The sequence below is a fragment of the Acinetobacter sp. GW821-FHT01C12 genome, from assembly GCF_059422625.1.
In genome coordinates, this window is sequence record NZ_JBWKXD010000011.1 from 1 (window position 1) to 112,943 (window position 112,943).

Consider the following 112,943-nt stretch of genomic DNA (forward strand, 5'->3'; position numbering starts at 1 on the left):
ATAGCTCAGCTGGATAGAGCACTTGGCTACGAACTAAGGGGTCGGGAGTTCGAATCTCTCTGAGCGCACCAACTTGATAAAATATTTAAAAAAAACCGCTTTATTGCGGTTTTTTTGTGCCTAAAAAATGGCACAATGAGCGAGATAATAAAAATAAGGCCAATCATTCATGCATAAATATTTCTCATTGTTTATCGTGCTGGTCATCAGTCAAATGATCGGATGTACCGCCATTCTGTGGAATAACAGTGACTCTGGCAGGTTGGCGACGGGTAAAGTGGTTTCAACCCATGCAGATCGTGTGATTGTAGATCAGGATCAAATTGTCGGTTTTGCCTATTTAACAGAAAATGCCTCCTCAAAAAATAGCCATGATAGAAACAATGTAGATCGCTCCTTAATCGTGGTTGGGCAAAAATATGCGTATATGATTGATATTGGAAATAAGGAAATTTTAGAGACCATTCAATCTGATTTAGACCCCAAGTATTGGCGGATCAAACCAGTCCATCCGAGTGACAAGCATTTTAGCTTATCTTTAATGCCTGAAAGCGATGATCAAAAAAATCCACAAGCAGCTCAATTTAGCGGTGATATTGAACTGTATTATGCAAAAAACAATTTAACTCGACTGGAAGAAAATAAGTTATCTCGACTTGGACTGAGTCAGTACGAGTATGGTCAGGAAAACTCTGAATTTTATCAAAGAAAAATTGGATTGGTTGGGCGTGTTGTGGGCTTAAACGCTGAAATTAAAAATATGAAATTTCAAAACTTTAGTCAAAATTATACGATTGCGATGTATACACAAGGAAAAACCAAATACTCACTACATTCTAAAACATTGTTGCAGAAAATCGCCTTAACCCCAGTCACTTTAGTCGGTGATCTGGTCGCAATCCCGTTATATTTCCTATTTAATATTGGTACAACAATTAAACATCTGGCTGATTAATTGAGTTTTAAAAGTTCAATCAGCACTACTTTACTTTTTGAGCAAAAATTGCATTTGCACCCAGTGCAGGTAACATTTCATGGTAGGGTAAACTGCGTGCTGCTTTGAGTAGGAATGGTGCTTTTTCATCAATTTTGATGGTGGTGGTCATTTTGAGTAAGGTGTTATTGCCTTGGGGTAAAAATTGAATTTGACCTTTGAGATAACGTAAATCACCGCCATTGGCATAGAAGTTATTTTCAGTGGCTTTGGGATAGCTAAAACGCATTTTAAAATCAAAAGGGATACTAATAACCCCCAATCCGACACTGACTTTAAAGTCTGCATCTTGTCCTTGTGTGTTGATCACTGTGGTTTTAATGCTTTTGATTTGTTTTGGAAAAATTTCTTTATAGGATAAGGGTTGTGTCCAACGTTGTAATTGTTGCGGGGTGGCATTTAAATATTGATAGCTTGTGGTAAAACGTAAAACTTCCCGCCCATGGGTATAAGGTACAGTGACAGGATTAAGTACAATACTGACGGGCTGTTGTGCGTTGGCACTGACCTGAACAATTTTATTGATTTGAGCTGTATTTAATTGTGGGCTAGGTAGTTGCCCTGCATTTAATGGCGTCACTTTTTTAGCCGTATATTTATTTTTGAGTGCTTCTAAAACAAAGGCGCTCGAACCATTTGGAATCGCCAGTTTTACTTCAGGGAAAGCATTTAAAATTTTCTTAAATAGGAAACCTTGCGGTTGGTTTAAATCGCCCCATTGTGTCAGGGTCACTAAGGTTTTGTTGTCAGCTAAATTGAACCATTCAAATTTCCCTAATGCATAAGGAATTGGGCCATCAATCACCATGGTTGAAATGCTATTTTGTCCAATTTGATGTTGCATCACCACATCTTCATTAAAATTCAATACAGGTATCGGTGTCGGGATGGAAATACGATATTTTAATTGACTGACAGGTCCTGCTGTTTCGATGACTTTTGCTGATTTTAAAGTCGGGAATAACCCAACATATTGGGTGTAATGGCTTAAAGTTTTAGCCACTTCTTGGCTACTTACAGGCACAACAATGGCTGCTGTTGAAAATTTAGCTATAGGTTGGGGCTGTTTGTTGAGTGTCGGTAAGGAGGTCTTGGTCGCTGGATGGGCATAAATTAAAATATTGTCTTGTGCAATTGCCGCGATTTGCTGGGCATTATTGTCAAATGGTTTTAACGCACTGGGAATATTATCGGTCCAAGTGACCAATTTCGCGAAACTGATTTGACTGATACCGATTAAGAGCACGAGACTGATATTTAAATAAAAAACTTTCATCACAATTCCTTTTGCGCCTTGATAAGCGGCGATCTTTTGTTCTTATAAAAACCATTTGTATGAAAGACCCTAAAAGGATTCACTTTTAAAAAATAGAGGTGTTCTGTAAAACAAGATGAAAATCCGCATCTCGCTGGAAAAATCTAGTGTAATATCTTGGCATCGTAAAATATTTGTATTGAAGCAACTATGTCAGACACCCAGCCTGCATTATCTGCACGTTATTATCTTAATTTAGAAGAATCTCAAGACGGTTTTAAACTTGCAACTTTTGGTAAAAAGCAAATTAGCCAATTTCTCACGCCTTTGGTCAGCATCGGAATCATGGTTTGGGGGATTTACCTCGGTTTAGAGGGTGTGGGTAAATATTATGTTTGCTTAGGTGCTTTTTTCTTAATTCTGCAAATGCTGATGCGGTATTGGTTTTTACCGATGATGTTTAAACGCCAATTCGTTAAATATCAATTTGGTAAAAGCGAACAAGGTATTGAATTATTTCAAGACTATATGGAATTATTCAGTAGTGGTCGTCCAAAGCAAGTTCATCATTATTCAGATGTAGATAAATTTGCAGAAGGCAAGCTTACCTATATGATTGAATTAAAAAATCGTACTGTGGTGATTGTGCCTAAACGAGCATTTGCGACACCCGCAGATCAAACGATTTTTATCAATACTTTTAAAAAGTAATTTGGAATTATAAAGTTTTTAACGCTGATCAATAAGAAGGGAACAATATGAGTACACGTCCATCTAAAATTGTATGTGTCGGTCGTAGTTATGCAGCGCATGCAGCAGAATTAGGTAACGCAATTCCAGATCGTCCAGTCTTATTTATCAAGCCGCCCAGTAGTTTGATTTCATTGCAAGACGGTATTTCTTGGAATGAGGCGTGGGGAAATTGCCACCATGAGTGTGAACTGACGTTACGTATCGACAAGTCACTTAAGGGCGAAACCAATTTAGATAAAGTATTGGATGCGATTGGTGCGGTGACTTTAGGCTTAGATTTAACTTTACGTGATCTCCAAGATGACTTAAAGGGCAAAGGCCAGCCTTGGGAGCGTTCAAAAGCTTTTGATGGCTCATGTGTACTGGCAGATTGGGTCAGTGTGGATGAGATTAAAGATTGGTCGGCTGTTACTTTTGAATTTGCGGTAAATGATGAAGTTCGACAAAAAGGCGATACTGCTTTATTGATTTTTGATATTGCTTACTTACTTGCAGACATCTGCCAAGTATTCTCTTTAGAACCAGGGGATGTGGTGATGACAGGGACACCAGCAGGTGTTGCAGCATTGGCTTCTGGTGATCAATTGACTATGACTCTACATGGTCAAAGCCAAGATTTTGTTTGGAAAACTTTTGTAAAATAAGCACTTAAAATGCAAGCAACCCAGTGTTTATTTATAATCAATACGCATTGGGTTTTTTATTATCTACAGTTTTATACAACAACAATTATCGCTAACTTTTGCGATATATCCTGCTTGATTTATCCGTTGAAATTTACAGCCAGTTAAAATTTACAGTATTGCTATTTTTTTAGCTGTTGTTTGAATCGTATTAAAATCGCCAATTGGTTCGTCTTAATAAAATTACCAATGGATGACTTTGGTGAATTCCCACATAAACTAAAATTAAATTCAGCCCATGCATTTTTAGATCGACATATAGATTGGTCGGGAAGATTATTGATTATCAATATTTAGATCATTCCACTTCATCTACTCAAAATTTAAAAAGGAGGTTTAGTGATGCAACAATTTTCTAAACTGATCTGGGGTCCGCATCATCCAACGTTTAAACATATTGATAAAAGCAGAAGCATTGGCATAACCTAAATCCAGTGCAATGCTTTCAACCGTTTTTCCCTCATTGAGCATAGACATCGCTTTCATGACTTTAAGCCGTTGTCGCCATTCATTGAGTGACATAGCCAGCTCTTTTTGACTCAGTCTTGCCAAGGTACGTTCAGTCATATTAATCCGTTGGGCTAAAGCTTCTAGGGTGCTGTGATCAGCAGGGTGGGCATGTAAAAAATCCAAAACTTGTTTTAAGGCAGCATGATTGGTATGGGGTAAATAACTACCGATTAACTCAGCATGTTGTAACTGATCAAGTAACACCTGTAATAGTCGCAAATATTCAGGCTCAGATGCTTGCATTGGGTGTTGTTTGATGTGCTGTAAAATCGCTGAAACCAAGGGTGAGGTTAAAAGAATCCCTGCTTGTTGAGGTAAGGCACTACATAACGATTGGTGGATATACAAAGTTGCATGGGAAACAGGAGTCCGATTCAAACCACTATGTTGCGTATTTGGCGGTAACCAAACTCCATATGGAGGTGGCGTAATATAATTAATTTGATCAATATTGACTTCCATCACCCCATTAAAGGCATAAATAAATTCGCCCCAAGCATGTCCATGTTCAGGATAAACCGACAGCGCAGGATCATGTCGAAAAATAAGCCACAGCGGTGCAACAATTTCATCATTGCTACTGAGTTGAGTCAGTATATTTTTATCGCTGGTTTTTGTTATCGTCATGCAAAGATTGCCTGAATAAAAGATCTTTTGTCTACTTTGAATTATATCCTATAAAAAAGACAGGTTCATACCATTGAGGTGTCTTTTATCCGCTTTATGCAGTGGTTTTGGCTATTGCGAAATTATAACGATTCATCAAAAAAGCAATATCACCTCCTTTTCCAATGGGCACTGCTTGGAAAGGGAGGTTGTTTATCTAGCTGGGTTAAAATTACTTATCATCCAAAATGGTTGAAAGCGGAATCGATAATTTAGCTGCCAAATATTCATCGGATTCAATTAAAGTTGGACCAATATGCTTCATCCAAACATCATCATCATGTACATGTTCAACATCATGACGACGAGGCAGGGTATAAGGTAATGATGTATAGAATGACCAGAAATCAATTTCATCTAAATTTCTGACCAGCACATATTCATTATTGTCAGTGCATTTAACCAAATTCTGTTTTTCTAGAAGTTGGATATAAACTGGCCAACGTCCAATTTCACCACGACCTAAAATATTTAATGCTTCTGCATCAGTTACCACTTCACCCGTTTTTTGTTTTTTATAAAATAATTCCAGAATATCGAGCATCATCAACACAGGATGGCGGGTCTGGATTTTACCTGTATGAAATGCGGTAAGGGCATAACTGATTTCCACACCCAATAAGACGATATTCCACGATAAAAAGATCCACAATAGGAAAATAGGTACAGCAGCAAAAGCACCATAAACAAGGGTATAGCTGGTGAAATTCGCCATAACAAAACCAAATAGGTTTTTAAGTAGCTCAAATGCAATCGCACCAAAAAGACCTGCAATCGCCGCCGCTCTAACAGGAATACTACGATTTGGAATCGTCCAATATAGAATGAAAAAGCCTAAAGTGGTCAGTGCAAACGAAATGACCCCAAATAACGCTGTACCATCAACTTCATAACCAGCAAAGTTATTACTTAAAACATTCATAGAGGCCAATGTTGATGAAATGACAAAGGCACTCCCCAATAAAATCGGGCCTAAAGAAATAATGGTCCAATAACGCATAAAGCCAATGATGCCATTACGCGTTTCTTGAACACGCCAAATCCGATTAAAAACCGTTTCAATACTGGTAAGCATCAGTACTGTGGTAATAAATAAAAACAGCACACCAATAACAGTTAAATTACTTGAATTCTCTGTAAAGACATTAAAAGCCTTATCAAAAGCAATGCTGGTTTTTGGCAAGAAATTACTATAAATCATTTGCTGGAGTTGCTGTCTAGCAGGCTCTAAGGCTTTGATTGATGAGATAATAACCAAGAAAACAGTCAACATTGGAACAACAGCAAATAATGTCGTATAGGTCAGCGATCCCGCTTGTTCACGACAACGATCTGCTTCAAAACGACCAAGTACAAAAAGAATGAATTGAAACCAAGTTTTTTCATAGAAGGGGAGTTTTTTAAGTAATTCAAGCATATATATCTTTGATCTCAATTATTTTTCGGCATATCTTGCATTTTCATTGCCTAGCTTACCCAAAAAAGCAGAAAAATACCGTATAGTTTTATTTTCTTATGTTGAAATCAAGAAATCTCTATGCAAGCTTATGTTCTCGTACTCTATTACAGTAAATATGGATCTACCAAAGAGATGGCACACTTGATTGCCAACGGGGTAGAAGCAGCAGGTGTCGCAGTAAAAATTCGCACTGTGCCTAATCTTTCAACTGTTGTGAAAGAAGCGGAAGCCAGTATTCCAGAACATGGCGATATTTATTGTACATTGGATGATTTACAAAATTGTGCAGGATTGGCTTTAGGTTCACCAACACGTTTTGGCAATATGGCATCTGAAATGAAATACTTTTGGGATCAAACCACTAGCCTTTGGTTAAATGGTGCATTACACGATAAACCTGCTTGTGTATTTACCGCGTCAGGGTCAATGCATGGAGGGCAGGAAAGTACATTATTAACGATGTTACCGCCATTGTTTCATCATGGCATGATGATCATGGGGTTGACCAATGCCAATCCAGCCTTATCCAATACCAAATCAGGCGGTACGCCGTATGGAGTCAGTCATGTCAGTGGACCACGTCATGACCAAAACTTAAGTTCCGATGAAAAAGCTTTATGTGCTGAACAGGGCAAACGTCTAGGTGAAATGGTTAAAAAGTTAAACCCATAATTTTTGATGCTCTTGTGAGATCTAGATAATAATTCAAAGACTTCTCTTTTATCTGGCGTCTAATGGATAAAAGAGAAGTTCTTTATCATATTGATATTTTATATTTTGTTATTTTAGATTAAAGCGATGATTACATTTTTTACATTGGTAATCAAAAAAGATATTTTGGTCAACAATCACGCCAGCTCGTTTACCAAAGCGATTTCCTAGAAATCCACCTGTAATTCCAACACTGATTGCGCCTACGAAGGTTCCTACAGTTCCACCGACAATAACGCCTAAAGGACCTGCAACCGTTCCGATAGCCGCACCAATAGAAGCACCAGAGGCAGCGCCACCTACAGTTCCTGCTGCTGCACCCGCAGAAGTCAATAATACACTGCCTGCTTTGCCTAAAAGTTGTTCATGGTCACGGCGTTCTAAGTCTGTAGAGCCACACTTTGGGCACTTTACTGTTTGTTCATCAGTCATTGATTTTTACTCACTCAACAAAGTCCATTTGTCTTCGTTAAGTTATGGTTAAGCGTTATATTCACGTTCACTACTGGCATTTTTGTCATGCTTATCGCTATCGTTACAATCATGTCAGGGATATGACATGATTTTGATTGTAACTGAATACCGTGATCAGTCTTTATATTTTGTGTGAATGTAATAGATAGAATGATTGACACAAGCTTATAGAAACATCTTGTTATTGCTTCAGCCGCATTAAACTTTCCTGATTAACGCTACACACCAATCGACCATCTTGCCACATCCGGCCGAAATTAAGCCCTCTGGATTGGCTAGATACTGTGGCATTCATATCATAAAGTAGCCATTCATCTACTCTAAAATCTGTATGAAAATAAATGCTATGGTCTAAACTTGCACTACGCACACCGCCGTTCGCATAACTAACACCATGTGGTCTAAGCGAAACCGTCAGCAGGTTATAGTCAGAATAATATGCAGCAATGGCTTGGTGCATCATCGGTGTATCTTGTTGAGTGGGAATGCTTTCAAAGGTTTGAAAATATTCAGCATAATTTGTGTCTAATTTTATCGGTTTAAATGGATTGAATGGCTGTACAGGATGGATGTTGATCAAAAATTGACGCATAAATATTGCGCGTGCAGGTTCAGGAACATCCTCATAAATCATTTGTTTAAGTTGTTGTTCTGGGATCAGTTCATCTGGCGAAGGGTAGAGAGGCGGTTCAATCTGATTTTCTAAACCCTCTTCAATATAGGCAAATGAAACCATGGCCGAAAATATAATATGGCCGTTTTGCCAAGCATGGACTTGGCGAGTCGAAAAACTTTTGCCATCTCTTAAATTTTCAACTTTATATAAAATCGGAATATCTGTGCGACCACTGCGAATAAAATAAGCATGTAATGAATGTGCTGGTCGATTGGTGGTTTTTGATGCGGCAATCAATGCTTGTGCCACCAATTGCCCACCGACAAGGTGTGATCCAAATAAACGTGTGTTTTGCCCTTGAAATAGACCATCATCCAATTGTTGTACGTCGAGTAGATCAACTAATTTTTGAGTGATTGATCTCATTTATTATTTACCTGAGTTATCTCTTTATTTACACAATATAGCTGAGGGCTTGATCAAAATAAAAGGTAAAACAAAGACGCTACTGATCAAAAAGCAAAAAAAAGAGCGCCTAAAGCACTCTTTTTTAATGAAAACTTTTGAAGTAAGACTAGCTTATTCTTCTACAAAGCTTACCGTACCGTTTGCCAAAGATTCAACACGTGCCAATGATTCAACACGGTAGCCTTTATCTAATAACAATTGACGGCCTGGTTGGAAAGATTTTTCAATCACAATCCCAATACCCACAACTTCTGCATCCGCTTGATGAATCAAGTCAGCAAGACCTAAAGCGGCTTGACCATTCGCTAAGAAATCATCAATAACCAAAGCTTTATCGCCTTTGCTAATATGTTTCTTAGAAATCGCAATGGTGCTTTCAATTTGCTTGGTAAAAGAGAATACTTTTGAACGATATAAATCATCTTTAAGGGTTAAAGACTGATATTTACGTGCAAAAATAACGGGTACACCAAGTTCCAAACCAGCCATCACAGCAGGTGCAATACCTGATGCTTCAATTGTGATGATTTTGGTAATGCCGGCATCTTTAAAAAGACGAGCAAACTCTTGACCGATGAGCTGCATCATCACAGGGTCAATTTGGTGATTTAAGAAAGAATCGACTTTCAGAACTTGATCAGATAGAACGATACCTTCAGCTAAGATTTTCTGTTCTAGTGCGTGCACAGGGAGAATCCTCTAGAGGCAAGGTGCTTTTTAAAGCAAAGGCGTATTTTAAAAAGCACTAAAAAAAATGCAAGCTGAAATTGATCAAAAGGTGAAAAATGTCTTACTTTTTGTAACTGGTCAAGGTTAGGTTATAAGATGTTTTACCATCAACATGTGACATTTTCACGGGTAAATAGTCTAATTGAGGCGCTAACCAGAAAATTGAACTCTTTTCACCATTGTCATGGGTGAGTACAACTTTGACCGTGTTATAGGTTCCCGCAGGGGTTTTAATTGACTCTGTGCCTTGTTTAACAAAGCGACGCGCATCTAAACCTTTTGCATCTGCAATCAAATAACTTGATTTTAGACCGGCACCTTTTAAGTCTTCACGTACTTGTAATTCAGCATTTAACTCATCTAAAGCACCTGCTTTCCATGGGAAAGAACGTGCCTGATCTTTTTTCTTGGTGTTAATGGTTTTGCTGTTTGGATTAAAGTTAATGGTCATGGTGTCATTATGTACCAACACTTTACTGGTACGACTAAAACTACTTGAGTTAATTTGACCATTGGTAAAGCTAAAACGGCTTGTTTCACTTGCAGAAGCAATTGCTGCTGCTTTTGCTGCAAATACATAGGTCCAGTTATTGCCACTTTGACTCAATGTACGGGTCGCAGTACCTAAGTTTTTACCATTATAGGCAAACTGGTAGCTTGCTTGGAACGGACTCATGGCAAGAGCATTGCTTGAAAATCCAACCAATAACATTGCAGTTGAAACACCAGTTGCGATACTTAATGTTTTAAATAACGTTTTTGCCATCATTAAATGTCCTATGCATTTAAAAGTATTTTTGGATATGACACCTATTATGCGGTGTAATTAAAGAGAAAATATTCACTTTATTGCTAATCCTGTGAATTTATGTATACATTTTGATTGCGATAACTTGAAATCTAATCTGCAATTTGAGACTTAACTCTTTTGCTCAATCGGTGTAACTTCAGTTTCAAGATAATCATCTTCGTCCCAGTCTGGGTCTTTATCTTCTCTAAATTTACTCAATAAAGCGGTTAGGTTTACATTACCAATTACCACCAACTCAGTTTCACGTAATTCTGCATGGTTCACATGGACTTTGTTTAATGTGTCCATAATAGAACGATTTTTTCCTAACCAACGATTCAGATCTAAGTGAAGTAATTCATCTTTTACGGTAATGACATTAAATTTTTCTAGGATCATTCCTAAAGGATCTTTTTTCAGTACCTTTTGATAGAAGAATAAAGCAGTATTTACGCCCAACTTATACCAAACATTGGGATAGCTAGCTTCGATCACTTGGGTGTTGCTGATTTGTTCAAAAACAATCAACTGCATATCTTTGTTGAGCTCCATTTGAACTAACTTAAGATCTACAGAAAGAACCAAATGCATGCCTTTGACATTGAGTGTGGCATAAAGTTTTAACCAATCATCATGCAGGTCGGCATGTAAATCTTCTAAAATTTTGACGTTGTCGGTGACAAAACGTTTAAAGGTCGCATTTAAAAATACTTGTGATACTGGAAACTCGCGTTCTTCTTCTATAAAACCTTCTGCTTTTTGGTATACTTGTCGAATACGTTTAACAATGTTAGAAAGTAGCGTCGGCATAAGTATTGTCCCAAATCATCATCATTTTTTAAGGCGATAAACTTGTCGATTATTAAAAAAATACAAGTCTAACGATTGCAGTTTAACAAAAAACATTGCACCATTTTGAGTGTTTTAAAATTACGTTTTTACTTTTACTAAATAAGTCACAAAGTTTGTGAATAATGTAAAGTTAAACTTATTTTAATAAATTTTAAATTTGGCGATTGGGGAATTTTGTCGGATTAATGTCATGATAAAAAAATTATTTGCCAATACACAGCATTCTGAGTATTGGTGGCAAGACGCATTATTTGTTGGAGCTGTTTCTGCAGCTGTCATTGCACATGTACTTTTTTTATCTGTTCAATTTGGAATGCCACAAGAAAATAATACCAGCACAAAAGAAATCGCAATCAGTATTCGCCCAAGTGAAGATGAAATTAAAGATGCAGACTTTTTAGCGCAAGCAAATCAGCAAGGTTCTGGAACATTCCGTAAAGAGCATCGTATTTCAAGTGATATGCCAGCGCAAGCAGAAGACAAGAGTGCGGGTGATCAGCAACTCGAAGCTTTAGAGCAAATACAGCAAAAACGAGAATTGAAATTCGAAGAAAAAGTATTAATGACGGTTCTTAGCTGGCAAAAGCAGGCGGAACAAAACGATCGTAAAAAGGCCATGGAAGAGTTGCAGAGCCAGATGCAGGCTAAAACGGCAATGGTGGCGAGTTTAGAAGCTCAATATTTACAGAAACAACAAAATTTTAGTAAACAACAAAAAATTAAAACCTTAGATGGTATTCAAGCCAAACAAGATGCATCTGCTGGATATTTAGATAAATTTCGCGAAAAAGTTGAGATGTATGGAAACCGATATTACCCAGATCTTGCCAAACAGCAGCGTCTTTCGGGTGAGGTCCGTTTAATGGTCATTCTCAATAATGAGGGTGGGATTCGTGCTATACGATTGATTGAAAGCTCAGGTCATTCAATCCTCGATGAAGCTGCCAAAAACTCAGTGCGTAAAGGTGCACCTTTTGGACGTTTTGATTCAAAAATGAAAGATATTTCTGAACTGCGGATCGTGCGTACTTGGCGTTTTGATCCCGCTGAATCTGAATTTGAAGTGCGCTAGAAACTGAACAAGATGTAATGGGATTATCTTGATTCTATTTTTTAGTATCTACATTCCTAAATAGACCGATTTTTAAGTGATCTAGAGTTAATAGCTTTTTTGAATTTGGCAAATCTCAACACTAAATTTTTTATACCACTGTTGTTTACCAATTCGTTGAGCTGCTTGATGTTCTGCATCTTTATGCCAAGCCTGGATATCTTCAAGTGTATTCCAATAAGAAAGCGCAACTTCAAAATCATTTTCACAAAGAGACTCAAATTTTTGGCAGTTAAACTGGCTCAATGCTTTCTCTCGTAAAAGTTGTGCAGTTTGAAAATACTGTTGATCAAGCGTATTGATCTGTGCCTTAAAGATAACCACATATTTCATTTTCAGTGCTCGGCCTTTACTTTAACTTCTCTTTAAAAAGGGCAATAAAATCAGAAACTGATGTATTAAAGTAAATTGTGATCATGGGCTTGAATCGGTGGAGGAGTCGGTTTCCCTAGAGTTCCCAATAATTCAATTTCAATCATTCTTACCATTGAATCTAAAGGTAAATCATTACTTTGCGTACCAAAAGGTTCTTCTATCTCGGTACTTAAAGCATCTAGCCCCAGAAAAGTATAGGCTAAAATACCCACCAGCAAAGGTGTTGCTAAACCCAGTAATGAACCTAAGCTAAAGGGCAGCATAAAGCAGAAAAAATAGACTGTACGATTTAATAAAACTGAATAAGCAAAAGGCAAAGGTGTGGTTGCAATACGGTCACAACCGGTTTGTACCAAACTGAGCTCATTTACATGTTCGTTTAATTGGGTATAGATAATGTCGGAAATTTCGCCTTCTTTGAGCGCTTGCATCAATTCCCATTGGATCAAACTCAGCGTGTATTGCGGCGCATTGGTTTGTTGATACAACTGTGTCAGTGCCTGTTGACTCATACCACTGGTTTCCACCAGCGCATCTGGATTTGCTGTTTGATGCCTCAGACGATCTCTTAATAAGTTTGCAAATACAATCACATGTTGAATGATCCGTTCACGACGCCCTTGAGGGAATATACGACAATCACGGTCAAAGTGACGTGCATTGGCGATCAGCATTCCCCAAAGTTTACGCGCTTCCCACCAACGGTCATAACAGGCGGTATTTTTAAAGCCTAGAAAAATAGAAAGCACCACACCAATCAGGGTAAAGCCAACCAAGGGTAATTCAGGAAAACGATATAAATTGGTATACTCAATGCCACCCACAATTGCAGAAATCAGCATCACAAAACCAAGCGGTGGCAGCACTTTGGGTAAAATCGTACCACGCCAAGAGAGTAATATTTTAAGGGTATCGTTTTGATCGCGGACAATCATACTTTTAAATCTATATTTTTTAGTGATCTTCACCGCTTCAAAGGTGCTTGTCAATCACATTTGTAGGGAAAGTTTTGGGTTTGATGAGTCCGTGTTCAGCAAAGGAGTAGCTTTGCTCAGCAGCAATGATCATATGATCCAATAATTCTATTTCAAGCAGTTGACAGGCTTTTAATATTTCTTGAGTTAAATCGTAATCTTCACGTGAAGGCTTGGCAAAACCTTTAGGGTGATTATGGGCAATAACGATAAAAGTCGCATGTTTTTGTATGACATATCGTAATAATTGATTGATGGAAATATTGCAGTAATTGATTGAACCATAAAATAGTTTTTTAAAACTCAATTTACGTAACTGGCTGTCTAAACACAGTACGGCAAAGACTTCTTGAGATTCTCCGATCAATTCATAACGTAAATAATCTCGGATTAAATCAGAACGACTCAAGTCTAAACCTTGGTTTAGTTGATGTTTCAAGTAACGCCGTCCCAGTTCTTTCACCGCCATCAGTTGTGAATACTTGCTTTCGCCAATGCCATGAAACTGTTTTAAATCATCTAAAGACGAATCAAATACAGCATTTAAATGACCAAAATGTTGAATGAGCAAGCGCGCTAATTCAACAGCGGAGTGTTGTTTTGAGCCTGAGCGTAGAAAAATCGCCAGTAATTCTGCATCAGATAAGCTGTGCGCCCCTTGTAAGAGTAATCTTTCACGTGGACGTTCTTGTTCAGGCCATTGTTTGATTGAATGATTCATTATTTTTCACATTTTAAAATTATTTTACTTCTGATTTTTCTCCCTTGAATGACTTGGGAGATAGACTATTTAATGATATTGTGAGCGCCACTGCAACTGAAAGGTAGCCTGATAGTGAGTTTTGATCTCAGTGTATTTTCTAATAAAAATATTATCCTCGCTGTAACAGGCGGTATTGCCGCCTATAAAAGTGCAATCCTGGTACGCCGTTTAAAGGATTACGGCTTTAATGTACGCGTGGTAATGACCAAAGGTGCACAGGCATTTATTACCCCTTTAACTTTTCAGGCCTTATCAGGCAATCCAGTTCATACTGAATTATTAGACCCTGAAGCAGAAGCAGGAATGGGGCATATTGAATTGGCGCGTTGGGCTGATTTAATTTTAGTTGCACCTGCAAGTTGTGACACCATCGCAAAGTTTGCCGCGGGTTTGGCTGACGACTTGCTCAGTACTTTGTATTTGGCAACCAAAGCACCTGTTTGGGTTGCACCTGCAATGAATCAGCAAATGTGGGCAGCTAAGCCGACACAACGTAATCTGAATACCTTAGTTGAAGATGGCGTACATGTGATTATGCCTGAAGCGGGTTCACAAGCTTGTGGTGATGTCGGTTTAGGGCGTATGCCTGAACCTGAAGATTTAGCTGAACAAGTTAAAAACTACTTCCATCAAGCACAACGTGCGATTGCTGAGAAGTTTGGCTTGCTTGCTGGAAAACGTGTAGTGGTTACTGCGGGACCAACACGTGAAGCGATTGATCCTGTACGTTATATTTCCAATCACAGTACAGGGAAAATGGGCTTTGCCATTGCGGCAGCCTGTTATTCAGCAGGGGCGAAAGTGACGCTATTGGCTGGTCCAGTCAGTTTAGATACCCCGAATGGTGTGCGTCGTATCAATGTTTCTTCTGCGATAAAAATGCTTGATGAAAGCATGCACCAGCTTGAGGAAGGCTGTGACGTGTTTATTGCAACTGCGGCTGTCGCTGACTATCGTGTGGCAGAAGTTGCAGAACATAAGATCAAGAAAGCAGGTGATGAGCTGAATGTTTCGTTGGTAAAAAACCCCGATATTGTGGCGACCATTGCGCAACAGTCAAAGCGCCCATTTATGGTGGGTTTTGCGGCTGAAACTCGTAATGTAGAGGAATATGCAGCAGGAAAACTGGTTGCCAAAAAACTCGATATGATTGCCTGCAATGATGTCTCGCGTGCTGATATTGGTTTTGCTTCTGATCAAAATGCGATGACCGTGTTTTTTGCAGAACAGTACCAGATGGAAAAGCGTGATTTAGAGAAAGCCTCGAAACAAGAGATTGCACAACAGTTAGTTGAAGCGATCCACGATGCCTTACATCATGAGATTGAACCAATTTAAGCCTTTCTCTGATTATTTCTGAATATAAAAATGCAACGAATTCGTTGCATTTTTATTTGCTATTTTTTGTGCTTTTAAACTATGTTTAATCTTGGAAATGGACAATAGCCACAATGGGCTTTTTTACACCCAACAATAGCCACAGTTTTAAGGAAGATCATAATGATCAAAAAAACTTTAGCCACCGTCATGATGATTTCTGCTTTAGGTTTCAGCTCAATGACTTTTGCTGCAACGCTACAACAAAATATGCAGGCATTAGGTAAAAACTATAAAGCATTTAATCAAACCAATAATGCCGCTGAAGCAAATAAAGCTTTAGATAATATGCGTGCTGCTGCAACCGACGCTAAAAAAGTCAAACTTAAAGGTCGTGGTGATGCCAGTGCTCCGACTTCGACTCAGTTATATGATCAATTGATTGCGCAAATTGATAAGACTCAAGTGCTAGTCAAAGGCGGTCATTTAGATCATGCCAAAATGGAAGGCAAGAAAATTGCTGAAATACGTGATCAAGGGCATAAGATCTATCAATAGTCTTATTGCGCAAATATGCATTTAGATGATTTATAAATAAGGTCAAAATTATAAATCATATATTTATATACTTTCATTAACGTGATTCATATGGTTTAACGCTTGCAATGCCACACTTTACAATTAAAGTTTAAATAGCTTTGCGTAGGCGATGCCTCACTTTTCAGAGATGAAAAGGTGACAAAAATCTTCCGTTGGGCGAGGGGTACTTCCTGTACCCCCGCCCAACAGCGACATCCATGTCGCCACACGATAGATCGACCATGTACGATTCAATAATACAAAGAATCAGGTAAATTTATATAGATTGCGTATGGACTACTTGTTTTTTGACGAACGTAATTTCGAAGAATAGATTTATCCATTTAAAAGCCGTTAGTTTTAATGACTAACGGTTTTTTATTGTGAGGAGATTTTTAAACGATATTGAATCACTAAACTCAGCACGATTCGGATTTGCTCATTGCATAACAACTGTTAAGTTAGATGGAGAAAAGTGAGGAGAAATGCGATGCAACAGCACCATCAGTTTGAACGTATTGCAAAAGCCATTGAATACATTAAACACAATTTTAAAGCACAACCGAATTTAGATGAGGTGGCTGCGCATATTCATTTAAGCCCTGCACATTTTCAACGTTTATTTACAGAATGGGCTGGAACCAGTCCGAAGAAGTTCTTGCAATATATTAGTATTGAACATGCAAAAAACTTGTTAAAACAAGAGCATTCGGTATTTGATGCGACTTATGACACAGGACTATCGAGCACCAGTCGTTTGCATGATCTATTTATACAAATTGAAGGGATGACACCTGCTGAATACAAAAGTGGTGGGGAAAATTTAACCATCCACTACCAGTATGCTGAAACACGCTTTGGAATGGTTTTAGTGGCTTCAACAGCCAAAGGGATTTGCTTTATGTCTTTTGTGGAGCATGCGCAAGATGCCTATAGCGCACTCGTTGAAAAATTTCCTAAAGCAAGATTTTATCAGCAAGCAGATGCCTTGCATGAACATGCTTTGGCCATTTTCTCATCTGAACAAAAACCATGGAGCCAAATTAAGCTGCATCTAAAAGGTACTGATTTTCAGCTTAAAGTTTGGGAAAGTTTGCTTAAAATCCCGATGGGACAATTGGCGACCTATGCAGACCTTGCAGAACAGATTGGAAATCCAAAAGCTTCCCGTGCAGTCGGTACTGCGATTGGCAATAATCCAGTGGCTTTTTTAATTCCATGTCATCGTGTGATTCAAGCGACAGGTGTTTTAGGTGAATATCATTGGGGTAAAACACGTAAAGCCGCAATGATTGGCTGGGAAGGTGTGCAAGTACATGCCAGCGTTTAATTCACAACAAGCAACAGCGTTGCTCAATAAAATTGAGGGTTTAGATTGGGAGTCAATCCATGCTCAGATGCATACACAAGGCTACTCAATCCTTAAAGACTTTTTATCTGATGAATTGTGTGAGTTGATCAAAAGTCATTATAACCATCAACAACTGTATCGAAAAACCGTCACTATGCAGCAACATCGTTTTGGATATGGCGAGTATAAATATTTTAATTATCCATTACCAAACTTGCTTCAACAGCTTCGAACTCAGTTTTATCCCTATCTGGTTCCTATCGCCAATGCTTGGTCTGATGCTTTAAAGTTGGATCGACAATATCCAGATTCACATCTTGAATTTTTACAACAATGCCAACAAGTGGGTCAAAATAAGGCCACTGTTTTGATTTTGCACTATCAGCAAGATGGTTTTAATACCTTACATCAAGATCTATATGGAGAGGTCTATTTTCCGATCCAAATGGTATTTGTTCTTAGTCAAGTCAATAGCGATTTTACCGGTGGTGAGTTGGTGTTGACTGAGCAAGTACCACGAGCACAGTCAAAAGCCATTGTTTTACAACCTGATCAAGGGGATGTGTTAATTTTTACCACGCAGTTTAGACCCAAGAAAAGCACTCATGGCTATTATCGAGTCAATATGAAGCATGCTGTCAGTCAGGTGCGTACAGGGGAGCGTTATACATTGGGGATTATTTTTCATGATGCTGTGAGTTAAATGATGATTAAGCATGATGACATTGAGCGTTTGGCGTTATATCGAAAAATCAGGAATGCTGAAATTTTATTTGCAGGCAATCAAAAGCTAAAAATTTATGGACGTTTAAACTGTGGTTCGGGCAAGCGTATGTTAAAAGCCAATCGGGTGTTCTTTAGTAGTGAAGCCGAAGCCTTGGCATTGCAATTTCGCCCGTGTGGACATTGTATGAAATCAGCCTATGTGAAATGGAAAAATGCAACAACTTGAGTTTCTAACCGATCCCCATGAGAACTTGCTTCCACAAGATGGAACAGTGAATTATTTCGGAAAAATCATGGATGAAGCCATCGCCAATGATTATTTTGAGCAATTGCTAACGCATATTGAATGGCAAAATGACCAAGCGATTATTTTTGGCAAAAAAATTATCACTAAACGGAAAGTGGCTTGGTATGGAGATCGTGCTTTTGAATACACTTATTCAAATAGCTCCAAATATGCCTTGCCATGGACTGAAGAATTACTCGAACTGAAACAACAGATTGAAATGATCACGGGTGAAACATTTAATTCTTGTTTGCTGAATCTTTACCATACCGGTGAAGAGGGTATGGCATGGCACAGTGATGGTGAAACAGATCTAAAAAAGAATGGTGCAATTGCATCTTTAAGCCTAGGCGCAGTTCGAAAATTTGCCTTTAAACATAAAAATAGCCAAGAAAAGATTGAGGTTTTTCTCGAAAATGGCAGTTTGCTGGTCATGAAGGACACCACACAAACATATTGGTTGCACCGCTTAGCCCCAACAAAGAAAGTGCATACGGCTCGGATTAATCTAACCTTTAGAACAATCGATGAATCATGATTTTTCCTCACGGATAAGCCAAACAATTCCTGCAAAAATAAAGCCAGGGTCTGTTGACAATTCGTCTATGTTTGCGACTACGTGTGTTTTTTAGACGATACTAGGCACGAAATACGAAATTTAGTCATTCTAAATGAGTAGTTCGTAACGAAGTAGCGGCAAAAAACACACTAGTCCCGAAGGGTTGTGGCTAAAATTATCTCAGCCTACGTTATGAAACTCGAAAATAGTCTCGCTATTCTCTTCGTTTCCTGCCTTGCCTGCTCAATTTTAGCCTACAACGCAAGCCATTTATGAAATGTCAACAGACCCTAAACTCCCATAAAAAATAAAATTGTAGGGAATCATGTTGAGTAAAACTTGAGAATAACTCAGCGGATAAAAGGGATACATATCTGCATGCATCAAGGCATCTAAAAAAACATGACTAAAACTCCCGACCAAAGCACTGACTGTCGCCACTTGCCATGTGATCTGCCAGTCTGCTTGTTTGAATAAGTTGCGTAAGCAAAACTCACTTATCACTTTACCTATGGGGACTGCAAGCAAAGCAATCAACAAAGCACCAAGTAAATTATGGGTATATAAATGGAGTGTGGTCCAGCCTCGAATGATGCCAAATAGAGGTTCTATATCCATCAAAACCTGAACACCAGAGAAAATTAACAAGCTAAATTTTTTATTTGCAATGGCTTTACAGCTTGCGCCTAAGCCCAAATGTAAGGGAGTAAATGGCATTGTTATTGTTCATGCTTATTGTGATGTTTAAATTATAAAAAATTGCATCACCCACGGTTGTGAAGTTTGGGTGATTTTTATCTGATCAAATATAAAAAAGACCGCATAGTGCGGTCTTTTAAACTTAATTATTGAGAAATTAAGCTTGGCCTTCAGCAGCAGCACCTTGGGCACGTTCCATATTTGCTTCAAACTCTGCATCAAAATTGATTGGTGTAAGAAGTAATTGAGGGAAGCTACCTTTAGTTACAAGATCATTAACTGCTTCACGCAAGAATGGGAACAAAATGTTCGGGCAGTAAGCACCTAAGATGTATGGAAGGCGGTCTTCTTCAATACCATCAATCAAGAAAATACCTGATTGTGTTACATCGACGATAAATGCTGTATCGCCTGCATTGTTCGCTTGCACAACAACTTTTAAAGACACTTCAAAGTGGGTTGCATCCACTTTTTCAGCAGCAGAAGACAAATTGATGTTTAATTCAGGTTGCCATTCTTTGGTAAAAACTTGAGCCCCAGGTACTTCAAAAGAAATGTCTTTTGTATAAATACGTTCTAAAGCAAGTTGTGGTTGAGCTTGTTGTTCTTCACTCATTCTTTATTCCTTAAATTTTAAGAAGTGATTCATTAATTAAGTTGTGGATTAACCAAGTAACTCATCGAGTTTGCCGGCTTTTTCTAAAGCATAAAGCTGGTCAAAACCACCGATAAATTCATTATTAATAAAAATTTGTGGCACTGTACGGTGTCGAGTTTTCTGGATCAGCTCAGTCTTAACTTCAGGTGCTTCTTCATCGAGATTGATTTCGGTAAAAGCAACACCTTTACGCTCAAGTAGAGATTTCGCACGTACACAGTATGGGCAAAAAGTTGTTGAATATACTTTTACTTCAGCAGTCATGTTGAGCTCCTTAAGCTTATTTTTTAGCTTTAACTAATGGCAAGCCTTGGGCTTTCCAGTTACTGATACCACCATCAAGACGATAGCTGTCTGCATGGCCGACTTGTTGTAAAGCACTTCCTGCAACTTGACCTAAGTTACAGATAAATACTAAAGGACGGTCAGCAGTTTTTAACTCTTCAATGTGACTGGCAATTTGACTGTATGGAATGTTGCGGCTGCCACTCACATGACCTTCACGGAAATCTTTAGCATCGCGTAAATCAATCAACATCGCATTTTTAGCCTTCACTAAAATACCAAGTGATTGTGGTGAAATCTTACGACCACTGCGTTGTCCTTCAAAAATAAAGAACAAGATCGCCAGTACCCCTAAAATACCAAATAAGAAGGGGTGATTCCCCATAAACTCAAACCAACGTTCCACAAGTCACCTAATTACAATCAAAAATTGCGTCGAGTATAGCGTATATATATGGTGATCAAAATCACCGCTTCAAGGTTCTCAAAGAAGAAATTTAATTTTTTTGTTGCGCATCAGTGATTTCTTCAATTAAACGTAAATAACTTTCATGTCGTCTGGCTAGAATTCCACCATTTTCTACCGCTTTTTTAATTGCGCATTGTTTCTCATGCGTGTGGGTGCAATTACGATATTGGCAATGTCCAATCAAGTTAGAGATTTCAGGAAAGCCTGCATCAATCTTTTCTAGGCTCAAATGCCAAAGCCCAAATTCACGGATGCCAGGCGAGTCGATCAAGGCACCATTTTCACCAAAACGAATCAAACGGGTAGAGGTCGTTGTATGTTGTCCGAGTGCTGAGTTTTCAGAAATAATATTGGTCTTCTGCTCTGCATCAGGAACGATGACATTAATCAGGGTGCTTTTGCCGACACCTGATTGCCCAACGAAAGCAACGGTTTCGTTGTCGAGTCGTTGCTTTAATTCGCTAATATCACCTTCAGACTGAGTGATCAGTACTTCATAGCCCAAGTCTTGATATTCTTTAATGAGATCTAAAATAGGGTCATTTTCTTTGAGTAAATCTGATTTGTTTAACACCAAAAGGACTGGAATATCCGCATCTGCACATGCCACCAAATAGCGATCAATCAGCGTGGGTGCTGGCTCAGGCAGAGTTGCAAAGACAATGACGATTAAACTGATATTGGCTGCGACAGGTTTAACTTTATGATAACGATCGGGACGCGTTAACAATGAAGTCCTTGGATGAATGGCAGTGATGATGCCTAAACCTGTATTTGGATCTGCTTGCCACTGAACTTTGTCGCCTGTCACTAACAGCTCTAAATTGGTTCGTGTATGACAGCGCCAGACACTGCCTAATTCAATCGGTTTCCAAAAGGGCTCTGGATCACCTTCATTGACGATGGGTTTTTGCGGATGTTGAGTAGGAACAGAAAGGGCTTGTACTTCGAGTTGTCGTCCATAATGCTGAACAACAAGACCTTCAAGGTCATTGGAAGTGTCGATTTCTTCTTGACGTGTTTTATGTTGTTTCTGAATGCGGCGTTGCTGCTGTTCAGTTAAACGACGTTTACGAATTAAAGCCATTCATATCCTAAAAACCTTAAAAATGAGAAGGCAAAAATACCATGACAGGCGAATGAATTACAGCGAAGATGCAAGAAATTTGCTACTATTCATTTTTTATTGGCCTAATAAGATTGCACTATATGAGCAGCACTCCGGATACCCGCTTAATTTGGATCGACCTAGAGATGACAGGTTTAGATACAGATAATGACAAGATCATTGAAATTGCGACAATTGTAACAGATGATCATTTGAACATTTTGGCGGAAGGGCCTGTGCTTGCAGTGCATCAATCAGATGTTATCCTCAATGCAATGGATGAGTGGAACACCAAACAACACGGTCAGTCAGGTCTGATTGAACGGGTGCGTCGTAGTAAACTCACAGCGCAAGATGCAGAGCAGCAAACCTTAGAATTTTTGAAGAAATGGATTAATCCTAAAACTTCACCAATGTGTGGTAATTCAATCTGCCAAGATCGCCGTTTTATGCACCGTTTAATGCCTGAGCTTGAACAATTCTTCCATTATCGTAATTTGGACGTGTCTTCAGTGAAAGAGTTAGCAAAACGCTGGAGACCTGAAATTATGAGCGGTCTAAAGAAAAATGCTTCACATTTGGCAATGGATGATATCCGCGATTCGATTGCTGAACTTAAATATTATCGTCAGTATTTCTTTATTGCCAATCAAGATTAATCATCTGAGTGGTTAAATCTCATTACATATCAGATTGAAACAAGAGGCTTTTTAGCCTCTTTTTTTACTATGCATTTTGGTTTTTTAAGCTATACTAAAGCTGATGTCCTCTGACAACTCGTTACAAAAAATAGCAAGCAGTTCAAATTGTTTGCATAAAAAACGTTTTAATATCCTTATATATATTTGAATTATTACAAAGAGATTGACTATGCAAAGTAATAACCCAATTTTAACGCGTGCGGAAACGTATGCAGATTATGAACAGCCAATGACTGTACAAGGCGCAATTCAAAAATCAGTTTTATTGACTGTTATTGCGGCCATACTCGGTGTTGGAATTTTTTTCTATAGCTTTACCACAATGAATGTTGGAATTGCCTATGCTGCCGCAATGGTCGGTGCAATTGGTGGTTTGATTCTCGGATTGGTTGCTACATTTAAGCCGAATACAGCACGTGTTTTAGCTATTCCTTATGCATTCTTTGAAGGTGCATTTTTGGGTGGTGTTTCAGTGATCTTCCAACTGAAGTTTCCGGGCGTACCATTACAAGCACTTTTAGCTACATTTATCACAACTTTAGTGATGTTTGGTTTATATAAGTTCCAAATTATTCGTGCAACTGAAAAATTTAAATCTATTGTGATTTCAGCATCTATCGCAATTGCATTGGTTTTTGTGGTGCAGTTCATTATGCGTTTGGCTTTTGGTTCAAGCATTCCATTCTTATTTGAAAGCAGTATTTTAGGTATTGGTTTTGCTGCATTTGTTGCAGTGATCGCATCATTGAACCTGATTCTTGATTTCGATTTGATTGAGTCTGCTGCAGCACAACGTGCACCTAAAGCTTATGAATGGTTATGTGGTATCGCTTTGTTGGCAACATTGGTATGGATGTACTATTCATTCTTACGTTTATTGAGCTTGTTGCAAGGTGATGATTAATCATTCCCTTTATATCGATTGATAGATTTGAAAAGGCGCACTCGATTCAGTGCGCTTTTTTTATGTTTTTAGTAAACTTTTAAAAAAAGATGCATTATGCAATTTAGTTATGGGTCAAGACTTGGCATTATGCTTACAAAATTGATCAGGTGAGAATTTCATGGCACAAGGACTATTGGCAGGTAAACGCTTTTTAATCGCGGGAATTGCAAGTAAATTATCCATTGCATTTGGTATTGCTCAGGCATTACATCGTGAAGGTGCAGAACTCGCATTTACTTATCCAAACGATAAACTAAAAAAACGTGTAGATGATTTTGCAGAACAATTCGGTTCTACTTTAGTTTTCCCTTGTGATGTTGCTGTGGATGCTGAAATTGACCATGCATTTGCTGAATTAGCAAAGCATTGGGATGGTTTGGATGGTGTTGTACATTCAATCGGCTTTGCACCTGCGCATACACTTGATGGTGATTTCACGGACGTCACAGATCGTGAAGGTTTTAAAATTGCCCATGACATCAGTGCTTATAGTTTTGTTGCTATGGCACGTGCAGCAAAACCTTTATTGTTGGCCCGCCAAGGCTGTTTATTGACTTTAACTTACCAAGGTTCAGAGTCTGTTATGCCAAACTATAATGTTATGGGTATGGCGAAAGCATCTTTGGAAGCAGGGGTACGTTATTTAGCATCAAGCTTAGGTGCTGAGGGTATTCGTGTAAATGCAATTTCAGCAGGTCCAATCCGTACTTTAGCGGCATCTGGGATTAAATCTTTCCGTAAAATGTTAGATGCCAATGAAAAAATTGCACCGTTAAAACGTAATGTTACGATTGAAGACGTTGGTAATGCGGCCTTATTCCTATGCTCACCTTGGGCAAATGGGATCACTGGTGAAATTCTGTATGTCGATGCTGGTTTTAATACGGTCGGTATGAGCCAATCAATGATGGATAGCGAATAAAGTTAAGTTTATTTAACTGGTTGAATTCAAAACATAAATCTCAATATTTAAACGTGAATATTGAGGTTTTTTTACAAATTTTAAAAAATTAACCGATCAATAAACTAGGATTCAATCGTTTTTTTTGATTAAATATTCATAAATATTAATATTATTTTAAGTTTGATAAAAAAATGAATTTTGCCAATATATTTTCGGCTCTGCAACACCTTGGATTGACTGCACAAAAACGAGCCTTGCATATCCAATTTAGCAATCCTGATTTGACTGCTCAAGTCTTCTTACAACGTATCGATGGACAACATGGTCTGAACCAAGGCGTGTCTGTTGAACTGATCTGCCTTGCCACTTCAGCAACGATTCCTCTTAAACAATTCATTGGTAGCCAAGTGGCCATCGATCAAGTCACAGATCATGGACAACTGTTTCGTAGCACAGGGGTGATTACTGAGGCCGCACAAGGGCAAAGTGATGGCGCACTAACGCTATATAAACTCAAACTTGAAGATGCCACTTCACTGTGGCATAAACGCCGTAACAGCCGAGTGTTTATGAATAAGTCGGTTGTTCAAGTCATAGAAGCGCTGTTTAAAGAATGGCAAGACAAAAGCCCACTCTTTGCATCGAGTCTAAACCTCGATAAAAGTGTACTGAAAAAAGATTACGATATCCGACCATTCATTATGCAGAGTAACGAAAGCGACTATGCATTTTTAACCCGCTTGATGCGCAGTGAAGGGATCAACTGGTTGATTGATGAAGCACAATTGATTGTACCTAGTTCTGCGACTCAAATTCAGCCGCAAAAACTGCGTTTGGTGGATGATAACAGCGAATACAAAGCGCTAGAACGAAGAAAGATCCGCTTCCATCGCAGCAGTGCCACAGAACAACAAGACAGCATCACCAGCTTTATCGGGCAACGTAGTTTACAACCCACCGCTGTCCACGTACAACGCTGGCAAGCAGATGTTTTAGAGCAAGAAGAGGGTGCAGGTAGTGTTCAAAGCAAACATCAACACAGTCAAAATCAAAACAATGCCAGTCTCGGTTTAGAACAAGCTTGGCATATCAGTCCGGCATGGATTCAAGACCTGAATGGTGAAGATCAAGCAACTGCTTCAAATAACAATCAGATTGAAAAGATTAACCAAAACCTCAGTCATTATTACGATGCTCAATCCAAACAATTTGTTGCCAACTCCACTGTACGTGATGCACAAGTAGGTTACTGGTTTGAGTTAAACGAACACCCAGAAATAGACCAACACAGTGGCTCAGACAAAGAGTTTCTGATCACGTCAAAGACATTCTATAACCAGAACAACTTACCCAAAGATCTGAATGAGCAAATCAATCGCTTGCTCGAACAAAGTAACTGGGTCAATTCAAATAAAGTAGACAACAACAGCGATGAACGTCAAGCCAATCAATTGGTGCTACAACGCCGTAATATCACCACTGTTCCTGAATACCACCCACTACAACACCGCCCAAGTACCCATCCACAACGAGCCAAAGTGGTTGGGCCAAGTGGAGAAGAAATCCATGTCGATGAATGGGGACGTATTAAAGTTCGCTTCCTATTTACCCGTAATGAAGATCACAGTCACGATGGTGGTGCAGGGAGCAATGACAACGACACCGATTCCGCTTGGGTGGATGTACTGACCCCGTGGGCAGGTGAAGGCTATGGTGCGCGGTTCTTACCGAGGATTGGTGAGATTGTCGTGATAGATTTCTTTGATGGTAATATTGACCGACCATTTGTAGTGGGGCGTATCCATGAAGCGCAACGAAGCCCAACGAAATTTGATGACAAAGGACAATTGCCTGATACAAAAAAACTGGCAGGGATCAAAAGTCGAGAAGTTAAAGGCAGTGGATATGGCCAACTGAGATTTGACGATACCACAGACCAAATCAGCAGCCAGCTACAAAGCAGTCACGGCACGAGTCAACTTAACCTTGGTAATCTGAGTCATCCTAAAGAAACTGATACCAGTAAAGGGCGAGGCGAAGGCTTTGAACTAAGAACAGACCAATGGGGAGCGTTACGAGCTGGGCAAGGCCTACTACTGAGTACCTATGCCCAAGATTCAGCTTCAGGTAACCATCTCGATGCGACCGCCGCGAAAAGTCAGTTAGAAAGTAGTCTAAATAATTCCAAGGCCTTAAGTGAAGTTGCCAAGAACCAGCAAACTGATCCTTTGGAGGTGTTGGAAAGAATAAAAGGGTTTATCAATACACTAGACCAACAAGATCCGAAAAAAGCAGATGCATTTAAGTCTGCGGTGATGATGTTGGCTTCACCTAATTCGATTGCGCTTGCCAGTAACGAAGATATTCATCTTTCAGCAGATGGGCAAATCAGTCATACCGCAGGCGACAGTATCAACCTAAGTACACAAAAGGCTTTGATTGGGCATGCCAGTGCTAAGATCAGTCTTTTTGCGGCACAGGAAGGGGCAAGGTTATTTGCTGGAAAAGGTAAAGTTGAACTTCAAGCTCAAGATGGTGGTGCAGATGTGATTGCACGCAAAGGGATTCAAATCATTTCGACCGAAGACGCGGTTTATATCATTAGTCCGAAAGAGATTAAGTTGATTGGTGATGGTTCTGAATTAAAGATCAATGGTTCAGGGGTATTTTCAACTACAGGTGGTTTGTTTCAGGTGAAGTCGGGACAACAGAAGTTTACCAGTGGTGCGAAGATTAATTCAGACATTCCTCAACTTCCTATTTGTGAAATGCGTGTTTCTGGTGCTGCGGCAAAAGGTGATGCTTCTGTGGAGCTTTCATAATGTTATTAGAGCCTATACATCCAAAAGAGGTGATTGAGTATGATTACGTCATTATTGACCCGAATCTAAATGCGCAATATTTTTATGAAGTGGAAGCTCAACTTAAGTCTTTAGCACCTGATTATGCGAAGAATGTACAGCATGTTTTTCCGTATTTATTGCGTTTAAATTCAGTCGGTGCTTCGCTTGTCGATGAAATAAAGCAACATGATCAAAATCAGATCAAAGCGGGGCTTTCACCTTTTTTTCTAATGACGTTTAAAAGTGTTCCAACTCGAGAACCTGATATTGTTGATCACTTAAAACAAAATTTAGTCTATGAAGTAGGCACTAAGAAGTATTTGTATCGGTTTTTTGATCCGAAAATTTGGATGTTACTCAATTATTTTGAGAGTCAGGATTTTTTATGGATAAATAAATATTTTAAAAATATTGAATTTAATTTCTTAAATGAAACATTGTGCTTTGACGCTGGATCTGAGGGGGATTTTATTCAACAGCCTGATCATGATTTATTGGACAAAATCAGTGTAAACAACAGAGTATTTGAAAAGTTAAAATTCAAGACTGACGACCTGCCAGCATACTTTTTAAAAGTTAGTCAGATTTTTAATTATGCAGACTTAATAAAAAATAAAGGGATTTTGACCAAGGATGATACTGTAGCATCCATTTTTCATGCAGATTTAATCGGTGAAAGCTTTCTTGAAACCCACTTTTTTCAACGTTTAACAGAAAGTCCCAAAGGCTATGAACAGGCAAGCAAACAGCTTTCAACGTCTGAGTGGGATGATTTTTTTAAAAAACAAAATATTGATGATGAAAATTTAAAAAATAAGGTGATGTATGGATTCTAAGAGTTGTGATTTTTGTAAAAGAGATATTGGCTTAAAGATTTTTGTGAATCGCTATATATTTTCATCAACAGGTACAAATATTCCACTTGATATGGCTGAAAATCAAAGTGAATTGTATGAAATAGAGGATATAAAATCAGATATCAAAGAATATTTATCGGGTTTAGAAGAAACCAAGTTTGATTTTATTAACTCCTATAAGCCACCTAGTCCGCAAGCTTCAACAGCCACGTCAGCTTTAGAAACATCTAGTCATGATTCAGAAAATAATCTTGAAGCACCAGTTGAGTCTCTGAATACGATTAGGGTAACAGCCACAAAGGGTAGTTATAGTTATCCTAAACACAAAACTGAAACATCAATGGAACAGTATGGTTTTAAAGGGAGTACTTTAAGAAAAGGTTTTTTATATGTTTTCCTAAAACACTTAAACCAATGGCAAGAATATAAAATTTCTGAAAAGGGCTTTTTAAAACGTATTAATGAATCAAATTATGATCAAGATTACTCATCTAGACCCTTAGTTTTAATGGAGCAGGGTGATGAGCCTTGCATGAATATTAAGCATAGAGCAAATGCTTTAACGATCGTTGTACCCAAACCCAAGGAAGCCTCTTTTGTATATTTAAAATATTCTGAAAACGCATGGAGCAAAGCAACGAAGCTGAGAAACAAGTCACCTGAATTTTACGAAAAATATATGGATAAATTTGACGTAAAAAAATTTATTGCAGGACAATACGAAAAAGGCACATTCCCAATGAAGGCGGGAATTGAGAATTTTTGTGCAGATTATATAACAATATGGAAGTCGGGTGAAAAAGGTGAAGGGATTTTAGAAAACAGTCTATTAAAAAATAATATATCAAAAGATTTATTTTCATATTCAGAGTATTTTTCCTATCTGTCAGGGAAGACACCTAAAGATATACTTGAATACATAATGAATGAAAATCGAGAGATTAATCAAGTAAAACTAAATAACATGGAATATGCGCTATTCGCAGATTCAAATATGAATGATTCATTTCTTAAAGAGCATAGCAAAGAGGAGCTCACCGAGGCTTTATCAAATGATGCAAAAGCAAGAATACTTTTTGGAGCTGTATTTGCGATTGATGACCCTGTTGGCGTAGTGATGGATATTTCAGCTCAAGTTGCAAATCAAATGATGAGTGACGAAGATTATACGGATGATGAAAAAACTGTTAACACATTAGAAGTGTTAAAAAATAATTTTGGGATTAATGATTATCCTTACTTTACCAATGAAGAATTAAAAAGAAATGAGGAAGCGAAACAAAAAATTCGTATGTATGGTGGGGAAGGAGCAATTATTGGTGAACTCCTTGAGGAGAGGTGGAATGAGAAAAAATCAACAGAAGAACTCAATGCTGAGGAGCGAGCGCAAAAAGCAGCAGAACAAATAGGAAAAAATAAAGAATGGAATACAAAATATATTCAATATATTGATTCAAATAGATTTAGTGCGGGTTTAGCCACGCTTAAGCAGAAAAAGCAACAGCAGACAACCTATGCGGATGAATTGGATGGAATAGGTCAAGAGTTTCTTAAAGAAAGCATAATTGCGGATCATTTTTTCTTTAACCAAGAAAAAGATAATTTAGTTGATGGTGTTTCTCTTGGCATGTGTGTCAATCTAGTTTTAGAAAGTAGCAAATTATGTCCAAAAATGAATAAATACATGGGGCAATACTTATACAACACGCGAGATCCTAACAATTACTTTTTAAATTTTCTTGCTTTAAATTCAAATGGACTTCGTCAAAAGTTAAATGAACAAATTAATAAATGGTCACTGACTAATTTAAATGGAGCTTTTGCTACACAGCCTTTTGGGGATTTCATCAATTCCTTTCATGGCTTTTTAAGTACAGCTCGAACGGAAGAATTAAAATTTACATTGTTGACAAATATCAGCAAAGCCTTTTTAAATATTACAGGTATAACACCGCCCAATGCTTTAGCTGCTCATCCATTACAACCCTTGATGATTTCAATGTTTAGTTTGTCTGAAATCAAGTCTGAGCGTATTACTTTTAATAGTTTGAGCGATTTCAACTCGAAAATGCGAAATTATTATAGATCACATCAGAATATCGTCGGAAAAGATAATGGTCTGGGCAATGCCATTAAAAAAAGTGACTGGTACTATCTATATGAAAAATATAAGCATCTTAAATATATAGATGTGCCACGTTTAGAAGTAAATCCTGAGTTTGAGAGAAATTTACCAAAAAACTTTAGAGAGGCTGTAAAAAAGCATGCTGAGTTATTAAAAAAACAAAGCGCGATGAATGTCAGCATTATTGCTGAAGATGTTATAGAGCCAAGCCCAAGCTCAGATTATTTTAAATTCTTTATGATTAAAGTCGCAATTGTTGGTTTACAAGGCTGGGCAATTTGTACTGTTTTTAGTCAAAGTTTTGACAATAAATATGAAAAAGTTGGTCGCAGAAGTGCTGCTGTGGTTGGTCTCACCATGTCGACTGTAGAAGCAGTGGGTGCACTGTTGAATTCAAGTGATAAAATCACGTCAAAATCACGGCTGTTAAAGTCAATGAATACTTTTATTCTTGAATTAACGACATCAAATAAAAACAGTGTAAAAGGGTTGGTATGGCGAGGTTTTGGATTATTTGCAGGATTAATTTTTGGTGGATTTGACGTATATAATGGATATGTGGCTGTCAGAAGTGGAGAAAAAAGTTATGGTACTTTCTTAGCATTGAGCGGAGTTGCAGTTATTTACGGAAGTTATCTTATATTTGCCTTGAATCCATTTGGATGGATTGCAATAGCGATAGGAGTTATTTTTTCTTTAATTGCCTATTTTGTAAAAGAGAACAATATTCAAATATGGATACAAAGATGCTTATTATCGACCAATACTGAAAAGAAAAGATTTAGCGATATCTTTGAGCAAACAGAACAGTTGAAAACGGTAGTAATATGAAAAGTAAAATTAAAGAGCATTCATTCGGTTATGATGTATTTAAGGAAAATATACCTTTTTCAAAATTAGAGGAAAATGATGTACTTTTAACGCCTTATGATGAATTTAAACGCAATCATAACTGGTCTTTTTTAAGCATGAATGATGACTATATTGAGCTTATTGACCAATCTTATGCAAGGTTAGGGAAAGGAATCAGTCTTTTAGTTTTATGTTTTCCTGTATTGTTATTAATATTTCATATCCTATATTTGTATTTTACACTTGGTGGAGGTCCTAACGAGTCTATTTATTTTTCAATATTTGTCGTTATTTCTGCATTGATTACCTTCTTTTTACCACTATACGCATTTTTGAATCCTTTCTTTAAATATGATTATAAAAAGCCAATATGTAAACCGATCTTGTTTAACCGAAAAACAGGCAAAGTATTTTTTTATTTAACTGATGCTGAGTATATCGAGCGAGATTGGAAAGATGTGGTTTATGTGATGGGGAATAGCTTTGGTCTTTCAGGTGCACCTTTAAGAGAGCTTAGAGCGCATATTGTTGAAGGTGGTCTGTTAAAACATACTTTTGTCATTGGCTTCCCGATGATGGGTATATTCCGTACCCAAGGCTTATGGTCATTTATATGTCATTTTATGCATAAAGGGCCAGAAGAATTGTATCCAAAGCCTAATCCGATGTATGGAACAATAGATCCGTTTACGCAATTAACATTTTGCCAACAGGTCATTGGTGCAAAAGAAAGTTATCGGGATACGTGGAAATCATTTCGAATTATTTATCATGATAATTGGGTTCCTGCTTTATTTTCTTTTCCTTTTGATCTTGGTAATTTTATTGCAAGACGAATATTGCTTAATATAAAGCCTCTACCTGTATGGCATAAAGAGGTTATCCTTAAAAATAAAATGGAACTACAACGGCCAGAGGAAATCAGCTTTAAAGACAACTTTGAATTTAGTATGTTTGAGATGAAAGATAAAGGATAAAGCGCGTAAGCGCTTCTATCTTTAATTATATTAATAGGTTAACTATGCTAAATGGCACTTTACAATACCCAGTTTATAAGAATGATAGACATCTAACCCCAAAAGAAAAGGACAACATTCTTTCCAAAAGAGCCACTTATAAATCAAATATTTCTCATAGCTATAATTTTATAAAAATGAATTCTACCTATATGGAATGTGTGAATAATAGCTTTTTCTTAAAGGGGAATTCTTATTTTAATTTGCTCGGTGTTTTTTTTGTAGCAGTTCCGGTTATTTTAATTGTTTGGCTTATATTTTTTTATATTACAGTAATTCGTGATGATGAAAGTTTATTAGCTTTTATAGTAGTTTTTTCTCCAATGCATATTTTATTTTTTTGTATTCTTTATGTTTTTTATAAAGGCTTTCAGAATTTTAAAAAGTATGAAAAATTAGGCTATAACTATTATCCAATGCGATTCAACAGAGTAAATCAAAAAGTCTATGTTTATGATGTAAGTGGCCAAATATTCATAGGTGATTGGAATAAAATTGACTTTATTTTAAATAGTCGACTTGGTGGATATGAGGGTACTTTTTGGGAAGTCAAAGCGTTTATCAAGGATAACAAAGATTTGATAGTTTATACCTTTGCCTTTGCACTCAGTAAGAATAAAAAACAAGAGACACTGGAAATATGGGAATTTATCAAAGAATATATGAATAATGGACCTGAGAAGCTTTATTTTAATAAAAAGGTAGCAGGTGTAATTCATCGCCTACCCGCTGAAAAGTTAAGTTATTGTCTAAATATCGAAGCACATCCTGAGTCTTTAGAAACCAGTAAAGAAATCGTTGCTTTAGATTATCAAAGTGAAATTCGATCATTCTACTCACGAGCAATGATCAAAATTTTAGGGAATACTCGGAACAAATTTATTCGTGCTGATAAACAACCAAAATGGCCTCAGAATGTGGAAAATGAATGTCAGGTTGATGCTACAGACCCCTATGTTGTTGATGCTTCGACAACATACCAACTTGATACATTTGGAAAAATAATCAAATAAAAAAGCCCCTCAGGGCTTTCTTATCTCAACACATTCTTAAGGTAATTGCTTAATCGGACTGCCACCCAAAGCTTGCATCAAAGTGACATAAGCATTGTATTGGCTTTGCTTGGCTTGGACTAAAGACAAACGAGCACTACGTGTGGTTTCTTGGGCATCCAAAACATTTTTTAAAGCAATTGCACCATTACGATAACGTACATTGGTCAAACGTTCTGTTTTTTCCGCAAGTTCCAAGTTCTTTTGTTGAAAGGCGACTTGTTTATCTAGCTCAGTACGATTCGACAATGCATTTTCAGTATCCGCAAAAGCTTGGTACAAGGTATTGCGATATTGAACAATGGCTTTTTCATAGTCCAGTTCACTGATCTTTAAATTCTTTTGCATATCATTATATTGTAAAAACGGCAGGCTTAAGCTTGCGCCTAAAGTCAGTGCAGGATTTTTCAATAAATTTGTCAATGATGTGCTGGTTGAACCTAAATTCCCCGTCAAACTGATTGAAGGATAATAGCTGGCTTTGGTGGCATCTTTGGTCGCCAAAGATTCACGTAAACGCAATTCGGCTGCTTTTAAATCAGGACGGCGCGACAAAATATCTGCCGGTAAACCCGCTGAGATATTGGGTAGACTGATCTGCGGTAATTGCTGTGGTTCTTGAATATTTAACTGTTGCACAGGTATTTGTAATAACACTGCCAAAGCGGTACGTGTTTCAACACGTTGCTGTTCAATTTGGCTTAAACTGGCTTTTTGGCTTTGTACCGATTGCTCAGCTTGGGTCAAATCTAGTCCTGAAACTGCGCCAGCGCGATATTGAGTACGCACCAATTCAAAGGTTTTTTGAGTAGCAGCTAGGCTTTGTTGGGCAGAGCTATAGCGTTCATTTAAATAACCCAATTGCCAATATAAATTTGCGGTTGTGGCAATTAAGGTCTGCCCAGTGGCTTGTAAGTCTTGTTCAGTGGCTAAAGATTCCCACTTCGATGCTTCCGTTTGACGTGCTAATTTTCCAAACAAATCCACTTCATAACTGACACCCGCACTGAGAGATAGACCTTTGGCAGCATCATCACCTGAATGAAGGTCAAAGCTATGGCCTGTAGATACTCCAGAACTAATACGAGGCCCTTGTTGGTCTCGCGCTAAGCCAGCTCTTAAACGGGCTGTTTGTAAGTTAATCCCTGCAACAGCTAAATCAGCATTGCGTTGAATCACTTGATTGACCAGTTGATTTAACTGAGCATCACCAAATAAGGTCCACCACTGATCTGCATATAAATCTGCCTGAACTTGTTTAGATTTTGCATTGTCATAAACAAAACCATTTGGAATTTGCACAGCAGGGGCCTCGTATGGGGTTTTAACCACAGCCGCACAACCGACCAATGAACTCCCAAGAATCAAGGCGCTTGCAAGTTTGCTTAAATTCATTTGCATTAATAATTTCCTTATTCTTCGGTTATTCACGCGAAAGTGCATCAACAGGATTGAGCTGTGCTGCATTGCGAGCTGGGATAAATCCAAATACCACACCAATCAAGGTTGAACATACAAATGCCGCAATGATAGAGGTGCTTGAATACGCCATTTGGAAACTGCCTTTGGCAATATGTCCAATCAACTGTCCAATGCCTAAAGAGAGCAGAACCCCTAAGATACCGCCCAAAATACACACCAAAACAGCTTCGATCAGGAACTGTTGCAGAATGTCACTTTGCCGAGCACCTACAGCCATACGCACACCGATTTCTTGGGTACGCTCGGTCACAGACACCAACATGATGTTCATTACCCCAATACCACCGACAACCAATGAAATCACCGCAATAGCTGAAACCAGTAAAGTCATGGTTTGTGTGGTCTGTTCAATGGTTTGACGAATACTGTCAGAGTTTTGAGTAAAGACATCTTGTGCGCCATGACGTTGTTCCAACAAACTTAAAATGGCATTTTCAGCAACCGCAGTTGGATATTCATCTTTAATACGCACGATGATGCTACGAACATTGGATTGTCCTAACATTCGGCTCATGACAGTTGAATAAGGCAGATAAACATTGAGACTGTCTGAGTTGCCCATAAAGCCTTGCTGTGCATCAATCACACCAATGATTCGGCTTGGAACACTCCCCAATAACAGCACTTGACCTACAGGGTTAGTGCCATCTGCAAAGAAAGTCTTTTCAGTATTGGCATCAATCACCACATCCTGCGCTCGCCCAGTGATACTGTTTTTATCAAAAGCTTGCCCAGATTTAAAGGTCATGCCACGCACATAGAAGAAATCCGCACTGACACCATTGACGGTTGCTGAAGCTTCGGTGTCTTTAAAACGTGCTGTTACGCTACTATTGACTGTTGGACTGACTGCTTCGACATACGGTTGCTCTGAGAGTGCCTCAGCATCTGCTGGAACCAAGGTTTTAAACTGTGCTGTTTTCGAGTTATCACCAAAGCCACGTCCCTGAAAGACGGTAATAGTATTGGTGCCTAAACTGCTGATGTTATCAAGAATCTGTTTTTGTGAGCCATTACCTAAAGCCACCACCGAAACCACAGATGCGATCCCGATAATAATACCCAGCATGGTTAAAAAGGTACGCATACGGTGGGCATTCATTGCCAGCAAGGCCATACGGAAGGCTTCTGCAAAACGATCCAATGCAGAACGCCATTTAGATGACTTTTTACGATTCGACTTAGGTTCTGAATCGACAACAACATCAATCTCATCATCATGTTCAGGAACATTTGGCTTATCCGCGATGATGTTACCATCACTGATTTCAATGATACGTGTCGCATTTTTTGCCACATTCATATCATGGGTAACCAAGATGATGGTATGCCCTTTAGCATTGAGCTCACGTAAAATACGCATAACCTCAACACCACTGTGCTTATCTAGTGCACCAGTGGGTTCATCCGCAAGGATGACATCACCACCATTCATCAATGCGCGGGCAATTGAAACACGTTGTTGTTGTCCACCCGAAAGCTGATTTGGACGGTTTTCAGTTTTTTCACCGAGTCCTAAGTCAGTCAAGATTTCATGTGAACGCTTTTGACGCACACTCGGATCCATACCAGCATAAATCGCTGGAACTTCAACGTTTCCTGCGGCATTTAAATCACCCAGTAAGTGATAGCGCTGGAAAATAAAGCCAAAATATTCACGGCGTAATTGTGCGAGTTCATCGGGTTCAAGTTGACCTGTTTCACGACCATTGACTTGATAACTGCCTGATGTAGGTTGATCAAGACAGCCCAAGATATTCATCAATGTCGATTTACCCGAACCAGATTGCCCTACAATAGCAACCAGTTCACCGGGGTAAATTTTAAGGTTAATACTCTTTAAAATCTGAATAGTGGATTCACCCGCAGGGAACTCACGAATCAGATTACTGACCTCAAGTAGAGGTTTGATCTGATGATTGTTCTGATCCATGCTTAGAGTCTCATTGGGCCACTGTTTTTATTACTTCGTTTTGCAGAGTCATTGGATGTATCTGAACCATCTGCTAGTACAACTTGATCACCTTCATTGAGGCCACGCAGTACTTGGGCGGTTACACGGTTATTTAAACCAATTAAAACTTGTTTACGTTGAGCGCTACCATCCGCCTGTAAAACGCGAACAATCGAAACCGAAGCTTTACCTTGATCAATCAAAGTCTTTTCATCTGCTGTGAGTTCAAGACGTTCTGGGCGATCAGCAGCATTTTGTCCATTTTTATTTGCTTGACCTTGAGGTGCAGATGCTGAACGAGTTGAATTTGCACCAGATGCGCCATTTGCGGATTTATTGGCACGTTGTGGGCGGTTTGAAGACTGTAATGCCGCAGCAGGAACAGTCAGTGCATTTTTGGCTTCAGCCAGAATGATATACACCTGTGCGGTCATATCAATTCGGAGTTTACCGTCATCGTTTGGTACATCGAATAGGGCATTATAATAAATCGCTGTACTTGTTGATGATGAAGATGAATTGCTTGATGTTTCAGTATTAATTGATTCTGGTGCAGGCTCTACTTGACGCAGTGTTGCATAGCGTTTTTTCTCACTATCACCCAGTGTAGTGAAATAAACTTTTTGACCTTCTTGAACTTTCATGACATCTGCTTCAGACACTTGTGCCTTGATGGTCATAGTGTCCAATTTTGCAAGTTTCACAATAGTTGGTGCACTTTGGTTGGCGTTTACCGTTTGACCTTCTTCGGTCACAATAGCTACCACGGTACCATCCATAGGAGCAACAATACGGGTATAACCTAAGTTTTCTTGTGATGTTGCAAGTGTAAGTTTAGATTGCTCAATTTGTGCATCCATCGAAGCAATATCAGCTTGTGCTGTTTTAAATGCGGCTAAGGCACTGTCATAATCTGCTTTAGACGTTGCATCTTGTGCAAACATATTTTTTTGGCGGTTATATTCTGCCTCAGCTTTGGCTAAAGTCGCCTGTTTGGTTGTCAGTTGAGCCTGTTGATTTTTAATACTTGCTTCAGCTGTTTTTAAATCGTTGCTTTGACGCACTGAATCAATTTGTGCAATCAGTTGACCTTGTTTAACTTGGTCACCCAGCTTGACGTACATTTTTTTAACTTGACCCGAAACCTGCGCACCAACGCTCACCATCTTGGTTGCTTCTAAATCACCTGTTGCAAGAACTGCATCTTCAATATCACCACGTGTGGCTTCTGAGGTTATATACTGCGGTTGTGTATTTTTAGGCTTTAATACATACCATGCGATTGCGGCAATGATGGCAAGACAAACCGCTATAAGAATGGCTTTGGCTGGTTTTATTTTTGGCATAGCGATAATTGGGCTGAGAGAAAAATTGATCAAATTATAATGATTAAATAAGGATAAAGCGTGAATTTTTTAAAATAAATGGAAATGAGAATTATTCTGCATAATATCTATCTAAGCATTGATAAATAAAGTTTTTCCACACAACTCAGCAATACATTGTTGAATGATATGTTCTGGACTTTCTTTGCTGAGTCCTTTGATTGCAGCATCTACACGCAATAACAGTTGTGGCCAAGTTAAAAATGAATGTGGATTTAAGCGTCTAAGTGCTTGTTGATACAAAGAAATCTTGGTTTTCCAAATACCGAGCTGTAAGGCATTTTGTGGTTGTTCATACAACTGCATCAAAAGACGCATTTCTTTACTAATTGTCCATAAAATTAAACTGTTGGGTTCGCCTGACTCCACAAGATATTGGAAAATTTTAATCGAAAGTGCCAAGTTTCCAGCAATCAATGCATCACTTAAATCAAAGGTGCTATAACGTGATTGATCCTGTAAACATTCTTGTAAATGTTCAATTGAAATCTGTTTTTGATCTGGGAAGGTATCGGCAACACGCATCAGGCTGTTTTTGGCAGCCAAAAGATTATGTTCATGATGTTGTTCAAGCCAGATCCAGGCATCTTGATTTAATTGGACACCGAGCTGATCTGCTTCGATTGACAATATTCGTTGACGGTCTTGCGGGTAATTTGCGGTTAAAGCAATCACAACACCATTGGCTTCAACTGTTTGAAAGAAACTTGACTTTAGACTACTTGAGTCTTGTTTGGGCATAATGATCACAAGCAAGTTGTGTTCATTATGTTGAATATAGTGTTTGAGTTGTTTGAGTCCATTGGCATCGGGTTTGATATTACCATGGACTTCAAGTGCCAGATTTTGAGAAAATAAAGATAAGCTATTCAAAGCATTAAAGACATTTTTCCAGTCGGAAACGCTATTGAGATCATAGCGTTGTCTTTCTACTTCATGTTTTGCCCAGCTTTTTCTTAAAGCATCGAGTAGGTTTTGTTCTAGAAGTGGTTCTTGACCATGTAAAATCCAAACACCTCGCGCTTCATCAACACGTTTAAGGGCTTGTAAATAGTCAAGTTTCATAGAATTATTGCGCTACAGGTTGGTTCGAAAGAGTACGTGCTTTAGGTAAGCGGTTGGCTGCAATTTGACGCGACATTTGTTGTGCAATGTCATCAATCAAAATTTGGCTCAGATATTTATATTGTTGATCATCTGTGTTGACCGTTGCAACATCATATTGATAACTACGAGATGCATTTAAGGTTCGAGGTTCAGTAATCGGATTCCCTTGTTTATCTTCAATCTGGAAAGTAACACTTAGACGGAGTAGTGTTTCTACCAATTTACCATTTAACTCATGACGAACAGGTTTGTAGTCTAATACTCGTAATACATAAGCATCACTTGAATTACTCAGTTGGACACCTGTCGCAGTTAAATAAACACTGAGTTTCTTTTCAAGATCTTCAGTATTCGCTGGTAACACCAGTTGTAATTTGGTGTAAACCAAAGGCGTTGCTTGGGCATTGGTGCCCTTTAAATGAAAGCCACAACCTACTAAGCCCGCACTCAGACCCAAAGTTAATACAACTGCAGCAACACGTTGAACTAAATGCATGCTTTGTCCTCATGAAATTCCATTGGATATGGAATATTTAATCTTTATAAATTCACGCCATTTTAGAATCAAAGCCCGTTGAATGACAACGGGCTTTGTTTGGGTTTTGTTTATTCTACTAAAGTCCCTTCCCCTTAGGGAGAAGGTTAGGATGAGGGGAATGACCTCTCCCTAACCCTCTCCTAGAAGGAGAGGGGATTTAAGCAGGAATTAAACCACCAAATTCACAAGCTTATTTGGAACCACAATTTCTTTCTTGGTTGGACCTGTTAAGAATTGCTGAACCTCAGGTAACGCTTTAGCCAATGCCAATAATTCATCTTTCGATGCATCAACAGAGACTTCTAACTTGCCACGAAGCTTACCATTGACTTGAACTACGATCGTTTGTGTATTACGTGTTAATGCAGACTCATCAACCGTAGGGAACAGTACCGAAGTTAAATCGATATCGAACTCAGTCAATAAGGTCTGACTTAAGTGTGGTGCAAATGGTGCAAGTAAAGTCAGCAAAGTGGTAATCGCTTCACGTGCTACAGCAACATCATTGTCATCTTTTGCTTCAAACTTATTGCTGGCGTTGAGTAATTCCATCAAAGCTGCAATTGCGGTATTGAATGCATGACGACGTTCGATGTCATCACCCACTTTTTGAATTGTTTCATGGGTCTTACGACGCAGGTCTTGTGCTTCAGTGGAAAGTTTCGAAGCATCAATTGCTGTTGCATGGTTGCCTTTTTCAAGGAAGCCTGCTGCCAAACGCCATACACGTTTTAAGAAACGGTTTGCACCTTCAACACCAGCATCAGACCATTCTAAAGATTGATCTGGTGGTGCAGCAAACATCATAAATACACGTGCGGTATCCGCGCCGTACTCGTCAATAATCGCTTGTGGGTCGATACCATTATTTTTCGATTTCGACATTTTCTCTTGACCACCAACCACAACGTCTTGACCGTCACCTGAATATTTAGCAGAAAGTACACGACCTTTCTCGTCTTTTTCTAACTCAATATCCGCAGGATTAAACCAAGTTTTTTTGCCACTTTCCGCTTCACGATAGAAGGTATCCGCTAAAACCATACCTTGAGTCAATAAGTTGGTAAATGGTTCATTGCCTTGTACCACACCCTCATCACGCATAAGTTTATGGAAGAAACGAGCATAAAGTAAATGTAGGATGGCATGCTCTACACCACCAATATATTGGTTTACAGGCAACCAAGATTTTGCAGCTTCAGGTTTAACTAAACCACCCGTGAAATCAGGAGAAGCATAACGTGCATAATACCAAGACGACTCTACAAAGGTATCCAAAGTATCGGTTTCACGACGTGCATCACCACCACAGCTTGGGCATTTTGTTTGATAGAATTCAGGCATTTTATTTAAAGGATTACCTGAACCATCTGGAACCACATCTGTTGGAAGAACAACCGGCAGTTGATCTTCTGGAACAGTGACTTGACCACACTTGTCACAGTTGATCATCGGAATTGGACAACCCCAGTAACGTTGACGAGAAACACCCCAGTCACGTAAACGGAATTGAACTTTAGCGCTGGCAAGACCTTGTGGTTCTAATTTGCTTAGGAATGCATCAAAAGCAGCTTGGAAGTCTAAACCGTCAAATTCAGACGAATTGACCAATTTACCTTCTTTAGAACCGTACCATTCCTGCCATTCAGACGCAGAGTATTCAGCATCATCTGAGCCTTTGGCATCAATGACTTGTTTGATTGGTAAGTTAAATTTATTGGCAAATTCAAAATCACGTTCATCATGTGCTGGAACGGCCATCACCGCGCCTGAACCATATGACATCAATACATAGTTTGCGATCCAAACAGGGATATCTTGACCCGTAACAGGGTGTTTAACAGATAAACCTGTTGCCATGCCTTTTTTCTCAGCAGTCGCAAGATCCGCTTCTGCAACAGAACCCATACGACATTCTTCAATAAAGGCAGCAAGTTCTGGCTTGCCTGCTTCTGATTGGATCGCAGCAGCTTTGAGTGCTAGAGGGTGTTCAGCTGCAACCGCAACATAAGTTACCCCCATCAAGGTATCGGCACGTGTGGTATAAACCGTTAAACCATCTGCATAAACTTCAGGATTTGCCGACGGGAAGGTAATGTCCATACCCGTTGAACGACCAATCCAATTGCGTTGCATGGTTAAAACTTGTTGTGGCCAACCGTCTTTTAAGGTATCTAAATCGTCTAATAATTCTTGTGCATAATCGGTAATACGGAAGTAATACATTGGAATATCACGTTTTTCTACCAATGCACCTGAACGCCAACCACGTCCATTTTCAACTTGTTCATTTGCAAGAACAGTTTGGTCTACAGGATCCCAGTTTACTGTAGACAGCTTGCGATAAATTAAGCCCTTTTTATAGAGCTGTACAAATAACCATTGTTCCCAGTGGTAATACTCTGGCGTACAGGTGGCAAATTCGCGATCCCAGTCGACAGATAGACCAAGTTTCTTCAATTGATCACGCATATATGCAATATTTTCAAAGGTCCACTTTGCTGGTGCAACTTGATGGGCAATCGCTGCATTTTCAGCAGGTAAGCCAAAAGCATCCCAACCCATTGGTTGTAGCACAGTTTCACCTTTGAGACGGTGAAAGCGGCTGATCACATCACCAATAGTATAATTACGCACATGACCCATATGCAGTTTGCCGCTTGGGTAAGGGAACATCGAGAGGATATAACGACGTGGACCTTCTACAGTGTCGGCAACTTTAAACGATTTGCGATCTTCCCAGTCTTTTTGGACTTGAGGCTCAATCGCATTTGCTTGATATTCAGGGTCAATATGAGTAGTCATAAATGTATTTGAGAATAATGGTTAAAAAACTGTGCACACAGCATAGCGCAAAATCCATCTAAAAGTGAATTTTGCGCGCTTTTAAATCTGAAAAACTTGTGATTTTACTTTTAATTTAATTATTGAGGCGTCGCAAGGCTAGAAGGTGTATTTTGCTCATTTTGTGGTGCGACATTGGGCTGTTGAGTATTCGGTGGATTAACCACTGGTGCTGGGGTTACAGGTTGAGTACCTTGAGGTTGCCCATTTTGTGGCTGATTTTGTGAGGTATTTGGCTGTGCTGTTGGTGCTGGGTTGGTAGGTCTCGAATCTCCATGATAGCCATAAGTGTTCACCTTAGTTTGGCTGCGCGCATTCTTCGGTGGCGGTGTGGTGGTGTAATGGGTAGAGCCTTTGCTGTCTACCCATTTATAATACTGTTTTGCATGACTGGCGCTGACCCCAACCATAGAGAATAAGGCAAAAATTGTCGATACAAAAACAGTGTGTGCAAAGCGTTGACGTTGTTTCATTTTATAAAACCTTTGAGTCATTTTTTATTCAGATGAAAACGAAAAATCATTCTGCTATCTAATATACATCGGATTGTTTTCGCTTGATCTGGGTATTTTTGAAATCGTATTTATTTTATACAGAAAAATAAAATTTTAAATAATTCTTTTGCAATTTTATTGGCTTATAAGTCTTTGAAAATTTTATTTATAAGACAACCAAAAAAAAGGAATAGTTTTAAAAATAAACGCTTGGTAAATAAACAATAAAAAGCCTGATAGAAACCTTGACTTTGTTCGCTAAAACTACAAAAATGCTTGCTTTAGTTTCAGATGTTTTTTTCGATCACCCTTCGAGTAAAAATATCAAAGCAAGCAATAACATTTTCTCTAAGCCGAGAAAATGACTCTACCGAAGCATGTTTATCCCAACATATTTCAGTGATTCATACAGCTCAAACAGCTGCGTGACGATTTATTTTTTTATTGCTGCAAAAACTAGTAAATATGTGTGCTATAACAGAGCGCACAATCAATGAATGAAACACGGCCTGTGTCTCCCATAGCGCTGTGGAATAAAGATTAGGGTGAATACGTTGGAACTTTTATCTGGTGGTGAAATGCTCGTTCGTGCATTGGCGGACGAAGGCGTTGAACATGTTTTTGGATATCCAGGCGGCGCAGTATTACATATTTATGATGCGCTATTTAAACAAGATAAAATCAATCATTACCTCGTACGTCATGAGCAAGCTGCTGGTCATATGGCAGATGCTTACTCACGTGTGACGGGTAAAACAGGTGTAGTGCTGGTCACATCTGGACCTGGCGCAACCAACACTGTAACACCAATCGCTACAGCCTATATGGACTCAATCCCAATGGTGATTTTGTCTGGACAGGTTGCCAGCCATCTTATTGGTGAAGATGCATTCCAAGAAACAGATATGGTCGGTATTTCTCGTCCGATCGTAAAACATAGTTTCCAAGTGCGTCATGCAAGTGAAATTCCTGCCGTTATTAAAAAAGCATTTTATATTGCTGCTTCAGGTCGTCCGGGTCCTGTTGTGGTTGATATTCCGAAGGATGTTACCAATCCTGTCGACAAGTTTGCTTATGAATATCCTGAAAAAGTGAAGATGCGCTCTTATCAGCCACCTCACCGCGGTCATTCAGGTCAAATTCGTAAAGCCATTGATGAGCTTATTAATGCCAAACGCCCTGTGATTTATACGGGTGGTGGTGTTGTTCAAGGCAATGCTTCTGCATTACTGACTGAATTGGCGCATTTATTGAATTACCCAGTGACCAATACGCTGATGGGTTTGGGTGCGTTCCCAGGCGATGATGAGCAATTCTTGGGTATGTTGGGTATGCATGGTACATACGAAGCCAATATGAGTATGCATAATGCTGATGTTATCTTGGCGATCGGTGCGCGTTTTGATGACCGTGTAACCAATAATCCGGCGAAGTTCTGTACTAACGCGAAAGTGATTCATATTGATATCGACCCAGCGACGATTTCAAAAACCATTATGGCGCATATCCCAATCGTGGGTGCGGTAGAGCCAGTACTTCAAGAGATGTTGGTTCAATTGAAACAAATGAATGTTTCTAAACCAAACCCTGAAGAAATCTCGGCATGGTGGTCACAAATCAACGAATGGCGCAGAGTACATGGTTTGCGTTATGCGCCAGGTGAAAATGGTGTGATGAAACCACAACAAGTGGTTGAAGTATTAGACAAAGTAACCAATGGTGAAGCGATCATTACTTCTGACGTTGGTCAGCATCAAATGTTTGGTGCGATGTATTACAAATACAAACGTCCACGTCAATGGATCAACTCAGGTGGCTTAGGCACAATGGGTGTGGGTTTACCTTATGCCATGGCTGCGAAACTTGCATTTCCAGACCAACAAGTGGTGTGTATCACAGGTGAAGCATCGATTCAGATGTGTATCCAAGAGCTTTCTACATGTAAGCAATATGGCTTAAATGTGAAAATTCTCTGCTTGAACAACCGTGCTTTGGGGATGGTAAAACAATGGCAAGATATGAACTATGAAGGACGTCATTCAAGTTCTTATGTTGAGTCATTACCCGATTTTCCAAAATTGATGGAAGCTTACGGCCATGTAGGTATCCAGATTGACCATGCGGATGAGCTTGAATCTAAGCTTAAAGAAGCAATGGCGATTAACGATAAATGTGTATTCATTAACGTGATGGTTGATCGTACCGAGCATGTATATCCGATGCTTATTGCAGGTCAATCTATGCAAGATATGTGGTTGTCTAAAGGGGAGCGTACTGAATGAGACATATTATTTCTGTACTCGTTGAAAACGAAGCTGGTGCGCTTTCTCGTTTAGTGGGGTTGTTCTCTCAACGTGGTTATAACATTGAAACTTTAAATGTCGCACCAACTGAAGATCCAACCATGTCACGTTTGACATTAACCACTTATGGTGATGACCATAAAATTGAGCAAATCACCAAACAGCTCAATAAATTGGTCGAAGTGGTTAAAGTGGTTGATTTGTCAGAAGGCGCACACATTGAGCGTGAACTGATGCTGATTAAAGTCAAAGCATTGGGTTCTGCACGTGCTGAAATTAAGCGCACAGCGGATATCTTCCGTGCTCAAGTGGTTGATGTTACACCAACGACTTATACCATTCAGATTGCGGGTACAACTGAAAAAATTGATGGTTTTATTGATGCACTTGCAGAAAACACAATTTTAGAAGTTGTTCGTTCTGGTGTATCTGGTATTGCTCGTGGTGAAAAGGTTCTTTCACTCTAGTTGCACCTCAACCAGTAATTAATTATTTGATTTTTTATTCCCTCATGTATAACCTCTCCTCGCAATAGGAGAGGGACTTAGACTAGAAGATTCAAAACAATAATCTTCAGGATAGGAAGAGGAAACACAGCATTTTAGCGGAGACAGCAATGCAAATTTTTTATGATAAAGACTGCGACTTATCTATCATCCAAGGTAAAAAAGTAGCGATCATTGGTTATGGTTCACAAGGTCATGCTCACGCGCAAAACCTTCAAGACTCAGGTGTAGACGTTACTGTTGGTTTACGTGCTGGTTCTACTTCTTGGAAAAAAGCTGAAAATGCAGGCCTTAAAGTTGCTGAAGTTCCAGCTGCTGTTGCTCAAGCTGATTTAGTGATGATCTTGACACCAGATGAGTTTCAATCACAGCTTTATCGTGACGTGATCGAACCAAACATCAAAGAAGGTGCGACTTTAGCATTTGCACATGGTTTCGCTGTACTTTATAACCAAGTTGTTCCACGTAAAGATTTAGACGTGATCATGGTTGCACCAAAAGCACCAGGTCATACTGTACGTTCAGAATTCCAACGTGGTTCAGGTGTACCCGATCTTATTGCGATTCATCAAGATGCTTCTGGTAATGCACGTAACGTTGCACTTTCTTACGCTTCAGGTGTAGGTGGTGGTCGTACAGGTATCATCGAAACTTCATTCCGTGAAGAAACTGAAACTGACTTATTTGGTGAGCAAGCAGTACTTTGTGGTGGTGCTGTAGAATTGGTTAAAATGGGTTATGAAACGCTTGTTGAAGCGGGTTATGCACCTGAAATGGCTTATTTCGAATGCTTGCACGAACTTAAATTAATCGTTGATTTAATGTTTGAAGGCGGTATTGCGGACATGAACTATTCAGTATCTAACAATGCTGAATACGGTGAATATGTGACTGGCGTTGAAGTGATCAACGAGCAATCACGTGAAGCGATGCGTAATGCACTTAAACGTATCCAATCAGGTGAATATGCGAAGATGTTCATCCAAGAGGGTGCATTGAACTATCCATCTATGACAGCTCGTCGCCGTCAAAACGCAGCTCACGGTATTGAAGTGACTGGCGGTAAATTGCGCGCGATGATGCCTTGGATTCAAGCCAACAAAATCGTAGATAAAGAAAAGAACTAATTTTTAGTTTTTATCAAAGCCCACTCTTTTGAGTGGGTTTTTTATGTTATATTTTAGTTAAAGTTAATAATAAAGCAGAAAATAACATGAAATTAAATATGTATTTAGTCAGCATCAGTATGCTTGGCTGTTGTGCTATATATCCAGTATATGCACAGAACGCGAGCGTTGATGATTCTATGCAAAAGTCTAGGCAGAATCATAATCAGCCTCAAAATACACAAAATAAAGTACTCGATGAAAAGATTGCGTACAATGCTTTAGAAAAAGCCAAGCAGTCTTTAAATGCGGGGCATCCACAACAGGCCATTGCAGCATTACAGACAGCAATTCAGTATTTTGAAAAATACCAAAACAATAGCCAAGATACTCTCTATGCAGCCAATGGCACTGCTGAAACCTTGCTATATCTGATGCTTGATATGGGAAAGCAAAAAAATATTCGAGTTTTTTCAAGTTGTTGGGCGGACTTATACTTTCAAGCCGCTTATGCATTTATTGAAATGAATGATCTAAAGAATGCTCAAGTAAAGTTACAAAGTGCTTTAACACTATCACCTTTTAATAGTGAGTATTTAAAAGAGGCAGGGTTTATCCAGCAAGCACAAAAACAGTGGCAAGCCTCATTGGAAAGCTATAAAGCTGCTGAACAGCATCTGTATTTGCTTGAGCCTGAAGAAAAAAGATTGGCGATTCAACAGAGTGTAAGACGTAGTTTAGGGGTGAGTTTGATTGAATTAAATCAACTAGATGAAGCTACTCAATATTTTAATAAAGTTTTAAAGGTTGATCCCTCGGATGCAAAAGCGCGTAATGAATTAAAGTATATTGAGGAGTTAAAGAAAAAAGGTCATGTTGCCAAACAGCCAATTGGTCGCGTCTAAATCGCACTTTGTAAAACCATCTTTAGGGTAGCAATTTTTAACTAATAAAAATTTATTTTGTGATAAATTACACATTATTGATTTTGGTTAAACGTGGTATTCAAGTATGAAATCTAAACTTCTCATCGCAATGACGACTTTGTCTATTTCATGCTTTAGTTTTGCTGAAACGCAGTCCACTTCGAGCAACCCTGCGCTAAAATCGTTGAGTGGCGTACGCGTATCGATGCAACGTATGCTCAAGTCGAGTGAAGGTCGATACTTTATGAATCTTTATGCGGGGATTGCTCATCCGCATGGTGTGCTGACGGATTTAATGGATGGCACAACAACAGACTTTAAAGGGACACAAAAAGCAGATCAGTTGGATTTAAAGTCGATTACTGCTGAATCAGATCCTTCTGTAAATAGTAGTGATCAATTAACTGGCCTATTAAATGCAAATACAGGCGTGTTTAAAGCATCATTGTTAAAGAAACCAAATACAGCTTGGCAGTCGATACAGTTTGAGCCTGCTTTTAAAGTCAGCAATAAACCCGTTTTTATCTTTAAATTTTATGGTCAAGATGATGCCAATAGCCCTTATGGAAAAACCTTAAAACGTGTTGATGTGTTAAATAAAACCAACAATACAGTGGTACAGAGCTTGACAGGTTTTACTGGTTATCCAAACAGTATTGGCTATATGGATATCAATTTTGATGGTTATTATGATGTCATTGTGTCGGACTTGTCACAAGGTCGTACAGTCGATGATAAACGCTATATTTACTGGATGTACAATCCAAAAACACAACAATTTCAACGTTCTCCGCAACTTGAAAAAATTGTTGGTTTCCCAAGTTTACATGGTGAAAAACAACAAATTGATTTTGGTAATGGACAGCTTTATCAAGTTCAGAATGGTTTGTTAAATCGTATTTCTGATGAAAACTGATAATGGTCAAAAAACTGTCATTAAATAATCATTAAAATGTCAAAAACTTAGCCTAATCTATTCAAAAATGAAGAGATTAGGTATCGTATGAATAAACCGTACGCGAACACCTTGCAATTTAAACAACAAGATTTTCCCGATAACTTTAAATTTTATTTTAATCCAAACAAGAAAAAAATCGATACGAATAAAGACCATCTTATTCGTGACCTATCCCGACCTCGACTAAAAATTGCAATCGTGACTGAAACATGGCCACCAGAAATCAATGGTGTTGCTTTGTCTTTAATGCAACTGTGTAAAGGCTTGCAAAACCAAGGTCATAAAATATTACTGATTCGCCCTGCACAAAAGACCCAATGTCAAGACTTTAGCCCAAATAAAGAATGCTTGGTGACTGGGCAATCAATTCCGAAATATCCAGACATGAAGTTTGGCTGGCCCCAATTTCTAAAAGTCTCTCAAGCAATTTCGGCATTTTCACCTGATGTGGTACATATCGTGACTGAAGGGCCTTTAGGCTTTACTGCGCTGCATGCGGCAAAGACACGACGAATTCCGGTATCAAGTGGGTTTCATTCACAATTCCAAGAATTTAGCCGCTTTTTTGATTTAGCGTTCTTGGTCAAACCGATTCAAAGTTATTTGCGATGGTTCCATAACGCAACGCAACTGACTTGTGTGCCAAGCCGTGATACAGAACAGGCATTACGTGAGTTTGGTGTGACCTGTCCATTGGTTGTGGTCGGGCGAGGAATTGATACAGAACGCTTTTCATCACAACGCTACTCCGAACAGTTGAGACAACAGTGGGGTACAGATGAAGACACCACAGTCTTGATCTATGTTGGGCGTTTGTCTTCTGAAAAAGAAGTCAATGTGGTGATTGATGCCTATTCTGAACTGCGACAACAAGCACAACGAAAAGTAAAGTTGGTGCTGGTAGGGCATGGTCCAGATCGTGGTCGTTTAGAAAAAATGCCGGGTGCTGAACATGTGATTTTTATGGGCAGTCTAACTGGCACACAACTTGCTGAAGCCTATGCGAGTGCAAATGTTTTTGTTTTTGCAAGTCAGGTAGAAACCTTTGGGAATGTCGTTATCGAAGCGATGGCGAGTGGTTTACCGATTATTGCTTATGACTATGCCTGCGCTCAACTTCATGGCAGACATGCGCAGAATGGCTGGTTATGTCCAATTGGAGACATCAAGCAATTCACTCAACATGTATTAGATCTTCCAGATAACAGCACACTCAAACGTTTCGGGCAACAAGCGATGCATGATGTGCAAAGCATTGGATGGCAACATCCCGTACAACAATTCGAAGAAGCACTATACCAGGTAACGCAGTATGCAAAACGACTGACCTAGTTCATCTCAAATAATGAGAGGAGAGTGGAAAATGAATTTTAAAAATACCAAAATAAAAATGCTCGATCTCGACCTTAGAGGTTGTTTATATCTCAATAATTTATCGCATACCCAAAGTATTGCGACGTTCTTTAAAACTGTGAGCCGTTTGGGAGATGGTCCTTTCTGGTGCGCAATGTTGGTTCTGATTTGGCTACAAAAGAGCTGGATCTATGGTCTGCAACTTCTCTATGTCGTTGTTATGGGGCTTTTAGGAACTGGAATTTATAAGTTCTTAAAACATAAAACAGTGAGACCACGACCTTATCAAGTTCATCAAGTCATTATTCTGGGTGAACGACCATTGGATCATTTTAGCTTTCCGTCAGGCCATACGTTACATGCGGTCATGGTCACTATTGTCTTTGGCTATATTCAACCAGTTATGTTGTTCATTATGATGCCTTTTACCATTCTTGTAGCGTTATCTCGGATGGTTTTGGGTCTGCATTATCCAAGCGATGTCATTGTTGGCGCACTGATTGGTGCAAGTGTCGCGAGTTTGATTGTGTTAAGCGCACCATATTTAGGAGTGATGTTATGATGGTTTACTTACTGCTGGTCTGTAATTTTATTTTTAAAGAATCTGATGATTTTGATCATCAAGGTTTTAACTTTGAATAATTGGCTCAATTCAATCCGTCTTGTAAATTAAACGCTTGAATCCGTGGTGAATCTTGTAAATGTCTAGAATGATTTATTTCTGAATGAATTGAGATTTGATACAGTAGCAGAATTAAATTGAGCAAAGGAAGACCTGATATGGGCTTACGTTGGACAGATACAATTGATATCGCAATTGAACTCAGTGAAGCGCATCCAGATGTGGATCCACAATGGGTGCGTTTTACCGATATGCATGCATGGATTTGTGCATTGCCAGAATTTAGTGATGATCCAACCAAATCGACTGAAGGTCTGCTAGAAGCCATTCAAATGGCATGGATTGATGAAGCGAATTAATGGCTTGAGATGTTGTTGAATGAGCTAAACGTCACAGCGCATCGAAAAATCCAAATTTTTTACAGATTAAAAGCAGAAAATTGTTCATTATTCGGTATAATGCGCCCAAATTTTCGTGTCAATTTGACTAAAGGAGCCACTCATGGCTATTGAACGTACTTTATCTATCGTAAAACCAGATGCAGTTGCTAAAAACCACATTGGTGACATCTTTGCTCGTTTCGAAAAAGCTGGTCTTAAAATCGTTGCGACTAAAATGAAACACCTTTCTAAAGCAGAAGCTGAAGGTTTCTATGCTGAGCATAAAGAACGTGGTTTCTTTGGTGACCTTGTTGCATTCATGACTTCTGGTCCAGTTGTAGTATCTGTTCTTGAAGGTGAAAACGCAGTTCTTGCTCACCGTGAAATTCTTGGTGCTACAAACCCTAAAGAAGCTGCTCCTGGTACAATCCGTGCAGATTTCGCTGTAAGCATCGATGAAAATGCTGCGCATGGTTCTGACTCAGTTGCATCTGCTGACCGTGAAGTAAATTACTTCTTCGCTCAAACTGAAGTTTGCCCACGTACTCGTTAATTCGACGTATCTAGGGTCTCTTTTTCTACACGAATAAATCTCCGATTTATGAATTGATAACAGACCCGAAACCAGATAGGTGATATACTACTTGTCTGGTTTTTTTATTTTTGTTGCTTTATTTGGCTAAATATTGGTCAATATGTTTTATTACTACGGCATGATTTAGGTAATCCCCATGAATTCTGAAGTTGTCGCTTCATCGTTAAATCTAGATGAACAGCAGCCTGCATCATCAAAATCTGTACAGGCTGATCGTATTCAGACTGCAAATGTGCAGAAAGTGAATTTACTTGGCATGTCACGTCCGCAATTGGAAAAATTCTTCGAAGAAATCGGCGAGAAAAAATTCCGTGCTGGGCAGGTAATGAAATGGATGCATCAATTTTTTATCACTGATTTTGCTGAAATGACCAATATTTCAGGAAAATTGCGTGAAAAACTAGAAAGAATTTGTGAAATCAAAGCCCCAGAAGTGGTGCATCGTAACTATTCGAAAGATGGAACTCGTAAGTGGGTATTCCGTGTTGGCGATGGTGCTGGCTCTTTGGTTGAAACGGTATTGATTCCAGCAGAAGATAAAACAGGTTCACGTAAAACACTGTGTATTTCATCACAAGTGGGTTGTGCTTTAGATTGCTCATTCTGTTCAACAGGAAAGCAAGGTTTTCAGCGTGATTTAACCCCCGATGAAATCATTGGACAGTTGTGGGTGGCCAACTATTCTTATATGGAAGACGTACCTGTTGCTGAACGTGAGCGCTCGGTGACCAATGTGGTGATGATGGGAATGGGTGAGCCATTACTCAACTATGATGCTGTATTAAGCTCAATGAATATCATGTTAGATGATTTTGCTTACGGCATGTCTAAACGTCGCGTTACATTATCAACCTCAGGTGTTGTACCGAAAATTGACCAATTGGCACAAGATATAGATGTGGCTTTGGCGATTTCTTTACATGCGCCAAATGATGAATTACGTAATGAATTGGTGCCGATTAATAAAAAATATCCATTAGCACAATTGATTGCTGCATGTCAGCGTTATATTGCCAAAGATGGTAATGAAAGCTCTCGTAAACATGTCACTATTGAATATGTGATGTTGGAAGGAGTGAATGATCATCCTGAACATGCACAACAAATGATTAAGTTACTGAAAAACTTACCAAGTAAAATTAATTTGATTCCATTTAATCCATTTCCGCATGCGCCATATGGCCGTTCAAGTCGAAATCGTATTATTTCTTTCCAAAAAACTTTGTCTGATGCAGGTTTTGTGTGTACGATTCGTCAGACACGTGGTGATGATATTGATGCTGCGTGTGGGCAGTTGGTCGGGCAAGTGGCAGATCGTACCCGTCGTGCAGAGCAGTGGAAAAAGAAAGTTGCTGAACGTGGTGAGATTATTCGTTCATAAGCTTAAAGATTTGTAGACATACATTTATATCAACAAATAATCAGGGGCTGACTTTGAGAAAATCGATGTATCAAAAAGCAGTTGTAATATTGGCAATTGGTTTATCTGCATTGGTCGTACAGGGTTGTCAAACGACAAATTCAGACACAATAATTAAAAAAGATCCTGAAAAAGCCGTTAAAGTACGTACTCAGCTTGCTGCTGAATATATTCGTACAGGTGATTTAGATGCTGCAAAACGCGCACTAGACCAAGCTTTAGAAACTGATTCACGTGATTCTGCGGCAAATATGATGATGGGTGTCTTATTGCAACAAGAAGGCAGTAAGATCAGTATGGAAAAAGCAGACGGCTATTTTAAGCGTGCGATTTCCAGTGACTCAAAAAATGCACAAGCTCGTAATAATTATGGAACATATTTATTTGTTACTGAGCGCTATAATGACGCGATTGAACAATTGAGTATAGCTGGTGCTGCGCTTGGCTATGATCAACGTTACAAGGCTTTAGAAAATTTAGGTCGGGTTTACTTAAAAGTGGGTGATGTGGCAAATGCTGAAAAAGCATTCAAACAAGCTTTACAAGTCAATCGCGATTCAATTATTTCTCTGGTAGAGTTATCAGAAATTTTCTATTTGCAACAAAAAAGTGCGCAAGCAAGTCAACTCTATGAGCAATATGTTCGTTTAGTAGGTCAGGACAAACAGGGTGCGAGAGCGCTTTGGATTGGTTTACGTATTGCACGTGCCAATAATGATCAGATGGGAATGCAAGTGTTGGTCAACCAACTGCGTGCATTGTTCCCGGACAGTAAAGAATATCAACGTTATCTGCAATTACAGTACAGTACTGAGGCCGTATGGAAGTAAATCCTAATTCACAGCAACCTACAGGTTCAAACGTAGCATCTAATGGCTTAGGAAATGTTCAACGTCCAGGTGAGTATTTGCGTCAAATTCGAGTCTCCAAAAACCTAGACATTCAAGATGTTGCAAACGAACTAAAAATGCCTGTAAAAACCTTACAAGCATTGGAACAAGATGAATATAAGTCTTTGCCAGAAGCAACCTTTATTAAAGGTTATTATCGTTCATATGCCAAGTTTCTAGGTGTTGATGCAACGGTAATCATTCAACGCTTTGATGAAATTTATCAAAATGATACTGGGCTTTTGCCAAACCACGCATTGAACAACTCTCCAATCAAGATTATGGGGAAATTGCCTGGATCAAACAGTGATCGTAATAAAAAATGGTTAAAGCGAATTTTAATTGCCATTGTTGCGCTTGCGGTGATTTGGGCTGTGATTGCTGGAATTCAAAAAATGACATCGGGTAAAAGCGCTGATGTCGATGCCAAACCACAAGCCTCAGAAGTAGAAGTGTTGAATTTAAACAATGCAACTGCGACTTCAGGTGATCAAATGGTATTGAATTTCAGTCATCCAACTTCTGTACATATTGTAGATAGTACAGGAAAAGTTTTGGCGACTGGTCGCCAGTCGGTTGCTTTAACCGTTAATGGCCAATCACCATTCCAAATTCGTCTCGATGATGCAACTGCTGTGTCATTAAGCCTTAATAATGAACAGATTTCATTGTCTCCATATACAGTGAACGGAAAAGCAGAATTCCGTTTGTCACGTTAATGGGCAAGAGTAGATAAGATCATGATTGAGAATCCAATCAAGCGCCGTCCTACACGTAAAATACGTGTAGGTTCAGTGTATGTCGGTGGTGATGCACCGATCAGTATTCAAAGTATGACCAATACTGAAACCTGTGATGTCGATGCAACAGTTGCGCAGATTCAACGCTGTGCAGATGTTGGTGCGGACATTATGCGGGTATCGGTACCGACTATGGAAGCTGCTGAAGCTTTTGGTGAAATTCGTAAACGTGTCACGGTACCATTGGTTGCAGATATTCATTTCGATTATAAAATCGCATTGAAAGTTGCAGACATGGGCGCAGACTGTTTGCGGATTAACCCTGGGAATATTGGTTCTGAAGCCAAGATTCGTGAAGTGGTTGCTGCTGCACGTCATCACGATATTTCTATGCGTATTGGTGTCAATGCTGGATCTTTAGAAAAAGATATCCAAAAGAAATATGGTGAGCCGACAGGTCAGGCATTACTTGAATCTGCAATGCGTCATATCGACATATTGGATCGTTTAAACTTCCATGAGTTTAAAATTTCAGTAAAAGCATCAAATGTATTTTTAACAATGGATGCTTATCGTTTATTATCTGCACAAATTGATAATCCATTACATTTAGGTGTAACCGAAGCTGGGATCTATCGTACGGGTTCAGTGAAATCTGCGATTGCTTTAGGTGGTTTGCTGTTGGATGGCATTGGTGACACCATGCGTATTTCATTGGCGGCTGAGCCTGAAGAAGAAGTAAAAATTGGTTTTGATATTTTAAAATCCCTGAGCCTTCGTTCAAATGGGATTAACTTTATTGCTTGCCCAAGCTGTTCACGTCAGGAATTTAACGTGATCAAAGTGATGCAGGCTTTAGAGGAGCGTTTAGAAGATATTCGTACACCAATGGATGTGTCTGTCATTGGTTGTAAAGTTAACGGTCCGGGTGAAGCAAAAGAAGCTGATATTGGTATAGTCGGTGCAAGTCCGCGCTCACTCGTGTATCGTAATGGCGAAAAGAGTCACTTAATAGATACAAATCAGTTGGTTGATGAAATCGAAAGCATGGTTCGTCAACGTGTTCAAGAGCTTGAAAAAGCTAAAGCTAAAGAGATTATTCGTAGTTCATCATGAGTTCAATTGTCGCAATTAAAGGTTTTAATGACTTTCTCCCATCGCAAACACCTGCGTGGAGACGTCTTGAGCAGCATTTAGCATCGCTTATGGATGCATACGGTTATCAGCAAATCCGTTTGCCGGTGGTTGAACATACCAATCTGTTTAAGCGTTCAATTGGTGATGCAACTGATATCGTTGAAAAAGAAATGTACACTTTCTTCGATAAGGGTAATCCACCTGAATCTTTAACTTTGCGTCCAGAAGGCACAGCGGGTTGTGTACGTGCAATGTTGGAACATAACTTACTCCGTGGTGCAAATCCACGTGTTTGGTATGTTGGACCAATGTTCCGCTATGAAAAACCACAAAAAGGTCGTTATCGCCAGTTTCACCAATTTGGTGTAGAAACTTTTGGTGTATCGACACCTGATCAAGATGCTGAACTGATTCTCATGACTGCGCGTTTATGGAAACGCATGGGTGTTGCAGATAAAGTTCAACTTGAACTAAATACCTTGGGCGAGTCTGATGAACGTGCAGAGTATCGTGCTGCATTGGTTGAATTTCTTACAGCGCATCACGCTGATTTGGATGAAGATTCGCAACGTCGTTTAACCACCAATCCATTGCGAATTTTAGATTCGAAAGATGCACGAACTCAGCAAATTCTTGAAAATGCACCTAAATTGCATGATTTCTTAAAAGAAGACAGTTTGAATCATTTTGCTCAATTGCAACAGTATTTAACTGATGCGGGTATTGAGTTTGTCATCAATCAAAAACTAGTCCGTGGTTTAGACTATTACAACAAAACTGTTTTTGAATGGACAACGACACATTTAGGTTCTCAAGGAACGGTGTGTGCGGGTGGTCGTTATGATGGTTTGGTTGGACAGCTGAAAGGTAAGCCTGATCAATCTGTACCAGCAGTTGGTTTTGCCATGGGTATGGAACGTTTATTATTGCTTCTTGAACAAGTTGAAGACAATACACCTGTGCGTGAATGTGAGTTATTCTTGCTGTCAGATCCTGCAACACAAGGTCAGGCTTTGGTATTGGCTGAACAAATTCGTGATCAACTTGAAGCTGTAAATAGTACAATTCGCTTGAAAACAGGTTCACAGGGTTCAATGAAGAGTCAAATGAAGAAGGCAGACCAATCGGGTGCCATCTATGCTTTGATCTTTGGTGAGCGTGAGGCTGTAGCGCAGCAAGTTTTAGTCAAAGAACTTGCGACAGCAGAACAATATGAAATTAAGGCCACTGAAATTGTGCCTTTTTTCATTGAAAAATTTTCGTCAAAATAAGCCGATAATCATAAGGAAAAGGGGAGTCAAATGAGTGCAATGACTGATGATGAGCAACTGGATAGTGTGAAGTCATTTTTTAAGAAATATGGCTCGGCTATGGTGACAGGTGTCCTCATTGCATTGATTGCCTTTTTCGGTTGGGAATATTGGCAAAAGAAAACTTTGGCTGAAAATCAAAATGAAACAGCCAAAGTTCAGCAATTGATGGATGAGGCGCGAGCAGCCAATGGTGATGCTAAAGTCACTGCTGCCCTAGTCGCGTCAGCAGATAAAATTGTCAAAGACAATCCAGATTCTGTTCATGCAATTCAAGCACAAATTGTCATGGCAAAAGTTGCCTATGATAAAAATGACTATGCATTGGCTGAGCGTGAACTGAAAAAAGTTGAAAATTCTAAAATTAAAGATGCTGGTTTGTTACAAGTTGTAAAAATCAAACTTGCCGATGCGCAATTGGCGCAAAAGAAGTTTGATGAAGCCTTGAAAACCTTGTCAGCTGTGAATGATCCTGCTTTTCAGGCAAGTGCTGATGAGTTGAAAGGTGATATTTATGTGGCAAAAAATGACACTGAAAATGCAAAAAAATCGTATCAAGCAGCATGGAATGCGGTCGTTGAGCGTAAACAAGAACGTCAAATTTTACAAATTAAACTCGAAAGTGTTGGCGTATTAGTAGAAGATCCTGATCTTGAACGCCCAATCTTAGCAACACAAGTGGATGAGTCTTAATGGATAGAAATTTTAAAATACCTTTTGCTTTAGCAATCTTATCAATCGCTTTAATCGGCTGTTCAAGTAATAAGACGAAAGAAGTGAAGATTAAGCCAAATCCACTGCCTAAAGTTGCACAAGCTTCAAGCTTGGTTCAAGTATTTTCGACCAGTGTTTCTTCGACCAGCAGTGAAGATGCATTACGTCTACGTTTAGATACAGACAATGGTGTTGTGTTTGCTTTAGATCCAAAAGGCGAAGTGGCTGCCTATAAAGGCAAACAGCGCTTATGGAATGCTAAAGTTACCAAAGACGGCTTAAGCTCTGGTGTTGAAGCAGCAGATGGTGTGGTGATTGTTGGTAATCAAAAAGGCCATGTTTTTGCATTAGACCAAGCAACGGGTGCGACCAAATGGTCTGCGCAATTGTCGGGTGCAATTATCAGTTCTGCTTTGATTCAATCTGGTCGCGTGATTGTGGTTGCAAATGACGGTACGGTTTATGCCTTAGATGTTGCGACAGGTCAGCAAGCGTGGACTTATAAGTTACCAAGCGCTTCATTTAGCTTAAGAGGCCAAGCAACTCCAGTTAGTTTAGATCCACGTACCGTGCTTATTGGCACTTCTACTGGCTATATTTTTGCAATAGATAGCCTTGCAGGTGTACCACGTTTGCAACGTCGTGTTGCGGTATCTGAAGGTCGTTCTGATATTCAGCGCTTGATTGATGTGGACAGTGAGCCTGTCGTTTCAGGACAATATGTGGTTACGACGAGTTTCCAAGGGCAAGTTACTGTTCTAGATTTGGCTTCACAACGCGTTTTGTGGAGTGAAAATTCAAGCAGTATCAACCGTCCAGAAGTGACGGATGGTAAAGTCATCGTATCGCAAACTGATGGTCAAATTATTGCGTATGACTTGATTACAGGTCAGCAGCTTTGGAAAAATGAGCAACTGCTCAATCGTAACTTAAGCAACCCTGTATTGCTCGGTTCAAATCTTGTTGTGGGTGATTTAGATGGTTATTTACATCAAATTGATCCAAATACAGGAACAACGTTAGGTCGTGCTAAAACCAGTGGTGAAGTACGTACGTTGAGAGTGATTGATAATCAAGTTTATGTTTCGACACGCAAAGGTGCAATGAGTATCTGGCAAAGTCGTTAACAGTTAATCAACAGACACGATTAGGATTCTCTATTTTTTTAGTCTTGTGTTAAAATAGAGCAATCCGTATGAATTCCATACACGGGGTGATTGAAAATCAATACCCCGTGTTTTTATTTTAGGTTTTTCCTATTCTCCTTCCTATACATTTCTGATGTTCAGACCAGTCATACTGGCTGATCTTGAATAAAGGTTATTTTATGAAACCCGTAATTGCGCTCATTGGTCGTCCAAACGTCGGCAAATCAACGTTATTCAACCAGATTACCAAGAGCCGTGATGCACTCGTTGCTGATTTTGCTGGTCTTACCCGAGATCGTAAATATGGTGATGCAACTTATGAAAATAAATCGTTCATTGTCGTTGATACTGGGGGTATCGGTGAAAATGAAGGTGGTATTGACTCATATATGGCAGAGCAATCAAAAACTGCGATTAATGAAGCCGATATCATTGTTTTTGTTGTCGATGCACGCGCTGGTCTATTGGCTTCTGATGAGCAGATTGCCCGTGAGTTGCGTACACTTGGTAAAAAGGTTTACTTGGTTGCCAACAAAGTCGATGGTGTACATGCTGAAGCTGCATTAGTTGAATTTTATAAACTTGGTATGGGTGAACCCTTACAAGTTGCGGCAAGTCATGGTCGTGGTGTTCAACAAATGCTTGAGGATATCTTGGTGGATGTCCCTGAAGATGAAAACCCAGAAGAACACGATAAGGCAACAGGTTTACGCTTAGCAATTATTGGTCGTCCAAATGTCGGTAAATCTACTTTGGTTAACCGTTTGTTAGGTGAAGATCGCGTTGTTGCATTTGACCAACCAGGTACAACCCGTGACTCGATTTATATTCCGTTTGAGCGTGATGGTCGTCAATATACTTTGATCGACACTGCGGGTGTACGTCGTAAAGGTAAAGTTGATGAAATGATTGAGAAATTCTCAATCGTTAAAACCCTACAAGCGATTAAAGACGCACATGTCATCGTGGTGGTTTTAGATGCACGTGAAGGTGTGGTTGAACAAGATCTACATTTGATCGGTTATGCACTCGAAGCTGGTCGTGCCATGGTGATCGCCATTAACAAATGGGACAACATGACTGAGTATGATCGCAAACAATGTAAATTGGATGTTGATCGTCGTTTTGACTTCATTCCTTGGGCAAAAGTGCATTTGATTTCTGCTTTGCATGGAACAGGTGTCGGTGAGATGTATCCAACTATTCACCGTGCTTATGATTCATCACACTTGAAAGTTTCACCTGCAAAATTAACTCAGATTTTGAATGATGCAACTGAAGCACATCAACCGCCAATGATCAGTGGTAAACGTATTAAAATGCGTTATGCTCACATGGGTGGACAAAACCCACCAACGATCGTGATTCATGGTAATAAGGTGGATAAGACACCTGCGGACTACCGTCGTTATTTGGAAAATGTCTTCCGTAAAGTATATAACCTTGAAGGTACACCGGTTCGCGTTGACTTTAAAACTGCTGAAAATCCATTTGAAGGCCGTAAATCTCAAATTGATGAGCGTGTTGCAGCACGTCGTCGTCGTTATGTACAGAAATTTAAAAAGGCTGAAAAGAAATTTAGAAGCTAAATTTAGCGTTAAACACATCAAAACCCAAAGTGATCTTTGGGTTTTTTTGATTTAAGATAATGAAAAATGTTTGGGAATGGATTGTGAATCGTATTATTCAATTGGATGTTAATTCTATTCAAAATATTCTTCCGAGTTACCATTCGAGCGATCGAAAGGGACAGATCCAAGAACTGAAACAGGCGATCTATCAATACAGAAACCAATTGTTGTCTGATATTTTTTCAGTTGAAATTAGTAACCACTCTTTTGAAAAAACAGATTTTGGTAAACCCTATTTAATTGATTATCCGAAGTTTCACGTGAATCATTCACATAGCCAGCACCATTATGCTTTGGCAAGTAGTCAACAGATCCAAGATTTGGGTGTGGATGTCGAGGACTTAGATCGAAAGGTGCGCTTTGAGGCTTTAGCTAAACATGCTTTTCATCCTCAAGAATATCAAGCTTGGCAAGCGTTAGACTTTGATCCTACTTTTTGGTTTAAGGTGTGGACCACAAAAGAGGCGATTTTAAAAGCATCGGGCCTAGGGATTCGTTTGAGTCTAAATGAGCTAAATACTGGAGTGCATGTGATGAATGATGGTGGGATCTCTACGCATCCGTTATTGGGCAGCTTTGCCTATCAAAATCTCCAGCTGAGCCGAGTCATGCTGACGGTGGCATGGCGTTCTGAATTATCCTGTAAGGGCTTTGCATTTCCACAGATTCAAATTATTCAACATGGTTGATTAAAAACGGTATAGATGTTTTCATTCTGCATAACACATAAATTGCAACAACGTTATTCCATATTAGAGTGTGGCATCTATACGTCTAAGTGCTGAAATTTTCAACCTTAAGCCACATATATTGCAAATCGGCATTGTTTAATAAAACCAGTTAAATGTAAGCTGCTTATCTTTAAATAAAAATAAATAGTACTCGATCACGAACAAACAATCTTGCTCGTCGTGTGTACTTTGTAAGCTATATTTTTTACATAAAAATTAGTTTATTTCTCCATGAAATTCTCTATACTTGATAAATTAAATGATAATTAAGTAGCGAAAATACTAATTATTGTGAATTTAAAGCGATGAAAAAGCGATAGGTTAGGATTAATTATATAGTGCGATTTAAATACTTCATCAGCTTAATTTGCATCATATTTTTTTATCCAAATTTTAGTTTTGCTTCAAGTTTAGAAAGTGACCTTGCTGCTTTTAATCTCATTACCAACTACGAGCTTTTATTCTTTGGTGGAATATTTGTCATTCTGATGCAAGCTGGTTTTGCTGTAGTTGAAGGCGGATATGAAAATACCTATAAGTCAATTTCCGCATTATTGGTCAATTATGTTTCAGCAGTTTTAGGAACGCTTATTTTTGGTTTCTTCTGCGCAAAAATTCTTCTTGCAGGAGATGCCAGCTCCGAAAAATATATGAATGGCATGCTGCATGGCTGGCATTGGAATTTATTATTTTTTTATACCCTAATGGCCACCACAATCACCACTGTGGTTGGGCGAGTGATTCCAAGTAAAGTTCCCTTATTCGTCAACTGGATAACCGGTTTAATGATCGCAGGTGTGATCTTTCCTATCTTTAGTAGCTGGACTTGGGGAAATATCTTATTCGGTAAGGGCTGGTTAAAAGAGTTAGGATTTATTGATTTCGCGGGTTCAACAGTGGTGCATTCCACCGCAGCATGGATTGTTTTGGCGGGCTACTTAACTTTAAAACCTCAAGACCGACAAGAAATCTTAAAAAAAGACTTAATCTTTGAAGATTATAAAATCTTATCTTTGGCATTGGCTGGCTTTATTCTTTGGCTGGCATGGTCAGGTCTAAATGTAGTTTATATCTCAGCACTCTATGCGGATATAGGGGGGATTGTCGTCAATGCCTTTGCTGCACTCTTTGGGGCAATGATTGCACCCTTGATTTTTTCCTTGGTACTCAACAATAAAATTATTTCATGGGTTGAAATGATTAAAGGTGCTTTGGGTGGCTTGGTGGCGATCACGGCAAGTTGTGGTTTAGTGAATTTGTCATCGGCATTGATTATTGGCTTGGTTTCTGGATTATTCACAATCTATTTACCCCGTTTATTGACCTATTGGATTGATTCTAAGCATATTCGTGAAGTTGTTGTGGTACATGGTATTTGTGGAGCATGGGGCACACTGGCTGTTTCTTTGACAGATAACCCCGTAATTAATTTAGCCAACAAAGCCAGTGTTATTGATCAAAGTATTGGGATTGCGGTAAATTTTGTGTGGAGTTTTGGCGTTGCATTCTTAGTATTTAAACTGATTTGTAAACTGCGTAATGCATACTCAATTAAGTCGTTAAAAAATTGAGTACTTAAAAGCTTTGAAAAAAGCCAAGCACTAAAAAAAGCGACATAAAGTCGCTTTTTTCATATTTAAGTTCTGTATTAAACGTTAGGCAACACTTTCAGGTGTCGCACGCCATAAACTTTCCAGATCATAAAATTTACGTGCTGTTGGTAGCATCACATGTACGACTACAAATCCTAAATCGATAAGGATCCATTCAGCGTCTCGTTCACCTTCAACACCAATTGGGCGAAAGCCTGCTTTACGTGCTTCTTCAGCAACATTGTCAGCAAGTGCTTTAACATGGCGTGTTGATGTCCCGCTCGCGATGACAATTGCATCTGAAACGTTGCTAATAGCGCTGACATCAAGTTGAATAATATCTTTGGCTTTTACATCAAGTAGAGCTTCTTGTACGACTTTTAAACAAGTCTGTACGTCTTGATTTTGAGTGTTCATTGCAAGTTCGTGAGAATTAGAAGCGCTGGGCGATGGTTCTAAATTCATATAAGGTATATTTTCCAGAAAATATCTCATCTTCTAATATAGCGCTTTTGTCTAAAAAATACAAATTATACAATGCAACCGTTTGCCTAAGTACACACCCATTTAATAGCTATGGTTGTTGGAAAAATATTTTTCTTTCCATGCAAATGACTGATTTGAATGCGATTGTGGTTTGTATTCTGCTGCAATAAAGCCCGTATAGGCGCTTTGTTTTAACCATGAAAAAATTGCAGAATAATCAATTTGTGCGGTATCTGGTTCGTGACGTCCTGGGCAGTCAGCAAATTGGATATGCCCAATCCAATCAATATTTTCTTGTAAGGCTGCCAGTACATCTTCGCCCATCATCGCCATGTGGTAACAGTCAAATTGCATTTTTAATGCAGGATGCTGTACTGCTTCTAACATTTCTTGGCCTTGTGCAATATTTTGAACCAAGAAACGTGGCATGTCTGTACCATTGATCATTTCAAATACAGGCTGAATATCACGATTAGAGAGCAGATGACAAGCCAGTTTTAAATTGTTTGCCAAGGTGTTTAAACAGGGGAGTAAATCGGCATCTTGTGGTTGTTTACCTGCCAAAATATTGACGTTTGGAACATTGAGCGCTTCTGCATATTCAATTGCAAGTTCTAAGGCTTGATGAAATGCCAGTTCTTGACCAGGCACACCAGCAAGTCCGTTTCCACCTTGCATCAAGTCACCGGTGGGAACGTTGATGAGACAAAGGCTGAGGTCATATTGTTCAAGTTGCGCTTGAATCTCTTCAATGCTTAATTCATACGGAAATTGAATTTCTACATTGTGGAAGCCATGAAGATGTGCCAAAGCAAAGCGTTCAATGAGCGGCACTTCAGTAAAAATCAAAGATAGGTTTACTGCGAGTTTAGTCATAAGAACGCTCCTTGCTATATTTGGACTCTCATCTTCAATGTAGTAGGCAATAGATTATTTTTCAACTTATTTATGTGTAGTTCCGTGTATTTTAACCCGATTTATTTTCCACTTGATGAATGACTGTGGCTAAATCCGACTCAGCAAATCCGTTGTTTTGATGGCTTTGTAATTGCCCAAGTGCACGTTGAGCCACAGGGATTTCTAAATCAAATTGTTGTGCAAGTTGAATAGCATTATTTAAGTCTTTAGAAAGCGTTTGTACTTTCCATTGTACTGGCTCAAAAGTATGTGTTGCCATGCGTGGGGCTAAAATTTGGAAAGGTTTTGAGTCGGCAAAACCACCAGCCAAAGCCGGCGCCAATAGGGTTGTATCTACACCTGATTTACTGGCAAGCGCAACAGCTTCCGCGATCAAGGTGCTATTGGCAGCAACGATAAGTTGGTTACAGATTTTAGTGGCTTGTCCAGTACCTGTTTCACCCATACGTGTGACACGCTGTGACAGGATATTGTAAACGAGGCTTAGTGCTTGGATCACCTCAGCATTGCCCCCAGCAAAAATAACCAGCGTGCCATTTTCAGCGCCTGCTGTTCCACCTGAAACAGGTGAGTCAATCCAAATCACCTGTTTTGTTGTGGCGCTTTCAGCCAGCTGCTTGGTTTTATCCACAGATAAACTGGAGAAATCCACAATCACTTGCTTGGCTTGTAAATAGGGTTCAATGTGCTCATAGACCAGCTGTACAGCTTTATCATCAGCAAGGCAGCTGAGAATAATCGGATATTCTGCAATATTCTCAAGCTGTAATGGGTGAGCGCCTAGATCAATAAGGGCGTCACAAGCAGATGCGGTTCTGTTCCAGACAGCGACATGCAAGCCTGCTTGGATTAATCGGGTTGCCATACGGCTACCCATTAATCCCATCCCTAAAAATGCAATTTTACTGTTACGATCAAAATTCATTTTATAACTCAAAAAGCTTTCAATAATAATTTTGGATTATTTATATTGGCGCGGTAAAAATTTTAATTCAGGATTTTTATCCTTTTTACGTGCAATTTGACTATTTTTACCCAAGAGTAATTTTAACTGCCAAATCTTCTCTAAACGTAAAGATTTCTGAGGTTGATGTTCCATCGCATCTAAAACACGTTTAGCAGCCATCAGCGCATCTGGCGAGCGTTGCAGCATCTCTTCTGCAATGGCTTGAGCTTTTGCCAACGGTGAGTCGTCTACATGCGTCACTAAACCAATGTCTTTGGCATAATTTCCATCAAAAATACGTGCAGTGAGGGTAAGTTCTTTGGCTAAATCAATACCAATCACGCCCTTGATTGAACGGGTTAAGCCCATGTCAGGCACAAGCCCCCAACGGCTTTCCATGATTGACATTTTAGTCTCTGGGTGTGCAATACGGATATCTGCAGCCAATGCAAGTTGCATCCCAGCACCAAAACAGAAGCCTTCAATTGCTGCAATGACAGGGACAGGTAGTTCTTGCCAGATTAAAAATGCTTTTTGGAATAGGCTTTGACCGGGTTTAATCAGTTCCCAAGCAGCAAAAGCTGTATTTTTAGGGCTATTTAAGTCAGCAAGGTCAATACCTGCACTAAATACATTGGCTTCACCCGTCAGAATCACCACACGAATACTGCGGTCTTTTTTAATCTGTTGTGCGGCGCTTACCAATTCACGGAGTAAAGCAAAACTCATAGCATTGCGTTTATCTGGACGATTTAATGAAACTATTGCGATACCATTGTTTTTTTCTATATGTAGTAGTGCCATGATCTTGACTCATTTTTTCCTTGGTCATCAGCATAGCATGTGAATTGAATAGTTACATGACAGTAGAGTCACCGAAACTGTGTTGATGTGCCAATTAGGTGGTAAAGCCAAAACAGGATTGCAATAGTGACCTGTATCATTTTATTGGATCTTTAATAAGATGATTGCAATAAAAAGATTGTTTTAATTCATGCTGTTTTAAAGAAACAATAAAAACCATACACAGGATAAACCCAGAGTCAATTTGGGTTTTATCCTGAGGATTTAAAAAACAGCTTAAAACACGATAAGAAAAGCATTTATAGCGCTGAATCGGGTAGAACTGCGCTGTATTTATGAAACGGGTAAAATCTGTTGTGCCGCAGTTTCAACTTCATGAATCGCCAATTGAAGCTCATCAAAGCGTTTCATCACGTCTTGGATAAAGGCTTCATCTGCTTTGCGACGCTCTTTACGTAGCATGGAAATGAATTGTTCAAAATCACCTGTAATACGTTGTAATTTTGGTGTGCCGACATAACGGGTAGCACCATATAAGCGATGTAAGACATGTTCTAATTGCGGGAAGTCCTCAAGCTCAATAAGTTGTTCAATTTCAGCCAGCTCCGTTGGGAAGCTGTCGACGAGCATTTTTAACAAATCTTGTGCGAGATCTTCTTTATTGGCTGCTAAAGCAAGGCTTTGTTTCCAATCTAGAATATAAGCATCCAGCGCTTCGATATATACTGTGTTTTCTATAGGTTGCTGATGTTGAATAAATTTATCGCTTGTCCAATTGGTGAGAATTTGAATAATTTGTTCAATCTGGATCGGCTTGGTTACATAGTCATCCATACCCACTTTGAGTAGTTTTTGCTTCTCATCAGCCAATGCATGAGCTGTTAACGCAATAATCGGCATCCGCATACCATCTAAGGTAGATTCCAAAGAGCGAATCGCCCGTGTGGTATCTATCCCAGACATGACTGGCATTTGGATATCCATAAAAATAAGATCAAATGGTTTTGCACCTTGTTCAACCCCTTGCTGAATAATGGTTAAGGCTTCTTGACCACTGAGTGCCTTGGTGGTTTTTACATTGAGCTCACCTAATAGCGCTTCTAGTACGATCAAATTCGGTAAATGATCATCTACTGCTAAAACGTGTAAATCTTGCCCTTTAAAGTCTTTATGATGTTCTTGTTCAAAAATAGGCTGATTACTTAATAGTTGAATCACTGAACTACGGCTCAGTGGTTGATACAGTGGACGCGCTTTATATTCAGTCAACATATTTGGATCAAGTGACATTTGATAACCATATACCGCCAAATGACCTTGATAACGACCACGAATTTCTTTAAGTAAGGCTTCGGTATCTCCACTATGATCAACGATCAACCACGTATTTTCAGTATTTTTTTCTAAGCTATTTAGGCGGCTAAACAGATCTAAAATCGATTGTGCTTCAGTATGCTGGACTTGATAGTCTTCTAAGTAATGACGTAATACATTGGCGGTTGCAGGGTGTGCCAAGAAAGACACCACATTTAAGTTTTTAAATGATGGATGAACAATTTCTTCATCTTCATTTACCGTTAACATGGCGGTAAACCAGAAGGTTGAACCTTTTTCTGTTGGTGCGCGTTCTTGGTTATCTTCAAAGCCAATTTGACCATGCATCAAATGTACAAGTTGCTTGGAAATAGCTAAACCGAGTCCTGTACCACCAAATTGGCGAGTGACAGAAGCATCACCTTGAGAGAATGATTCAAATAGTCGTTTACGATCGGTGCCACTTAAGCCAATCCCACTGTCTTGTACACTAAAGTGCAGTAAACATTGTCCGATATCATCATGTTCCATCCGCGCACGAACAATAATTTCACCATCAGGGGTGAATTTAATCGCATTGGAAATAAGATTGGTCAGCACCTGTTTAAAGCGTAAGGCATCACCAATGACATGTTTAGGCACATTGTCTGCAAAATAGAATGCCATCTCGATATGTTTTTGCGCTGCCAATGGCGAGAGCATATCCATCACATCGAAAATTGCTTCTTCAAGATCAAAAGGTGCGGTTTCGAGTTCTAATTTACCTGCATCAATTTTCGAGAAATCGAGTACATCATTAATCAATGCTAATAAATGTGCAGAAGACTTACGGATGGTCTGTAAATATAAACTTTGATCATTGCTTAAATTGTCTTGGCGCAACATCAAATGAATAAAGCCATCAATACTATTTAATGGGGTACGTAATTCATGACTGATATTGGCAAGGAAGACCGACTTCGCCTGATTGGATGAAATCGCCTGATCACGGGCTTGTTTATAGGTAATGTTTTGGACTTCTAAGGTGTCTAGTGTACGACGTAAATCATCTTCCGTTTGTTCAGTATGTTCTTTTAGTTCAAGGAAACTGAAATGTAGCCTTTTCACTACATTGGCAATATCACGCTGTAATAAGCGAAGTTCCCCAGTACTGTTGATCACCATATGTTGATCAAGCGTATCTGCATTTAAGCGTTGCAATTGCATCCGAATTTCGTACATCGGCGCAATCCAGCGTCTTGAATAGAAGTTTAGACACAATAGAAGCAACAGTAGCGTTAATAAGGCAGTCGTAATCAATACGATCATGACACGATAATGTGAAATTTCTAAAGGTTGATTATCAAGTTCAATCACCAACCACATATTTTCAGCAGATTTGGTGGGGTTTAGTTTAATCCCATAAATATTGTTGTACTTATTTTGAATTGGTCCAAAGAAAGTGCCTGATTTTGGAATTTTTGGCCAAGCACGTTGATTTTGGTAGCCTACACTTAAATGATTGACGTTATTTTCATCTAAAATCGCTGCGCTGAGTAAATGTTTTTCGTTAAACATTTTTTGTAAAATGCTTTCAGCTTTGGCGTGTTGAATTGGATCCTGTTCCATGACTGCGGTGAGTTGCTCAGCAGTATATTGGTAACGGCTCAATATCGCGATGGCTTGGAAGCGCTGTTTAGACTTGGCCGCAGCTGATGTTTCAGAAAGAACCAGTGCTGTTCCAACACATGCCAAAATCATAATTGGCACGAAAATTAACGCAATAAGTTGACCATAAGCGTGATTGAGTTTTAAGCGTTTAAAGAGTTTTTTATTGAAATTCGACATTGTTCCAGCAACTCATTGCCCATGGCAAAGATATTAACATGCTTTAATCATCCTGCATGACAATATGACTAAAAATCTTGTGAATTGAAAATGAGTTATGCTGTTTTATAGATAACTTTATCATTTCTAATTCTAAGTAAAGTTTATTTTTTTATATCTATTTAATTTTATTCAATAAAGAAAATCATGCTCCTACTTGGGTGTGTTGATATATATGAATTTAGTTTGATCATTCCAAGCAAAATGAAGCGGAAAGATGTGCAGTATGTTCCTTTTTTTCATACAATATGCCCACCTCGATATAGGTGCAACCGATGAGTCACACACAACCTGATTTCTTAGCCGACGAATTTTTGTTAGATCACTATGTAGGAAAAACTCCTCTGGTGCGTTTACAACGTTTGGCAAGTCATACTCAAGCAACAGTATTGGCAAAGCTAGAAGGCAATAATCCTGCTGGTTCTGTCAAAGATCGTCCTGCATATAACATGATCATGAAAGCTGAACAGCGTGGTCAAATTAAGCCGGGTGATACGTTGATCGAGGCGACGAGTGGAAATACTGGGATTGCGTTGGCAATGGTCGCCGCAATGCGTGGTTATAAAATGAAATTGATCATGCCGGGGAACTCTAGCCAAGAACGTAAAGATGCGATGCGTGCTTATGGCGCTGAATTGATCGAAGCAACCAATATGGAAGTTGCGCGTGATATGGCTTTGCAAATGCAAAGTGAAGGCCAAGGTTTAGTATTAAATCAGTTTGGCAACCCAGACAATGTAGAAGCACACTACCTGACCACAGGTCCTGAAATTTGGCAACAAACCGCAGGAAAAATCACCCATTTCGTGAGCTCCATGGGCACAACGGGTACGATCATGGGGATCTCTAAATATTTAAAAGAACAAAATCCAGATATTCAAATTATTGGATTACAACCTTCAGAAGGTTCAAATATTGCAGGTATTCGTCGTTGGCCACAAGAATACTTACCGACTATTTTTGATCCAAGCCGTGTCGATCAGATCATGGATATTCCGCAAATTGAAGCGGAAAAAACCGCACGCCGTTTAGCACGTCAAGAAGGCATTAGTGCTGGGACCTCTTCAGGTGGTGCTGTATGGGCGTCGGTTAAAATTGCTGAAGAAAATCCAGACGCAGTGATTGTATGTATTGTCTGTGACAGAGGTGATCGTTATCTTTCTACAGGTTTGTTCTCTGTTGAGGATCAAGAATAGTTGCTTCGAAGTCATAAGTTGCTTCATGATGGCAAACTTGAGTATTGAGTAAAGCTTTTATGCGTCTTCCAGTTTTAGTTTTTGATATCGAAACCATGACCGACCTTAAGTCAGGGGCGCATTTATATGGCTTGGATTTACCACAGGACGATTTAGAACAGGCGTTGGCAAAACTACGCCGTCAAGAATCGGGGATGGATTTTCAGCGCTTGGCTTTACATGAAATTGTTTGTATTTCGGGATTGTGGATTGATGAAAATGGTGTGATGAAACTGTTTTCATTTAGTCGAGAGCACTATACTGAAACTGAAATTTTACAAAAATTTTTATCTATCTTTGATAAAAGACATCCAACACTCGTGAGCTGGAATGGTTCACAGTTTGATTTGCCTGTGATTTTATTCCGTGCCATGTATCATGGACTATCTGCACCAAGTTTGTTCGATCAAGGTGAGATTGACACACAAAAAAGGTATAATAACTATCAGAACAGATATCACAACCGTCATGTCGACTTAATGGATGTCATGGCGATGTTTAATGGACGTCATTTTCAGAAATTGGATGATGTTGCGCATTTATTGGGTTATCCCGGTAAACGTGGTATTTCAGGTTATTTTGTTCCCGAATATGTGAATACACAGCAATGGTTGAAACTCACCAGCTATTGCGAAGGTGATGTTTTAAATACATGGTTGATTTTCTTAAGATGGGCTTTGCTTAAAGGTCAGATTTCTTTGCAAGATCATCGTTTATGGATTCAAGCCTCGATTCATTATTTGCAAGGACAAGCTCAACAACATGAGTTTTTAAATGTTTGGCGTGAAACCTCACAGCGAACTGAATTTACTCAAGCAGATTTTTCCTCCACACCCGATTAGGTATCCCTTTGAAACATAGAGCCAAACCTCGACCATCTCAGCTTCCACAATATATTTTTAAAGTTGAAAGATTGTCACACGAAGGGCGAGGGATTGCGCATTATGGTACAGAACTCAATCATCCAAGTGAAAAGCAGGGTAAAAAAGTTTTTATTCGCTATGCACTGCCTGGTGAAACTGTAAAAGCTCAAGTGACGCGTCAAGTATCCAAACTTGAAGAAGCAGACAGTATTGAATTACTCAGTGAGCCAAATCCACATCGTATTCAACCGATCTGCCCACATTTTGGTACTTGCGGTGGATGCAATATGCAACATATTCATCCAGATGAGCAAATTCGCTTAAAACAAGATGTTTTAAAATCACATCTTAGCCACTTTGCGGGTTTAGTACCTGAACAGTGGTTAGCGCCATTGCGTTCAACGCGTACCGACTATCGGCATAAAGCCCGAATAGGGGTGCGTTATTTAGCTAAACAAAATAAATTATTGATGGGTTTCCGTGAAGCGCAGAGCAATCACTTAACTGCAATTGAAACCTGTAAAATTTTAGATATTGAATTAGATCAGGCCTTACCTGAAATCAAGGCATTACTCGAAAGTCTAAAAGGCAAAAGCAGCATTGGTCATATAGAATTAGCCAAAGGCGATAGCGAAATTTCATTATTGGTTCGCCATACTGAAAAATTAAAAGCCTATGATGTCAACCTATTGCAACAATATGCGTTACAGAAACAGTGGCAGTTGTATTTGCAACCTGCGGGTGTGGAAAGTGTACAACGTCTAGATGATGCTCAGGCAGACATGCATTTGCATTACCGTTTAAAAGATTTTGATATTGAGTTTGCGTTTAATCCAACAGATTTTACCCAAGTGAATCCCACTGTAAATCCGCAGATGGTTAATCTGGCATGTGATTTGCTTGAGTTGAAAGCAGGTGAAACTGTTTTGGATTTATTTTGTGGATTGGGGAATTTTTCTCTGCCGCTCGCTCAACGTGTGGGTGCTACAGGAAAAGTCATTGCTGTTGAAGGTAGCGAAGCGATGGTGAAGCGTGGTACAGAAAATGCACTGAACAATCGCATAAGCAATGTTAAATTCTATTCACAAGATTTAACAAAAGACTTTTCGCATTATTCTTGGGCAAATCAAGGATTTGATGCATTATTGATTGACCCTCCTCGTGCGGGTGCAGAACAAGTTATGCATTATTTGCCCAAATTTGGTGCGCAAAGAATCGTTTATGTGTCGTGTAATCCAGCAACATTGGCCAGAGATGCTGGAATTTTGGTACAACATGGTTATCAGCTCACTAAAGCTGGCGTGATGGACATGTTTACGCACACGGGGCATGTAGAATCGATTGCTTTGTTTGAAAAGAAATTAGAGATAAACGATTTATAATGAAATATAGAGTTAGAGGAGTAGGGTATGGTCACAGTACGTGAGCAACTTCCTGATCAGCTCAATGAGCTATCAGAGGAAGCGACTGTAGAACATGCCGATGAAGCGCAACAGGCTCTAGCAACTTGGCTAGATCGAGTGCGTGGAATTTTAGACGGTGCTGAACTTAAGCAGTTAGAAGAAGTCGCGCAATTAGTATTACAAAAAGAATTGGCGACCACAGTAAATTCCAGAACCAATACCTTTGCAACAGGCATTGGAATGGCCGATATTCTTGCGCATTTACATGTCGATGAAGATACGCTGGCAGCAGCTGTGCTTTATCGTAGTGTGCGTGAAGATCTCACGACTTTAGAGGAAATACAGCAACAATGCGGTGAGCAGGTTTACAACCTTGTCAAAGGCACTTTGGCGATGGGTAAACTTTCTGAACTGATTGAAAAGAATAAACGTTTAGAAGATCACTTTAATAATAATCAGCGTGAACATCTGACAGGCATCTATAAGATGTTGATTTCTGTGACAGAAGATGTTCGTGTGGTCTTGATTAAACTGGCGGAACGGACCTTTGCTTTACGTGAATTGGCGCATTCTTCAAAAGAACGTCAAGAGCGTGTTGCACGAGAAATTCTCACCATCTATTCGCCTTTGGCACATCGTTTAGGCATTGCCCAATTAAAATGGGAGCTCGAAGATCTTGCTTTCCGTTATTTGGCACCAGAACGTTATAAAGAGATTGCTTCTTTACTCAATGAAAAGCGTCTAGAGCGTGAACAATATATCCAGTTTGTGGTAGATAAACTCAAGAATGAGTTGGCTGGGCATGATATCGAGGCCGAGATTTCAGGTCGGGTCAAACATATTTATTCGATCTACCGCAAAATGAAGAGTAAAAATCTAAGTTTTGATCAGCTTTATGATATTCGCGCGTTACGGGTTTTGGTTAAATCTGTCGCAGAGTGTTATCACGCTTTAGGCATTGTGCATCAAATTTGGCGTCATATTCCTCATCAGTTCGATGACTATATTACCAACCCCAAAGCCAATGGTTATCGCTCTTTGCATACTGCGGTGATTGCAGAAAATAAATCTTTGGAAATCCAGATCCGAACCAAAGAAATGCATGAAGAAGCAGAGTTGGGCGTGTGTTCACACTTTAATTATAAAGAAGGCTCGAAAACCACTGACTATTCATTTAATCATCGTTTGCATTCTTTACGTGCAGTGCTTGAGCATTATCAAGAACGTACCGAAACCAGTGCGCATCCCAATGAAGATGAAACAGAAGATTTTGAACAAATTCAAGATTTTGAAGGTTTTGAAAAAATCTATGTGTTTAGTCGTGATGGGGATATTAAAGAATTACCACGCGGATCGACAGTGCTTGATTTTGCTTATCATGTGCATACCGAGGTCGGCAATAAGTGCTATGCATCACGGGTCAACCAACGCTATGTGCCGTTAACCTATACCTTAAAAACAGGCGAACAGGTTGAGATTTTAACCAAGAAAGATCGTGAACCCAATCGTGATTGGTTGGTTAACTCTTTGGGTTATATTAAAACAGCACGTGCACGTGACAAGTTACGCCACTGGTTTAGACAACAGGATCGCAGTAAAAATCTGGAAGTTGGGCGTGAGCTACTCAATAAAGAACTTTCACGTTTAGCGATTCACCCGAAAAGTATTGATTTAAGTGATTATTGTAATCATTTCAATGTGAAAACTGGGGATGACATCTTGGTGTCATTGGTGAGTGGGGAAATTAGCCTGCATGCCTTGATCAATCAAGTCAATCGCCACATGCACTTAGATCAGGATGAACCAGAGCTGGTTTTAAAACCAACATTAAATCCACGCGCAAGTCATACCTTGTCGGCTCATGGAATTTTAATTGATGGTTTGGACAATGTTGAATTACATATTGCACAATGTTGTCAGCCTGTTCATGGTGAATCGATTGCTGGATATATCACATTGAATCGTGGTGTCAGTATTCACAAGGTTGCATGCCCAGATTATATGCGCATGATCAAGTTAGAACCTGATCGTGCGGTTGAAGCGGATTGGGAAATGCAACCGACACGTGGGCAAAGTGTGCAAATTGTGGTGGAAGCGTATGATCGTCGTGGTTTGTTAAAAGATTTGACCCAAGTGATTTTTTCAGATCAGATCAATATCCGTCAGGTGAATACGATTTCTGAAGCAGATGGTATTGCTAATATGAAATTGTTGATTGAAGTAAAAGGCTTGGCGCAATTGTCTCGCCTCTTGGCGAGATTGGAACAACAGCCTGGCATTATCAGTGCTCGACGTTTGGTTCAAGGTAATTAAGCTATATTGTCTTGATCAGATTTTATGATTTGAACAGTAAAAAACTCGCGAAATGCGAGTTTTTTATTATCTAATATAATGGATTGTGTTATGAGTTTGATTTGTAAATAGAAAGTTAGTCTCTATTGGGGGCACAGTATTAAAGCTTAGGTTTTAGATTTTCTCGTGAGTATTAAATTGCTCAAGCGATTGATAAATTGAGGGCTAATAGCAGAAAGTGTAAACATTACTTTAGTTTTTAAACCGACTGGGCGATGTGTGGCGGTGAAAAGTGAGCCTTTGGCTTTAACCTGTGCAAACACTTGCTCCGCAACATCTTGGGGTGTGAGACTGACCCCAATATTTTGAATCGCACCTGCATCCATGTCTGTCACCATCGCTGTTTGGACAAAAAGCGGCATCACATCCAGTACACGAATGCCATATTTTTGCCATTCGATATCTAATCCTTCTGTAATACCGCGTACGGCAAATTTACTGGCAGAATAAGAGACTAAATCTGCTTGTCCATAAATGGCTGATGCTGAGGAAAGATTGATGATACGCGCAAATTTCGCTTCTTTCAGATAGGGAAGTGCGGCATGACAGCCATTTAAAACGCCATTGACATTGATATTGATTGTACGATGATGGGCGCTAATTTCGGTTTTTTCAAAATCTCCAGAATAAAGAATCCCGGCATTATTGACTAAAATGTTGAGGCCATTTGCCCATTGAGAAAATTCTTTAAGCGCGGTTTGCCATTGTGCATAATCGCTCACATCTAATTTGCCCGCTTTGGCATTGTCACCCAATTGATCTGCTAAAATTTGAGCCTGCGCTTCATTGATATCATAAATACCAACTTGATAACCTTGTTGGTAGAATAGACGTGCAATCGCAGCCCCAATCCCTTGCGCAGCACCACTAATGAATATGCTTTGACTCATTGCAGCATCCTTTTTTAGTTTATTTTGATTGCAAAGAGTTGAACATAAAATATGCATAACAACAAGTGTTGTGCAGTCATTTGTTATTGATCTTAAAGGACATAAAATGCAACAGCTATTCGCCATCATGAAACAATTACGTGCAGAATGCCCTTGGGATCGTGAACAGACACCTGAAAGTTTAACGCGCTATGCCATTGAAGAAGCGTATGAGGTGGAAGAAGCAGTACGTTCTGGTGATATCGATGAAATTAAAAATGAATTAGGTGATTTATTGCTGCAAGTGGTTTTTCAATCACAGATGTACAGTGAGCAGGGGGCTTTTGATTTTAACGATGTTGTCGATGTACTTTGTCAAAAATTGATCCGACGCCATCCACATGTTTTCCAAAAACAACAATTTGATAATTTAACGCCTGAACAAGTGTCGGTGTTGTGGCAGGAAATTAAACAACAAGAAAAACAGGGCAAAACTCAATCTCGATTAGATGCGGTAAAACATGGCCCTGCTTTATCTCAGGCAGAAAACATTCAAAAAAATGTCGCAAAAGTAGGCTTTGATTTTCCTGATGTGGCGCAGGCCTACGATAAAGTCAAAGAAGAATTGGCAGAGTTTGAAGAGGCGCTGCAATCGGAAAAACCTGATGAAATTATAGATGAATTTGGTGATTGTTTATTTTCTTTAATCAATGTAGGGCGTAAACTAGGCATTTCAAGTGAGATGGCGCTGTTAGGAACCATTTATAAATTTAAATCTCGCTTTGCTTATATTGAAGATCAAATCAATTTTAAAAATAAAAGATTAGAAGATGTGTCTTTAAAAGAAATGGATCTCCTTTGGGATCAAGCAAAGCAACAATTAAAATCACAGGTTAGCAATGAGTAATCAGCATTTTTATTTTAATCGTGTAGTAAAACTAATAAAATCGTCTTTTTTATTGGTAATTTTGAGTTGTTCTTTGAGCTTGTATGCACAACAGTTTGATCAAGCTTATCTCAACTGGAAAGCAGAACAACAGGCTCATGATGCAAAATTAAAAAAAGTCGACGATCAATACTATCTTTCGCGACCGAATAGCCAAAAATCGCCATCGAACAGTAGTCAAAAAGGCCCACCATCATCTGCCCAGTCTTCAAACAGCTCAGCTTTAAAAGTCAGTTTAAATTCTGCAAATGCTGAACAATTACAACAGCTCACGGGTGTCGGGGCAAAGAAAGCACAGGCGATTATTGCTTATCGTAATCAGAATGGCGGATTTAAACGTATCGATGACTTAAAAAAGGTCAAGGGGATTGGCGAGAAACTTTTCGAGCAGAATAGAGCACGGCTGAGTTTATGATGGGTTTAACAGCCTGTAGATCGACGAATTATCAATAGTCCATAAATTCAAGTGAAGTTTGCGAGAATCAAATTGCCCTTTAGCTGTGTAAGCGATATCATTAGCACAATTATGATTTTTACGTCCTGACGTAGGAGACAGTGTCTTTTGCAAACTTTGCGTGCGTCAAAGTGTGGGTTATCCACCGCTCAATTACCTTCCTCCATTTTAGATGTTATTGATTCTTTAACTAAAGCTGGCTATGAAGCTTATATAGTCGGTGGTGGTGTACGTGATTTAATGCTTGGCTTAAATCCGAAAGACTACGATGCTGTGACCAATGCAACACCTTCACAGGTGAAAGAGGTATTTGGTCGTCGTTGCCGAATTATTGGGCGACGTTTTGAATTGGCACATGTGTACTCAGGTCGTGAATTGATTGAGGTGGCGACATTCCGTGCCCCACCGAAAAAAGCCATTACCTCTGCACAAGGGATGATTTTACGTGACAACAATTGGGGAACAATAGAGCAAGATTTTGCTCGACGTGATTTTTCCATCAATGCCATGTATTACCAACCTCGAAAAGGGGAAGTGCTCGATTTTTGTCATGCTATTGATGATATAAAAACTAAAACTTTAAGACTATTGGGTGATCCAGCACTTCGTTTTGAAGAAGATCCAGTACGGATGTTGCGTACATTACGTTTTGCTGCGAAATTAAATTTTAGTATAGATCCTAAAATATTAGACGTTTTTACCCAAGAAATGACGCAATTGCTGCGTGATGTTTCTCCGCACCGTTTATATGATGAGTCGCAAAAATTATTCACCATGGGACATTTGCATCGTGTGATGCCGATGTTGATTGAATTTGGTATTTGGAAGCAATTATTTGCTGATATTAGCCCTGAGATTACCCAATTTATAGAGCGTGCAGCGAAAAACACCGATCAACGGATTCAAATGGGTAAAACCATTAATCCTGCATTTTTCTATGCGGTATTGCTCTGGAATAATTTCTTAGCGCGTTGTGATTTCTACCATGCTAAAGGTGTGGTTGCTGCAGAAGCACGCGCTCAAGCAGGTTTGGATGTGTTAAAACGCCAAGCGACACGAACCATTATTCCTCGTTTTGCCGAAACTTTTATACGTGAAGTTTGGGAAATGCAAAGTCGTTTGCTCAACCCGAAACCACAACAGATTGAAGCGCTTTCGGGGCATGCACGTTTCCGTGCAGGATTTGACTTCTTGCTATTGAGAGAGAAGTCTGGTGACGCTTCTACCAATGGCATGGGTGCATGGTGGGAAGCTTACCAAGATATGTCGACTGATGAGAAAGAACGTGCAATTGGCAGCTATAATCGTCAGCGTGCCAAGAGTCGTAAGAAACTTGCTGAAGTTGCCCCTGTTGAAGATGTAAAAGCAGCAGCTTCCACGCAAATTGAACCATTGGTGAAAGAACAAGAATCTCGTAGCCGTCGTTCGCGGACTAAGCCAAATTCAACATCATCTCAAGATTTTAGAAGTAGAAATGATACTCGAACAGCAGTAAACAAAGGCGAGATCACAGCGGATCATCCAATCACCAAGCGTAGACGCGTACAACGTGATTTAAGCAGTGTGATTTTTGGACCGACCCAATCATGATTAAAACCTATATTGGTTTAGGCAGTAATTTAGGTGATTCTGAGCAAATTTTACGGGAAGCTGTAGAAAAACTCAGAAACTTAGGTGTTGTTACCGTTTCAAAGTTGTATCAAAGCCCGCCGATGGGGCCTCAAGATCAGCCAAATTATCACAATGCAGTTGCAGAATTACACACTGATTTAGCGCCTTTGGCCTTGCTGGATGAGTTGCAACGTATTGAAAATGAATCAGGTCGAGTACGGTTACGCCGTTGGGGTGAGCGTACTTTAGATCTAGATCTTTTGCTTTATGCTGAAAAAAACATTATAAATGAGCGGCTCACAGTACCGCATATCGGTATTTTAGAGCGTGATTTTGTGGTGATTCCATTGTTGGATCTCGATCCTGAGCTCCAAGTCAATGGACAATCATTGCAAAAGTTAGATTTCGTGCAACATTCAAGCCTTAGTGTTTTAGCAGATCAGTCATGGGCTGATTAAAGGATTGAATGGGCAGAGGAACTCTCATTGATAGAGGAATATCGTCATGATTAGCCTAAGTGATTTAAGACAATTCAAAACTCAGGGACGTAAATTTTCATGCTTAACTTGCTATGATGCAAGTATGGCAAAAGGTATGGAAGTTGCTGAGATTGACACCATTTTGATTGGTGACTCTTTAGGGATGACAATCCAAGGGCATGATTCTACCTTGCCTGTAACTGTTGCAGATATGGCCTATCATACAGCAGCTGTACGTCGTGCAAATCAACATGCGTTTGTCCTGTGTGATTTACCCTTTATGAGTTATGCCACGCTTAATGATGCGTTGCTCAATTCAAAAACCGTGATGCAAGCGGGCGCTCAAATGGTGAAAATTGAGGGCGGTGAGTGGCTGGCTGAAACTGTAGAAGTTTTGACACGAAATGGTATTCCTGTTTGTGTACATTTGGGTTTAACACCACAATCGGTGCATGTTTTTGGTGGTTATAAATTACAAGCGAAAACGCGTGAATCAGCAGATCAACTGATTGCGGACTGTAAAGCTGTAGTTGATGCAGGTGCCGCTGTATTATTGCTTGAATGTGTTCCGGCACAGATGGGTAAAGAAATTGCTGAATTGTTCCCACACGTTCCTGTGATTGGCATTGGTGCTGGTGCAGATACCGATGGTCAAGTACTTGTGGTGCAAGATATGCTTGGTTTGACGTTTGGTAAAGTGGCACGTTTTGTACGTAATTTTATGAAAGAACAAGCAGGGGAAACTGCAATCGTGGATGCATTTAAGGCATATCATGTTGCTGTACAAGAGCAATCATTCCCTGCCAAAGAACATACTTTCCAAGTAGAGCTGTAAACATGAAAACAGAAACGACCATTCAAGGATTAACAGCATCACTTCAACCTGCTCGATCGGCACGTAAAATCATTGGTTTTGTACCGACGATGGGAAATTTGCATCAAGGCCACTTAAATCTGGTTCGTGAAGCGCGTAAATTATGTGATGTGGTGGTGGTCAGTATTTTCGTCAATCCAATCCAATTTGGACCGAATGAAGATTTTGATAATTATCCTCGTACACTTGAGCAAGACAGTAATTTACTTGCTGAAGTGGGTTGCGACATTGTTTTTGCACCTTCTGTGGAGCAAATGTATGGTAAATTCCCACGCTTAACCAATATTAGTGTGGGCGAAATTACCAATGACTTGTGCGGATTACAACGTCCAGGCCATTTTGATGGTGTTGCTGTTGTTGTCACCAAATTGTTTAATATTGTACAGCCGAACTTTGCATTTTTTGGACAGAAAGATTATCAACAATTGGCTGTGATTAAGCAGGTTGTTCGTGATTTGAATATGCCAATTGAAGTGATTGGTGTGCCAATTGCACGTGCTGAAGATGGTTTGGCCTTAAGTTCTCGTAATGGTTACTTATCTGAACAAGATCGTCAAACAGCTCCTGTTATTTTTAAGAGCTTAACGACTGCTGAACAAGATTTACATGCAGGTAAAACACTTGCAGATGTCTTGGCGCAAATTCGTGAAAGTTTAAATGATGCGGGGTTGATTGTGGATTATGTCGAAGCACGTAGCCCAGCGTTGCAAAAAGTTGAACAATTCGACCAAGATGTTGTATTGTTTGTTGCAGCGAAATTAGGCAAGACTCGTCTGATTGACAATTTACAAGTAAAACATTTGACATAAACTTTGCTTTTAGGATCGCCATGCCATGAAGCGCATACTTATCGTAACAGGACAGTCTGGTTCAGGTAAATCATCTGCTTTGCAGGTGCTTGAAGATTTGGGTTATTACTGTATCGATAATTTGCCTTTGGCATTGCTTCCTGAAATCGTTGAAAAGCTGGATAGAGAAAACAATTTAGAATTATTGGCACTCGGTGTTGATGTTCGAAGTGCCAAAGAAGATTTACAAGGTTTTGATCAGGTTTTTCAACAGTTACAAAAACATGGCAGCGTAGACGTTATTTATTTAACGACGCGTGATCAGGAGTTGATTTCACGTTTTAGCGCATCGCGACGTCCACATCCTTTGTCAAACCGCTTCCAAAGTTTGAATGAATGTATTCAAGAAGAAAAAAATTTATTGCTCCCAATTCAACTGCGAGCAACAGTACATATCGATACAACGGATAAAAGTGTACACGATTTAAAAGATACCTTATTGTCCAAACTGGGACAGTCCGATAAACTCATTTTAATTTTGCAATCTTTTGGTTATAAACATGGTATTCCATTAGATGCAGATTTTGTTTTTGATGTAAGGCATTTGCCGAATCCACATTGGGATTTAGAGTTACGTAAATATTCGGGTTTAGATGAACCAGTACGTAAATTTTTAGAAGCCAGCGAGCAAGCAAATGAGATGTATCAAGACATCTATCAGTTTTTAAATAAGTGGTTGCCTGCTTTTTCGGAAGGTCATCGTCACTATATTACAGTGTCAATTGGCTGTACGGGGGGGCAACATCGTTCGGTTTATATTGTGGATAGGTTGAAAAAGGCTCTTGAGTCGAAATGGACTATTCAGGTATTACATAGAGAAATGAAGCACTGGTCATGATTGACACAACTGTTGACGTAATTAATAAATTAGGATTACATGCGCGTGCATCTGGAAAACTAATCGAAGTCACGACTAAATTTAAATGCTCTATTCAAATTGGTAAGGGTGACAAGTTAGTCGATGCCAAGAATATCCTTTCTTTACTTATGCTCGGAGCGGGTAAAGGAACCACCTTGCGTCTAGTGATTGATGGTGCAGATGAAGAAAAAGCTTTGTCTGAAGTTCAAGCACTGTTCGCAGATAAATTTTACGAGGCAGAATAATCGTGGCACGTCGTCCGCAACGTTTTACTGAAGATGATTTTGAGTCTTTAGAAGGGCGTGCAAGTAAAACCGAACAGAAAAAAGCTGTACAACGTATGGCTGCTTTAGGTGAACAACTCGCAGAGTTGTCGAAGAAACAAATTGAATCTTTACCTGTTGAAGATCGGTTGATTGAAGCTTTGCTTGATGTGCAATTGATCACATCTTTTGAAGCACGTCGCCGTCAATTTCAACGGATTGGAAAGCTTTTGCGTAATGAAGATGAAGCCATTATTTTGTCTTATTTAACCCCTAAACAAGGGATTAAAAAGTTGGCGCAATTGGATCGTTGGGTTGATCGAATGATTGAACAGCGTGATCCTGCGATTAAAGAATTCTGTAAATCTTATAATGCTGCAGAAAGTCATTCTTTACGTCAGCATGTATTGCGCATTCATCGGGATATCACCCGTCAAGCCACTGCTGAAGAATTAGCGGCTTCTAAACTTAAGTTATTAAATTATGCCCAACAAGTGGCTTTGATTTCGGATAATTCCAAGTAAACTCAAATTAATGATCGTGACAAATAAAAAACGACCCTTTTGGGTCGTTTTTTATATTTAGCCGAGATAGATTAAACTTTTGATGGCATCATGGGCATGTTTTCGCCTGCTTTAAATTCTGGCTGGAATTTAACAACACATTTACCATCGATGATTTTGTCATTCATTTTTACTTGAATTGCCTTGCCATCAGTTTGGCCTGCACATGATTTTTGAATCGCATCCCACTGCGCTTTACGTTCCGCTCGTTTTTGTGCAAATTCTTGCTTAATTTGAGCACGTTGCTCTTCGGTCATGTCTTTCATACGTGGTCCTTCATGATGCATCATACGGCCACGTTGTTCTCCATCACGACGGAAATCTTGTTTCATCTCTTTCATCGCCTTGTGATCAGGCTTGAATACGATATTACATGTCCCATTAATATTTTGCTGACCTGCTGTCACCTGAACCGTTTGACCAATTGCTTTGCCATCACAGGCTTTTTGCATTTGTTGGCGTAACGCTTTATGTTGAGCACGCTTCTGTTTCATTTCTTCGCGTTGTTCTGGTGACATTTTATGATGTCCACCATGCATCATTGGACGGCCATCTGGACCGTCTTTAGGGCCAGGATTGGATTGACAGGCCGTCAAAGCCCCTGCAGTTAAAATACTTGCTGATACCAGTGCGATTTTTGTCATTGCTTTCATTGTTACTACTCCAATGAATATTTTGATGTTCTGTTGATACAGTAAAGATTAAATAATAATGATGTAGAAACAATGGAGAGAATTTTGAGCAACTGTTGGGTACAATGTTGAAATGAGAAGAAAAACGTGAGACCAGTTTTGAAAATACGTCGAGTTCCCATTGCATTACGCTTATTTCTGACTGTTTTATTGACAACTTTAGTCATTACAACAGTGAGCTTAGGTGTCTTACATTGGACTATGCAAAAGAACTTTGCCAGATATGTTGCAGATGTTGAAATGCAGAAACTTGATCATCTGATCGAAAATTTGGCAGATGTATATGGAGTCTATCAAGACTGGGGTAACGCGGTTCAAGCACAGATTTTGCAAATTGAAGGTGATGCTGCGCCTGATGATTATGATAAATTATCACGCTGGTGGCTACGTCGCCAGTATGATATCGCTTTACAGCAACGCTACTTTAAAGAACATACGATGGTGGCGACTTTGGGACAAACGGACGGTGCAGTTCATAAGTCTCAGCTGGATAAAGAAGAACTGAAAATTCTTGAAGAAAATTTACCCTCAGCTTATCAACCTTTTGAAGGTTTGAAATTTCCGCTTAGTTCAAATCAAAACTTATATAGACCCTCAGATCGTAAAGCAAATAAACCGCCTATAGGCAAAGATAAAAGTCATCTTTCAGCAGGACACGAAGCACCAGCTTCTGCAGCGAAAGAAGCGCCAACGCGAGATCCGATGCGAACGGTAAATCCGCAGAATGGCAAAAAGATATTTGTGTCATTGCCTGACCGTTTGGGGCTGAGTTCACGACTTTCTTTATATGATGCAAAACAACAGTTTATTTTAGGTGAACCGTCAGATGATCAGGTGTCTTATCGTCCGATTTTAGTCAATGATGAAGTGGTCGGTTATTTGGGTTTAAAACCAGTTTTAGATCAGGATGATGCACTGAGTATTAACTTCTTTAGTAATCAAAAGCGTTATTTAGTGCTGATTTATATCTTCACCTTCTTATCAAGTTTGGTTGCAGCATTGCTATTGGCGACTTATTTTAAAACACCGATTCAACGTTTATTGAACGCAACTCGCGAATTAACCAAAGGTAACTACCAGCATCAAGTGGTGATTAACCGTAATGATGAATTGGGAGACTTGTCGACAGAGTTGAATCAACTGGCCGTTATTCTCGACCAGCATGAAACATCACGCCGTCAGTGGGTTGCAGATACTTCACATGAGTTAAAAACGCCATTAGCAGTATTGCAAGCACAGATTGAAGCCATGCAGGATGGAATTCGCAAGCCGACACCAGAACATTTTGAAGCGATGTTACGTCAGGTTACGAGCTTGAAGAAGTTGACACAGGATTTAGCCGATTTGGCACAAGCTGAAGCACAACAATTAAAATGTTACTTTGCAGAAATTGATCCTTGGTCGGTGGTCTTACAAGAAATAGAGAATTTTAAACCTAAATTTGAACAAGCTGATTTAACAATTTCAGCCACAGGTGAGGGAGCGAAGTTACAATTAGATATAGATCGCTTTAAGCAAATTATGGTCAACTTACTTGGAAATAGTATTCGCTATACTGAGGCAGGTGGTGAAGTCCAAGTGCATACAGAGCAAGATGCAGATTCTTGGAGTGTGATCGTTGATGATAGCCCATTGGGTCTGAGCGATGAACAGATTGCACACTTGGGCGAACGTTTCTATCGTGTGGATAATTCACGTACACGTAGTACAGGCGGTACAGGATTGGGCTTGGCTTTATCAGGTAAAATTGCACAAACACTCGGTGGTCAGCTTACTTTTGATCATTCGCCATTAGGCGGTTTGCGTTGCAAATTGACATTTTCAAAACATACTAAAGTTTAAAAGGAATAGTACAACATGAAGCATATCATGCTGGTAGAGGATGAAGTTGAACTTGCGCAATTGGTGCGGGATTATCTAGAAGCAGCGGGCTTTGAAGTCAGTATGTTTCATGATGGTCAAGAAGCGTATGACAGCTTCCTGCAACGCAAGCCAAGTTTAATGGTGTTGGATTTGATGGTCCCACGTATGGATGGTTTGACCATTTGCCGTAAAGTACGTGAGCAAACCGACTTACCGATTATCATGGTGACTGCACGAACAGAAGAAATCGATCGTGTCTTGGGGTTAAATATGGGAGCAGATGACTATGTCTGTAAACCTTTTAGCCCAAAAGAGTTGGTGGCACGTGTACAAGCGGTATTACGCCGTTTAGAACGTAAAGCTGAACCTGAAGCCAATGACTTATTTCGTATTGATAAAGCACAACAACGTATCTGGTATCAACAAAAATCGTTGAATTTAACGCCAACTGAATTCCGTCTTTTAGAGCTTTTCCTCGAACATTTGGGACAAGTCTATTCTAGAGCGCAACTTTTAGACCATATTAACCCAGATAGTTTTGATGTTGCTGACCGTGTTATTGATAGTCATATCAAGAACTTACGTCGTAAAATATCTGAAGCAGCGGAAACCGGAAATCGTCATGAATGGGTACAAGCTGTTTATGGCGTAGGCTACCGTTTTGAATATCCAGAAGATTAAGTTTTCGACATTTTAAGTTCATCGTTGTGGATAAACACAGGTTTATCCACAGATATTGTGGGTAAATGTTTATAAATGTAAAAAGTTATGTTTGAAAAATAAACATATAACTTTATGTTTATTGATATATTCTGATTTTGACTGAATCGTGTATAGATAGAGCTTAGGTCTGTTGATCTAATGTGCGATCCAAAGCCCGCTAATTATTTAATGTGTTGATAAACCGCCAATACCTGCTTTTGGGCTTTGGTCAGGCTCTTGCTCACAAGCTCATAAGAGCCTTCAACTAAGTCTTGAATCAGATCAGCACTGATTTGCTCGCCCTCATAAATTGAAATCCAATGACGTTTATTCATATGGTAGCCCACCTGAATCGAGGGGTAGAGATCTCTCAACATTTCGCCATGATCAGGTTCAATTTTTAAATTAATCAGTTTTTTGCCATGCAGTTCAGAGCCTAACATAAACATTTTTCCCATCACTTTAAAAACAGGAACATCCTCACCAAAGGGATAGTCAAGTTCGGATTTAGGTAAATGTGATGCAATCTTAAATGCTAAAGTTCGGATTTCTTCACCAGTCATCATTGTCTCTTTTTAAAATATTCTTTATGAATAAATGCTAATCACTGTTCCATCATCGACCAGCTTCCAAATTTCATCCATGTCTATATTTCTAACGGCAATACACCCCCATGTCCAGTCATTTCTAGGTAAGTAGGTCATTAAACTAGGCAGCTTTTCCACTTGTGAGTGTGTTGCTGAACCATGAATCATAATGTCGCCACCAGGAGAAACGCCAAGTTGGTTGGCTTTAGATTTATCCTGTTGGTTTGGATAGGACACATGCAGTGATTTATAAAATGCACTATTGGGATTACGCCAATCTAGAATATAACGACCTTCAGGAGTTTTTCCATCACCTTCTTTAACTTTATGTCCAATAGGATCAAAGCCTAAGCGCATTGGATATGTTCGTATGTCTTGATCATGATGCATGAGTTTAACAATACGATCTGATTTATAAACTTTAACTTCGGTGATTGGCGTGTTTTGACGAAGACGTTGAATCTCTTGCTCAGATAAATTCTGCACATGTATGGCAGCATTTGCGGTTGGAATAAATTGATTATATTTTTGATAAGTCCAGACACTTGCTATAGCTATAGCCAAAAGAATCAAACATGAAGTGAGGTATTTTTTATTCATTTTAGAATACTAATGTTGTAAAACTCTGTATTGCCTAAATTTTATGCATTCTAAAGACAAAAGCTGTAGTTAATTTGTGATTGTGGATTTATCCTGTGGATAAACACAAGTTTATCCACAGAAATTGTGGGTAACTATGATGAGTCAGATCAATTAAAGTGATTCGGCAATTTATTTGATCAAGACGAACAACTCACCATCACTTCAGGAACATCACTTGGTAAAGGTGCTAAGTCTTTGGCTGTTTCTAGATCTATTTGTTTGGTAAATGGCTGACTAAGCAATTTAAATAGGCGATCAACCTCAGAAAAATCATCACGTTCAGCCTGTTCAATGGCTGTTTGTAGCATATGATTTCTTAAAATATAGACTGGATTGGCCTTTTTCATTTCCGCATCAAGTTCATCAATATCTTGCTGCTCACGAATATTGTGATATTGCGTCAAGAAGTTTTCAAATTGAAAGTGATCTAGGCAATCATCTTTAATGGCTTCATATTCTTTATTCTGTAAGCGAAGAAAACTGTCGGTATAGTCGAGTTGCTCACTTTGTAGAATTCTTAAAAATGCCATACCACAATCAAAACTATCTTTGTGGAAGCTGGGTAGTCCAAGTTTTTGGCATAGCCCATAGGTATAATGTTCTAGAAAGGTCGGTTCAAAATGCTCTAAACATTCGACGAGGTCTTGCTTAAATTGTTCTTTATTTTCTGCTTGTGCCAGTGGAATTAAATTGTTTAACCAATTCCATAAGTTCCAATGTGCAATACTCGGTTGGTTTTGGTAGGTATAACGACCATTGTAATCACTATGATTGTTGATCCAATTGGGACGGAAACGCTCCATAAAACCATAAGGGCCAAAATCGAGGGTAGAACCTGTAATATTGAGATTATCTGTATTCATAACCCCATGTGCAAAACCCACCAATTGCCATTTTGCGATCATGACAGCGGTGTTTTGAATCACTTGCGTTGCAAATGCTAGAACAGTGTCTTCAAACCTTTGCTGTTCAGTACTCAAACATTGTGGATAGTGCCATTCAATACATTTTTGGGTAAATTCAGTGAGTAATTCAGGCTGATATTGATTAATCCATTCAAAATGCCCTAAACGGATGTGGCAATCCGAAGTGCGTAACATCATTGCACCAAGTTCAAGTTTTTCTCGTTGTATGCCTTGGGTTGAAGAAGTAAAGCCTACGGAATTGCTTGAAGGAACTCCTAGTGCATTGAGTGCATGACCCGCTAGATATTCACGAATCACAGAACGTAATACAGCACGTCCGTCTCCCATACGAGAGTAGGGGGTTGAGCCTGCACCTTTTAAATGTAGGTCAATGGTTTGACCTTTTCGATTTAAAATTTGCGCTATCAATAGGCCACGCCCATCCCCCAATTGACCTGCCCATTGTCCAAATTGATGCCCTGCATAAACCATGGCAAGGGGATGAAATTCAGCAAAGGTTTTTTGTCCGCTACAAATCTCGACCCATTGGGCTTTTTCATCTTCAGACCATTGTAATTCATCCGCAAGCGCAGCATTAAAATGCCCAGCCTTTGCACCTTTCAGTGGGCTAGGCATTTGCTCATGGTAGAGCTTTGAATCGAGAGATGGATAACGTGGGGCAAATTGCATAGCGATCGGTCACAATGGTTTTACTTGTCCCTCTCAATATAGCAAAGTTTTAAGCTGTTGAGATAATGTCGACTGTTTTAGTCGACAATAAATAGCTTTGCACCAAATGCGGTAGAAGAACGATGCGCTTCAGCTTGGTCTGCAACTTGATAACTCATCCCTGCTTTTAAGGTAAAGGTACGTCCATCATCAAGTTCAGTGTGCAACTCACCTTCCAAGCAAAACAGGATATGACCTTTTAAACACCAGTGGTCAGCCAAATAATCGACAGAATATTCGACCATTCGCACTCGAATATTGTCAAATTGCTGTGTGCGCCAAAGTGCAAAGCCTTGCTCACCCTCATGGCGCGTTGTTGGAACTTCTGCCCAGTTGGTAATGCCAAAGGGGATGTTATTAATTTGCATATTATTTTCTCTCAATATTCTCAGTATGAATGCCTGTAAAAAATGGATAAAAGAAAAGCCCCTTTCGGAGCTTTGCTTTTGATGTGTATTGAGAATTTAAGAAACAACGTTCTTTTTGATTCCACGCATCAATGTTTCTAAACGTTCACGATGGAAAGCAAGTTTCTGTTCGACCAATTGGAAATCAACTTTAAGTTTGACATCCATTTGGTGGATCTTTTCAGCAACAGATGCTTTTTTCGCTTGTAGCTCTTGTTCTTTTAATGCAGCCCAATCATTTAATGTATTGGTGAATGCTTCATATTCTTGCGATACTTTTTGTTTCATCGCGATAATATCTGCATTGACGTTATGACCATAAATCGCTAAATCCTGTTCAGCATATTTAAATCTCATCGCCAATTCCGCTTTTTTGATATTGAAGCTTGGGATACGACGTAGGTTCTTGGCTAAACCGATTTTAGAGCACGACCAAATCAACCATTTTGTTGGATCATATTGCCACCATTTCACACCATTACGATAATCGTATTGGAAAATATGGTGATAGTTATGATAACCCTCGCCCCAAGTTGCAATGGCAAGAACAAAGTTATCACGTGCAGTATTTTCGTCAGTATAAGGACGTTTGCCCCACATATGGCAGAGTGAGTTGATGAAGAATGTTACATGATGGCTAATGATTAAACGGAGCAAACCACCTAAGAGTAATACGCCCCACATGTCACCTACAGCCCAACCCAGTGGAACTAAAATCGCAGCATGTACAGCAATCACAAGTGGAACATAATACTTGTCTTGGAACATAACCACTTTGTCATTCAACAAATCAGGTGCATTTTTATAATTTGATTCAGCAGCAGGATAATTACGTAACATCCAGCCAATATGAGCGTACCAAAAACCATTGTTAATCGAATACGGATCTTGATCTACATCATCCACATGGCGGTGATGGGTACGGTGACCAGAAGCCCAGAACAAAATACTGTTTTGAACAGCAAAAGTTCCCATGATCATCAAAATGATTTTAAGTGGTAAAGTCGCTTCGTATGCACGATGTGCCCACAAGCGATGATAACCTGCAGTAATACCTAAACTACTGAGACCGAGTAAAACGAATAAACTAATCCAAGCTGCCGCACTAAAATCATGGTGGTAGGCATATAAAGGGATCGCAATTACTGCCACAAGGGGTAAAAACACCAAGGCAAAAACACCGATCCAATTTATTGGGGCTTTGGGTAGGGGAGCATTCATCTCCAACAGCACTCCTAAGAACCTTAATCAGGTAAAGTTAAACGCATAGCTTCAGCATTTTTCTAGGCTATACTTTCACAGATATTATCATGGGCGAACATGTGTTCACTAGTATTAGTGTACATCTGTATTGTATAAAACAGTAACAGAATAAAACATGAATTCTAGCGGTTTGATCGAAAAAAATGAATGGTTAAAACGTCGTATTTAAATGTCAAAATAGTGTAAGAATTTTTCTGCCTTATCCAATTTGATTTTTAGGGGGTTAGACAATTGATTCTCAAGTTAAATTTTAATTTTGGGACTCTCTAAAGTTCAAAATAAAATTCTACTTTATTGTGTTATTAAGGGCGTTTGAGTTATTGAATTTGTGCTAAGGCAAGCTGCATCATTTTGGGGAAATCAGTAATTAATCCATTGATCCCCAAATCTCTTAAATGCTTAGCACGCTCAATATCATTGACAGTCCAAACACTGATGTCCAAATCTGCACGCTGAGTTGCTTGAATGAGCTCATCTGTTGCCAATTGATTCATCCATCCAATCTGGCAGCATCCCAGTTGTAATGCCTGTTCGATCGCACGTTGTTGGATGTCATCTTCAATCAGTAGACCACGTTTAAAACTTGAGTTTTGCTGTTGTAAGGCTTGATGTATTTTTAAATCAAAACTGGTAATCACTGCAATATTTTCAAAACCTTGCAGTTGTTTTTGTAATTCGATGATGAGTTTTTCAGCGTGTTGCAATGTTTCTACAGCTTTCACTTCAACTTCAATATGCTCAAAGTCCTGCATAATCTTTAGGCTTTGGCTTAAGGTTGGGGTAATTTGTTTTTCCCAATCCATCCAGATATTGGCTTGGTTATAGGCCACTAATTCAGCGCTGTTTAAATCATACAGTGCTTGATCTATTCCAGTTGTTCTTAAAAAATTATCATCATGCATGATAATGAGTTCATCATCTTTTAATTGTCGAACATCGAATTCAACTGCACGGATACCTAAATCGTGAATATATTGAAATCCAGCTAGGGTATTTTCAGGTGCTTCACCACGCGCGCCACGATGTCCGATAATTCTCATAATGAACTCACATACTCACTTTCATCTGTATAGTAATCGTTTAAGTCTTACTTTTAGCAATAACTTGACTTTATCATACTGTTAAAAAATTACTTTTAGACAGTGATTTATCGTTAAATCGTGTCATTGATGTTCTTTTGCCAAAGCACTTCACTACCGCCTTCTGCGCGTTGTAAGGTGCGTGAAGCTACAAAAAACCAGTCGGATAATCGGTTAATTAATTGTAGAGCAGTTGCTTGAATATTTTGATCACGACTGTGTACAGTCATTAAGCTACGTTCTGCTCGACGACATACAGCACGTGCTTGATGTGCATAACTACATGCTAAAGTTCCAGAGGGTAGAATAAAGTCTTTAAGCATTGGTAAGTCTTCATTCATTTTGTCGATTTCCTTTTCAAGAAATTCAACACAAACTGGTTGGAGCAAGTTGTAGTTAGGAATACAGACTTCACCACCCAAATCAAATAGCCAGTGTTGAATCAAGCTCAGTGATTTATCCCAATGGGCTTTATCGACGATGTTACTCATTGAAATTTGTGAACGTAATACACCAACAATAGAATTTAGTTCATCTACATCACCGAGAGCGGTAATACGTAAGTCATCTTTCGCTACGCGAGAACCATCTCCTAATCCTGTGGTACCTGAATCGCCTGTACGGGTATAAATTTTACTTAAACGATGTCCCATAATTTTGTCCTAGATAAAAATGAAAAGATAGAGAATAAAAAAGGATAATGTCGGTCAAAACATTATCCATAAACTGCGCTGTTTTAGATATTTTTTTTGGGTGTCGCTTTTAGTAGCGGAAAGTTACCCCAGCAGATGCAAGTCGACCACCGTTGATGTAGTAAACACCACTACCGTTGTATGCTGTCTTATAATTAACATCACCAATGTTTTCAATATTGGTAAAGAGTTTAATCATTGGAGTCGCTTGCCAGTAAGCATTGACATTAGTACTAACATAACCAGGCGTTGTGGTTGGTGTAGTCGATGGATAATCTGCAAAATCTTTTGAATTAGATTTTGCGACGACAGATGCAGAAACACCATATACGCCATCATCCCAACCTGTAGTTAGAGTTAAACTTTGGCGTGGTCGGCGAGTCAAATCTTTTTTAGTTTCATCATCTTTTGCTTGAACATAAGCATAAGTTGTAGTTAAAAAGAGTTTATCTTGTTGCCATTTAAATGAAGCTTCACCACCAGTAAAGGTTGCTTTATTTACGTTAACTAATTTACCCGCCTGATAACTAATCAGGTTGTCTACTTTATTGCGATAGATAGATAAACCTAAATCAATATTATGATTGAGTTTTTGATCGACACCGATTTCATAAGAAAAGCTTTCTTCTGGTTTTAAATCAGGATTTGCTCCCCAAGAAATTGCATATAAATCATTGGTTGTTGGTGCACGGAAAGCTGATCCTACATTTGCATAGATGCTTGTAAGTGGTAAAACTTGATAACGGACAGCACCTTGACCCACTGTGTGTGTACCAAACTTATCGTTGTCTTCTACACGAATACCGACTTGAGTTTCTAGACCATTGTGTTGATATTGATGCTGTGCAAAATAGCCAATAGTATCTACAGATTCTTTGTATTTAACATCTTGTCCGCCAAACAGATTTTTCGAATAAACATCACCTTTAATATCTTTAAAGGTTGAGCCGAATAAAATGTTTTGAGCAGGTGTCAGTTGCCATTTTGTATAGAGCTCAGCTTCTTGGGTTGTACTATGTACATAATCTGGAGAACTATTTTGCTCAATATTGTCTTTAAATTGCGAAAGTCGGGCATGAAGTGCGACATTATCTAAAATATCGACTCGACCTTTTACATTAATGATTTCGTTTTTAAAATCTTGAGAAACAAGATTACCGTAATTGTCATAATCGCTATAGCCTTGATTTTCACTATAATCGACTGAGGCTGCATAGCGCTCTTTTTCAACACCTATTTTTGCACTATAACCCTTTTGATCAAAACTTGCTTTCTTGTTGTTTTTTGCATCTGTTACAGGAGTACCATCAGTTTCTAGGCGTTGTCCACGAACTTGAGCATAAAAACCATCTTGAGCAAGATCAGCACCAATTACTGCTTTATAGGTGTTATTTTCACCCATTTCACCAGTAACAAAAGCACCCGTTTTTTCAGGTGTTTTGGAAATCAGCTGAACTACACCACCAATCGCATCAGCACCATATAAAACTGATGCAGGTCCTTTTAATACTTCAATTTGTTTAATATCTGTTGTATCAATAAAAGGTAAAGATGCAGAGCCAGCAGTATTTGAGTTTAAGCGAACGCCATCTCTTAAAAGTAAAGTATGGTTAGAGTTTGTACCACGTAAGAAAATAGCAGCTGTTTGTCCATAGCCACCGCTTTGTACCATATTGATTGATGCATCTGTTTGTAACAGTTGTGGTAAAGATGCAATTGGTGATTGTTCAAGAATCTTCGGCTCAATAATATTGATTCGAGCAGGAACTTCACTGATTTTTTGCTCAGTACGAGATGCTGTGACAACGATTGTATCAAGTTTCGAATTTGCTTCTGAATTTGAAGAAGTATCTGCAAAAGCAGTAGAAGATAACCCCATCGCAATAGCGACAGCACCTACAAGTGCAGTAGGTTTAAAAATAACAGACATGATATGCTCCATACATTCACTCCCCGTGAATGATTGAGTTTAAGGGCACAACAAGCTGGTATCCGGACTTAAATATAGAACCTAAAGCGGTTCAGATTATTCCACCTTCCCACAAAACATTGCAGTGGTGTAAGTCTTTTGACTTATTAAAGAATAATATTTTCATTTTACCGTTGCGGGGGCAGTGTTGGATTTCCACCAACTTCCCAAAGCCTTAAGCTAGACTTGTTGCATTTGTGTGCAGTATAAAGTTTGTTTAGTGTATAAACAATGTAAAACAGATAATCCTATAGAACTTTAACGCAAGTGAATAAATTTGCTTTACAATGATTTGCTTAAAATACTGAAAAAATCAGTTTGATCTGAACAAATTCGAGTTCAAAGCTATGCGTACCCGTGCCAAAATTTGTGGGATTACACGACCACAGGATATTCAAGCTGCTGTACAAGCAGGTGTGGATGCGATTGGTTTTGTGTTTTATGAACCTAGTCCACGTTATGTCACGATTGAATTGGCTCAGCAATTGGCACAACTTATCCCACCGTATATCAACATTGTTGGATTATTTGTTAATGCCAGTGCACAAGACATTGCACAAGTATTAGAACAAGTGCCTTTGGATATTATTCAGTTTCATGGTGATGAAACTGCACAACAATGTCAGCAGATCGCACAGTATAATAAGCGCCGTTGGTACAAAGCCATTCAGATTAAACCTGATGCAAAAAATTCAGATATTATTACGACAATTCAGCAATACCAACATGCTGGCGCGAGTGCTATGCTTTTAGATGCATGGCATCCTGAACTGAAAGGAGGGACTGGACACAGTTTTGACTGGTCTCAATTCCCTAAACTCGATATTGCTTTAATTTTGGCAGGTGGTTTAAAACCTGAAAATATTGAAGACGCTATACAAACGACTCAAGCGTATGCAGTCGATGTCAGCGGAGGCGTAGAATCCGCAAAAGGTATCAAAGACCAACAACTCGTAGAACGATTTATGCAAGGAGTCCAACGTGGATCAGCAAAGTAATCAACAAAATAGTGTGATTGACTATACCCAATTCCCAGATCAAAACGGGCATTTCGGTATCCATGGCGGACGTTTTGTGTCAGAAACTTTAATGGCAGCTTTAGAGGATTTAGAGAAACTCTATTTCCGTATGAAAGATGATGCGCAGTTTCTGGCAGAATTCGACCGTGATCTCGCTTATTATGTCGGACGTCCTAGTCCGCTTTACTATGCTGAGCGATGGTCGAAAGAGTTGGGTGGTGCGCAAATTTATCTTAAACGTGAAGACTTAAATCATACAGGCTCACATAAGGTCAATAACACCATTGGTCAGGCGCTACTTGCGAAGCTTTCTGGCAAAAAACGTATTATTGCGGAAACGGGTGCAGGTCAACATGGTGTGGCGACTGCAACAATTGCCGCGCGTTTAGGTCTTGAGTGTGTGGTATTCATGGGTGCTGAAGACGTAAAACGTCAGGCCATGAATGTTTACCGTATGCGTTTGCTTGGTGCAACGGTTGTGCCTGTAGAAAGTGGTTCTAAAACATTAAAAGATGCCATGAACGAAGCGATGCGTGATTGGGTAACCAATGTAGATTCGACTTACTACGTGATTGGTACGGTTGCAGGTCCACATCCATATCCTCAATTGGTACGTGATTTCCAGTCGATTATTGGTCGTGAAGCACGTAAACAAATTCAAGAGCAAGCAGGTCGTTTACCAGATGCTTTGGTTGCATGTGTCGGTGGTGGTTCAAATGCAATGGGCTTGTTCTATCCATTCTTAAATGATCAAGATGTCAAAATGTACGGTGTTGAAGCAGCAGGTTTAGGCATTGAAACAGGTAAACATTCAGCGCCATTAAATGCAGGTCATGTTGGTGTTTTACATGGCAACCGTACTTATTTAATGTCAGATGAGCAAGGTCAGATTATTGAAACACATTCAATCTCAGCAGGCTTGGATTATCCTGGTGTAGGTCCTGAACATAGTTTCTTAAAAGACATGCATCGTGTGAATTATGTGCCAATTAATGATACAGAAGCACTTCAAGGCTTCCGTGATTTGACTCATATTGAAGGGATTATTCCTGCATTGGAAAGTTCACATGCAATGGCTTATGTGACTAAACTCGCGCCAACAATGTCGAAGGATCAAATTATTATTGCGACGGTATCGGGTCGTGGTGACAAAGACTTAATGACTGTTGCGCGTATTGATGGTGTTGAAATGGTTGAGATGTAATTCATCTTACTCGATCAATTTAAAAGCCTCTTTTATAGAGGCTTTTTTATTTCTGGACTAGACAGAATCATGGGGAAACTCTACAAAAAGCACATGGAAATCATGAGCTAAATTACCCAGAATTTACCGAAAATAATCGGTTAATTTTTTATATGCGTTTTTTACAACGGGTTCGAGCTGAACCTTTTCCTGAAAAAATTGTCTGGGGATGGAAAGACACATTTGCGATTTGTATCATCCCTTTAATTATTTTAAATGGCTTTATTTTAGAAAAAATATTTGGAATCTCGATAGCTGTTAGTCTGGGCGATACCATTTTAAGAGGCGTGCTGTTTATTTTAGTGTGCTACTTATATAAGGAAATGTTGCTTACACATTGGCAAAAGTATAAACAGGCCTTTTGGCGCTCAAGTGTCTTGGTGGTGGTTGGTGCAATCGTGCTACAAGTGGTGATCTCACTGACACGTCAGCTTTTACCCCTCGGGCCGAGTACACAAGAAAAAGACCTGATTGATCCTGAACATATTCCTTTTCTCAGTCTGTTGGTGATTAGCTTGGGGCCACTATTTACTGCGCTTTTAGAAGATACTGTGTTTCGCTATACTTTATTGCAAAAGTTATTTATCCAACCGTGGTTATGGCGCATTGTACTGATTATATTGAACTCTATATTATTTGGTCTGATCCATTATCATAATTTTGATGGAAATTTAATCGCGACAATCAGCTTTATGAGTGCAGGTTTATTTTTAAATCTGATCTATTTGTGGACACGCAATATTTGGCATGTATTACTCATTCATTTTTTGAACAATGCCGTATTATCTGTGGGTGGAATTTTATTATTAAAACTTGTTCAAACATTAACTTAGTGACTGAATATGTCTAGTTTATTTATCGTTATGTTGGGTGGTCGTCATGCACGTGCCAATGTTGAAGTTCATGATGTGGTTCTTGCCGTAGGCGATTCGCTTGAAGATGTTTATCCTCAATTAAAAAATGCGTGGTTTGGTGAGCAACAGGGTTTACACATCGACGCATGGCAAAAATTACAGGCTTTAGTGTTTGAAAATAAGAAATATCAAATACATTTTACTGATGCGCAACCCAATGCATCAGATCAGAAGCTTTGGCTGATTAATTTAGGCGGCTATGATGCAAATGAGTTCGGTGAGTTACACCGCTATATCCTGATTGTTGCTCAAGATGCGATTGAAGCGAAAGCCAAGGGTAAACAGTATTTTGCAGGGCATTGGCAAAAACCACACACTGATCGAGTTTTAGAGGTCGATGATTGTCTGGCGATAGATCAGGTATATGGCCGTTATGTGCAATTGATTGAAGTAGATTTGAATGCTGATTTTCATACAGAGCTTGACCAAAGTGTTTGGGAGAATACCTATTTGACTATCTGAGTTGTCATCGCTTGATCTGCTTAAAAAGGGCGCTGTATTGCAGCCTTAAAAGATTAAGCGGATCTTAATTTTAAAAAATTGACATCAATCATTGCATTGCTCTCTCATAATCTAGTTAGTGTAACAACAGAAACTTCGCAATGTTTTCAACAAGTTTACATAGACTAAAAACTCAAACAAAACACTGCGGAGTGTGATCAATGAGCGGTTTATTAGATGAGTTAGGTAAAATTGCAGGTGCAGTGATTGCTGAGCAAAGTGTCGATAAGTTAGATCCTGATGCTGGCTTTCTAGAAAAAGCAGTTGGCGCATTTGCAGGTTATGAAGCCGCAAAAATTGCCGAAGACAAACTAGAAAATAGTGATGAGCAGCAGAAACCAGAGGATTAATTCAAAATTGGTAAACCCAGCTTTGGGCATTGATCTTAATCAATCCTGTATAAGATAAATTAGCTACAGGGTTGAATAAGTTTAGTATTGAGATGATAGCTGTGATCAAAGAGAGGGCATATTCGATATGCTCTTTTTTATTATCTAAAATAAAGATAAGCAATGAAGAAAAACATCCATAACGTAATAAAAGCATGCTTTGCCCGTAAAGCATTGCCAATTCGATCTTTGCACAATGCTTATCAATAAAACCGCTATAAAATATGGAAAAAAAGCATTTCTTTGATAGATCAATACTCGTTATATTGTGCATCGTTATAATGAAACTACTAGCTGTACGCCATGTATTTATATACTGATTTCGATCAGCAACTGATCAATGAACGTGTTGCACAATTCCGTGATCAAACGGAACGTTATTTAGCTGGAAAACTCACTGAAGATGAGTATCGTCCATTACGATTACAAAATGGTTTATACGTACAGCGTTATGCGCCAATGCTACGTATTGCTGTACCTTACGGTTTAATGAACTCTAAACAATTACGTAAAGTTTCAGAGTTGGCCAAAGAATATGACCGTGGTTATGCACACGTTTCGACACGTCAGAACATTCAGTTTAACTGGCCTGCGCTAGAAAATGTGCCTGATATGCTAGAAGGTTTAGCTTCTGTTCAGATGCATGCGATTCAAACTTCAGGAAACTGTATCCGTAATACCACAACTGACCAATATGCTGGTGTTGTTGCTGGGGAAATTGCAGATCCACGCCCAACGTGTGAATTGATTCGTCAGTGGTCTACATTCCATCCTGAGTTTGCATTTTTACCACGTAAGTTCAAAATTGCAGTTTCTGCACTTGAAGAAATTGATCGTGCAGCAACTTCATTCCATGACATTGGGGTGTATTTAACTCGTAATGAAGCGGGTGAGTTGGGTTATAAAATCAAAGTGGGTGGTGGTCTAGGCCGTACACCTATCATTGGTTCTATGATTCGTGAGTGGTTGCCACGTGAAGATTTAATTGCTTATTTAGAAGCGGTTCTGCGTGTTTATAACTTGCATGGTCGCCGTGACAATAAATATAAAGCTCGTATTAAAATTTTAGTTAAAGCATTAACACCACAAGTTTTTGCTGAAAAAGTTGAAGCTGAATTTGCTGAAACAATTAAAACATTGAAAGTTCAACCTGAAATTTTGCAAAAATTAGACGAAGAGTTTATGCCGTTTGATTATCAAAATTATGCAGATGAAGATTTCAGTGGCTTATTTGCTGAATATCCAAAGTTTAAACAGTGGTTCAATATCAATACCAATGCACATAAAGTTGCAGGCTATCGTATTGTCACTATTTCACTGAAACGTGCGGGTATTGCACCAGGTGATATGACTGTTGAAGAAATGAATTTGATTGCAGATCTTGCAGACAAATATACATTTGGAGAATTACGGACCACACACGAACAAAATATTTCATTGGTTGATGTACCACAGAAAGATTTATTTGAATTGTGGCAAACGCTTGAAAAGAATAATCTTGCTCGGGCACATATTGGTTTTATTACCGATATCATTTGCTGCCCAGGCGGTGACTTCTGTTCATTGGCAAATGCCAAATCTATTCCAATTTCTGAAGCCATTACACGCCGTTTTGATGATTTAGATACAGTCTATAACTTAGGCCATATCGACTTGAACATTTCAGGTTGTATGAATGCTTGTGGTCATCACCATGTCGGCAACATCGGCATTTTGGGTGTGGACAAAAAAGGTGCTGAATTCTATCAAATTACCTTAGGTGGAAATGCAGACCATGATGCTTCAATTGGTGATATTTTAGGACCATCATTTGCAGCAGAATCTGTACCTGACATTATTGATGAAATTTTAAATACTTATCTTGATCTTCGTAACGAAGGTGAAGAATTTATTGAAACTTATCGTCGAGTGGGTATTCAACCATTTAAGGAGCGCGCATATGCTTAATACCGCACTTCAAGTCCTCTCTAAAGATGGCACTGTTGCAGACAATACCTATCAAATCATTGCTGAAGATGGTGTATTGCCACAAGGTGATGTGTTGTTGACTGTTGAGCAGTTGGACCAGCTTGCGAATGTGACGGGGAAAAAAGCACTATTTCTTACCGTAGATGCTTCACCTGAAACCAATGCGTTTCCATTAGATCAGTTAGATGCGATCTTTATTGATTTTGCTGGTTTTAATGATGGTCGTGGTTATTCATTTGCTGCGTTGTTACGTCGCCAAGGCTATACAGGCGATCTTCGGGCAACAGGCGATGTGTTTAAAGATGTTTTGAACTATATGAAGCGTTCTGGTTTCGATACTTTTGTTGTAAAAGAAGGTAAAGATATCCATGAGGCAGCAGCAGGTTTAGGTGATTTTACTCATCCTTACCAAGCCTCTACAGCTGTACCAAAAGCACATTATCAAACAGGTGCTTGATTGCTCTAAGTACTGATTTTGAAATGAAAGCCGAACGAAAGTTCGGCTTTTTATTGTTCTCAAGTTAAAGCTGGTGTAGCCATTGCTTATTATGAATATGATTTCAATGATATAAATTGGTATTCGGCTTTATTTGTATCGTGCCCAAATCAACATTGATTCAACATAACATCATTAGGTCGTAAAACCTTCTCTACTTAAAAGCATTTACCAAAAAATCATCGTTGCATTTTTGCAATGTTGTAGGCTGGAAAAGTCTATATATCTACAACAATGAACAGCAGATAATTAAACAAAGATGATTCATGGTGGATGAAATGTTAAATCAAACAATGGGTGACTTATCGCTACTCAAAGGCTGGAACGCAACTTTACCCAATACTGAAGTCATGCCTGTACTATTTTTGGGACATGGTTCACCCATGAATGCGATTCAAACCAATGATTTTACCCGTACTTGGAACAGCATTGGTGCAGAAATGGACGTACAGCCCACAGCAATTTTATGTATTTCCGCACATTGGCTTACCCAAGGTGGTACTGCCGTCACTGCAATGCAACAACCGAAAACCATTCATGATTTTGGTCGTTTTCCTCAAGCTTTGTTTGATGTGCAATATCCTGCTACTGGAAATAAAGCTTTGGTTGAGGCAACAACTGAAGCAATTCACAGTATAGAAATTCATCATGATCATAGTTGGGGATTAGATCACGGAACATGGGGCGTGTTATGTCATGTATTCCCACAAGCCAATATTCCTGTTGTTCAATTGAGTGTCGACTATAGTCAAGGTGCCCAATATCATTATGACTTGGCTAAACAATTAGCGCAGTTACGTCGTAAAGGGGTATTGATTGTTGCCAGTGGTAATCTCGTACATAACCTAAGCAAAATTGCCTTTGATAAATTTGATGATCATTATGGTTATGATTGGGCTTTAGAAGCTGATGCAAAGATGAAAAATTTCTTAGCCACGCATAACCATCAAGCTTTAATTGACTGGCAAAAGCAAGGTGCTGAGTTTTTATTGTCGATCCCCACACCTGATCACTATTATCCGATGTTATATGCCTTAGGCTTACAGGAAGAGAAAGATGAGTTACATATTTTTAATGATCAAGCCGTTGCTGGTTCATTAACCATGACCTCATTTCGACTTGATCAACATTAATTTCAAATGTTAAGAATATAAAAGTTGGGTCTAAGGATTCAACTTTTATAGTATTGATGAGATTGAGTTAGTCGTATTTATTCTCTCAAGATAGAACGCTTTTAAGATCATTGCGCAATTTTCAAATATTGAGGTCTTACTTCCTTACAGAGAAGTTTAGATATCACTGAATCCATATGAAATTTAGAATAATGGCGAATTAATAAATTTATAGAAAAATGCTGTAGCTAATGATGGTTCTAACAGTAAAGGAAATAAGAAACCATAGATTGCACCAGCAATATGCGCGCGGTGGTCGATTAATGGCGAATGTCCTGAACGGATTGCATACAGGCTATAGCATAAATAAATCGTCCCAAAAATAATTGCGGGTACAGGTAAAATATAGATATAAATCATGCTCCAAGGGTTAAACAGAATCGCACTAAATAACACTGCATTAACGGCACCCGAAGCCCCTAAACTTCGATAGGAATTTAGGGTTCGATTATGCAAATAGCTGGGAATCGCAGCAATGATGATGGCGCTACAATAAAATAAGACAAAGCCCATACCACTTAAGTAACCACGGAAAAACCATTCAACATTTCGCCCAAAGAAGTACAAGGTAAACATATTGAAAAATAAATGCATACCATCTTTATGGATAAAACCATGGGTTAAAAATCGATCATATTGACCATGCTTAATCGCTGAAACATTGAAAATTAAACGATTCATTACATTGCGTTGTTGCCAAGCAATAAAAGAAATCGCAAGTGTGATTAAAATAATCAGAAGGGTATGGGTAAGACCAGTGATCATATTGTTATAAATGACGTTGTTATCGTAATAGCAATATAACCTATATCATTGTCAATCAATAGGCTATCGCAATATTCTGTTCATTATCCTTCATTCAGTTGGCAGTTCACCATCCAGCGAATACCAAACTGATCGGTGAAAGCACCATATAAAGCACCCCAAAATGTAGGTTCTAGTGCCATTTCAATATGACCATTGGTAGAGAGTGCTGTAAATAATCGCTGAGCTTCATCCGCTTCGTGAGCTTCTAAGTTGATTGAAATATAATGGTTGGTGCCTTTGCTAAATGGCGCACTATTAGGTGCACAGAACTGCTCGCTGGTGTCTGAACCCATCAATACAGTAAATTCATTAATCGGCAGAGAAACATGTAAAATATAGTTTTTCTCTTGGTCTGGCACTTGGACATCGGGCAGTTCGGAATAACGTTTTAAAAATGAGAATTCACCGCCAAAAACAGATTTATAAAAATTAAAAGCAGCTTCCGTCTGACCTTGAAAGTTTAAATAGTGATTAAGTTGCATTGTGATTGTCCATTTTGTTGTTTTGAAGTGATTAATTTATCAGCTCATGGTTTAAAACTTGATGAATATTTTGTAATTGAAAATAAAAATCCCTCAATCATAAATGAGGGACGCTTGTTTTCTAGATTATCGTTTTGGTCTGCTTAAAGCTGTTTATCTTGTTGTTGCTCTAATTTTAAATCCTGCTTATTGGCATAACCGTCAATATCTTCATTTTGAAGAACTTCATTTGGATTTGGACGATCTACAAAACCAATTTTAGGTACAGGAATTTCAATCTGATTTTCCACAAAACGATTGCGGATTAACTCATGAATTTCATCTTTGACTTGTAAGTAGTTTGCTTGCATACACCACAGCGCAAATAAAATTTCAATGGAGGATTCTCCAAAGGCAGAAACAGTTACACGCGGTTTAGGATCTGCTAATACCAACGGGTAATCGTTGGCAACATCAATTAAAACTTCACGGACTTTATTGATGTTCTCATTAAAGTTAATTGCAACTGTAATCGACAATCGCCGTATCGGAAATTTTGATAGGTTATGTACGGGGGCGCGAATCAATTGCTCATTGGGGAGGCGTACATAGACATTGTCCATGGTCAAAAGTTTCACTGAAAGTAAGTCAATCGAAATCACTTCACCTTCAATGGTATGTCCACGAATCAGGGTGATTTGAATCGTATCGCCAACTTCGAAGGAGCCTTCGCCAATTAAAAATAAACCACTAATTAAGTTCGATGCAGAAGTTTGTGAGGCAAAACCCAATGCAACAGTTAAAATCCCTGCTGCGCCTAAAAATACGCTGAGTTTAAAGCCCGCTTCTTTTAAGCTGGCAATCACAAACAGTAAGAAAATAAAATAAAAAATACCTCTACGCCAAACCAATCGTTGATGCGCATTAAAGCGCGCACCGATGGTACGGATAAAAGTGTTGGAAATGACGCGTGCCAGTACAAAACCCACAAAGCAAAGGATCAGAGCAACAGCAATTTCACTTAAGCGGTCGACATTTACATTGGTAAAGATGCCTTTTAGGCTATTGGCAATGTCTTTGGGAATATTGGATTCAGCCATTTTTACCTCATCCCTTAGAAAAATGAATCAAACATATTGAACAAAGCGCCGCCTGGTGAGCGTGGCGGATGTACATAAATTACTTCGCCGGCTAAAGGTGGTGTACGATTTTCAATTCTTACACGGGCAGGGCGATCATTGCCTTCATAAACAACCTTGATTTGTGATGTCCATAAACGTCCTGTGCTTTCACTATAAAATAAAGGCAGTGCAGGAACTGGTACATTCATACGGTCAAATCGAAGCTGATGACTACTGACATTGTGAAAATCAATTGGTGTTACTGCACGAAAGGCACGTGGACGTAATAAATTTAATTCGGTACGACCGTCAACTGAGGTGGCATAACACATTTCACCTGTGCGGTGATCAGGGCCAAACCATGTATCCTTAGGTAAAATTACAGGAATATCAAATAAGGGTTCTTTTTGGGCTTGCACAAAACCTGAAATCCACAGAGGTGTACTGATATAGAGTGTGCCGCGTTGGCCTGCCGGAATATAAATTGGATCGACAGGACGAATCACCACAGAGCGGTCAGCTAAACGCGGCATGAGTTGAAATGCTTTATGGGTCTCGCGAAACATATAGCGTTCAACATGTACAGGTTCAGGAAAACCAAAATTTACATCATGGATTTTATGCCATTGCTGCTCATAATCATATTGGAATTTTGGACGATAATATTCCAAGCGCCATTCTTGTAAACCACGAGTAATGCGCATCATCATAGAACCAAATTGCCATGCTTTGGATTGGTTCAATTCAAACAGTTGTTCTCCCCACCACTTTAAATCAGGGAGTTCTGGTTCCAGATGTTCTTTCTTCTTAGACAAAAGTGTTTATCCCATTCATAAAATCATCATCAAATCTTTAACAAACAGACTTCACGCTGTCATGAGCATAGAGTACACTCAAAGCAATTTAAATCATTAATATAAGTTGTAATGCAAGTTCTCAAACAATTACAAATACCATATAGTTTTGCAAAACGGCATGGAGTGCTGTTGCGTTATGAAGGTGATCAAGTTTTTATTGTTCGCCGTCAGGATACCGCACAAATTGCGATTCAGGAAGCCCGCCGCTATCTCGGTCGTACAGCACAACATCAATTATGTAATGAAACTGAGTTTAATCACATGCTCAGTTCAAGCTATGCTGGTGAAACGGGCGAATCGCAACAGGTTGCCGCTGGTCTTGAAGATCACCCTGATCTATTGAGTCTGGCCGATCAGATTCCTGAAACTGAAGATTTGATGGATCAGGAAGATGATGCACCAATCGTGCGACTCATCAATGCTTTATTGTCTGAAGCGATTCGAGTCGGGGCTTCTGATATTCATATTGAAGCTTTTGAAAAGAAACTATCTGTTCGCTTACGGGTAGATGGGCAATTGCGTGAAATCGTACAACCTCGTCGTGAACTTGCGCCATTGTTGGTATCGCGTATTAAGGTTATGGCAAAACTCGATATTGCGGAAAAACGTATCCCACAAGATGGTCGTATTTCTTTACGTCTTGCAGGACGTGAAGTCGATGTCCGTGTTTCAACCTTGCCATCGTCGCATGGTGAACGTGTCGTTATGCGTTTGTTGGATAAACAAGCGGGTCGACTCAACATGACTCATTTGGGTTTAATGAAGCCTGACTATGAACGTTTAACGCAATTGGTTCATCGTCCACATGGCATTATTCTAGTCACTGGCCCTACAGGTTCGGGTAAAACGACGACTTTGTATGCTGCGCTTTCTGATTTGAATGATGGTTCTAAAAATATCCTCACTGCTGAAGATCCAATTGAGTATCAACTTGAAGGGATTGGGCAGACTCAAGTGAATACCAAAGTGGATATGACCTTTGCCCGAGCGTTAAAAGCTATGCTTCGTCAAGATCCAGATGTGGTGATGGTGGGTGAGATTCGTGATTTGGAAACGGCTGAAATCGCAGTTCAAGCGTCTTTAACAGGTCACTTGGTTTTGTCTACACTACATACCAATACTGCAATTGGTGCTGTGACCCGTTTAAAAGATATGGGGATTGAACCCTTCTTATTATCCAGTTCATTGATTGGGGTGATTGCCCAGCGTTTAGTTCGGACATTGTGTTCTCATTGTCATACATGGCGTGAAGCAGATGACTTTGAAAAAGATGTGTTTAAACCTGTGAGTTTAGAATCGAATTTAAAACTGCCTGTGCCGAATGGTTGTGATTTTTGTTCCCATACGGGCTTTACAGGACGTACTGCGATTTATGAAATTGTACCGATTGATGAGCAGATGCGCCGTTTGATTCATGGTAATGCAGCAGAATATGAGCTTGAAGAATATGCCCGTAAAGATGCAGGTTCAATTCGAGATGATGGTTTACGTAAAGTATTGGCGGGTAAAACTACAATGGAAGAGGTTTTACGTGTCACCAATGAAGCGGCTGAGTAACTGAAAACTATTTGTCTAGCTTTTTAAATTTTTCTCAGAGTATGCTTTAGGCTTTATAATTTAAGCTATAAATTCTATAGAGCCTTTAGTTACTTTTATAAGTATAGTTTCTGGTTGATTCTCAGGTGTTAAAATAATCTGCTTATTTATTAAATTCGAAATATTAATCATGTAGTTAATGATTTTTTAATGATCTTGTAGCGAATTAATTTCTTCTGGATTAATATCATTTTCAATTTTGTCTACTAAGAACAAATAATTATTGATTTGAATGTTATCTAAATAGAGATTTACATGTGAACATAGATAGATTGTGGGTGTCATTCAAGCACTCTTGAAGGACTTCAAAATTAATTTGATTCTCATTCTTTTGTGTCTGCTGGTTAAACCATTTGATTTTATAATTTTCATTTACAAAGACAGTCCATTTTTTAGGTCGTCAATATTAGTATCGAATATATAAAGGTTTCTCTGAGTACCATCGCAATAATATATTTTATCTTTTAGTTCTGCCCAGTACATAAAAAGTCAACCAGAAAAATAAAAGTAAGCATTACCCCTACCTAAAAATAACTTATTTTTAGGTAGGGGTAATCATAACATTAAACAATCACATTTAATGTCACATCAATATTGCCACGAGTCGCATTTGAATATGGGCAAACGATATGTGCAGCATCTACTAATTTCTGTGCTTCTTCTTGCTCTAAACCTTCTAAATGAATATTTAAAGTCACTTGAATACCAAAACCAGTAGCGATTGGACCAATACCAACATCACCTTCGATATAAACATCTGGGGTAATTTTTAAATGATCACGATTCGCAACAAACTTCATCGCACCAAGGAAGCAAGCAGAATAACCTGCTGCAAAAAGTTGTTCAGGATTGGTACCGCCACCAGCACCACCCATTTCTTTAGGCACTGCTAATTTAACATCTAAAATTCCGTCTGATGATGTTGCACGACCATCACGACCGCCAGTTGCTTTTGCATGTGCTGTATAAACCACTTTTTCTAAAGACATCGGAAATCATCCATTTTTGATTGCGTTCAATTATATCGTATACGATATAAATATTTAAACAAGTAGCGTTTGTGTAAAATTTGATAACTTTATTTTGAAATGTTTTCGCGTAAGTTTGAAAGAAGATCTTTCAATTGAGTAATGCTGTCTAAATCACAGGCACTGGCTTGAGCAACTTGTAATGGAATATCCACGGCTTTTAATTTTAGCGCATGGCCCTGAGCAGTGAGGCTAATAATCACTTGACGTTCATCTTTCGTAGAACGTTCGCGGTTAACAATACCATTACTTTGTAATTTTTTGAGTAAGGGGGTCAGGGTAGATGATTCTAAAAAGAGTTTTTCACCGATTTCAGACACAGTTAGACCATCTTTTTCCCAAAGCACTAACATGACCAAATACTGTGGATAGGTCAGTCCTAGTGGTGTGAGTAATTTACGATAAAGTTGATTTAATGCTAAGTTTGTAGAGTAAACAAGAAAGCAGAGTTGATGATCAAGATTTAAGTTTGAATAGTCTTGTTGCATGCTTGTCTCGTGAAGATATTACGCCTCACAAGTATAACGTTGTTTTGTCTTGTTCAGGAAATAAAAGTCATTAATGGCAATACAGACTTAGAATGACATCAATTTGCGATGTTGCATTAAAGGCATTGTTTCACGAATTGAGCGCTGCTCATTCAAGTCAAAAGGTACCGTCATCAATTGCGCGCCTTCTGCATCTGTAATCGCTAAAATCTGCCCACGACTATTGGTTGCGCCAGCATGTCCCCAAGTTTGACGTTTTTCACCATGCCAACCTTGTTGTGCTGCACCTAAAACATGACATTGACTGTCCATCGCACGTGCTTGAAGTAATAACTGCCAATGCATTTGACCTGTGGTATAGGTAAATGCAGCTGGTGCAGTCAAAATATTTGCACCTTGTGCTCTCAAGGTGAGTGCAAGTTCTGGAAAGCGTAAGTCGTAGCAAACCATCAAACCAATTTGTCCAAAAGGTGTTTTTACGACAACAACATCACTGCCTGGTTCAAAAAACTGAGATTCTTGATACCCACCAACAGCATCCCCCACTTGTACATCAAACAAGTGAATTTTGTCATAACGTGCTTCAGTGCCTTCTGGACTGATACATAGGCTGACAGTACGAACTCGACCGTCAGCAATAATTGAACCATCTGGACGGAAAGGGCAAGGCAATGTCCCTGCAACAATCCATATTTGATAATGATGTGCTAAGTTTTCTAAACGCTTTTGAATTTCTTCAAAACGTGCAGCAGTTTCCCGTTGTTTACCTGCGGCAAAGCAGACAAAATTTTCAGGAAACACAATCAAAGAAGCTCCATCAGCTTTACTTTGTTGTATCAACGACTCAATCACACTGAAGTTTGCTTCAATGTCATTTTGAGAGTTCATTTGAACAACGGAAAGTAAAGTCATGGGCTATCCCTGATAAAGCAATTTTGAAATTATTAAGCGTTTTGCTGGTTTGAAGATACACATTCCATTGTATCTTGCTGCTTTTCAAGTTGTTTAACTAATGGCTCGAACATATTTTGGTTGTTTTCATTGAGCTTCATTAATGTTTTGTGTGCATCGAGAACGGTACACAGCATTGTGCTGTGATTAACATTATCGTCAATCAAAGCATTGGTGCACACTTGAGGGTCACCACAGTAATTTAAAATGACAAAAACCTGCCCTAAGCCCATGCTATTGGCTAGAGTGGTAATATCTGGATTTGTGGACAGCATCACCGCTTGGATGTGGTGTACTTGTTTCAACTTTAAGCCAAGCTTGGCAAGTATTCCAAGAACTGTACTATCAATAAATGTGGTTTGGGTTAAATCAACAATTGCGCCAATGACGTTTTTCTGTTGTTCAATCCTTGCCAAAAGTTTGTCTAAACTAATACAAGATTGGGCTCGCACTTCACCAATAAGTTTGAAAATATGCGTTCCATTCAAGCTTGCATATTCAACATGACCTGTTGACATATAAATGCCATTTGCAGAGAAGGATAGGAAAATTATCACATAGCGCAAGTCTATACTCAAGCGTTTGCGTATAGGTTATTAGTCTAATTTATTATATGTATTTGATTGTATTGTTAATTCATTCTGCGGAGACTGAGGATTGCAATGTCATCTGCTACATGTTCTGGTGCGCGGAATGATTGATTTTGCAAATGATAGACCAATTGTGAGAACTGTTCATTCAAACCACCTGAGAATGGTTCAAGGGCACCATCAGAACAAATAATGAACCGGGCATGCTTGGTTAAGGTACATTGAAATTCTTCAACCTCTAAGTCTTCTGTGAGTCCTAAAGGAAAACTGCTGGTATTCAAGACACGAGGGGCTTGGTTGGGTTCAAAAATGATGGGGGGAGGGTAATGTCCCGCACTTGACCATTTTAAAGCATGTGTTTCTAAATTTAGAATGCCAGCTAACATCGTGATATGTTTTTCAATATTTTCTTGAACCAGCATACCATTGAGTTTTTTAATCAACTCCCTTGGTGTTTTCGAGCGACCATGAAAGGCAGCCATCCAAGATGTCAGTAAGGAGCTGGTTACCCCATGACCCGATACATCGGCCAAATAGAACATGATTTCTTTATCACTGATTTTCCAGTAGTCATACCAGTCACCTGACAAATACGCAGAAGGCTGGAAAAGCGTTTCAACTTTATAGTTTTGCAGTTCAATTGGATTTGGAAGAAGTTTCTTTTGTAGTTCTGCGGCAGAAGGTAGGTCACGGCTATCTTGATTACGTTTATATTGTGCATCAATTTTTAATAAAGAATCTTCAAGATTGGCTGGAAGCTTGGTCCAGATCCAACCAGCAAGAGCGCCAAGTTCCCATGCTTGAGAAAGTTCGCTTCCTTCATTTTCTTGTGCAATGACAATGGTAGGCAAAGCCCATTGGTATTGTAAAAAATCGTGGACGTCTGCAATTGCAATAATTGTTGGATCATAACGATGAATGTCTTCAATGGTAATCATCTGCAAGCTAGGAAGCGTATCTAATACTTGTTCTAAGCTTGAAATTTGGCGACTGGGTTGAATGAAATACATAGAAGAAATGAATGATCCTTAATCGGTATAAAAGCATTATCCAGTAGATTTACTATAGATGACACCACAATGCTAGTAAAACCATATGAATTACTAGCAAATAAGTTTAACAAAATATTGTGGTTATTTGTCTGCGTTTGTATCAGTAGGATGATTGCTGTCGTCCTCATCATCATCTACAAATGCGACAGCTTCCTGTCCACGGCCTTTTTTCTCAGCAATTTGGAATGCTAAACGTTGTAAATAGATATCGCGAATTGCTGAGTAACGATCACCTTGCAATACACTTTCAACATCTAGAAGTTTAGAACGGGTATTAATCCCACCTAAAGCACGATTACTCCAGATTAAACCTGTTTGATGGTTGTTATCCATTGGATAGGTAAGCGGATTGGCATAACCTTCAGCAACATAATCAACTGAGTGACGAAGTGTGCTTGGCCCTAAGATAGGCAGCATGACATATGGACCACTTGGAATACCGTAGTAACCTAATGTGGTACCTAAGCTTTCTTCTTCAGTTGCTAAACCTAAGCGAGTTGCAGGATCAGCTAAACCTAAAGAGCTGACGGTGTTAATGGTAAAACGACCTAGAGACTTGGCTGCACGACTAAAACGCCCTTGAGCAAGTTGGTTGACTGCATTCCATGGTTCACTTAAGTTTTTACGAAATAAACTATATGAAGAACGTACATCACCAGGCACTTTTGCTTTGTACTGAACAGCAATAGGTCGAGCAACATTACGGTCGATCATGTCATTAAATGCATAAATTTCACGGTTCAATGGTTGTAGTGGATCTTTTACAGCATCTGGTTGTGCTGCATTGGCATTCACTTTTAAGTCATTTTTTGTGATGTTTTTAAGCTCTCTAAGGGCTTCAATTCTTGGGTGTTTAGAAGCTGCTTCGTTTTCTAGTGCTGAAGAATTCTCTTGAGACGACTTATCATCTGAATCAGAGTTTGTAGAAACAGCATTGTCCGAATTCTCTTGAGCAGATAATTCGTCTTGAGCAAATACATGGCTAGTCAGACCAATGCTAAGTAAACAAGCCCAAAGTACATGATAAGGACGCATAGAATTCCTTGAAATATTCTTAAAGTAAAAGTAGTCGATAACGATATAGCTATATTAAAGACTTCATAATCGTATTCTAACAGTAGTTATTGCATATGTATTAAAGCAAATTTGATTAAAAAGTGTGAATAAATATGATAAACGAACATTATTTGTTCGAACAATTAAAATAATTAAAAAAAGGGGTTGTGTTGGTTATGGAATGCTGTAGAATGCACATCCATCGGCGGTGATGTTAAATAAAACTTCTGATAAATCAGGTACTTGATTAAGTTGTTAAGATTTCGAATTGAGATTTTAAGATGAGGTTAGGGTTGGGTTTGTTAGAAAAAATAATTAACATTATTGATTGACTTTTTAGAGATAGAGAGTAGTATAGCCGACCTAGCT

110 protein-coding genes and 1 riboswitch are annotated in these 112,943 nt (G+C 39.1%); of the genes, 62 read left to right on the top strand and 48 right to left on the bottom strand.

Annotated features, from left to right (window positions below; all coding sequences use genetic code 11):
- The first annotated feature begins 169 nt into the window (after positions 1–169).
- Positions 170–955, top strand: coding sequence for a YidX family protein (locus tag AC07WY_RS18185; RefSeq protein ID WP_494736878.1), 786 nt, complete (start codon positions 170–172; stop codon positions 953–955).
- A 25-nt stretch (positions 956–980) separates the two neighbouring features.
- Here the strand turns inward: AC07WY_RS18185 and AC07WY_RS18190 are convergent, their stop codons facing one another.
- Complete coding sequence (locus AC07WY_RS18190; RefSeq protein ID WP_494736879.1) at positions 981–2,270, bottom strand: SRPBCC family protein; 1,290 nt, start codon at positions 2,268–2,270, stop codon at positions 981–983.
- A gap of 189 nt (positions 2,271–2,459) precedes the next feature.
- Between AC07WY_RS18190 and AC07WY_RS18195 the strand changes: the two genes are divergently transcribed.
- Positions 2,460–2,960, top strand: a complete 501-nt coding sequence (locus AC07WY_RS18195) for a YcxB family protein (protein WP_004816919.1) — start codon at positions 2,460–2,462, stop codon at positions 2,958–2,960.
- 47 nt (positions 2,961–3,007) lie between these two features.
- The gene (locus AC07WY_RS18200; RefSeq protein ID WP_239044827.1) at positions 3,008–3,646 is read left to right on the top strand and encodes a fumarylacetoacetate hydrolase family protein; all 639 of its coding nucleotides are present in this window, start codon (positions 3,008–3,010) and stop codon (positions 3,644–3,646) included.
- 375 nt (positions 3,647–4,021) lie between these two features.
- On the opposite strand, the gene AC07WY_RS18205 is transcribed toward AC07WY_RS18200, so the two are convergent.
- Together AC07WY_RS18205 and AC07WY_RS18210 are read right to left on the bottom strand one after the other, a co-directional pair.
- A complete protein-coding gene (locus AC07WY_RS18205) occupies positions 4,022–4,822 on the bottom strand; it encodes an AraC family transcriptional regulator (RefSeq protein WP_239044828.1) in 801 nt (266 codons plus the stop codon).
- Between the two features lie 211 nt (positions 4,823–5,033).
- Complete coding sequence (locus tag AC07WY_RS18210) at positions 5,034–6,278, bottom strand: YihY family inner membrane protein (protein WP_004816923.1); 1,245 nt, start codon at positions 6,276–6,278, stop codon at positions 5,034–5,036.
- Positions 6,279–6,398: 120 nt separating this feature from the next.
- Between AC07WY_RS18210 and wrbA the strand changes: the two genes are divergently transcribed.
- Complete coding sequence (gene wrbA, locus AC07WY_RS18215; RefSeq protein ID WP_096735197.1) at positions 6,399–6,992, top strand: NAD(P)H:quinone oxidoreductase; 594 nt, start codon at positions 6,399–6,401, stop codon at positions 6,990–6,992.
- A 108-nt stretch (positions 6,993–7,100) separates the two neighbouring features.
- On the opposite strand, the gene AC07WY_RS18220 is transcribed toward wrbA, so the two are convergent.
- The 5 genes from AC07WY_RS18220 to AC07WY_RS18240 all read right to left on the bottom strand — a co-directional run bounded on the left by AC07WY_RS18220 (position 7,101) and on the right by AC07WY_RS18240 (position 10,918).
- Positions 7,101–7,463: an FmdB family zinc ribbon protein gene (locus AC07WY_RS18220; protein WP_209827964.1), complete on the bottom strand. Its 363-nt coding sequence runs from the start codon at positions 7,461–7,463 to the stop codon at positions 7,101–7,103.
- Positions 7,464–7,686: 223 nt separating this feature from the next.
- Positions 7,687–8,547: an acyl-CoA thioesterase gene (locus AC07WY_RS18225; RefSeq protein ID WP_494736880.1), complete on the bottom strand. Its 861-nt coding sequence runs from the start codon at positions 8,545–8,547 to the stop codon at positions 7,687–7,689.
- 153 nt (positions 8,548–8,700) lie between these two features.
- Positions 8,701–9,276, bottom strand: a complete 576-nt coding sequence (locus AC07WY_RS18230) for a xanthine phosphoribosyltransferase (RefSeq protein ID WP_004725796.1) — start codon at positions 9,274–9,276, stop codon at positions 8,701–8,703.
- Positions 9,277–9,379: 103 nt separating this feature from the next.
- Positions 9,380–10,087: a DUF3108 domain-containing protein gene (locus AC07WY_RS18235; protein WP_004725798.1), complete on the bottom strand. Its 708-nt coding sequence runs from the start codon at positions 10,085–10,087 to the stop codon at positions 9,380–9,382.
- A 150-nt stretch (positions 10,088–10,237) separates the two neighbouring features.
- Positions 10,238–10,918, bottom strand: coding sequence for a hypothetical protein (locus tag AC07WY_RS18240; RefSeq protein WP_494736881.1), 681 nt, complete (start codon positions 10,916–10,918; stop codon positions 10,238–10,240).
- Positions 10,919–11,150: 232 nt separating this feature from the next.
- Between AC07WY_RS18240 and AC07WY_RS18245 the strand changes: the two genes are divergently transcribed.
- On the top strand, positions 11,151–12,032 hold the full coding sequence (locus AC07WY_RS18245) for an energy transducer TonB (RefSeq protein WP_004725801.1): 882 nt from the start codon (positions 11,151–11,153) through the stop codon (positions 12,030–12,032).
- 87 nt (positions 12,033–12,119) lie between these two features.
- Here the strand turns inward: AC07WY_RS18245 and AC07WY_RS18250 are convergent, their stop codons facing one another.
- The 3 genes from AC07WY_RS18250 to radC form a co-directional block, all read right to left on the bottom strand.
- Positions 12,120–12,404, bottom strand: a complete 285-nt coding sequence (locus tag AC07WY_RS18250) for an antibiotic biosynthesis monooxygenase family protein (protein ID WP_056512243.1) — start codon at positions 12,402–12,404, stop codon at positions 12,120–12,122.
- Between the two features lie 65 nt (positions 12,405–12,469).
- Positions 12,470–13,381, bottom strand: coding sequence for a bestrophin family protein (locus tag AC07WY_RS18255; protein ID WP_004725806.1), 912 nt, complete (start codon positions 13,379–13,381; stop codon positions 12,470–12,472).
- Positions 13,382–13,418: 37 nt separating this feature from the next.
- Complete coding sequence (gene radC, locus AC07WY_RS18260; protein WP_004725808.1) at positions 13,419–14,141, bottom strand: RadC family protein; 723 nt, start codon at positions 14,139–14,141, stop codon at positions 13,419–13,421.
- Between the two features lie 114 nt (positions 14,142–14,255).
- Between radC and coaBC the strand changes: the two genes are divergently transcribed.
- From coaBC to AC07WY_RS18290, 6 genes are all read left to right on the top strand, one after another.
- A complete protein-coding gene (coaBC, locus tag AC07WY_RS18265; RefSeq protein ID WP_494736882.1) occupies positions 14,256–15,521 on the top strand; it encodes a bifunctional phosphopantothenoylcysteine decarboxylase/phosphopantothenate--cysteine ligase CoaBC in 1,266 nt (421 codons plus the stop codon).
- Between the two features lie 162 nt (positions 15,522–15,683).
- Entirely contained in the window at positions 15,684–16,058 is a 375-nt protein-coding gene (locus AC07WY_RS18270; RefSeq protein ID WP_154129661.1) for a cytochrome b562, read from the top strand.
- A 511-nt stretch (positions 16,059–16,569) separates the two neighbouring features.
- A complete protein-coding gene (locus tag AC07WY_RS18275; protein WP_096735192.1) occupies positions 16,570–17,409 on the top strand; it encodes a bifunctional transcriptional activator/DNA repair enzyme AdaA in 840 nt (279 codons plus the stop codon).
- On the top strand, positions 17,396–18,133 hold the full coding sequence (locus tag AC07WY_RS18280) for a 2OG-Fe(II) oxygenase (RefSeq protein ID WP_004725818.1): 738 nt from the start codon (positions 17,396–17,398) through the stop codon (positions 18,131–18,133). Before AC07WY_RS18275 ends, AC07WY_RS18280 begins: the two co-directional genes overlap by 14 nt.
- 3 nt (positions 18,134–18,136) lie before the next feature.
- Complete coding sequence (locus AC07WY_RS18285) at positions 18,137–18,382, top strand: Ada metal-binding domain-containing protein (RefSeq protein ID WP_056512381.1); 246 nt, start codon at positions 18,137–18,139, stop codon at positions 18,380–18,382.
- Entirely contained in the window at positions 18,369–18,980 is a 612-nt protein-coding gene (locus tag AC07WY_RS18290) for an alpha-ketoglutarate-dependent dioxygenase AlkB family protein (RefSeq protein WP_105714407.1), read from the top strand. Before AC07WY_RS18285 ends, AC07WY_RS18290 begins: the two co-directional genes overlap by 14 nt.
- A gap of 291 nt (positions 18,981–19,271) precedes the next feature.
- Here the strand turns inward: AC07WY_RS18290 and AC07WY_RS18295 are convergent, their stop codons facing one another.
- The 5 genes from AC07WY_RS18295 to rsgA all read right to left on the bottom strand — a co-directional run bounded on the left by AC07WY_RS18295 (position 19,272) and on the right by rsgA (position 22,199).
- The gene (locus tag AC07WY_RS18295; RefSeq protein ID WP_494736883.1) at positions 19,272–19,718 is read right to left on the bottom strand and encodes a hydrolase; all 447 of its coding nucleotides are present in this window, start codon (positions 19,716–19,718) and stop codon (positions 19,272–19,274) included.
- Between the two features lie 139 nt (positions 19,719–19,857).
- Complete coding sequence (gene secB, locus AC07WY_RS18300) at positions 19,858–20,316, bottom strand: protein-export chaperone SecB (protein ID WP_004725824.1); 459 nt, start codon at positions 20,314–20,316, stop codon at positions 19,858–19,860.
- A gap of 48 nt (positions 20,317–20,364) precedes the next feature.
- Entirely contained in the window at positions 20,365–20,622 is a 258-nt protein-coding gene (gene grxC, locus AC07WY_RS18305) for a glutaredoxin 3 (protein ID WP_004725827.1), read from the bottom strand.
- Positions 20,623–20,638: 16 nt separating this feature from the next.
- A complete protein-coding gene (locus AC07WY_RS18310) occupies positions 20,639–21,049 on the bottom strand; it encodes a rhodanese-like domain-containing protein (protein ID WP_004725828.1) in 411 nt (136 codons plus the stop codon).
- Positions 21,050–21,140: 91 nt separating this feature from the next.
- Positions 21,141–22,199, bottom strand: a complete 1,059-nt coding sequence (gene rsgA, locus AC07WY_RS18315; protein ID WP_494736884.1) for a ribosome small subunit-dependent GTPase A — start codon at positions 22,197–22,199, stop codon at positions 21,141–21,143.
- A gap of 122 nt (positions 22,200–22,321) precedes the next feature.
- Between rsgA and orn the strand changes: the two genes are divergently transcribed.
- The 8 genes from orn (at position 22,322) to AC07WY_RS18355 (ending at position 33,477) form a co-directional block, all read left to right on the top strand.
- Positions 22,322–22,879, top strand: coding sequence for an oligoribonuclease (gene orn / locus AC07WY_RS18320; protein WP_004725833.1), 558 nt, complete (start codon positions 22,322–22,324; stop codon positions 22,877–22,879).
- A 211-nt stretch (positions 22,880–23,090) separates the two neighbouring features.
- Complete coding sequence (locus AC07WY_RS18325; protein ID WP_004816949.1) at positions 23,091–23,825, top strand: Bax inhibitor-1/YccA family protein; 735 nt, start codon at positions 23,091–23,093, stop codon at positions 23,823–23,825.
- A 160-nt stretch (positions 23,826–23,985) separates the two neighbouring features.
- Complete coding sequence (locus AC07WY_RS18330) at positions 23,986–24,789, top strand: enoyl-ACP reductase FabI (RefSeq protein ID WP_004725837.1); 804 nt, start codon at positions 23,986–23,988, stop codon at positions 24,787–24,789.
- Between the two features lie 173 nt (positions 24,790–24,962).
- Positions 24,963–27,593: a type VI secretion system Vgr family protein gene (locus AC07WY_RS18335; RefSeq protein WP_494736885.1), complete on the top strand. Its 2,631-nt coding sequence runs from the start codon at positions 24,963–24,965 to the stop codon at positions 27,591–27,593.
- Positions 27,593–28,450, top strand: a complete 858-nt coding sequence (locus AC07WY_RS18340) for a hypothetical protein (protein WP_494736886.1) — start codon at positions 27,593–27,595, stop codon at positions 28,448–28,450. The genes AC07WY_RS18335 and AC07WY_RS18340 overlap by 1 nt, the downstream gene beginning before the upstream one ends.
- Positions 28,440–31,427 carry a T6SS effector BTH_I2691 family protein gene (locus tag AC07WY_RS18345; protein WP_494736887.1) on the top strand — a complete coding sequence of 996 codons (2,988 nt, stop codon included), beginning with the start codon at positions 28,440–28,442 and terminating at the stop codon, positions 31,425–31,427. Before AC07WY_RS18340 ends, AC07WY_RS18345 begins: the two co-directional genes overlap by 11 nt.
- A complete protein-coding gene (locus AC07WY_RS18350) occupies positions 31,424–32,425 on the top strand; it encodes a DUF6708 domain-containing protein (RefSeq protein ID WP_494736888.1) in 1,002 nt (333 codons plus the stop codon). The genes AC07WY_RS18345 and AC07WY_RS18350 overlap by 4 nt, the downstream gene beginning before the upstream one ends.
- Positions 32,426–32,469: 44 nt before the next feature.
- A complete protein-coding gene (locus tag AC07WY_RS18355) occupies positions 32,470–33,477 on the top strand; it encodes a DUF6708 domain-containing protein (protein ID WP_494736889.1) in 1,008 nt (335 codons plus the stop codon).
- A gap of 36 nt (positions 33,478–33,513) precedes the next feature.
- Here the strand turns inward: AC07WY_RS18355 and AC07WY_RS18360 are convergent, their stop codons facing one another.
- From AC07WY_RS18360 to AC07WY_RS18390, 7 genes are all read right to left on the bottom strand, one after another.
- Positions 33,514–34,917: an efflux transporter outer membrane subunit gene (locus AC07WY_RS18360; protein WP_262087039.1), complete on the bottom strand. Its 1,404-nt coding sequence runs from the start codon at positions 34,915–34,917 to the stop codon at positions 33,514–33,516.
- Between the two features lie 22 nt (positions 34,918–34,939).
- Positions 34,940–36,931 (bottom strand): MacB family efflux pump subunit, encoded by a 1,992-nt coding sequence (locus AC07WY_RS18365; protein WP_494736890.1) that lies wholly within the window; start codon positions 36,929–36,931, stop codon positions 34,940–34,942.
- 2 nt (positions 36,932–36,933) lie between these two features.
- A complete protein-coding gene (locus tag AC07WY_RS18370; RefSeq protein ID WP_494736891.1) occupies positions 36,934–38,298 on the bottom strand; it encodes a MacA family efflux pump subunit in 1,365 nt (454 codons plus the stop codon).
- 111 nt (positions 38,299–38,409) lie between these two features.
- On the bottom strand, positions 38,410–39,402 hold the full coding sequence (gene holA, locus AC07WY_RS18375; protein ID WP_004725854.1) for a DNA polymerase III subunit delta: 993 nt from the start codon (positions 39,400–39,402) through the stop codon (positions 38,410–38,412).
- A gap of 4 nt (positions 39,403–39,406) precedes the next feature.
- Positions 39,407–39,940: an LPS-assembly lipoprotein LptE gene (locus AC07WY_RS18380; RefSeq protein WP_234624052.1), complete on the bottom strand. Its 534-nt coding sequence runs from the start codon at positions 39,938–39,940 to the stop codon at positions 39,407–39,409.
- A 210-nt stretch (positions 39,941–40,150) separates the two neighbouring features.
- On the bottom strand, positions 40,151–42,787 hold the full coding sequence (gene leuS, locus AC07WY_RS18385) for a leucine--tRNA ligase (RefSeq protein WP_494736892.1): 2,637 nt from the start codon (positions 42,785–42,787) through the stop codon (positions 40,151–40,153).
- A 119-nt stretch (positions 42,788–42,906) separates the two neighbouring features.
- Positions 42,907–43,299, bottom strand: a complete 393-nt coding sequence (locus AC07WY_RS18390) for a DUF4124 domain-containing protein (protein WP_494736893.1) — start codon at positions 43,297–43,299, stop codon at positions 42,907–42,909.
- A 575-nt stretch (positions 43,300–43,874) separates the two neighbouring features.
- Between AC07WY_RS18390 and AC07WY_RS18395 the strand changes: the two genes are divergently transcribed.
- The 19 genes from AC07WY_RS18395 to AC07WY_RS18485 all read left to right on the top strand — a co-directional run bounded on the left by AC07WY_RS18395 (position 43,875) and on the right by AC07WY_RS18485 (position 63,361).
- Positions 43,875–45,602 carry an acetolactate synthase 3 large subunit gene (locus AC07WY_RS18395; RefSeq protein WP_494736894.1) on the top strand — a complete coding sequence of 576 codons (1,728 nt, stop codon included), beginning with the start codon at positions 43,875–43,877 and terminating at the stop codon, positions 45,600–45,602.
- Positions 45,599–46,090 carry an acetolactate synthase small subunit gene (gene ilvN / locus AC07WY_RS18400; protein WP_004725868.1) on the top strand — a complete coding sequence of 164 codons (492 nt, stop codon included), beginning with the start codon at positions 45,599–45,601 and terminating at the stop codon, positions 46,088–46,090. Before AC07WY_RS18395 ends, ilvN begins: the two co-directional genes overlap by 4 nt.
- A gap of 149 nt (positions 46,091–46,239) precedes the next feature.
- Positions 46,240–47,256: a ketol-acid reductoisomerase gene (gene ilvC, locus AC07WY_RS18405; RefSeq protein WP_004725869.1), complete on the top strand. Its 1,017-nt coding sequence runs from the start codon at positions 46,240–46,242 to the stop codon at positions 47,254–47,256.
- Positions 47,257–47,342: 86 nt separating this feature from the next.
- On the top strand, positions 47,343–48,140 hold the full coding sequence (locus AC07WY_RS18410) for a tetratricopeptide repeat protein (protein WP_494736895.1): 798 nt from the start codon (positions 47,343–47,345) through the stop codon (positions 48,138–48,140).
- 106 nt (positions 48,141–48,246) lie between these two features.
- Entirely contained in the window at positions 48,247–49,077 is an 831-nt protein-coding gene (locus tag AC07WY_RS18415) for an XAC2610-related protein (RefSeq protein WP_494736896.1), read from the top strand.
- A gap of 87 nt (positions 49,078–49,164) precedes the next feature.
- Positions 49,165–50,451: a glycosyltransferase family 4 protein gene (locus AC07WY_RS18420; protein WP_494736897.1), complete on the top strand. Its 1,287-nt coding sequence runs from the start codon at positions 49,165–49,167 to the stop codon at positions 50,449–50,451.
- Positions 50,452–50,482: 31 nt separating this feature from the next.
- Positions 50,483–51,034 (top strand): phosphatase PAP2 family protein, encoded by a 552-nt coding sequence (locus AC07WY_RS18425; RefSeq protein WP_004725875.1) that lies wholly within the window; start codon positions 50,483–50,485, stop codon positions 51,032–51,034.
- Positions 51,035–51,252: 218 nt separating this feature from the next.
- On the top strand, positions 51,253–51,453 hold the full coding sequence (iscX, locus tag AC07WY_RS18430; protein ID WP_004725877.1) for a Fe-S cluster assembly protein IscX: 201 nt from the start codon (positions 51,253–51,255) through the stop codon (positions 51,451–51,453).
- Positions 51,454–51,595: 142 nt separating this feature from the next.
- Positions 51,596–52,027, top strand: a complete 432-nt coding sequence (gene ndk, locus AC07WY_RS18435; protein WP_004725878.1) for a nucleoside-diphosphate kinase — start codon at positions 51,596–51,598, stop codon at positions 52,025–52,027.
- A gap of 178 nt (positions 52,028–52,205) precedes the next feature.
- Positions 52,206–53,450: a dual-specificity RNA methyltransferase RlmN gene (gene rlmN / locus AC07WY_RS18440; RefSeq protein ID WP_105714392.1), complete on the top strand. Its 1,245-nt coding sequence runs from the start codon at positions 52,206–52,208 to the stop codon at positions 53,448–53,450.
- A gap of 65 nt (positions 53,451–53,515) precedes the next feature.
- The gene (gene pilW / locus AC07WY_RS18445; RefSeq protein ID WP_004725881.1) at positions 53,516–54,319 is read left to right on the top strand and encodes a type IV pilus biogenesis/stability protein PilW; all 804 of its coding nucleotides are present in this window, start codon (positions 53,516–53,518) and stop codon (positions 54,317–54,319) included.
- Positions 54,310–55,098, top strand: coding sequence for a helix-turn-helix domain-containing protein (locus tag AC07WY_RS18450; RefSeq protein ID WP_494736898.1), 789 nt, complete (start codon positions 54,310–54,312; stop codon positions 55,096–55,098). The genes pilW and AC07WY_RS18450 overlap by 10 nt, the downstream gene beginning before the upstream one ends.
- 21 nt (positions 55,099–55,119) lie before the next feature.
- Positions 55,120–56,235: a flavodoxin-dependent (E)-4-hydroxy-3-methylbut-2-enyl-diphosphate synthase gene (gene ispG / locus AC07WY_RS18455; RefSeq protein ID WP_004725885.1), complete on the top strand. Its 1,116-nt coding sequence runs from the start codon at positions 55,120–55,122 to the stop codon at positions 56,233–56,235.
- On the top strand, positions 56,232–57,527 hold the full coding sequence (gene hisS, locus AC07WY_RS18460; RefSeq protein ID WP_262087029.1) for a histidine--tRNA ligase: 1,296 nt from the start codon (positions 56,232–56,234) through the stop codon (positions 57,525–57,527). Before ispG ends, hisS begins: the two co-directional genes overlap by 4 nt.
- Positions 57,528–57,557: 30 nt before the next feature.
- Positions 57,558–58,259 carry a YfgM family protein gene (locus AC07WY_RS18465; RefSeq protein WP_004816992.1) on the top strand — a complete coding sequence of 234 codons (702 nt, stop codon included), beginning with the start codon at positions 57,558–57,560 and terminating at the stop codon, positions 58,257–58,259.
- Positions 58,259–59,407, top strand: coding sequence for an outer membrane protein assembly factor BamB (gene bamB / locus AC07WY_RS18470; protein ID WP_004725891.1), 1,149 nt, complete (start codon positions 58,259–58,261; stop codon positions 59,405–59,407). The genes AC07WY_RS18465 and bamB overlap by 1 nt, the downstream gene beginning before the upstream one ends.
- 200 nt (positions 59,408–59,607) lie before the next feature.
- The gene (gene der / locus AC07WY_RS18475) at positions 59,608–61,017 is read left to right on the top strand and encodes a ribosome biogenesis GTPase Der (RefSeq protein ID WP_004725892.1); all 1,410 of its coding nucleotides are present in this window, start codon (positions 59,608–59,610) and stop codon (positions 61,015–61,017) included.
- A 59-nt stretch (positions 61,018–61,076) separates the two neighbouring features.
- Entirely contained in the window at positions 61,077–61,748 is a 672-nt protein-coding gene (locus AC07WY_RS18480) for a 4'-phosphopantetheinyl transferase family protein (RefSeq protein WP_151802133.1), read from the top strand.
- A gap of 380 nt (positions 61,749–62,128) precedes the next feature.
- A complete protein-coding gene (locus AC07WY_RS18485) occupies positions 62,129–63,361 on the top strand; it encodes an ammonium transporter (protein WP_494736899.1) in 1,233 nt (410 codons plus the stop codon).
- A gap of 84 nt (positions 63,362–63,445) precedes the next feature.
- Here AC07WY_RS18485 and rsfS read toward each other — a convergent pair whose 3' ends face one another.
- The 5 genes from rsfS to AC07WY_RS18510 all read right to left on the bottom strand — a co-directional run bounded on the left by rsfS (position 63,446) and on the right by AC07WY_RS18510 (position 69,677).
- A complete protein-coding gene (gene rsfS / locus AC07WY_RS18490) occupies positions 63,446–63,847 on the bottom strand; it encodes a ribosome silencing factor (protein WP_016539395.1) in 402 nt (133 codons plus the stop codon).
- 102 nt (positions 63,848–63,949) lie between these two features.
- Positions 63,950–64,744 (bottom strand): hydroxypyruvate isomerase family protein, encoded by a 795-nt coding sequence (locus AC07WY_RS18495; protein ID WP_034612357.1) that lies wholly within the window; start codon positions 64,742–64,744, stop codon positions 63,950–63,952.
- 91 nt (positions 64,745–64,835) lie between these two features.
- Positions 64,836–65,711 carry an NAD(P)-dependent oxidoreductase gene (locus tag AC07WY_RS18500; RefSeq protein WP_262087025.1) on the bottom strand — a complete coding sequence of 292 codons (876 nt, stop codon included), beginning with the start codon at positions 65,709–65,711 and terminating at the stop codon, positions 64,836–64,838.
- Positions 65,712–65,747: 36 nt separating this feature from the next.
- On the bottom strand, positions 65,748–66,536 hold the full coding sequence (locus AC07WY_RS18505) for a crotonase/enoyl-CoA hydratase family protein (protein ID WP_239044857.1): 789 nt from the start codon (positions 66,534–66,536) through the stop codon (positions 65,748–65,750).
- A 333-nt stretch (positions 66,537–66,869) separates the two neighbouring features.
- A complete protein-coding gene (locus AC07WY_RS18510) occupies positions 66,870–69,677 on the bottom strand; it encodes a GacS-like sensor histidine kinase (RefSeq protein ID WP_262087023.1) in 2,808 nt (935 codons plus the stop codon).
- A gap of 314 nt (positions 69,678–69,991) precedes the next feature.
- On the opposite strand from AC07WY_RS18510, the gene cysM reads away from it, so the two are divergent.
- From cysM to AC07WY_RS18530, 4 genes are read left to right on the top strand one after another with little or no spacing between them, the layout of a single operon-like run.
- Positions 69,992–70,912: a cysteine synthase CysM gene (gene cysM, locus AC07WY_RS18515; RefSeq protein WP_209828015.1), complete on the top strand. Its 921-nt coding sequence runs from the start codon at positions 69,992–69,994 to the stop codon at positions 70,910–70,912.
- Positions 70,913–70,971: 59 nt separating this feature from the next.
- Complete coding sequence (locus AC07WY_RS18520; protein ID WP_419335938.1) at positions 70,972–71,793, top strand: 3'-5' exonuclease; 822 nt, start codon at positions 70,972–70,974, stop codon at positions 71,791–71,793.
- Between the two features lie 8 nt (positions 71,794–71,801).
- Positions 71,802–73,196 (top strand): 23S rRNA (uracil(1939)-C(5))-methyltransferase RlmD, encoded by a 1,395-nt coding sequence (gene rlmD, locus AC07WY_RS18525; RefSeq protein WP_419335939.1) that lies wholly within the window; start codon positions 71,802–71,804, stop codon positions 73,194–73,196.
- Positions 73,197–73,223: 27 nt separating this feature from the next.
- Positions 73,224–75,530: a RelA/SpoT family protein gene (locus AC07WY_RS18530; RefSeq protein ID WP_004725915.1), complete on the top strand. Its 2,307-nt coding sequence runs from the start codon at positions 73,224–73,226 to the stop codon at positions 75,528–75,530.
- Between the two features lie 146 nt (positions 75,531–75,676).
- Here the strand turns inward: AC07WY_RS18530 and AC07WY_RS18535 are convergent, their stop codons facing one another.
- Positions 75,677–76,459, bottom strand: a complete 783-nt coding sequence (locus tag AC07WY_RS18535; protein ID WP_151956588.1) for an SDR family oxidoreductase — start codon at positions 76,457–76,459, stop codon at positions 75,677–75,679.
- Positions 76,460–76,565: 106 nt separating this feature from the next.
- Between AC07WY_RS18535 and mazG the strand changes: the two genes are divergently transcribed.
- From mazG to yjgA, 9 genes are all read left to right on the top strand, one after another.
- Complete coding sequence (mazG, locus tag AC07WY_RS18540; protein WP_419335940.1) at positions 76,566–77,345, top strand: nucleoside triphosphate pyrophosphohydrolase; 780 nt, start codon at positions 76,566–76,568, stop codon at positions 77,343–77,345.
- The gene (locus tag AC07WY_RS18545; RefSeq protein ID WP_419335941.1) at positions 77,338–77,799 is read left to right on the top strand and encodes a ComEA family DNA-binding protein; all 462 of its coding nucleotides are present in this window, start codon (positions 77,338–77,340) and stop codon (positions 77,797–77,799) included. Before mazG ends, AC07WY_RS18545 begins: the two co-directional genes overlap by 8 nt.
- 147 nt (positions 77,800–77,946) lie before the next feature.
- Positions 77,947–79,428: a polynucleotide adenylyltransferase PcnB gene (pcnB, locus tag AC07WY_RS18550; RefSeq protein ID WP_419335942.1), complete on the top strand. Its 1,482-nt coding sequence runs from the start codon at positions 77,947–77,949 to the stop codon at positions 79,426–79,428.
- Complete coding sequence (gene folK, locus AC07WY_RS18555) at positions 79,422–79,907, top strand: 2-amino-4-hydroxy-6-hydroxymethyldihydropteridine diphosphokinase (RefSeq protein WP_419335969.1); 486 nt, start codon at positions 79,422–79,424, stop codon at positions 79,905–79,907. Before pcnB ends, folK begins: the two co-directional genes overlap by 7 nt.
- 46 nt (positions 79,908–79,953) lie before the next feature.
- Entirely contained in the window at positions 79,954–80,763 is an 810-nt protein-coding gene (gene panB, locus AC07WY_RS18560) for a 3-methyl-2-oxobutanoate hydroxymethyltransferase (RefSeq protein ID WP_239044860.1), read from the top strand.
- Between the two features lie 2 nt (positions 80,764–80,765).
- Entirely contained in the window at positions 80,766–81,611 is an 846-nt protein-coding gene (panC, locus tag AC07WY_RS18565; protein WP_262087011.1) for a pantoate--beta-alanine ligase, read from the top strand.
- 25 nt (positions 81,612–81,636) lie between these two features.
- Positions 81,637–82,488, top strand: a complete 852-nt coding sequence (rapZ, locus tag AC07WY_RS18570; protein WP_004725931.1) for an RNase adapter RapZ — start codon at positions 81,637–81,639, stop codon at positions 82,486–82,488.
- Positions 82,485–82,754: an HPr family phosphocarrier protein gene (locus tag AC07WY_RS18575; protein WP_004725933.1), complete on the top strand. Its 270-nt coding sequence runs from the start codon at positions 82,485–82,487 to the stop codon at positions 82,752–82,754. The genes rapZ and AC07WY_RS18575 overlap by 4 nt, the downstream gene beginning before the upstream one ends.
- A gap of 2 nt (positions 82,755–82,756) precedes the next feature.
- Positions 82,757–83,296 carry a ribosome biogenesis factor YjgA gene (yjgA, locus tag AC07WY_RS18580; protein ID WP_004725935.1) on the top strand — a complete coding sequence of 180 codons (540 nt, stop codon included), beginning with the start codon at positions 82,757–82,759 and terminating at the stop codon, positions 83,294–83,296.
- A gap of 71 nt (positions 83,297–83,367) precedes the next feature.
- On the opposite strand, the gene AC07WY_RS18585 is transcribed toward yjgA, so the two are convergent.
- Positions 83,368–83,988 (bottom strand): hypothetical protein, encoded by a 621-nt coding sequence (locus AC07WY_RS18585; RefSeq protein ID WP_419335943.1) that lies wholly within the window; start codon positions 83,986–83,988, stop codon positions 83,368–83,370.
- 138 nt (positions 83,989–84,126) lie between these two features.
- Here AC07WY_RS18585 and baeS point away from each other — a divergent pair, with 138 nt between their 5' ends.
- Entirely contained in the window at positions 84,127–85,869 is a 1,743-nt protein-coding gene (baeS, locus tag AC07WY_RS18590; protein WP_419335944.1) for a sensor histidine kinase efflux regulator BaeS, read from the top strand.
- Positions 85,870–85,884: 15 nt separating this feature from the next.
- A complete protein-coding gene (locus AC07WY_RS18595; protein WP_004725942.1) occupies positions 85,885–86,571 on the top strand; it encodes a response regulator in 687 nt (228 codons plus the stop codon).
- 203 nt (positions 86,572–86,774) lie between these two features.
- On the opposite strand, the gene AC07WY_RS18600 is transcribed toward AC07WY_RS18595, so the two are convergent.
- From AC07WY_RS18600 to AC07WY_RS18635, 8 genes are all read right to left on the bottom strand, one after another.
- On the bottom strand, positions 86,775–87,155 hold the full coding sequence (locus AC07WY_RS18600) for an MmcQ/YjbR family DNA-binding protein (protein WP_494736900.1): 381 nt from the start codon (positions 87,153–87,155) through the stop codon (positions 86,775–86,777).
- Between the two features lie 24 nt (positions 87,156–87,179).
- The gene (locus AC07WY_RS18605) at positions 87,180–87,779 is read right to left on the bottom strand and encodes a L,D-transpeptidase family protein (RefSeq protein WP_419335947.1); all 600 of its coding nucleotides are present in this window, start codon (positions 87,777–87,779) and stop codon (positions 87,180–87,182) included.
- A gap of 179 nt (positions 87,780–87,958) precedes the next feature.
- Positions 87,959–89,416 carry a protein adenylyltransferase SelO gene (locus tag AC07WY_RS18610; RefSeq protein WP_419335949.1) on the bottom strand — a complete coding sequence of 486 codons (1,458 nt, stop codon included), beginning with the start codon at positions 89,414–89,416 and terminating at the stop codon, positions 87,959–87,961.
- 77 nt (positions 89,417–89,493) lie between these two features.
- Positions 89,494–89,823: a DHCW motif cupin fold protein gene (locus AC07WY_RS18615; protein ID WP_004725953.1), complete on the bottom strand. Its 330-nt coding sequence runs from the start codon at positions 89,821–89,823 to the stop codon at positions 89,494–89,496.
- Positions 89,824–89,919: 96 nt separating this feature from the next.
- Positions 89,920–91,083 (bottom strand): acyl-CoA desaturase, encoded by a 1,164-nt coding sequence (locus AC07WY_RS18620; RefSeq protein WP_004725954.1) that lies wholly within the window; start codon positions 91,081–91,083, stop codon positions 89,920–89,922.
- Between the two features lie 359 nt (positions 91,084–91,442).
- On the bottom strand, positions 91,443–92,165 hold the full coding sequence (locus AC07WY_RS18625; protein WP_494736901.1) for a glycerophosphodiester phosphodiesterase: 723 nt from the start codon (positions 92,163–92,165) through the stop codon (positions 91,443–91,445).
- A 113-nt stretch (positions 92,166–92,278) separates the two neighbouring features.
- Entirely contained in the window at positions 92,279–92,857 is a 579-nt protein-coding gene (locus AC07WY_RS18630; protein ID WP_262087002.1) for a cob(I)yrinic acid a,c-diamide adenosyltransferase, read from the bottom strand.
- 109 nt (positions 92,858–92,966) lie between these two features.
- Positions 92,967–94,826, bottom strand: a complete 1,860-nt coding sequence (locus tag AC07WY_RS18635; RefSeq protein ID WP_494736902.1) for a TonB-dependent receptor plug domain-containing protein — start codon at positions 94,824–94,826, stop codon at positions 92,967–92,969.
- Positions 94,827–94,862: 36 nt separating this feature from the next.
- Positions 94,863–95,070, bottom strand: a riboswitch (cobalamin riboswitch).
- Between the two features lie 142 nt (positions 95,071–95,212).
- Here AC07WY_RS18635 and AC07WY_RS18640 point away from each other — a divergent pair.
- The 8 genes from AC07WY_RS18640 (at position 95,213) to ygiD (ending at position 102,528) form a co-directional block, all read left to right on the top strand.
- Complete coding sequence (locus AC07WY_RS18640) at positions 95,213–95,863, top strand: phosphoribosylanthranilate isomerase (protein ID WP_262086999.1); 651 nt, start codon at positions 95,213–95,215, stop codon at positions 95,861–95,863.
- Positions 95,847–97,088 carry a tryptophan synthase subunit beta gene (gene trpB, locus AC07WY_RS18645; protein ID WP_004725964.1) on the top strand — a complete coding sequence of 414 codons (1,242 nt, stop codon included), beginning with the start codon at positions 95,847–95,849 and terminating at the stop codon, positions 97,086–97,088. The genes AC07WY_RS18640 and trpB overlap by 17 nt, the downstream gene beginning before the upstream one ends.
- 152 nt (positions 97,089–97,240) lie before the next feature.
- Entirely contained in the window at positions 97,241–97,960 is a 720-nt protein-coding gene (locus tag AC07WY_RS18650; protein WP_494736903.1) for a CPBP family intramembrane glutamic endopeptidase, read from the top strand.
- A 9-nt stretch (positions 97,961–97,969) separates the two neighbouring features.
- Positions 97,970–98,503 carry a DUF1543 domain-containing protein gene (locus tag AC07WY_RS18655; protein WP_494736904.1) on the top strand — a complete coding sequence of 178 codons (534 nt, stop codon included), beginning with the start codon at positions 97,970–97,972 and terminating at the stop codon, positions 98,501–98,503.
- A 200-nt stretch (positions 98,504–98,703) separates the two neighbouring features.
- Positions 98,704–98,892, top strand: coding sequence for a hypothetical protein (locus AC07WY_RS18660; RefSeq protein ID WP_262086996.1), 189 nt, complete (start codon positions 98,704–98,706; stop codon positions 98,890–98,892).
- A gap of 342 nt (positions 98,893–99,234) precedes the next feature.
- Positions 99,235–100,878 (top strand): nitrite/sulfite reductase, encoded by a 1,644-nt coding sequence (locus AC07WY_RS18665; protein ID WP_004725972.1) that lies wholly within the window; start codon positions 99,235–99,237, stop codon positions 100,876–100,878.
- Complete coding sequence (locus AC07WY_RS18670; protein ID WP_056512359.1) at positions 100,871–101,356, top strand: DUF934 domain-containing protein; 486 nt, start codon at positions 100,871–100,873, stop codon at positions 101,354–101,356. Before AC07WY_RS18665 ends, AC07WY_RS18670 begins: the two co-directional genes overlap by 8 nt.
- A 305-nt stretch (positions 101,357–101,661) precedes the next feature.
- Positions 101,662–102,528, top strand: coding sequence for a 4,5-DOPA-extradiol-dioxygenase (gene ygiD / locus AC07WY_RS18675; protein ID WP_035371919.1), 867 nt, complete (start codon positions 101,662–101,664; stop codon positions 102,526–102,528).
- A gap of 183 nt (positions 102,529–102,711) precedes the next feature.
- Here the strand turns inward: ygiD and AC07WY_RS18680 are convergent, their stop codons facing one another.
- From AC07WY_RS18680 to AC07WY_RS18695, 4 genes are all read right to left on the bottom strand, one after another.
- A complete protein-coding gene (locus tag AC07WY_RS18680) occupies positions 102,712–103,332 on the bottom strand; it encodes a rhomboid family intramembrane serine protease (protein ID WP_494736905.1) in 621 nt (206 codons plus the stop codon).
- Positions 103,333–103,415: 83 nt separating this feature from the next.
- On the bottom strand, positions 103,416–103,856 hold the full coding sequence (locus AC07WY_RS18685; protein ID WP_494736906.1) for a VOC family protein: 441 nt from the start codon (positions 103,854–103,856) through the stop codon (positions 103,416–103,418).
- A gap of 143 nt (positions 103,857–103,999) precedes the next feature.
- Positions 104,000–104,935, bottom strand: coding sequence for a mechanosensitive ion channel family protein (locus AC07WY_RS18690; protein ID WP_004725982.1), 936 nt, complete (start codon positions 104,933–104,935; stop codon positions 104,000–104,002).
- A 14-nt stretch (positions 104,936–104,949) separates the two neighbouring features.
- Entirely contained in the window at positions 104,950–105,771 is an 822-nt protein-coding gene (locus tag AC07WY_RS18695; RefSeq protein WP_004725984.1) for a DUF432 domain-containing protein, read from the bottom strand.
- 111 nt (positions 105,772–105,882) lie between these two features.
- On the opposite strand from AC07WY_RS18695, the gene gspE reads away from it, so the two are divergent.
- Positions 105,883–107,370, top strand: a complete 1,488-nt coding sequence (gene gspE, locus AC07WY_RS18700; protein WP_004725986.1) for a type II secretion system ATPase GspE — start codon at positions 105,883–105,885, stop codon at positions 107,368–107,370.
- A 602-nt stretch (positions 107,371–107,972) separates the two neighbouring features.
- On the opposite strand, the gene AC07WY_RS18705 is transcribed toward gspE, so the two are convergent.
- From AC07WY_RS18705 to AC07WY_RS18730, 6 genes are all read right to left on the bottom strand, one after another.
- Entirely contained in the window at positions 107,973–108,398 is a 426-nt protein-coding gene (locus AC07WY_RS18705) for an organic hydroperoxide resistance protein (RefSeq protein WP_004817050.1), read from the bottom strand.
- Between the two features lie 89 nt (positions 108,399–108,487).
- Positions 108,488–108,925, bottom strand: a complete 438-nt coding sequence (locus AC07WY_RS18710) for a MarR family winged helix-turn-helix transcriptional regulator (RefSeq protein ID WP_105714376.1) — start codon at positions 108,923–108,925, stop codon at positions 108,488–108,490.
- 87 nt (positions 108,926–109,012) lie between these two features.
- Positions 109,013–109,837: a carbon-nitrogen hydrolase family protein gene (locus AC07WY_RS18715; protein ID WP_494736907.1), complete on the bottom strand. Its 825-nt coding sequence runs from the start codon at positions 109,835–109,837 to the stop codon at positions 109,013–109,015.
- A 32-nt stretch (positions 109,838–109,869) separates the two neighbouring features.
- Entirely contained in the window at positions 109,870–110,394 is a 525-nt protein-coding gene (gene gigB, locus AC07WY_RS18720; protein WP_016539397.1) for an anti-anti-sigma factor GigB, read from the bottom strand.
- A gap of 113 nt (positions 110,395–110,507) precedes the next feature.
- Complete coding sequence (gigA, locus tag AC07WY_RS18725) at positions 110,508–111,476, bottom strand: RsbU family protein phosphatase GigA (protein ID WP_004725998.1); 969 nt, start codon at positions 111,474–111,476, stop codon at positions 110,508–110,510.
- Positions 111,477–111,599: 123 nt separating this feature from the next.
- Complete coding sequence (locus AC07WY_RS18730) at positions 111,600–112,553, bottom strand: MlaA family lipoprotein (RefSeq protein ID WP_419335967.1); 954 nt, start codon at positions 112,551–112,553, stop codon at positions 111,600–111,602.
- Positions 112,554–112,943 lie beyond the last annotated feature (390 nt).

Excerpts from the sequence above, each read along its gene's own strand:
- AC07WY_RS18185 (WP_494736878.1), top strand. The coding sequence starts at position 170 with ATGCATAAATATTTCTCATTGTTTATCGTGCTGGTCATCAGTCAAATG.
- AC07WY_RS18190 (WP_494736879.1), bottom strand. The coding sequence starts at position 2,270 with ATGAAAGTTTTTTATTTAAATATCAGTCTCGTGCTCTTAATCGGTATC.
- AC07WY_RS18195 (WP_004816919.1), top strand. The coding sequence starts at position 2,460 with ATGTCAGACACCCAGCCTGCATTATCTGCACGTTATTATCTTAATTTA.
- AC07WY_RS18200 (WP_239044827.1), top strand. The coding sequence starts at position 3,008 with ATGAGTACACGTCCATCTAAAATTGTATGTGTCGGTCGTAGTTATGCA.
- AC07WY_RS18205 (WP_239044828.1), bottom strand. The coding sequence starts at position 4,822 with ATGACGATAACAAAAACCAGCGATAAAAATATACTGACTCAACTCAGT.
- AC07WY_RS18210 (WP_004816923.1), bottom strand. The coding sequence starts at position 6,278 with ATGCTTGAATTACTTAAAAAACTCCCCTTCTATGAAAAAACTTGGTTT.
- wrbA (WP_096735197.1), top strand. The coding sequence starts at position 6,399 with ATGCAAGCTTATGTTCTCGTACTCTATTACAGTAAATATGGATCTACC.
- AC07WY_RS18220 (WP_209827964.1), bottom strand. The coding sequence starts at position 7,463 with ATGACTGATGAACAAACAGTAAAGTGCCCAAAGTGTGGCTCTACAGAC.
- AC07WY_RS18225 (WP_494736880.1), bottom strand. The coding sequence starts at position 8,547 with ATGAGATCAATCACTCAAAAATTAGTTGATCTACTCGACGTACAACAA.
- AC07WY_RS18235 (WP_004725798.1), bottom strand. The coding sequence starts at position 10,087 with ATGATGGCAAAAACGTTATTTAAAACATTAAGTATCGCAACTGGTGTT.
- AC07WY_RS18240 (WP_494736881.1), bottom strand. The coding sequence starts at position 10,918 with ATGCCGACGCTACTTTCTAACATTGTTAAACGTATTCGACAAGTATAC.
- AC07WY_RS18245 (WP_004725801.1), top strand. The coding sequence starts at position 11,151 with ATGATAAAAAAATTATTTGCCAATACACAGCATTCTGAGTATTGGTGG.
- AC07WY_RS18250 (WP_056512243.1), bottom strand. The coding sequence starts at position 12,404 with ATGAAATATGTGGTTATCTTTAAGGCACAGATCAATACGCTTGATCAA.
- AC07WY_RS18255 (WP_004725806.1), bottom strand. The coding sequence starts at position 13,381 with ATGATTGTCCGCGATCAAAACGATACCCTTAAAATATTACTCTCTTGG.
- radC (WP_004725808.1), bottom strand. The coding sequence starts at position 14,141 with ATGAATCATTCAATCAAACAATGGCCTGAACAAGAACGTCCACGTGAA.
- AC07WY_RS18270 (WP_154129661.1), top strand. The coding sequence starts at position 15,684 with ATGATCAAAAAAACTTTAGCCACCGTCATGATGATTTCTGCTTTAGGT.
- AC07WY_RS18275 (WP_096735192.1), top strand. The coding sequence starts at position 16,570 with ATGCAACAGCACCATCAGTTTGAACGTATTGCAAAAGCCATTGAATAC.
- AC07WY_RS18280 (WP_004725818.1), top strand. The coding sequence starts at position 17,396 with ATGCCAGCGTTTAATTCACAACAAGCAACAGCGTTGCTCAATAAAATT.
- AC07WY_RS18285 (WP_056512381.1), top strand. The coding sequence starts at position 18,137 with ATGATTAAGCATGATGACATTGAGCGTTTGGCGTTATATCGAAAAATC.
- AC07WY_RS18290 (WP_105714407.1), top strand. The coding sequence starts at position 18,369 with ATGCAACAACTTGAGTTTCTAACCGATCCCCATGAGAACTTGCTTCCA.
- AC07WY_RS18295 (WP_494736883.1), bottom strand. The coding sequence starts at position 19,718 with ATGCCATTTACTCCCTTACATTTGGGCTTAGGCGCAAGCTGTAAAGCC.
- secB (WP_004725824.1), bottom strand. The coding sequence starts at position 20,316 with ATGAGTGAAGAACAACAAGCTCAACCACAACTTGCTTTAGAACGTATT.
- grxC (WP_004725827.1), bottom strand. The coding sequence starts at position 20,622 with ATGACTGCTGAAGTAAAAGTATATTCAACAACTTTTTGCCCATACTGT.
- rsgA (WP_494736884.1), bottom strand. The coding sequence starts at position 22,199 with ATGGCTTTAATTCGTAAACGTCGTTTAACTGAACAGCAGCAACGCCGC.
- orn (WP_004725833.1), top strand. The coding sequence starts at position 22,322 with ATGAGCAGCACTCCGGATACCCGCTTAATTTGGATCGACCTAGAGATG.
- AC07WY_RS18325 (WP_004816949.1), top strand. The coding sequence starts at position 23,091 with ATGCAAAGTAATAACCCAATTTTAACGCGTGCGGAAACGTATGCAGAT.
- AC07WY_RS18330 (WP_004725837.1), top strand. The coding sequence starts at position 23,986 with ATGGCACAAGGACTATTGGCAGGTAAACGCTTTTTAATCGCGGGAATT.
- AC07WY_RS18335 (WP_494736885.1), top strand. The coding sequence starts at position 24,963 with ATGAATTTTGCCAATATATTTTCGGCTCTGCAACACCTTGGATTGACT.
- AC07WY_RS18340 (WP_494736886.1), top strand. The coding sequence starts at position 27,593 with ATGTTATTAGAGCCTATACATCCAAAAGAGGTGATTGAGTATGATTAC.
- AC07WY_RS18345 (WP_494736887.1), top strand. The coding sequence starts at position 28,440 with ATGGATTCTAAGAGTTGTGATTTTTGTAAAAGAGATATTGGCTTAAAG.
- AC07WY_RS18350 (WP_494736888.1), top strand. The coding sequence starts at position 31,424 with ATGAAAAGTAAAATTAAAGAGCATTCATTCGGTTATGATGTATTTAAG.
- AC07WY_RS18355 (WP_494736889.1), top strand. The coding sequence starts at position 32,470 with ATGCTAAATGGCACTTTACAATACCCAGTTTATAAGAATGATAGACAT.
- AC07WY_RS18360 (WP_262087039.1), bottom strand. The coding sequence starts at position 34,917 with ATGCAAATGAATTTAAGCAAACTTGCAAGCGCCTTGATTCTTGGGAGT.
- AC07WY_RS18365 (WP_494736890.1), bottom strand. The coding sequence starts at position 36,931 with ATGGATCAGAACAATCATCAGATCAAACCTCTACTTGAGGTCAGTAAT.
- AC07WY_RS18370 (WP_494736891.1), bottom strand. The coding sequence starts at position 38,298 with ATGCCAAAAATAAAACCAGCCAAAGCCATTCTTATAGCGGTTTGTCTT.
- holA (WP_004725854.1), bottom strand. The coding sequence starts at position 39,402 with ATGAAACTTGACTATTTACAAGCCCTTAAACGTGTTGATGAAGCGCGA.
- AC07WY_RS18380 (WP_234624052.1), bottom strand. The coding sequence starts at position 39,940 with ATGCATTTAGTTCAACGTGTTGCTGCAGTTGTATTAACTTTGGGTCTG.
- leuS (WP_494736892.1), bottom strand. The coding sequence starts at position 42,787 with ATGACTACTCATATTGACCCTGAATATCAAGCAAATGCGATTGAGCCT.
- AC07WY_RS18390 (WP_494736893.1), bottom strand. The coding sequence starts at position 43,299 with ATGAAACAACGTCAACGCTTTGCACACACTGTTTTTGTATCGACAATT.
- ilvN (WP_004725868.1), top strand. The coding sequence starts at position 45,599 with ATGAGACATATTATTTCTGTACTCGTTGAAAACGAAGCTGGTGCGCTT.
- ilvC (WP_004725869.1), top strand. The coding sequence starts at position 46,240 with ATGCAAATTTTTTATGATAAAGACTGCGACTTATCTATCATCCAAGGT.
- AC07WY_RS18410 (WP_494736895.1), top strand. The coding sequence starts at position 47,343 with ATGAAATTAAATATGTATTTAGTCAGCATCAGTATGCTTGGCTGTTGT.
- AC07WY_RS18415 (WP_494736896.1), top strand. The coding sequence starts at position 48,247 with ATGAAATCTAAACTTCTCATCGCAATGACGACTTTGTCTATTTCATGC.
- AC07WY_RS18420 (WP_494736897.1), top strand. The coding sequence starts at position 49,165 with ATGAATAAACCGTACGCGAACACCTTGCAATTTAAACAACAAGATTTT.
- AC07WY_RS18425 (WP_004725875.1), top strand. The coding sequence starts at position 50,483 with ATGAATTTTAAAAATACCAAAATAAAAATGCTCGATCTCGACCTTAGA.
- iscX (WP_004725877.1), top strand. The coding sequence starts at position 51,253 with ATGGGCTTACGTTGGACAGATACAATTGATATCGCAATTGAACTCAGT.
- ndk (WP_004725878.1), top strand. The coding sequence starts at position 51,596 with ATGGCTATTGAACGTACTTTATCTATCGTAAAACCAGATGCAGTTGCT.
- rlmN (WP_105714392.1), top strand. The coding sequence starts at position 52,206 with ATGAATTCTGAAGTTGTCGCTTCATCGTTAAATCTAGATGAACAGCAG.
- pilW (WP_004725881.1), top strand. The coding sequence starts at position 53,516 with ATGTATCAAAAAGCAGTTGTAATATTGGCAATTGGTTTATCTGCATTG.
- AC07WY_RS18450 (WP_494736898.1), top strand. The coding sequence starts at position 54,310 with ATGGAAGTAAATCCTAATTCACAGCAACCTACAGGTTCAAACGTAGCA.
- ispG (WP_004725885.1), top strand. The coding sequence starts at position 55,120 with ATGATTGAGAATCCAATCAAGCGCCGTCCTACACGTAAAATACGTGTA.
- hisS (WP_262087029.1), top strand. The coding sequence starts at position 56,232 with ATGAGTTCAATTGTCGCAATTAAAGGTTTTAATGACTTTCTCCCATCG.
- AC07WY_RS18465 (WP_004816992.1), top strand. The coding sequence starts at position 57,558 with ATGAGTGCAATGACTGATGATGAGCAACTGGATAGTGTGAAGTCATTT.
- bamB (WP_004725891.1), top strand. The coding sequence starts at position 58,259 with ATGGATAGAAATTTTAAAATACCTTTTGCTTTAGCAATCTTATCAATC.
- der (WP_004725892.1), top strand. The coding sequence starts at position 59,608 with ATGAAACCCGTAATTGCGCTCATTGGTCGTCCAAACGTCGGCAAATCA.
- AC07WY_RS18480 (WP_151802133.1), top strand. The coding sequence starts at position 61,077 with ATGAAAAATGTTTGGGAATGGATTGTGAATCGTATTATTCAATTGGAT.
- rsfS (WP_016539395.1), bottom strand. The coding sequence starts at position 63,847 with ATGAATTTAGAACCATCGCCCAGCGCTTCTAATTCTCACGAACTTGCA.
- AC07WY_RS18495 (WP_034612357.1), bottom strand. The coding sequence starts at position 64,744 with ATGACTAAACTCGCAGTAAACCTATCTTTGATTTTTACTGAAGTGCCG.
- AC07WY_RS18500 (WP_262087025.1), bottom strand. The coding sequence starts at position 65,711 with ATGAATTTTGATCGTAACAGTAAAATTGCATTTTTAGGGATGGGATTA.
- AC07WY_RS18505 (WP_239044857.1), bottom strand. The coding sequence starts at position 66,536 with ATGGCACTACTACATATAGAAAAAAACAATGGTATCGCAATAGTTTCA.
- AC07WY_RS18510 (WP_262087023.1), bottom strand. The coding sequence starts at position 69,677 with ATGTCGAATTTCAATAAAAAACTCTTTAAACGCTTAAAACTCAATCAC.
- cysM (WP_209828015.1), top strand. The coding sequence starts at position 69,992 with ATGAGTCACACACAACCTGATTTCTTAGCCGACGAATTTTTGTTAGAT.
- AC07WY_RS18520 (WP_419335938.1), top strand. The coding sequence starts at position 70,972 with ATGCGTCTTCCAGTTTTAGTTTTTGATATCGAAACCATGACCGACCTT.
- AC07WY_RS18530 (WP_004725915.1), top strand. The coding sequence starts at position 73,224 with ATGGTCACAGTACGTGAGCAACTTCCTGATCAGCTCAATGAGCTATCA.
- AC07WY_RS18535 (WP_151956588.1), bottom strand. The coding sequence starts at position 76,459 with ATGAGTCAAAGCATATTCATTAGTGGTGCTGCGCAAGGGATTGGGGCT.
- mazG (WP_419335940.1), top strand. The coding sequence starts at position 76,566 with ATGCAACAGCTATTCGCCATCATGAAACAATTACGTGCAGAATGCCCT.
- AC07WY_RS18545 (WP_419335941.1), top strand. The coding sequence starts at position 77,338 with ATGAGTAATCAGCATTTTTATTTTAATCGTGTAGTAAAACTAATAAAA.
- panB (WP_239044860.1), top strand. The coding sequence starts at position 79,954 with ATGATTAGCCTAAGTGATTTAAGACAATTCAAAACTCAGGGACGTAAA.
- panC (WP_262087011.1), top strand. The coding sequence starts at position 80,766 with ATGAAAACAGAAACGACCATTCAAGGATTAACAGCATCACTTCAACCT.
- rapZ (WP_004725931.1), top strand. The coding sequence starts at position 81,637 with ATGAAGCGCATACTTATCGTAACAGGACAGTCTGGTTCAGGTAAATCA.
- AC07WY_RS18575 (WP_004725933.1), top strand. The coding sequence starts at position 82,485 with ATGATTGACACAACTGTTGACGTAATTAATAAATTAGGATTACATGCG.
- AC07WY_RS18585 (WP_419335943.1), bottom strand. The coding sequence starts at position 83,988 with ATGAAAGCAATGACAAAAATCGCACTGGTATCAGCAAGTATTTTAACT.
- AC07WY_RS18595 (WP_004725942.1), top strand. The coding sequence starts at position 85,885 with ATGAAGCATATCATGCTGGTAGAGGATGAAGTTGAACTTGCGCAATTG.
- AC07WY_RS18600 (WP_494736900.1), bottom strand. The coding sequence starts at position 87,155 with ATGACTGGTGAAGAAATCCGAACTTTAGCATTTAAGATTGCATCACAT.
- AC07WY_RS18605 (WP_419335947.1), bottom strand. The coding sequence starts at position 87,779 with ATGAATAAAAAATACCTCACTTCATGTTTGATTCTTTTGGCTATAGCT.
- AC07WY_RS18610 (WP_419335949.1), bottom strand. The coding sequence starts at position 89,416 with ATGCAATTTGCCCCACGTTATCCATCTCTCGATTCAAAGCTCTACCAT.
- AC07WY_RS18615 (WP_004725953.1), bottom strand. The coding sequence starts at position 89,823 with ATGCAAATTAATAACATCCCCTTTGGCATTACCAACTGGGCAGAAGTT.
- AC07WY_RS18620 (WP_004725954.1), bottom strand. The coding sequence starts at position 91,083 with ATGAATGCTCCCCTACCCAAAGCCCCAATAAATTGGATCGGTGTTTTT.
- AC07WY_RS18625 (WP_494736901.1), bottom strand. The coding sequence starts at position 92,165 with ATGAGAATTATCGGACATCGTGGCGCGCGTGGTGAAGCACCTGAAAAT.
- AC07WY_RS18630 (WP_262087002.1), bottom strand. The coding sequence starts at position 92,857 with ATGGGACATCGTTTAAGTAAAATTTATACCCGTACAGGCGATTCAGGT.
- AC07WY_RS18635 (WP_494736902.1), bottom strand. The coding sequence starts at position 94,826 with ATGTCTGTTATTTTTAAACCTACTGCACTTGTAGGTGCTGTCGCTATT.
- AC07WY_RS18640 (WP_262086999.1), top strand. The coding sequence starts at position 95,213 with ATGCGTACCCGTGCCAAAATTTGTGGGATTACACGACCACAGGATATT.
- AC07WY_RS18650 (WP_494736903.1), top strand. The coding sequence starts at position 97,241 with ATGCGTTTTTTACAACGGGTTCGAGCTGAACCTTTTCCTGAAAAAATT.
- AC07WY_RS18655 (WP_494736904.1), top strand. The coding sequence starts at position 97,970 with ATGTCTAGTTTATTTATCGTTATGTTGGGTGGTCGTCATGCACGTGCC.
- AC07WY_RS18660 (WP_262086996.1), top strand. The coding sequence starts at position 98,704 with ATGAGCGGTTTATTAGATGAGTTAGGTAAAATTGCAGGTGCAGTGATT.
- AC07WY_RS18665 (WP_004725972.1), top strand. The coding sequence starts at position 99,235 with ATGTATTTATATACTGATTTCGATCAGCAACTGATCAATGAACGTGTT.
- AC07WY_RS18670 (WP_056512359.1), top strand. The coding sequence starts at position 100,871 with ATGCTTAATACCGCACTTCAAGTCCTCTCTAAAGATGGCACTGTTGCA.
- ygiD (WP_035371919.1), top strand. The coding sequence starts at position 101,662 with ATGGTGGATGAAATGTTAAATCAAACAATGGGTGACTTATCGCTACTC.
- AC07WY_RS18680 (WP_494736905.1), bottom strand. The coding sequence starts at position 103,332 with ATGATCACTGGTCTTACCCATACCCTTCTGATTATTTTAATCACACTT.
- AC07WY_RS18685 (WP_494736906.1), bottom strand. The coding sequence starts at position 103,856 with ATGCAACTTAATCACTATTTAAACTTTCAAGGTCAGACGGAAGCTGCT.
- AC07WY_RS18690 (WP_004725982.1), bottom strand. The coding sequence starts at position 104,935 with ATGGCTGAATCCAATATTCCCAAAGACATTGCCAATAGCCTAAAAGGC.
- gspE (WP_004725986.1), top strand. The coding sequence starts at position 105,883 with ATGCAAGTTCTCAAACAATTACAAATACCATATAGTTTTGCAAAACGG.
- AC07WY_RS18705 (WP_004817050.1), bottom strand. The coding sequence starts at position 108,398 with ATGTCTTTAGAAAAAGTGGTTTATACAGCACATGCAAAAGCAACTGGC.
- AC07WY_RS18710 (WP_105714376.1), bottom strand. The coding sequence starts at position 108,925 with ATGCAACAAGACTATTCAAACTTAAATCTTGATCATCAACTCTGCTTT.
- AC07WY_RS18715 (WP_494736907.1), bottom strand. The coding sequence starts at position 109,837 with ATGACTTTACTTTCCGTTGTTCAAATGAACTCTCAAAATGACATTGAA.
- gigB (WP_016539397.1), bottom strand. The coding sequence starts at position 110,394 with ATGTCAACAGGTCATGTTGAATATGCAAGCTTGAATGGAACGCATATT.
- gigA (WP_004725998.1), bottom strand. The coding sequence starts at position 111,476 with ATGTATTTCATTCAACCCAGTCGCCAAATTTCAAGCTTAGAACAAGTA.
- AC07WY_RS18730 (WP_419335967.1), bottom strand. The coding sequence starts at position 112,553 with ATGCGTCCTTATCATGTACTTTGGGCTTGTTTACTTAGCATTGGTCTG.